The sequence below is a fragment of the Gordonia sp. CNJ-863 genome, assembly GCF_001942325.1.
GTDB classification, from domain to species: domain Bacteria; phylum Actinomycetota; class Actinomycetes; order Mycobacteriales; family Mycobacteriaceae; genus Gordonia; species Gordonia alkanivorans.
This window is the reverse complement of sequence record NZ_MKKG01000011.1, coordinates 230,687-346,029: the sequence shown is the minus strand read 5'-3', so window position 1 is coordinate 346,029 and position 115,343 is coordinate 230,687. Positions and strand designations below refer to the sequence as shown.

105 protein-coding genes, 4 pseudogenes and 1 riboswitch (2 of these 110 running past the window's edge) are annotated in these 115,343 nt (G+C 68.8%); of the genes and pseudogenes, 55 read left to right on the top strand and 54 right to left on the bottom strand.

From position 1 onward, the window contains the following. Window positions 1–201: the 3' portion of a gamma-glutamylcyclotransferase gene (locus BJF87_RS07490; RefSeq protein WP_006359212.1), read on the top strand. The gene continues 282 nt to the left of window position 1, outside the view; only the last 201 of its 483 coding nucleotides appear in the window; its start codon lies off the left edge, out of view; the stop codon is at window positions 199–201. A gap of 49 nt (window positions 202–250) precedes the next feature. On the opposite strand, the gene BJF87_RS07485 is transcribed toward BJF87_RS07490, so the two are convergent. After that, window positions 251–1,486, bottom strand: a complete 1,236-nt coding sequence (locus BJF87_RS07485; RefSeq protein ID WP_042376757.1) for an amidohydrolase — start codon at window positions 1,484–1,486, stop codon at window positions 251–253. Beyond that, the gene (locus BJF87_RS07480; RefSeq protein ID WP_042376755.1) at window positions 1,483–2,184 is read right to left on the bottom strand and encodes an enoyl-CoA hydratase/isomerase family protein; all 702 of its coding nucleotides are present in this window, start codon (window positions 2,182–2,184) and stop codon (window positions 1,483–1,485) included. Before BJF87_RS07480 ends, BJF87_RS07485 begins: the two co-directional genes overlap by 4 nt. 99 nt (window positions 2,185–2,283) lie before the next feature. Here BJF87_RS07480 and BJF87_RS07475 point away from each other — a divergent pair, with 99 nt between their 5' ends. Beyond that, window positions 2,284–3,087: a purine-nucleoside phosphorylase gene (locus BJF87_RS07475; RefSeq protein ID WP_006359209.1), complete on the top strand. Its 804-nt coding sequence runs from the start codon at window positions 2,284–2,286 to the stop codon at window positions 3,085–3,087. Between the two features lie 58 nt (window positions 3,088–3,145). Next, complete coding sequence (locus BJF87_RS07470) at window positions 3,146–3,814, top strand: hypothetical protein (RefSeq protein WP_075862870.1); 669 nt, start codon at window positions 3,146–3,148, stop codon at window positions 3,812–3,814. Between the two features lie 30 nt (window positions 3,815–3,844). Here BJF87_RS07470 and upp read toward each other — a convergent pair whose 3' ends face one another. Beyond that, complete coding sequence (upp, locus tag BJF87_RS07465) at window positions 3,845–4,468, bottom strand: uracil phosphoribosyltransferase (RefSeq protein ID WP_006359207.1); 624 nt, start codon at window positions 4,466–4,468, stop codon at window positions 3,845–3,847. Between the two features lie 188 nt (window positions 4,469–4,656). Between upp and BJF87_RS07460 the strand changes: the two genes are divergently transcribed. The 3 genes from BJF87_RS07460 (at window position 4,657) to BJF87_RS07450 (ending at window position 7,256) form a co-directional block, all read left to right on the top strand. Further along, complete coding sequence (locus tag BJF87_RS07460) at window positions 4,657–4,947, top strand: type VII secretion target (protein ID WP_006359206.1); 291 nt, start codon at window positions 4,657–4,659, stop codon at window positions 4,945–4,947. Then, a complete protein-coding gene (locus BJF87_RS07455; RefSeq protein WP_075862869.1) occupies window positions 4,947–5,909 on the top strand; it encodes a C40 family peptidase in 963 nt (320 codons plus the stop codon). Before BJF87_RS07460 ends, BJF87_RS07455 begins: the two co-directional genes overlap by 1 nt. 78 nt (window positions 5,910–5,987) lie before the next feature. Then, on the top strand, window positions 5,988–7,256 hold the full coding sequence (locus BJF87_RS07450; RefSeq protein ID WP_042376749.1) for a hypothetical protein: 1,269 nt from the start codon (window positions 5,988–5,990) through the stop codon (window positions 7,254–7,256). Here the strand turns inward: BJF87_RS07450 and BJF87_RS07445 are convergent. From BJF87_RS07445 to BJF87_RS07435, 3 genes are read right to left on the bottom strand one after another with little or no spacing between them, the layout of a single operon-like run. Next, entirely contained in the window at window positions 7,253–8,368 is a 1,116-nt protein-coding gene (locus tag BJF87_RS07445) for an adenosine deaminase (protein ID WP_006359203.1), read from the bottom strand. The genes BJF87_RS07450 and BJF87_RS07445 overlap by 4 nt on opposite strands. Continuing rightward, window positions 8,365–9,708, bottom strand: a complete 1,344-nt coding sequence (locus BJF87_RS07440; RefSeq protein WP_042376746.1) for a thymidine phosphorylase — start codon at window positions 9,706–9,708, stop codon at window positions 8,365–8,367. Before BJF87_RS07440 ends, BJF87_RS07445 begins: the two co-directional genes overlap by 4 nt. After that, window positions 9,705–10,109, bottom strand: coding sequence for a cytidine deaminase (locus BJF87_RS07435; protein WP_006359201.1), 405 nt, complete (start codon window positions 10,107–10,109; stop codon window positions 9,705–9,707). Before BJF87_RS07435 ends, BJF87_RS07440 begins: the two co-directional genes overlap by 4 nt. A gap of 225 nt (window positions 10,110–10,334) precedes the next feature. Between BJF87_RS07435 and sdhC the strand changes: the two genes are divergently transcribed. The 4 genes from sdhC to BJF87_RS07415 are packed head-to-tail and all read left to right on the top strand — an operon-like array spanning window position 10,335 to window position 13,764. Then, on the top strand, window positions 10,335–10,739 hold the full coding sequence (gene sdhC / locus BJF87_RS07430) for a succinate dehydrogenase, cytochrome b556 subunit (RefSeq protein ID WP_006359200.1): 405 nt from the start codon (window positions 10,335–10,337) through the stop codon (window positions 10,737–10,739). Between the two features lie 12 nt (window positions 10,740–10,751). Further along, window positions 10,752–11,207, top strand: coding sequence for a succinate dehydrogenase hydrophobic membrane anchor subunit (locus BJF87_RS07425; protein WP_005195959.1), 456 nt, complete (start codon window positions 10,752–10,754; stop codon window positions 11,205–11,207). 14 nt (window positions 11,208–11,221) lie between these two features. Then, window positions 11,222–12,976, top strand: a complete 1,755-nt coding sequence (gene sdhA, locus BJF87_RS07420; RefSeq protein WP_006359199.1) for a succinate dehydrogenase flavoprotein subunit — start codon at window positions 11,222–11,224, stop codon at window positions 12,974–12,976. After that, window positions 12,976–13,764, top strand: coding sequence for a succinate dehydrogenase iron-sulfur subunit (locus BJF87_RS07415; RefSeq protein ID WP_006359198.1), 789 nt, complete (start codon window positions 12,976–12,978; stop codon window positions 13,762–13,764). The genes sdhA and BJF87_RS07415 overlap by 1 nt, the downstream gene beginning before the upstream one ends. Here BJF87_RS07415 and BJF87_RS07410 read toward each other — a convergent pair. Further along, a complete protein-coding gene (locus BJF87_RS07410) occupies window positions 13,761–14,378 on the bottom strand; it encodes a TetR/AcrR family transcriptional regulator (protein WP_042376743.1) in 618 nt (205 codons plus the stop codon). The genes BJF87_RS07415 and BJF87_RS07410 overlap by 4 nt on opposite strands. Window positions 14,379–14,551: 173 nt before the next feature. On the opposite strand from BJF87_RS07410, the gene BJF87_RS07405 reads away from it, so the two are divergent. From BJF87_RS07405 to BJF87_RS07385, 5 genes are all read left to right on the top strand, one after another. Continuing rightward, window positions 14,552–15,715: a cytochrome P450 gene (locus BJF87_RS07405; protein WP_075862868.1), complete on the top strand. Its 1,164-nt coding sequence runs from the start codon at window positions 14,552–14,554 to the stop codon at window positions 15,713–15,715. A gap of 70 nt (window positions 15,716–15,785) precedes the next feature. Then, the gene (locus tag BJF87_RS07400) at window positions 15,786–16,196 is read left to right on the top strand and encodes a hypothetical protein (RefSeq protein WP_042376739.1); all 411 of its coding nucleotides are present in this window, start codon (window positions 15,786–15,788) and stop codon (window positions 16,194–16,196) included. Between the two features lie 83 nt (window positions 16,197–16,279). Beyond that, the gene (locus BJF87_RS07395; protein ID WP_042376737.1) at window positions 16,280–17,818 is read left to right on the top strand and encodes an APC family permease; all 1,539 of its coding nucleotides are present in this window, start codon (window positions 16,280–16,282) and stop codon (window positions 17,816–17,818) included. Further along, window positions 17,808–18,737 (top strand): universal stress protein, encoded by a 930-nt coding sequence (locus BJF87_RS07390; RefSeq protein WP_042376735.1) that lies wholly within the window; start codon window positions 17,808–17,810, stop codon window positions 18,735–18,737. The genes BJF87_RS07395 and BJF87_RS07390 overlap by 11 nt, the downstream gene beginning before the upstream one ends. Window positions 18,738–18,772: 35 nt before the next feature. Next, entirely contained in the window at window positions 18,773–19,519 is a 747-nt protein-coding gene (locus BJF87_RS07385; protein ID WP_075862896.1) for a type 1 glutamine amidotransferase, read from the top strand. 5 nt (window positions 19,520–19,524) lie between these two features. Here BJF87_RS07385 and BJF87_RS07380 read toward each other — a convergent pair whose 3' ends face one another. Both BJF87_RS07380 and BJF87_RS07375 read right to left on the bottom strand, forming a co-directional pair. Continuing rightward, on the bottom strand, window positions 19,525–20,955 hold the full coding sequence (locus BJF87_RS07380; RefSeq protein ID WP_084813154.1) for an FAD-binding oxidoreductase: 1,431 nt from the start codon (window positions 20,953–20,955) through the stop codon (window positions 19,525–19,527). Beyond that, window positions 20,952–22,450 (bottom strand): annotated as a pseudogene (locus BJF87_RS07375) (gamma-aminobutyraldehyde dehydrogenase). Before BJF87_RS07375 ends, BJF87_RS07380 begins: the two are co-directional and overlap by 4 nt. Window positions 22,451–22,560: 110 nt before the next feature. Between BJF87_RS07375 and BJF87_RS07370 the strand changes: the two are divergent. The 3 genes from BJF87_RS07370 to BJF87_RS07360 all read left to right on the top strand — a co-directional run bounded on the left by BJF87_RS07370 (window position 22,561) and on the right by BJF87_RS07360 (window position 25,814). Further along, window positions 22,561–23,025, top strand: coding sequence for an Lrp/AsnC family transcriptional regulator (locus BJF87_RS07370; RefSeq protein WP_006865946.1), 465 nt, complete (start codon window positions 22,561–22,563; stop codon window positions 23,023–23,025). A gap of 16 nt (window positions 23,026–23,041) precedes the next feature. Continuing rightward, window positions 23,042–24,433, top strand: a complete 1,392-nt coding sequence (locus tag BJF87_RS07365; protein ID WP_042376729.1) for an aspartate aminotransferase family protein — start codon at window positions 23,042–23,044, stop codon at window positions 24,431–24,433. A gap of 76 nt (window positions 24,434–24,509) precedes the next feature. Next, complete coding sequence (locus BJF87_RS07360) at window positions 24,510–25,814, top strand: D-alanyl-D-alanine carboxypeptidase family protein (protein WP_042376727.1); 1,305 nt, start codon at window positions 24,510–24,512, stop codon at window positions 25,812–25,814. 20 nt (window positions 25,815–25,834) lie between these two features. On the opposite strand, the gene BJF87_RS07355 is transcribed toward BJF87_RS07360, so the two are convergent. Genes BJF87_RS07355 through BJF87_RS07345 form a run of 3 tightly spaced genes read right to left on the bottom strand, consistent with a single transcriptional unit; the run spans window position 25,835 to window position 28,870 of the window. Continuing rightward, complete coding sequence (locus BJF87_RS07355; RefSeq protein WP_042376725.1) at window positions 25,835–26,899, bottom strand: YhjD/YihY/BrkB family envelope integrity protein; 1,065 nt, start codon at window positions 26,897–26,899, stop codon at window positions 25,835–25,837. Between the two features lie 51 nt (window positions 26,900–26,950). Then, complete coding sequence (gene trpS, locus BJF87_RS07350) at window positions 26,951–27,985, bottom strand: tryptophan--tRNA ligase (protein ID WP_042376723.1); 1,035 nt, start codon at window positions 27,983–27,985, stop codon at window positions 26,951–26,953. Window positions 27,986–28,033: 48 nt separating this feature from the next. After that, on the bottom strand, window positions 28,034–28,870 hold the full coding sequence (locus tag BJF87_RS07345; protein ID WP_042376721.1) for an exodeoxyribonuclease III: 837 nt from the start codon (window positions 28,868–28,870) through the stop codon (window positions 28,034–28,036). Window positions 28,871–29,038: 168 nt separating this feature from the next. Here BJF87_RS07345 and BJF87_RS07340 point away from each other — a divergent pair, with 168 nt between their 5' ends. Both BJF87_RS07340 and bfr read left to right on the top strand, forming a co-directional pair. Beyond that, window positions 29,039–29,221: a bacterioferritin-associated ferredoxin gene (locus BJF87_RS07340; protein ID WP_006359176.1), complete on the top strand. Its 183-nt coding sequence runs from the start codon at window positions 29,039–29,041 to the stop codon at window positions 29,219–29,221. Window positions 29,222–29,328: 107 nt separating this feature from the next. Beyond that, on the top strand, window positions 29,329–29,814 hold the full coding sequence (gene bfr, locus BJF87_RS07335) for a bacterioferritin (RefSeq protein ID WP_035750583.1): 486 nt from the start codon (window positions 29,329–29,331) through the stop codon (window positions 29,812–29,814). Window positions 29,815–29,824: 10 nt separating this feature from the next. Here the strand turns inward: bfr and BJF87_RS07330 are convergent, their stop codons facing one another. Continuing rightward, on the bottom strand, window positions 29,825–31,099 hold the full coding sequence (locus BJF87_RS07330; protein WP_042376719.1) for an MFS transporter: 1,275 nt from the start codon (window positions 31,097–31,099) through the stop codon (window positions 29,825–29,827). A gap of 89 nt (window positions 31,100–31,188) precedes the next feature. Beyond that, window positions 31,189–33,093: a cutinase family protein gene (locus BJF87_RS07325; RefSeq protein WP_075862895.1), complete on the bottom strand. Its 1,905-nt coding sequence runs from the start codon at window positions 33,091–33,093 to the stop codon at window positions 31,189–31,191. Window positions 33,094–33,366: 273 nt separating this feature from the next. Next, window positions 33,367–33,488, top strand: a riboswitch (SAM riboswitch). Between the two features lie 63 nt (window positions 33,489–33,551). Between BJF87_RS07325 and BJF87_RS07320 the strand changes: the two genes are divergently transcribed. Further along, entirely contained in the window at window positions 33,552–34,874 is a 1,323-nt protein-coding gene (locus tag BJF87_RS07320) for a bifunctional o-acetylhomoserine/o-acetylserine sulfhydrylase (protein ID WP_042376715.1), read from the top strand. A 16-nt stretch (window positions 34,875–34,890) separates the two neighbouring features. After that, a complete protein-coding gene (locus BJF87_RS07315) occupies window positions 34,891–36,045 on the top strand; it encodes a homoserine O-acetyltransferase (RefSeq protein WP_006359171.1) in 1,155 nt (384 codons plus the stop codon). A 41-nt stretch (window positions 36,046–36,086) separates the two neighbouring features. Here the strand turns inward: BJF87_RS07315 and BJF87_RS07310 are convergent. The 3 genes and pseudogenes from BJF87_RS07310 to BJF87_RS07300 form a co-directional block, all read right to left on the bottom strand. Then, window positions 36,087–37,615: pseudogene (locus BJF87_RS07310) on the bottom strand (Hsp70 family protein). 163 nt (window positions 37,616–37,778) lie between these two features. After that, on the bottom strand, window positions 37,779–38,012 hold the full coding sequence (locus BJF87_RS07305; protein ID WP_210735478.1) for a DUF3017 domain-containing protein: 234 nt from the start codon (window positions 38,010–38,012) through the stop codon (window positions 37,779–37,781). A gap of 167 nt (window positions 38,013–38,179) precedes the next feature. Beyond that, window positions 38,180–39,085 (bottom strand): bifunctional methylenetetrahydrofolate dehydrogenase/methenyltetrahydrofolate cyclohydrolase, encoded by a 906-nt coding sequence (locus BJF87_RS07300; RefSeq protein ID WP_187346476.1) that lies wholly within the window; start codon window positions 39,083–39,085, stop codon window positions 38,180–38,182. Window positions 39,086–39,140: 55 nt separating this feature from the next. On the opposite strand from BJF87_RS07300, the gene BJF87_RS07295 reads away from it, so the two are divergent. Both BJF87_RS07295 and BJF87_RS07290 read left to right on the top strand, forming a co-directional pair. After that, entirely contained in the window at window positions 39,141–40,079 is a 939-nt protein-coding gene (locus BJF87_RS07295) for a serine/threonine dehydratase (protein WP_035750580.1), read from the top strand. 46 nt (window positions 40,080–40,125) lie between these two features. After that, complete coding sequence (locus BJF87_RS07290) at window positions 40,126–40,590, top strand: tRNA (cytidine(34)-2'-O)-methyltransferase (RefSeq protein WP_006359166.1); 465 nt, start codon at window positions 40,126–40,128, stop codon at window positions 40,588–40,590. Here the strand turns inward: BJF87_RS07290 and BJF87_RS07285 are convergent. Both BJF87_RS07285 and BJF87_RS07280 read right to left on the bottom strand, forming a co-directional pair. Beyond that, entirely contained in the window at window positions 40,587–40,814 is a 228-nt protein-coding gene (locus tag BJF87_RS07285) for a DUF167 domain-containing protein (protein WP_006359165.1), read from the bottom strand. The genes BJF87_RS07290 and BJF87_RS07285 overlap by 4 nt on opposite strands. A gap of 46 nt (window positions 40,815–40,860) precedes the next feature. Then, window positions 40,861–44,145 carry an error-prone DNA polymerase gene (locus BJF87_RS07280; RefSeq protein ID WP_075862865.1) on the bottom strand — a complete coding sequence of 1,095 codons (3,285 nt, stop codon included), beginning with the start codon at window positions 44,143–44,145 and terminating at the stop codon, window positions 40,861–40,863. A 177-nt stretch (window positions 44,146–44,322) separates the two neighbouring features. Between BJF87_RS07280 and BJF87_RS07275 the strand changes: the two genes are divergently transcribed. Together BJF87_RS07275 and BJF87_RS07270 are read left to right on the top strand one after the other, a co-directional pair. After that, a complete protein-coding gene (locus BJF87_RS07275) occupies window positions 44,323–46,263 on the top strand; it encodes an SDR family oxidoreductase (RefSeq protein WP_075862864.1) in 1,941 nt (646 codons plus the stop codon). Next, the gene (locus BJF87_RS07270; protein WP_075862863.1) at window positions 46,260–47,345 is read left to right on the top strand and encodes an alanine racemase; all 1,086 of its coding nucleotides are present in this window, start codon (window positions 46,260–46,262) and stop codon (window positions 47,343–47,345) included. The genes BJF87_RS07275 and BJF87_RS07270 overlap by 4 nt, the downstream gene beginning before the upstream one ends. A 5-nt stretch (window positions 47,346–47,350) precedes the next feature. Here the strand turns inward: BJF87_RS07270 and BJF87_RS07265 are convergent, their stop codons facing one another. The 3 genes from BJF87_RS07265 to BJF87_RS07255 form a co-directional block, all read right to left on the bottom strand. Beyond that, the gene (locus tag BJF87_RS07265; RefSeq protein ID WP_006360739.1) at window positions 47,351–48,997 is read right to left on the bottom strand and encodes a DNA polymerase Y family protein; all 1,647 of its coding nucleotides are present in this window, start codon (window positions 48,995–48,997) and stop codon (window positions 47,351–47,353) included. Further along, a complete protein-coding gene (locus BJF87_RS07260) occupies window positions 48,997–49,764 on the bottom strand; it encodes a hypothetical protein (RefSeq protein ID WP_035750570.1) in 768 nt (255 codons plus the stop codon). Before BJF87_RS07260 ends, BJF87_RS07265 begins: the two co-directional genes overlap by 1 nt. Window positions 49,765–50,053: 289 nt before the next feature. Next, window positions 50,054–51,085 carry an Rv2578c family radical SAM protein gene (locus BJF87_RS07255; protein WP_075862862.1) on the bottom strand — a complete coding sequence of 344 codons (1,032 nt, stop codon included), beginning with the start codon at window positions 51,083–51,085 and terminating at the stop codon, window positions 50,054–50,056. A gap of 79 nt (window positions 51,086–51,164) precedes the next feature. On the opposite strand from BJF87_RS07255, the gene BJF87_RS07250 reads away from it, so the two are divergent. Then, complete coding sequence (locus BJF87_RS07250) at window positions 51,165–52,427, top strand: serine/threonine-protein kinase (protein ID WP_035750568.1); 1,263 nt, start codon at window positions 51,165–51,167, stop codon at window positions 52,425–52,427. A gap of 92 nt (window positions 52,428–52,519) precedes the next feature. On the opposite strand, the gene BJF87_RS07245 is transcribed toward BJF87_RS07250, so the two are convergent. Together BJF87_RS07245 and BJF87_RS07240 are read right to left on the bottom strand one after the other, a co-directional pair. Next, window positions 52,520–53,266, bottom strand: a complete 747-nt coding sequence (locus BJF87_RS07245) for a response regulator transcription factor (RefSeq protein WP_244216541.1) — start codon at window positions 53,264–53,266, stop codon at window positions 52,520–52,522. Further along, the gene (locus tag BJF87_RS07240; RefSeq protein ID WP_075862861.1) at window positions 53,263–54,537 is read right to left on the bottom strand and encodes an ATP-binding protein; all 1,275 of its coding nucleotides are present in this window, start codon (window positions 54,535–54,537) and stop codon (window positions 53,263–53,265) included. Before BJF87_RS07240 ends, BJF87_RS07245 begins: the two co-directional genes overlap by 4 nt. Window positions 54,538–54,689: 152 nt before the next feature. Here BJF87_RS07240 and BJF87_RS07235 point away from each other — a divergent pair, with 152 nt between their 5' ends. After that, complete coding sequence (locus BJF87_RS07235; RefSeq protein ID WP_042376710.1) at window positions 54,690–56,174, top strand: PspC domain-containing protein; 1,485 nt, start codon at window positions 54,690–54,692, stop codon at window positions 56,172–56,174. Next, window positions 56,171–56,401, top strand: coding sequence for a hypothetical protein (locus BJF87_RS07230; RefSeq protein WP_006360732.1), 231 nt, complete (start codon window positions 56,171–56,173; stop codon window positions 56,399–56,401). The genes BJF87_RS07235 and BJF87_RS07230 overlap by 4 nt, the downstream gene beginning before the upstream one ends. Window positions 56,402–56,462: 61 nt before the next feature. On the opposite strand, the gene guaA is transcribed toward BJF87_RS07230, so the two are convergent. Continuing rightward, on the bottom strand, window positions 56,463–58,055 hold the full coding sequence (gene guaA, locus BJF87_RS07225; protein ID WP_035750564.1) for a glutamine-hydrolyzing GMP synthase: 1,593 nt from the start codon (window positions 58,053–58,055) through the stop codon (window positions 56,463–56,465). 49 nt (window positions 58,056–58,104) lie between these two features. Here guaA and BJF87_RS07220 point away from each other — a divergent pair, with 49 nt between their 5' ends. From BJF87_RS07220 to BJF87_RS07210, 3 genes are read left to right on the top strand one after another with little or no spacing between them, the layout of a single operon-like run. After that, a complete protein-coding gene (locus tag BJF87_RS07220; protein WP_035750894.1) occupies window positions 58,105–58,731 on the top strand; it encodes a biotin transporter BioY in 627 nt (208 codons plus the stop codon). A gap of 25 nt (window positions 58,732–58,756) precedes the next feature. Further along, window positions 58,757–59,431 carry an energy-coupling factor ABC transporter ATP-binding protein gene (locus BJF87_RS07215; RefSeq protein ID WP_042376708.1) on the top strand — a complete coding sequence of 225 codons (675 nt, stop codon included), beginning with the start codon at window positions 58,757–58,759 and terminating at the stop codon, window positions 59,429–59,431. Next, on the top strand, window positions 59,428–60,030 hold the full coding sequence (locus BJF87_RS07210; protein WP_006360728.1) for an energy-coupling factor transporter transmembrane protein EcfT: 603 nt from the start codon (window positions 59,428–59,430) through the stop codon (window positions 60,028–60,030). The genes BJF87_RS07215 and BJF87_RS07210 overlap by 4 nt, the downstream gene beginning before the upstream one ends. Window positions 60,031–60,089: 59 nt before the next feature. Here the strand turns inward: BJF87_RS07210 and BJF87_RS07205 are convergent, their stop codons facing one another. The 3 genes from BJF87_RS07205 to guaB all read right to left on the bottom strand — a co-directional run bounded on the left by BJF87_RS07205 (window position 60,090) and on the right by guaB (window position 64,673). Then, window positions 60,090–61,853 (bottom strand): GMC family oxidoreductase N-terminal domain-containing protein, encoded by a 1,764-nt coding sequence (locus tag BJF87_RS07205; protein WP_042376705.1) that lies wholly within the window; start codon window positions 61,851–61,853, stop codon window positions 60,090–60,092. A gap of 51 nt (window positions 61,854–61,904) precedes the next feature. Then, window positions 61,905–63,059, bottom strand: a complete 1,155-nt coding sequence (locus BJF87_RS07200; RefSeq protein ID WP_075862860.1) for a GuaB3 family IMP dehydrogenase-related protein — start codon at window positions 63,057–63,059, stop codon at window positions 61,905–61,907. A gap of 102 nt (window positions 63,060–63,161) precedes the next feature. Further along, on the bottom strand, window positions 63,162–64,673 hold the full coding sequence (gene guaB / locus BJF87_RS07195) for an IMP dehydrogenase (RefSeq protein WP_075862859.1): 1,512 nt from the start codon (window positions 64,671–64,673) through the stop codon (window positions 63,162–63,164). 168 nt (window positions 64,674–64,841) lie between these two features. On the opposite strand from guaB, the gene BJF87_RS07190 reads away from it, so the two are divergent. After that, on the top strand, window positions 64,842–65,231 hold the full coding sequence (locus tag BJF87_RS07190; protein WP_005195870.1) for a DUF5319 domain-containing protein: 390 nt from the start codon (window positions 64,842–64,844) through the stop codon (window positions 65,229–65,231). A gap of 92 nt (window positions 65,232–65,323) precedes the next feature. Here the strand turns inward: BJF87_RS07190 and BJF87_RS07185 are convergent, their stop codons facing one another. From BJF87_RS07185 to BJF87_RS07175, 3 genes are all read right to left on the bottom strand, one after another. After that, entirely contained in the window at window positions 65,324–66,385 is a 1,062-nt protein-coding gene (locus BJF87_RS07185; RefSeq protein WP_006360724.1) for an anti-sigma-D factor RsdA, read from the bottom strand. Further along, the gene (locus BJF87_RS07180; protein ID WP_035750555.1) at window positions 66,369–66,956 is read right to left on the bottom strand and encodes a sigma-70 family RNA polymerase sigma factor; all 588 of its coding nucleotides are present in this window, start codon (window positions 66,954–66,956) and stop codon (window positions 66,369–66,371) included. Before BJF87_RS07180 ends, BJF87_RS07185 begins: the two co-directional genes overlap by 17 nt. Window positions 66,957–67,076: 120 nt before the next feature. Beyond that, the gene (locus BJF87_RS07175) at window positions 67,077–67,757 is read right to left on the bottom strand and encodes a hypothetical protein (protein WP_316042960.1); all 681 of its coding nucleotides are present in this window, start codon (window positions 67,755–67,757) and stop codon (window positions 67,077–67,079) included. A 602-nt stretch (window positions 67,758–68,359) separates the two neighbouring features. Here BJF87_RS07175 and BJF87_RS07170 point away from each other — a divergent pair. After that, window positions 68,360–68,656 (top strand): WhiB family transcriptional regulator, encoded by a 297-nt coding sequence (locus BJF87_RS07170; protein WP_006360721.1) that lies wholly within the window; start codon window positions 68,360–68,362, stop codon window positions 68,654–68,656. A 137-nt stretch (window positions 68,657–68,793) separates the two neighbouring features. Here BJF87_RS07170 and groL read toward each other — a convergent pair whose 3' ends face one another. The 8 genes and pseudogenes from groL to alr form a co-directional block, all read right to left on the bottom strand. After that, window positions 68,794–70,410, bottom strand: coding sequence for a chaperonin GroEL (groL, locus tag BJF87_RS07165; protein ID WP_075862858.1), 1,617 nt, complete (start codon window positions 70,408–70,410; stop codon window positions 68,794–68,796). Between the two features lie 121 nt (window positions 70,411–70,531). Beyond that, the gene (gene groES / locus BJF87_RS07160; RefSeq protein ID WP_004019185.1) at window positions 70,532–70,831 is read right to left on the bottom strand and encodes a co-chaperone GroES; all 300 of its coding nucleotides are present in this window, start codon (window positions 70,829–70,831) and stop codon (window positions 70,532–70,534) included. 211 nt (window positions 70,832–71,042) lie between these two features. Beyond that, window positions 71,043–72,089, bottom strand: coding sequence for a tRNA (adenosine(37)-N6)-threonylcarbamoyltransferase complex transferase subunit TsaD (tsaD, locus tag BJF87_RS07155; protein ID WP_006360718.1), 1,047 nt, complete (start codon window positions 72,087–72,089; stop codon window positions 71,043–71,045). Next, window positions 72,086–72,595 carry a ribosomal protein S18-alanine N-acetyltransferase gene (gene rimI, locus BJF87_RS07150; protein ID WP_006360716.1) on the bottom strand — a complete coding sequence of 170 codons (510 nt, stop codon included), beginning with the start codon at window positions 72,593–72,595 and terminating at the stop codon, window positions 72,086–72,088. The genes tsaD and rimI overlap by 4 nt, the downstream gene beginning before the upstream one ends. Then, a complete protein-coding gene (tsaB, locus tag BJF87_RS07145; RefSeq protein WP_075862857.1) occupies window positions 72,592–73,329 on the bottom strand; it encodes a tRNA (adenosine(37)-N6)-threonylcarbamoyltransferase complex dimerization subunit type 1 TsaB in 738 nt (245 codons plus the stop codon). Before tsaB ends, rimI begins: the two co-directional genes overlap by 4 nt. Window positions 73,330–73,332: 3 nt before the next feature. Further along, window positions 73,333–73,860 carry a tRNA (adenosine(37)-N6)-threonylcarbamoyltransferase complex ATPase subunit type 1 TsaE gene (tsaE, locus tag BJF87_RS07140; RefSeq protein WP_075862856.1) on the bottom strand — a complete coding sequence of 176 codons (528 nt, stop codon included), beginning with the start codon at window positions 73,858–73,860 and terminating at the stop codon, window positions 73,333–73,335. After that, a complete protein-coding gene (locus BJF87_RS07135; RefSeq protein ID WP_075862855.1) occupies window positions 73,857–74,999 on the bottom strand; it encodes an alpha/beta fold hydrolase in 1,143 nt (380 codons plus the stop codon). The genes tsaE and BJF87_RS07135 overlap by 4 nt, the downstream gene beginning before the upstream one ends. Next, a pseudogene (gene alr, locus BJF87_RS07130) lies at window positions 74,996–76,152 on the bottom strand (alanine racemase). Before alr ends, BJF87_RS07135 begins: the two are co-directional and overlap by 4 nt. Window positions 76,153–76,320: 168 nt before the next feature. Here alr and BJF87_RS07125 point away from each other — a divergent pair. Then, window positions 76,321–76,770 (top strand): hypothetical protein, encoded by a 450-nt coding sequence (locus BJF87_RS07125; protein ID WP_006360711.1) that lies wholly within the window; start codon window positions 76,321–76,323, stop codon window positions 76,768–76,770. Here BJF87_RS07125 and BJF87_RS07120 read toward each other — a convergent pair. The 6 genes from BJF87_RS07120 to BJF87_RS07095 all read right to left on the bottom strand — a co-directional run bounded on the left by BJF87_RS07120 (window position 76,727) and on the right by BJF87_RS07095 (window position 82,757). Further along, complete coding sequence (locus BJF87_RS07120) at window positions 76,727–78,184, bottom strand: bifunctional ADP-dependent NAD(P)H-hydrate dehydratase/NAD(P)H-hydrate epimerase (protein WP_075862854.1); 1,458 nt, start codon at window positions 78,182–78,184, stop codon at window positions 76,727–76,729. The two genes, BJF87_RS07125 and BJF87_RS07120, sit on opposite strands and share 44 nt — an antisense overlap. Window positions 78,185–78,194: 10 nt before the next feature. Further along, entirely contained in the window at window positions 78,195–80,057 is a 1,863-nt protein-coding gene (glmS, locus tag BJF87_RS07115) for a glutamine--fructose-6-phosphate transaminase (isomerizing) (RefSeq protein WP_006357761.1), read from the bottom strand. A 97-nt stretch (window positions 80,058–80,154) separates the two neighbouring features. After that, complete coding sequence (locus tag BJF87_RS07110) at window positions 80,155–81,144, bottom strand: dienelactone hydrolase family protein (protein ID WP_042376694.1); 990 nt, start codon at window positions 81,142–81,144, stop codon at window positions 80,155–80,157. Between the two features lie 10 nt (window positions 81,145–81,154). Continuing rightward, window positions 81,155–81,415: a hypothetical protein gene (locus BJF87_RS07105; protein WP_006357759.1), complete on the bottom strand. Its 261-nt coding sequence runs from the start codon at window positions 81,413–81,415 to the stop codon at window positions 81,155–81,157. Further along, on the bottom strand, window positions 81,412–82,398 hold the full coding sequence (locus BJF87_RS07100) for a hypothetical protein (RefSeq protein WP_075862853.1): 987 nt from the start codon (window positions 82,396–82,398) through the stop codon (window positions 81,412–81,414). Before BJF87_RS07100 ends, BJF87_RS07105 begins: the two co-directional genes overlap by 4 nt. Beyond that, a complete protein-coding gene (locus tag BJF87_RS07095; protein WP_006357757.1) occupies window positions 82,395–82,757 on the bottom strand; it encodes a hypothetical protein in 363 nt (120 codons plus the stop codon). Before BJF87_RS07095 ends, BJF87_RS07100 begins: the two co-directional genes overlap by 4 nt. Before the next feature lie 260 nt (window positions 82,758–83,017). On the opposite strand from BJF87_RS07095, the gene BJF87_RS07090 reads away from it, so the two are divergent. The 13 genes and pseudogenes from BJF87_RS07090 to BJF87_RS07030 all read left to right on the top strand — a co-directional run bounded on the left by BJF87_RS07090 (window position 83,018) and on the right by BJF87_RS07030 (window position 97,291). Then, complete coding sequence (locus tag BJF87_RS07090; protein WP_006357756.1) at window positions 83,018–84,052, top strand: LLM class flavin-dependent oxidoreductase; 1,035 nt, start codon at window positions 83,018–83,020, stop codon at window positions 84,050–84,052. Further along, a complete protein-coding gene (locus BJF87_RS07085) occupies window positions 84,049–85,695 on the top strand; it encodes a long-chain fatty acid--CoA ligase (RefSeq protein WP_006357755.1) in 1,647 nt (548 codons plus the stop codon). Before BJF87_RS07090 ends, BJF87_RS07085 begins: the two co-directional genes overlap by 4 nt. Window positions 85,696–85,705: 10 nt before the next feature. Continuing rightward, on the top strand, window positions 85,706–86,881 hold the full coding sequence (locus BJF87_RS07080) for an LLM class flavin-dependent oxidoreductase (protein WP_075862852.1): 1,176 nt from the start codon (window positions 85,706–85,708) through the stop codon (window positions 86,879–86,881). Next, the gene (locus BJF87_RS07075) at window positions 86,862–87,662 is read left to right on the top strand and encodes an alpha/beta fold hydrolase (RefSeq protein ID WP_075862851.1); all 801 of its coding nucleotides are present in this window, start codon (window positions 86,862–86,864) and stop codon (window positions 87,660–87,662) included. The genes BJF87_RS07080 and BJF87_RS07075 overlap by 20 nt, the downstream gene beginning before the upstream one ends. After that, window positions 87,659–88,390: an SDR family NAD(P)-dependent oxidoreductase gene (locus tag BJF87_RS07070; RefSeq protein ID WP_075862850.1), complete on the top strand. Its 732-nt coding sequence runs from the start codon at window positions 87,659–87,661 to the stop codon at window positions 88,388–88,390. Before BJF87_RS07075 ends, BJF87_RS07070 begins: the two co-directional genes overlap by 4 nt. A 149-nt stretch (window positions 88,391–88,539) precedes the next feature. Further along, window positions 88,540–88,962 carry a nuclear transport factor 2 family protein gene (locus BJF87_RS07065; RefSeq protein ID WP_005195822.1) on the top strand — a complete coding sequence of 141 codons (423 nt, stop codon included), beginning with the start codon at window positions 88,540–88,542 and terminating at the stop codon, window positions 88,960–88,962. An 89-nt stretch (window positions 88,963–89,051) separates the two neighbouring features. Beyond that, window positions 89,052–90,143, top strand: coding sequence for an LLM class flavin-dependent oxidoreductase (locus tag BJF87_RS07060; protein ID WP_006357751.1), 1,092 nt, complete (start codon window positions 89,052–89,054; stop codon window positions 90,141–90,143). Window positions 90,144–90,225: 82 nt separating this feature from the next. Beyond that, window positions 90,226–90,726 (top strand): flavin reductase family protein, encoded by a 501-nt coding sequence (locus tag BJF87_RS07055; protein ID WP_006357750.1) that lies wholly within the window; start codon window positions 90,226–90,228, stop codon window positions 90,724–90,726. Then, window positions 90,723–92,032, top strand: a pseudogene (locus BJF87_RS07050) (bifunctional 3,4-dihydroxy-2-butanone-4-phosphate synthase/GTP cyclohydrolase II). Before BJF87_RS07055 ends, BJF87_RS07050 begins: the two are co-directional and overlap by 4 nt. A gap of 64 nt (window positions 92,033–92,096) precedes the next feature. Next, complete coding sequence (locus BJF87_RS07045; protein ID WP_006357748.1) at window positions 92,097–93,953, top strand: GAF domain-containing protein; 1,857 nt, start codon at window positions 92,097–92,099, stop codon at window positions 93,951–93,953. An 86-nt stretch (window positions 93,954–94,039) separates the two neighbouring features. Beyond that, window positions 94,040–95,131 carry a phosphotransferase family protein gene (locus BJF87_RS07040; RefSeq protein WP_006357747.1) on the top strand — a complete coding sequence of 364 codons (1,092 nt, stop codon included), beginning with the start codon at window positions 94,040–94,042 and terminating at the stop codon, window positions 95,129–95,131. Between the two features lie 71 nt (window positions 95,132–95,202). After that, window positions 95,203–96,489 carry an acyl-CoA dehydrogenase family protein gene (locus BJF87_RS07035; RefSeq protein ID WP_006357746.1) on the top strand — a complete coding sequence of 429 codons (1,287 nt, stop codon included), beginning with the start codon at window positions 95,203–95,205 and terminating at the stop codon, window positions 96,487–96,489. 49 nt (window positions 96,490–96,538) lie between these two features. Then, window positions 96,539–97,291 carry an SDR family NAD(P)-dependent oxidoreductase gene (locus tag BJF87_RS07030; RefSeq protein ID WP_006357745.1) on the top strand — a complete coding sequence of 251 codons (753 nt, stop codon included), beginning with the start codon at window positions 96,539–96,541 and terminating at the stop codon, window positions 97,289–97,291. 9 nt (window positions 97,292–97,300) lie between these two features. On the opposite strand, the gene BJF87_RS07025 is transcribed toward BJF87_RS07030, so the two are convergent. From BJF87_RS07025 to eccCa, 6 genes are all read right to left on the bottom strand, one after another. Next, a complete protein-coding gene (locus BJF87_RS07025) occupies window positions 97,301–98,014 on the bottom strand; it encodes an HAD family hydrolase (RefSeq protein ID WP_006357744.1) in 714 nt (237 codons plus the stop codon). After that, a complete protein-coding gene (gene glmM, locus BJF87_RS07020) occupies window positions 98,011–99,390 on the bottom strand; it encodes a phosphoglucosamine mutase (protein ID WP_006357743.1) in 1,380 nt (459 codons plus the stop codon). Before glmM ends, BJF87_RS07025 begins: the two co-directional genes overlap by 4 nt. 2 nt (window positions 99,391–99,392) lie before the next feature. Next, a complete protein-coding gene (gene rpsI / locus BJF87_RS07015) occupies window positions 99,393–99,932 on the bottom strand; it encodes a 30S ribosomal protein S9 (RefSeq protein WP_006357742.1) in 540 nt (179 codons plus the stop codon). After that, on the bottom strand, window positions 99,929–100,372 hold the full coding sequence (gene rplM / locus BJF87_RS07010; protein WP_035750536.1) for a 50S ribosomal protein L13: 444 nt from the start codon (window positions 100,370–100,372) through the stop codon (window positions 99,929–99,931). Before rplM ends, rpsI begins: the two co-directional genes overlap by 4 nt. Before the next feature lie 178 nt (window positions 100,373–100,550). Then, a complete protein-coding gene (locus tag BJF87_RS07005; RefSeq protein WP_035750533.1) occupies window positions 100,551–101,858 on the bottom strand; it encodes a type VII secretion-associated protein in 1,308 nt (435 codons plus the stop codon). 27 nt (window positions 101,859–101,885) lie between these two features. Further along, the gene (gene eccCa / locus BJF87_RS07000) at window positions 101,886–105,974 is read right to left on the bottom strand and encodes a type VII secretion protein EccCa (protein ID WP_075862848.1); all 4,089 of its coding nucleotides are present in this window, start codon (window positions 105,972–105,974) and stop codon (window positions 101,886–101,888) included. Window positions 105,975–106,073: 99 nt separating this feature from the next. On the opposite strand from eccCa, the gene eccD reads away from it, so the two are divergent. Both eccD and mycP read left to right on the top strand, forming a co-directional pair. After that, on the top strand, window positions 106,074–107,627 hold the full coding sequence (eccD, locus tag BJF87_RS06995) for a type VII secretion integral membrane protein EccD (RefSeq protein ID WP_035750527.1): 1,554 nt from the start codon (window positions 106,074–106,076) through the stop codon (window positions 107,625–107,627). Continuing rightward, complete coding sequence (gene mycP / locus BJF87_RS06990) at window positions 107,627–109,024, top strand: type VII secretion-associated serine protease mycosin (RefSeq protein ID WP_075862847.1); 1,398 nt, start codon at window positions 107,627–107,629, stop codon at window positions 109,022–109,024. The genes eccD and mycP overlap by 1 nt, the downstream gene beginning before the upstream one ends. Before the next feature lie 12 nt (window positions 109,025–109,036). Here mycP and BJF87_RS06985 read toward each other — a convergent pair whose 3' ends face one another. Further along, complete coding sequence (locus tag BJF87_RS06985; RefSeq protein WP_035750524.1) at window positions 109,037–109,990, bottom strand: 4-hydroxy-3-methylbut-2-enyl diphosphate reductase; 954 nt, start codon at window positions 109,988–109,990, stop codon at window positions 109,037–109,039. Between the two features lie 52 nt (window positions 109,991–110,042). Between BJF87_RS06985 and BJF87_RS06980 the strand changes: the two genes are divergently transcribed. The 3 genes from BJF87_RS06980 to BJF87_RS06970 are packed head-to-tail and all read left to right on the top strand — an operon-like array spanning window position 110,043 to window position 112,347. After that, on the top strand, window positions 110,043–110,828 hold the full coding sequence (locus BJF87_RS06980; protein WP_006357735.1) for a lipid droplet-associated protein: 786 nt from the start codon (window positions 110,043–110,045) through the stop codon (window positions 110,826–110,828). Then, a complete protein-coding gene (gene xseA, locus BJF87_RS06975; RefSeq protein WP_006357734.1) occupies window positions 110,825–112,093 on the top strand; it encodes an exodeoxyribonuclease VII large subunit in 1,269 nt (422 codons plus the stop codon). Before BJF87_RS06980 ends, xseA begins: the two co-directional genes overlap by 4 nt. Continuing rightward, window positions 112,090–112,347, top strand: coding sequence for an exodeoxyribonuclease VII small subunit (locus BJF87_RS06970; RefSeq protein ID WP_006357733.1), 258 nt, complete (start codon window positions 112,090–112,092; stop codon window positions 112,345–112,347). The genes xseA and BJF87_RS06970 overlap by 4 nt, the downstream gene beginning before the upstream one ends. A 1-nt stretch (window position 112,348) precedes the next feature. Here BJF87_RS06970 and BJF87_RS06965 read toward each other — a convergent pair whose 3' ends face one another. Beyond that, window positions 112,349–112,669 (bottom strand): hypothetical protein, encoded by a 321-nt coding sequence (locus tag BJF87_RS06965; protein WP_042378375.1) that lies wholly within the window; start codon window positions 112,667–112,669, stop codon window positions 112,349–112,351. Between the two features lie 214 nt (window positions 112,670–112,883). Continuing rightward, complete coding sequence (locus tag BJF87_RS06960) at window positions 112,884–113,459, bottom strand: DUF4245 domain-containing protein (protein WP_006357731.1); 576 nt, start codon at window positions 113,457–113,459, stop codon at window positions 112,884–112,886. A gap of 144 nt (window positions 113,460–113,603) precedes the next feature. Here BJF87_RS06960 and glpX point away from each other — a divergent pair, with 144 nt between their 5' ends. Then, on the top strand, window positions 113,604–114,599 hold the full coding sequence (gene glpX, locus BJF87_RS06955; RefSeq protein WP_006357730.1) for a class II fructose-bisphosphatase: 996 nt from the start codon (window positions 113,604–113,606) through the stop codon (window positions 114,597–114,599). Between the two features lie 118 nt (window positions 114,600–114,717). After that, window positions 114,718–115,343 carry the 5' portion of a fumarate hydratase gene (locus tag BJF87_RS06950; RefSeq protein WP_006357729.1) on the top strand. It continues 1,072 nt past the right edge of the window, so the window shows 626 of its 1,698 coding nt (coding positions 1–626); it begins with the start codon at window positions 114,718–114,720; its stop codon lies off the right edge, out of view.

Below are 115,343 nucleotides of genomic sequence, written 5' to 3'. Positions count from 1 at the left end.
CGCGTCGACACCGCCGACGGCCCCGTGCTGGCCTGGCTCTACGTGCTCGACGCCTACGAGGGCGGTCTCCCCTCGGCCCGCTACCTCGGTGTCATGGCCGAGGCGGCGGAGATCGCCGGTGCCCCCGCCGACTACGTGCAGGACCTGCGGTTGCGCGAGTCGCGCAACGTCGGCCCCGGGCCTGGGCCCGTCGAATCCTGAGGCCAGGGCCCGTCGAATCCTGAGGCCGGGGCCCGTCGAACCCTGAGGCCTAGGGCGCGAACGGCGGCGTGAGCTCCGGCGGTTCGCCGGCGGCGCTGCGCGCGTTGAGGACGACGCCCGCGAGGGTGCGGACACCGATCGCCAGGGCACGTTCGTCGAGGTCGAAGTTCGGTGCGTGCAGATCGACCTGCGGGCCGAAACCGTCCCACACGCCGAGCCGGGCCATCGCGCCCGGCACCTGCTCGAGGTACCAGGAGAAGTCCTCGCCGCCGGGTGACTGCGGGGTGGCGGCGACGGCGTCGGGGCCGATCGCGGCGACCGCGCGTTCCAGCATGCCCACGGCGATCTCGTCGTTGACCACGGGCGGCACACCCCGGAAGTAGGAGAGGTCGTAGCGCACGCCGAGCGGCGCCAGGAGTTCGCCGACGACGCTGCGGACCAGCGGTTCGAGCGCGGCCCAGGTGTCGTGGTCGCCGGTGCGTACCGTGCCGCGCATCCTGCCTTCCTGCGGGATGGCGTTGGCGGCGCTGCCGGCGTTGGCCGCACCCCACACCATCACGGTTCCCGAGCGCGGGTCGACGCGCCGCGACAGAACCCCGGGCAGCCCGGTGATCACGGTGCCCATCGCGTAGATCAGGTCGCCGGTCAGGTGCGGGCGGGACGTGTGGCCGCCCGCGGAGTGGAGTTGCAGGTCGATGTGGTCGGCCGCCGAGGTCAGCGGACCCGACCGCAGGCCGACGGTGCCGACGGGCAGACGCGGATCGCAGTGCAGCGCGAAGATGCGTCCGAGCCCGCTGGTCACTCCGGCCTCGATGGCGTCGAGCGCACCGCCGGGCATGACCTCCTCGGCCGCCTGGAAGATCAGCCTGACCCCCACCGGGAGCGGTCCGGCCGAGGCCAGGAGCTTGGCCACGCCGATCAGGATCGCCGTGTGGGCGTCGTGTCCGCAGGAGTGGGACGCACCCTCGACCGTCGAGGTGAACGGGAGGCCGGTGTGTTCGGTGACGGGCAGCGCGTCCATGTCGGCGCGCAGGCCGATCCGCGGTTCGCCGGCCGGCCCGAGGTCGCAGACGACGCCGGTGCCCAGCGGGAGCCGACGCGGGTCGAGCCCCGCGGCCGACAGCTCGGCCATCACCAGTTCGGTGGTGCGCACCTCTTGCCGGGACAGTTCGGGGTGGGCGTGGAGGTCGCGTCGCCAGGCGATCAACCGAGGACCGTGCGCGGCCAGCCATGCGTCGATGATCTTCGACGCGTCGGGCAGGCTGCCCGCCTGCGCACCGGTCACGACAGGACCCCGGCGGGAGTCGGGACGGCGAGGTCGGCGAGCAGCGGTCCGCGGAGTCCCCGCTTGATCAGCGCGAGGTTGGGACCCACCGTCGCGGCACGCGCGGTGGCGATCTCGGCGGCGCGGGCGGTCAGTCGATCCGCCTCCACCGCCTCGTCGACGATGCCGGCGGCGACCGCATCGGCGGCACCGTAGCGGCGGCTGGTGTACATCGCCTCGGTCGCGGTCCGGTCGGTGAGTCGCGTGCGCAGAAGCGTCGACATGCCGCGGGTGAACGGCATGTTCAGGGCCGCCTCGGGCAGCGACCAGAATCCGCGCTCGGTACGCATCACCAGGTGGTCGGCGCAGAGGGCGAGCATGGCGCCGGCGCCGAAGGCGTGCCCGTTGACGGCCGCGACCGTCGGCACCGGGAGGGTGAGGATCGTGGCGTACAGCGCGTGCACCCGGTCGAGGTATGCGGGCAGCTGATCCGGCGCGGCGAAGATGTGGTCGGTGTCGAGCCCGTTGGTGAAGAACTTGCCGGTCGCGGTCAGCACCAGCGGACGCTTCGGGTCGGCGCTCACCTCAGCGAGCAACCGTTCCACCTCGTCGAGCCATTCCAGACGGAAGCGGTTCTCGGGGTTCGACTCGTCGAGCTCGGCGCCCTTGGCCCCGAGATGGAGTTCGACGACCTCCCCGACCTCGTTGAGATATGGCATGAACTGACCTTATCGCTCCGCGGAGTCCACTCCGCGCACGGCGCTCGCACGACGCCGCAGTGCCGCACCGGCGTCGGGATCACCGTTTAGGGTTGGCGCATGGATCCCACTGCCGACGCCGACGCCGCGGCCATCGTCGCGGCCGCCACCATCGCCGCCGAGACCGACGCCGCCGCACACGATGTGGCCGTGATCCTCGGTTCCGGGTGGGCCCCGGCGGCCGACGCGTTCGGTGCACCGATCCGTTCGCTGCCGATGTCCTCGATCCCCGGCTTCACCCCGCCCAAGGCTGCCGGCCACGGTGGCGTGATCCATTCCGTGCGGGTCGGTGACCGCCGAGTCCTGTTGATGCTCGGCCGGATTCACGCCTACGAGGGTCACGACCTCGCGCGGGTCGTGCATCCGGTGCGTACCGCGGCGGCCGCCGGCGTCCACACGGTCGTGCTCACCAACGCCGCCGGTGGTCTGCGCGAGGACATGTCGGTGGGTCAGCCGGTGCTCCTCTCCGACCATCTCAACCTGACCGCGCGTTCCCCGCTGGTCGGCGCGCAGTTCGTCGACCTCGTGGACGCCTACTCCCCGCGGCTGCGCGGGATCGCCCGCCGCGTGGACCCGGCGCTCGCCGAGGGTGTTTACGCCGGCCTGCCCGGACCGCACTACGAGACCCCCGCCGAGATCCGCATGCTGCGCACGCTGGGCGCCGACCTGGTCGGCATGTCCACGGTGCACGAGACCATCGCCGCCCGGGCCGCGGGACTCGAGGTCCTCGGGGTCTCGCTGGTGACCAACCTGGCCGCCGGGATGACCGGTGAACACCTCAGTCACGCCGAGGTACTCGAGGTCGGGCGTACATCGGCGACGCGTATGGGCGAACTGCTCGCCCAGATCATCGGCGAGCTGTAGAACCGATCCCGGCGGCGATTCCTCCCCCGACGAGTCCCGACAGAACTCGAGGAGCACCATGACCTACCCACCCGACGGTTCCGGCGGTTACCCGCCCGGCGGGTACCCGGGCGCCTACGGGCCGGGTGGCCATCCGCAGGGTCCGCCGCCCCCACCGCCGCGTTCGCCGTGGACATCACCCGCGGTCCTCGTGGCCATCGGCGCCGGCATCCTGCTGGTGGTCGCGGGCGTGCTGGCCGCATTCCTGCTGATACCTGCCGACGAGGAATCGTCCGACGAGGTCGCCGCGAGTTCCACGACCTCGGAGCTCCCGACGGTCACGAGCACGGTCACCCAGTCCCCGCCGACGACCCAGACCACCATCACAACCACGCCGTCGCCGCCGACGAACCGTCCCGCCCCGCCCGTGGCGGGCGCCGATTGGCAGGGATTCGTGACCGGCCCGCGCTGCAACGCCGCCGACGACCCGGCGGTCGCGATCGGTCAGACTTCCCGGTCGCGCGTGGTCATCTGCCAGGTCGGCAACCAGACGGGTCGCTGGTACTACAAGGGGCAGGCACCCGAGGGTGGCATCGAGCTGCAGTTCCCGACCCGTGTCGGCAACACCTTCGAGGCACGCAACGGAGCCGTCCGCTACCTCGTGTCCCCGGCGAGTCTCACCATCGTGGAGGGCGGTTCGGTTCTGGCGAACGAACCGATGCTCGCCTACTGGTCGTCACTCGGCTGACCGATCACGACCGGCCGGCCCGGATCTCCGTCAGCGCGGGCCGAACTGACGGTCGCCGGCGTCGCCGAGTCCCGGCACGATGTAGTTGACGTCGTCGAGGCCCTCGTCGATCGCGGCCACGACGAGACGGCACGGATGGCCCGACTTCTCGAGCAACTCCACACCCTGGGGTGCCGCGACGACGCAGACCGCGGTGATGTCGGTGGCGTTGCGCGCGACGAGCAGTTCGATCGTGTGCAGCATCGACCCGCCGGTCGCGAGCATCGGGTCGAGGACGAAGACGGGCAGCCCGGAGAGGTCCTCGGGCAGGGACTCGAGATACGGCACCGGCTGGGCGGTCTCCTCGTCGCGGGCGATGCCCACGAAACCGACCCGGGACTCGGGCACCATCGCATGCGCCTGCTCGACCATCCCGAGGCCCGCACGCAGGACCGGGACCAGCAGCGGCGGCTTCGCCAGCCGTGATCCGGTGTGCGGGACCAGTGGCGTCTTGATCTCGAGGTCGGCACGGGGCGCGGCCGCCAGAGCCTCATAGATCAGCATCTGGGTGAGATCCGAGAGTGCCGCACGGAATCCGGCGTTGTCGGTGGTCTCGTCTCGCATCGTCGTCAGACGAGCGGCGGCGAGAGGATGGTCGACGATCAGGCGTTCCATGCCGACCAGACTATTTCCTGTGCCTCACCCACGTGCGCATTGAGGTATCGCGCAACGCCGCCGACGAGGTTCGATCGCACCCGATGGAACCGAACCGGCGCCCGCCGCGTCAGAAACCCATGAGCCCGCGATCCACGGCCCCATCCGCCATCCTCCCCCCTCCCGGGAATGCCCGGGAAACCGTCCTGATGACGAAATCACCGGCGCTGCAGGAATTCTCGTCGACGCACCGCGCCGGGAGCGTGCTGGTCGGCGATCAGGCCCGCACCGACGAGGCGGCTCTGGTCGACCTCGCGATCACGTTCGGGATCATCGGCGCGGAGTTCCTCGCCGCGGTGGTCGAGTTCCTTCGGGTCCACCGGAGCAACCTCGAGACGACGGCGGCGCGGCAGGAACAGGTCGCGTCGGCCACCCGCCGCGCCGACGAGACCTACCTCGCCTGCGACTGCGCGGCCGCCGACCGGGGGTTCACCCTCTGATGCTCGACGCCGCGATGTTCGCCGAACCCCTACGACAGCTCGTCGCCGCGCTGGGCACCGGCGTCCTCGCGCCGGGCAATCCGGCGGAGACGATCCGTGCCGCAGCGGATGCTGTCGACGCCGCACGCCGTGGATCGACCGCCGCGACCGAAGCGGTGCGCACGCACTGGGAGGGCTCCGGCGCCGCGGCGGCCGTCGACGCCACGGGACGAGTTCAGCAGAGCATGGGCATGCTGACCGACGACGCCGACGACTTCGCCCGCCTCGTCGAGAGCGCCGGCGGAAAAGTGCAGTCGGCGTCGACCCGACTCCTCGGCCTGGTGGACTCCCTCGAACGTCGGGCTCGCGCCTTCGGGAGCGAGCTGTTCACCCCGGCCGGGCTGCTGACGATGCTGCCGGTGGCGGCCGGGCATCTCGGCCGTGGTCTCGAGATCGTCGCTCGCACACGTGCCGACCTCCGCTCCGACACCGATGCGATGGCGGCCCTCGGCCGGCGGATCGCACCCGCATCGGTCACGACCACCAGCGACCCGGCCACCGCTGAGCGACTGTCGGTGTCGCCGGTGTCCGGAGGCGTGCCGATCACGCCCCCCGACGGTTCGGTGGCGTACGCGCCGAACGAGCGGGCGGCGAAGGCAGTGCGCGCGGCACTGAGCCAGCGGGGTGTTCCTTATCTCTGGGGCGGGACGACGCCCGCCGGTTTCGACTGCAGCGGTTTCACCAGATGGGCATATCGGCAGGCCGGTCTCGATCTCCCCCGCCTGGCCCAGGATCAGGACACCGCCGGAATCCGCGTGTCACAGGCCCAACTACAGCCCGGCGATCTCGCCGTGTGGTCCGGGCACGTGGCCATGTACATCGGCAACGATCAGATGATCGAGGCCGGCGATCCGGTCGGCGTCTCACCGGTTCGGACCACGAATCTCGACCAGACCTTCGAAGGATTCTTCCGGCCCCGATGACGACTCGGCACGAAAACCGTTCGGCCTCTGTGGGGGCACTACTGGATCCACGGCGATCAATCGCTAGGCTGTGTCCCCATGGCCGGAGACATCGTCCCGATTGAGCTCGGACTCACCGACGGAAACAGCTTCACCCTGTGGGCACCCCGCTGGCGAGAGGGTGACGACGAGTGGGAGGCGTTCCTCGGTCTCGACGAGGATCTCTACGTCCTGCCCGGCGTCGCCGAGCTCGCGGCCTTCGTCCGCACCAATGACGACAACGACCTCGTCGAGCATCCGGCGTGGCCGACCATCGTCGGCGTGCAGGCCGAGGAGTTGATCCCGGACGAGCGCCACACCTACGACCTGGTGGGCGTGCCCGAGCTGGCCGCCGAGGATCCGACCCCCGAGGTCATCGCCGAACTCGAGGACGCGCTCGAGATCGTGCGCATCCTGGGTGAGGTCTGCGAACTGACCGCGATCACGAAGTTCTTCAACGGCAACCCGATCCTGGGTGCGGTCACCACCGGTACCCGCAACTTCGAGGGCCGCGAGGGCACCGACCTCTGGGTCCGCATCGGCCGTCTCATCGCCAAGCACTGGGACGACGTCCTCGACGCCATCGACGAGGTCATCACCACGCCGAAGGTCGACGCCAAGGCAGTCGAGACCGCCGAGGCCGAACTCGAGGCCGCCGCCTCCGCCGAAGACGAAGACGAACCGGACGACGACGACATCGAGATCGTCGAGACCGCGGACGACACCGTCGACGAAGACGAGGACGACGACGAAGATGACGATGACGATTACGACGACGACGATTTCTGGGCGTCGGTCGGCATCGACCCGATCAAGATCGTCACGAGCGGCAACGAGTACCTGACGCTGCGCTGCTACCTCGGCGACGACCCGGTGTTCCTGGGCGCCAAGGGCAAGATCTTCGTGTTCACCTCGGCGCGGTCGCTCTCACGTTTCCTCGCCGACGACAACGCCCACGATCTGGCCGAGCTGACGACGTTCGAGGACATCCGGACCGAGGCCACCAACGGCTCACTCGAATTCGACGTCATCGACGACAACGTCTACGTGCTGCCCGGCCTCGCCGAGGACATCGCCGACGGACCCCGCCGCATGGACCGCGATCAGCTCGACCTCGCCGTCGAACTGTTCACCGACGCAGCCGACTACGCCGGCGACGACACCGTCAACGAGGCACTGGGCACGTCGACTCCCCTCGGCTGGTTCGTCGACTACACCGTCAACCCCGACCCGAAGCGGATGGCCCCGAGCGGACCGTTCGACAACGAGGCCGAGGCCTGGCGCGCGCTCGAACACGACTTCGAGACCCGGCTCGTCAAGAAGGGCTAGCCCGAGCCGAGCAGTACCGCGTAACCCGGCTTGATCACGTCGTCGATCACATCGAGCCGTTCGTCGAAGTGGATGAACGCCGACTTCATGGCGTTGACCGTGAAGCGTTCGAAATCGGCCCAGCCGTAACCGAACTGGTCGGCGAGCAGGCCGAACTCCTTGCTCATCGTGGTGTCGCCCATGAGCCGGTTGTCGGTGTTGACGGTGACCCGGAACCGGAGTCGGGCCAGCACGTTGAACGGGTGCTCGGCGAGCGAGCTGACCGCCCCGGTCTGCACATTCGAACTCGGGCACAGCTCGAGCGGAATCCGCTTGTCGCGCACGATGTTCGCGATCAGACCGAGCTTCGCCCCGGTGAAGGAGTGCGCTGCGAGGTCGACGCCGTCGGGGAGTTCGACGTCGTCGAAGACGCGCACTCCGTGGCCGAGACGGTCCGTGCCGCAGAAGCCGATGGCCTCGTGGATCGACGGCAGGCCGAATGCCTCGCCCGCGTGGATGGTGAACGGCGCGGAGTTGGCGCGCATGTACTCGAAGGCGTCGAGATGACGGGTTGGCGGGTGACCGGCCTCGGCGCCGGCGATGTCGAAGCCGACGACGCCGCGATCGCGGTAGCGCACCGCGAGTTCGGCGATCTCCCGCGAGCGGGCCGCGTGTCGCATCGCGGTGACCAGACAGCGGACGATGATCGTCTTCCCGCGGTCGGCGGCGATCCGCTCACCGTCGGCGAATCCGCGCAGCACCGCCTCGACCACCTCGTCGAGGGTGAGCCCGGCCTCGAGATGCTGTTCGGGTGCGTAGCGGACCTCGGCGTAGACGACGTTGTCGTCGGCGAGGTCCTCCACGCACTCACGCGCCACCCGCTCGAGAGCGTCGACGGTCTGCATGACGGCGACGGTGTGGGTGAAGGTCTCCAGATATCGCTCGAGGGACCCGCTGTCGGCGGCCTCGCGGAACCAGCGGCCCAGCCCGACCGCGTCGTCGACCGGCAGTCCGTCGTAGCCGACGTCGTGCGCGAGTTCCAGGACGGTCGCCGGCCGCAGCCCGCCGTCGAGGTGGTCGTGCAGGAGCACCTTGGGCGCGAGGGTGAGATGCGCCGGATCCAGCGTCGTCATCTTGTGAACCTAACCGAATCGATGATCAGTGGCCGGTCGCCGACGCCGCTCGTGTCGCCATCGGTGTCCTCGATCCGCACCGCACCACCGAGACTCGAGCGCGCGCCCGCGATCCGGTCCTCATCCTGCGTGTGCAAGGTGAACAGCGGTTGGCCGGCGCGGACACGGTCGCCCGGTTTGGCGTGGATCATGACACCCGCCTCCGCCGAGACCGATTCACCGGGCTTGGACCGTCCACCGCCCAGTCGCCAGGCCGCGTCCCCCACCGCACGCGCGTCCATGCCGGTCACGACGCCGTCGCGGGCGGCGGTGAACACATCCTGATGCCGGGCAACCGGGAGCGGGGCATCCGGGTCGCCACCCTGCGCGGAGATCATCGACCGCCAGGCGTCCATCGCCCGGCCGTTGGCCAGATGCTCGGCGGGATCGGCGTCGGGAAGGCCTGCGGCGTCGAGCATCTCGCGAGCGAGTGCCAGGGTCAGCTCGACGACGTCGGCGGGTCCGCCGCCGGCGAGCACCTCGATCGATTCGGCGACCTCGACGGCGTTGCCGACGGTCAGGCCCAGCGGAACGCTCATGTCGGTGATCAGCGCCCGGGTGTCGACCCCGGCGTCGTGTCCGAGTTCGACCATCGTCGACGTCAGTTCGCGGGCATCGGACTCGTCGGGCAGGAAAGCGCCCGATCCGGTCTTAACATCGAGGACCAGCGCGCCGGTGCCCTCGGCGATCTTCTTGCTCATGATCGAGGTGGCGAGCAGCGGGATGGACTCGACCGTCCCGGTGACGTCACGCAGCGCGTAGAGCTTGCGGTCGGCGGGAGCGAGGTCGGCGCCGGCGGCGCAGATGACCGCGCCGACGCGTTCGAGCTGGGTGAACATCTCCTCGGTGCTCAACTCGGCCCGCCAGCCCGGGATCGATTCCAGCTTGTCGAGGGTGCCGCCGGTGTGGCCCAGACCCCGACCGGACAGCTGCGGCACCGCGACGCCGAACGACGCGACGAGCGGCGTCAGGGGCAACGTGATCTTGTCGCCGACGCCGCCCGTGGAGTGTTTGTCGACCGTGATCAGCCGACGGCCGTCTCGACGCAGGCCCGTCAGGTCCATTCGACGTCCGCTGTCGATCATGGCGCGGGTCCAGGTCGCGATCTCCCGGCGGTTCATCCCGCGTAGATAGACGGCCATCAACAACGACGACATCTGCTCCGGAGCGACCTCGCCGCGGGTGTAGCCGTCGACCATCCACGCAATCTGCGCGTCGCTGAGTTCGCCGCCCCCACGCTTGATCGCGATGACCGAGACGGCGTGGATCACCTCGTCGGCGGTCTCGATCTCCGACGTCACGACACGACCTGGGCGATGTCGTCGGGCCCGAAGGCGTCGGGCAGCAGGTCGGAGAGGAGACGCGGACCGGCGGGATGATCGACGAGGAGGTCACGGCCGCCGTGTTCGAGGAGCACCTGCCGGCACCGCCCGCACGGCATCAGGACCTTGCCGGAGGCGTCGGTGACGGTCACCGCACGCAGGGACCTGTCACCTTGTGAGATCAACTGTGCGACCAGCGAGACCTCGGCGCAGATCCCCAGACCGTATGAGACATTTTCCACATTGCAACCTGCGACGACACGCCCGTCGGAGGTGACTCCCGCGGCCCCCACGGGGTAGTGCGAGTACGGGGCGTAGGCATGGGACAGCATCTCAGTTGCTCTGTGTCGCAGGACATTCCACTGGATTTCGGTACTCACGCCCACCTCCTGGCAAATGGTGTAACCAACCGGACATGCGCAGTTCATCGGCGCAAAGGCTTGGGTAAGGCAAACCTAAGTCGTAATGTCTTGTGCCTCAAATCGGTTCGGGCAATTTATCACCGGAATGGGCATGGGTTTAGAGTCTCTTGTCATGGGTCCATGGTCGAGTCGGAGCATGCCGATTCGACGCGTCCATCGACGATGTTGGAGGCCACTTTTCCGATGAGCACCTCGACCGAAGTCGCACCTGACCCGGTGCGTCGACGTTCCCTGTATCGCGGCGACCCGGGCATGTGGTCCTGGGTTCTGCACCGCATCACGGGCGTCACCATCTTCTTCTTCTTGTTCGTACACGTGTTGGACACCGCGGTCATCCGCGTCGATCCCAACCAGTACGACCAGATCATCGAAACCTACAAGACCCCGATCATCGGTCTCATGGAGATCGCGCTGGTCGCGTGTGTCCTGTTCCACGCCTTCAACGGCGTGCGCCTGATCCTGGTGGACTTCTGGTCCAAGGGTCCCAAGTACCAGCGGCAGATGCTGTGGGTCGCCCTGACCCTGTTCGTCGTCGTGTTCGGTGCCGGCGCGATCCGCCTGCTGCAGATCCTGTTCAGCCACCTGTAGGAGACACCAGAGATGACCACCTCGGAAGCCACCGGTGTCGCCAAGACCCTCGGCAAGGAACACGACCGTCCGGCGAGCCTGGACAATCCCCGTTCGCCCCGCAAGCCCAAGGGCGGCAACTTCGAGAAGAACGCATGGATGTTCATGCGCTTCTCCGGCCTGATCCTCGTCTTCCTGACCATCGGCCACATGTTCATCATGCTGGCCTGGGACGGCGGCGTGCACCGCATCGACGCCTCGTTCGTCGCCGCTCGCTGGAGTTCACCCGGCTGGCAGATCTGGGATCTGACCATGCTGTGGCTGGCCCAGCTGCACGGCGGCAACGGTGTCCGCACCGTCATCGCCGACTACTCGCGCAAGGACTCGACCCGATTCTGGCTCAACGTGCTGCTGGCCGTGTCGATGATCCTGACCCTGGTGCTGGGCACCTACGCGATCCTCACCTTCGACGTCAACAGCGTCGGCTAAAGGAGACCAAGAACATGCAGGAACACCGCTACGACGTCGTCATCGTGGGCGCCGGCGGCGCCGGGATGCGCGCGGCGATCGAAGCCGCACCGCGTGCCCGCACCGCGGTTCTGACCAAGCTCTACCCCACCCGTAGCCACACCGGCGCGGCTCAGGGCGGCATGTGCGCCGCGCTGGCCAACGTCGAGGAGGACAACTGGGAGTGGCACACCTTCGACACCGTCAAGGGTGGTGACTACCTCGCCGATCAGGACGCCGTCGAGATCATGGCCAAGGAGGCCATCGACGCGGTGCTCGATCTGGAGAAGATGGGTCTCCCGTTCAACCGGACGCCCGAGGGCAAGATCGACCAGCGTCGCTTCGGCGGGCACACCCGCGACCACGGCAAGTCGCCCGTGCGTCGTGCCTGCTACGCCGCCGACCGCACCGGTCACATGATCCTGCAGACGCTGTACCAGAACTGCGTCAAGCACGACGTCGAGTTCTTCAACGAGTTCTATGCGCTCGACATCTGCCTCACCGAGAACGAGGACGGCGAGCAGGTCGCGACCGGTGTCGTCGCCTATGAGCTGGCCACCGGCGAGATCCACGTCTTCCACGCCAAGTCGATCGTCTTCGCGACCGGCGGCTCGGGCCGCATGTACAAGACGACGTCGAACGCGCACACGCTGACCGGCGACGGCATGGGCATCATCTTCCGCAAGGGCCTGCCGCTCGAGGACATGGAGTTCCACCAGTTCCATCCGACCGGCCTGGCCGGCCTCGGCATCCTCATCTCGGAGGCCGTCCGCGGTGAGGGCGGCATCCTGCGCAACGCCGACGGCGAGCGTTTCATGGAGCGCTACGCCCCCACCATCAAGGACCTCGCGCCCCGCGACATCGTCGCCCGCTCGATGGTTCTCGAGGTGCTCGAGGGCCGTGGCGCCGGACCGAACAAGGACTACGTCTACATCGACGTGACGCACCTCGGCGAGGACGTCCTCAACGAGAAGCTCCCGGACATCACCGAGTTCGCCCGCACCTACCTCGGCGTCGACCCGGTCACCGAGTACGTGCCGGTGTTCCCGACCTGCCACTACGTCATGGGCGGCATCCCGACCAACATCAACGGTCAGGTGTTGCGCAACAACGACGAGGTCGTCCACGGCCTGTACGCCGCCGGTGAGTGTGCCTGCGTGTCGGTGCACGGCGCCAACCGCCTCGGCACCAACTCGCTGCTCGACATCAACGTCTTCGGACGCCGCGCCGGCATCGCCGCCGCCGAGTACGCCAACAACGCCGAGTTCGCCGAGCTGCCCGAGCAGCCGACCGAGATGGTCGACAGCTGGCTCGACCTGCTCCTGTCGGATCACGGCCACGAGCGTGTCGCCGACATCCGCACCGAGCTGCAGGCGTCGATGGACAACAACGCGTCGGTGTTCCGCACCGAGGAGACCCTCAAGCAGGCACTGACCGACATCCACCGCTTCAAGGAGCGTTACGCGCACATCCGCGTCCACGACAAGGGCAAGCGTTTCAACAGCGACCTCCTCGAGGCGATCGAGCTGGGCTTCCTGCTCGAGATGGCCGAGGTCACCGTGGTGGGCGCCCTCAACCGCAAGGAGTCGCGCGGCGGACACGCCCGCGAGGACTACCCGGATCGCGACGACGTGAACTACAAGCGTCACACCATGGCGTACAAGAAGGGCACCGACCTTCTCGCGGACATCGAGTTGGACTACAAGCCAGTGGTCGAAACCCGTTACGAGCCGATGGAGCGTAAGTACTGATGACATCTGTTCTGGACAAGCCCGCACCGTCCTCCGACGAGCCGCCGCTGCCCCCGGTGCCCGAAGAGGCCACCATGGTGACGCTCAAGATCGCCCGGTTCAACCCGGAGAATCCGGATGCCCAGGGCTGGGAGAGCTTCCGCGTCCCGGCGCTCCCGACGGACCGCCTGCTCAACCTGCTGCTGTACGTGAAGGGCTACCTCGACGGCACCCTGACCTTCCGCCGCAGCTGCGCGCACGGCGTGTGCGGCTCGGACGCCATGCGCATCAACGGCGTCAACCGTCTCGCCTGCAAGCTCCTCATGAAGGACATGCTCCCCAAGGACAAGTCCAAGGAGATCACCATCACCATCGAGCCGATCCGCGGCTTGCCGGTGGAGAAGGATCTCGTGGTCGACATGGAGCCGTTCTTCGACGCCTACCGCGCCATCAAGCCGTTCCTGATGACCACGGGCAACGAGCCGACCCGCGAGCGCATCCAGAGCCAGAGCGACCGCGCCCGCTTCGACGACACCACCAAGTGCATCCTCTGTGCCTGCTGCACCACGAGCTGCCCGGTGTTCTGGACCGAGGGTTCCTACTTCGGCCCGGCCGCGATCGTCAACGCGCACCGCTTCATCTTCGACAGCCGTGACGAGGGCGCCGTCGAGCGTCTCGACATCCTCAACGACGTCGACGGCGTGTGGCGCTGCCGCACGACCTTCAACTGCACCGACGCATGCCCCCGCGGCATCCAGGTCACGCAGGCGATCTCGGAGGTCAAGCGCGCACTCATGTTCTCGCGCTAATCGATTCTGCTTTCTCTGCAGCCCGGCAACGGCCCGCACCGATTTCGGTGCGGGCCGTTGTTCGTCGACGCCTCGCCCTGGAAGATCCCCGCGATGATCGAGTCCACCAGCGCCGCTTCTTCCTCGGGAGCCGCCGGCCAGAGCAACATCGTCAGGACTGACCGGATCGCGAACCGTGCGGCGACGGCGTCGTCGGGGTCGATGCCGATGAGTTCCGCGGCGACGGCCAGCACGGTCGGTGAGGCGAGCACGGTCGGTGTCGTCGCGATCAGACTTCCCGGCCGGAGGAACTGGCGGATCACCCGGTCTGCACGCAGGGCGCCGACCGCCGCGGTGATCGCGATCCGTGCGCGCTCATCCCCTGTCGTGCCGGCGGCCTCCTCGCGGATCGATTCCAGGACCGGGGCGGCGGTCATCGACAGCACCGCCTCGATCAGCTGGGCACGGCCGCCCGCATGGCGGTAGATCGTCGCTCGTGAGCAGTGCGCTCGGACGGCCAGTTCGTCGACGCTGAACGCGTCGAGTCCACGGGAGGCGATCAGCGCCGCGGCCTGGGAGACGAGCCTCCTCCGTGCCGCGTCGCCACGATCGCCGCCCACGAGCCAGTCAGCCATGCACGCCCTCCGTCGTCGAATCTCATCATGAGACAAGGAACAGCTGGCTGGGTGCGTTTTCTGGCAGGTCAAGAAGGGTTCGTGAGACATCGAATCCCGGCGCCACGATCTCCCCGTGTCGACTTCGGCGAGAACCGTTGTCCCCGCCGCGCCCCGTCGGAGACGCTGGGTGCATGCTCGCACTCGACGACCCCGCCTTCCTCTCGCGTTTCCACACCGGGTCCCCGGTGCAGCAGGTCGGCGACTCCCCGTTCTTCGCCGTTGGTTCCTGGGAGCTCATCGCCGAGGTGGTGCGACGACCCGGGGACTTCTCGTCGAACCTGACCGCCACGATGGTCTGCCACGACGACGGGTCGGTGTCGGAGTTCCCGGTCGCCGGACTCGGCGATGCGATGCACGTCCTGGCCACCGCCGACGGCCCGCGCCACCGCCTCCACCGGTCGCTGGTCATGCCGTCGCTGACACCTGCTCGCATCCGGGCCCTGGAGCCCTTTGTCGCCGAGGTCGTGGACACCGCCTGGTCCGAGGGACTCGACGGCGACACAATCGACTGGACAACAGCTGTGGCACAACGTGTCCCGATCACCGTGGTCACCGGGCTGCTCGGCCTGCCACACGAGGACATCGACGATCTCGCCCGCTGGGCCGGTGCGACCAACGTGCTGATCGACGGCGTCATCACCCCCGGCCAACTCACCACCGCGATCACGGCGGTCGCCGAACTCACCGCCTATCTCGGCGACGCGCTGGACTCGGCGCTACGGAACGAACGGGAGGGCACGCCGGGACGAGGGGTCCTCGACGACATCGCGTCGGCCGTGGCCCGGGCCGACCTGGACCGTCCGGCGGCGGTGATGATTCTCCTGCAACTCGTCGCGGCGGGGTCCGACTCCACTGTCAGCCTGCTGACCGATGCGGTCCGGCTTCTGGCGCGACACCCCGAGGTCGCCGCACGGTTGCGCCACGCGCCCGACCTCATCCCGGCCTTCGTCGAGGAGGCCCTGCGCCTGGAATCCCCGTTCCGGGGCCACTTCCGGCACGTCGTCGCCGACACCACGCTGGGTGACGCCCGCCTCCCGGCCGGCTCGCACATCTTTCTCATGTGGCGCGTGGGCAACCGAGATCCCGAGCACTTCGACGCCGCGCCGGCCATCGACCTCGACCGTGCGACCGCGCGGTCCGGGCACGGCTCGCACCTGGCGTTCGGCAAGGGACTGCACCTGTGCGTGGGAGCCGGCCTGGCCCGCCTGCAGGGTCGTCTGGCGATCGCCCGGTTACTCGGCGCCGCAACGGATTTCCGGCAGACCGCGACCCGCGAACTGACACTCGTCCGATGACCCGGGGAACCGATCGGCACCCAGCTGCGTCCAAGAAGGACCCAGTCACCCCGCCGAACGGAGCGCCGTCGTGGTCCGAATCCTGTACCTCCGCCTACTCCTCACCCTCCTGACCGGCACCGCCCTGTGTCTGGCGGTGTTCTCACCCGCCACGGCGGCACCGGCCCCCGCCCCCGAGCCCCAACGGATCACGATCACCCTGACCTCGGACCGGCAGCAAAACGGCGCCGCCGTATGGTTCGACGCAGCCGCCCGTCTCCGCACCCAGACCCACGTCCCGCTCACGCACCAGGACGGCCACACGAGGTTGTGGTCGGCATCGCTGGTGTACACGAGACATTCGCCGGGCGAACCACTCGACGCGCTATTCCAGTCCGGCGGAGGCTTTTCCAGATGTCAGATCTGGGTTGAGTCCGAACTCGTCGCCGAGGATTCCGCCCGCGGACACGAACCGACGAGCAGGTGCCGAGCGCGCAATTGAGCCGGGTTTCGTACTTGCAGGGAGGAATCGGGAGCAGAATCGTACTCTGTCTTTCGTCGTGATCATGTGAGCGGAGAACCAGCATGGCGGAGCGCATCGAGACCGAGGCGGTCGGAGGCGGCGGCGAGGCCGGCCTCGTGGGCGATCCCGGCAACAAGGGCCTGCGTCTCGGTTCGATCGGGCTGATGGGCAACGTCATCATCGGCTTGTCCGCCGTCGCACCGGCTTACAGCCTCGCTGCCACTCTCGGTTTCGTGGTCGACAGCGTCGGCGCAAAGGCCCCGGCGATGTTCGTCCTCGCCTTCATCCCGATGTTGCTCGTGGCCTTCGCCTATCGCGAACTGTCCCGCGACACCCCGGACTGCGGCACGACGTTCACTTGGGGCACAAAGGCTTTCGGGCCGTGGATCGGCTGGATTGGCGGGTGGGGCCTGGCCGTGTCGGCGATCATCGTGCTCGCCAACGTTTCCGAGATCGCCGCGCTGTACCTGTTCAAGTTCCTCGGCCTCCACGGCCTGGCCGACAGCCTGCTGGCGAAGATCCTGCTCGGCAGTTTCTTCATCATCGCCATGACCTGGATCAGCATCCGCGGCATCGTCATCAGCGAACGCATGCAGGCGATCCTGATGTTCGTCCAGTTCGCCGTGCTCATCATCGCGAGCGTGATCGCGCTGGTGAAGGTCGGCGCGGGCCGGGCCGGCGAGCAGGCGGTCACACCGGAGTGGTCCTGGTTGTGGCCCAGTGGTCTCGACCAGTCGCAGATCGCTGCGGCGGTCATCCTGTGCATCTTCATCTACTGGGGCTGGGATGCGTGCCTGGCGATCAGCGAGGAGACCAAGGACCCCGACAAGACCCCGGGCCGAGCCGCCCTTCTCACGTGCGTGATCCTGGTCGCCACCTACGTGTTGGTCGCCTACGCGGTCCAGTCGTTCGCCGGGTTCGGCGACACCGGGATCGGACTGGGGAACGACGCGAACGACGAGGACGTCCTGACGATCCTGGGAGACCCGGTAGCGGGCGCGGTCTTGTCGTCGGCACTTCTGTTGACGGTCTGCGTCTCCGCGCTGTCCTCGACCCAGTCCACGATCCTGCCCACCGCACGCGGCAGCCTGTCGATGGCCGTCTACAAGGCACTGCCCGAGAAGTTCGCCTCGATCCACCCGCGCTACATGACCCCCGCCTTCGGTACCGGCGTCATGGGTGCCGCGGCCCTCACCTTCTACCTGGTCCTGTCACTGCTCAGCCAGGACACCCTCGCCGACTCCATCGCGTCTCTCGGGCTCGCGGTCGCCTTCTACTACGGGATCACCGCCTTCGCCTGCGTGTGGTACTTCCGCTCGAGCCTGTTCGCCTCCGCACGGAACTTCTTCCTGCGCGGCCTCTTCCCGTTCCTCGGCGGCCTCGCAATGGCGGCGGCCTTCATCCGCTCGGCGATCGACATGATCTCGCCGGACTACGGCGCCACCTCGGTCGGCGGGATCGGTGGCGTCTTCGTCCTCGGGGTGGGCATGCTGGTTCTCGGAATCCCGCTGATGCTCGCCTGTTTCGCCCACAACAGCGACTTCTTCCGGGGCAAGACACTGACCGCGACCACCGAGGTGAAGGTTCCCGATGTCTACTGAGACCGCCGCAACCCGCCCTGACGCAGAGACGCCCATCGACCCGACCGACGATCCGGGCACTCCCCGGCTCACCGTCGGATACCTCGCGACCCCCTCGGGCGCCGACGGGGTCGTCCTCGCCGTGGCGCTCGCCCGGGTCACCGGCGCGGCCATCGACCTGGTGTGCGTGGTTCGCCCGACGCCCTACGACGGCCAGCCCGGGCTCGCCCAGTATCAACAGCGCATCGAGGCGCAGGCCGCCGACTGGCTCCGCGAGGGCGCCGAGCTGATCCCCGCCGGCTTCTCCTATCGCACCGTCGTCACGGTCAACGAGTCCTTTGCCGACGGGCTCGCCTCCCACGCGGTCGACACCGAGGCCAAGATGATCGTCGTCGGCGGCACGGGCGACGGGTTGCTGAGTCGCCACACGCTCGGCACCGTCAGCAACGAACTCGTCCACTCCTCGCCTGTTCCGGTCGCGTTGGCGCCGCGCGGATATGCGGATCGGGTGGACGCGGTCCTCGACATGGTGACCGTCGCCGTCCCGGTCAGACCCGGCGAAGACAATCCGCTCCCGTTCGCCGAGAAGCTGGCCGAACGCGCCAAGCTCGACCTCCGACTGCTCTCGCTGGTCTCCATCGAATCGCCCTTCGACGACGACTCGTCGAGGGACATCCGCGCCGCCCAGATCGCCGTCGCGCGTGAACTCCTCGAGAAGACCCGCTCCGAGGTGAATCCCGAACTCGAGGTCGACGTCCTCGTCGCCGACGGCACAACGCTCGACGAGGCGCTGGCCAATCTCCCCTGGGACGCCAACGACATCGTCGCCATCGGCTCCGGTCACCTCGGATCACCCAACCGGGTCTTCCTCGGCAGCACCGCCTCTCGTATCCTCCGGTGGACGACGGCACCGGTTATCGTGGTCCCCAAGAGCGGCTGACCGAACCCGCACCGACCACGGAGACCGACACCGACTTGACCGACCAACGTGCGCGAGTGCTCGAGATCCGCCATGCCGACTCCGAGCCTCCGGGTTTCTACGGCCCACCGCTGACCGACCTCGCGGACGTCACCACCTTGCGGATCTGGCGCGAACCAGTACCCACCGACCTGACCGGATTCGACGCCGTAGTGACCCTCGGCGGCGCCATGGGAGTCGGCGACGCCCAACGCATTCCGTGGATAGACGACGAGATCGCGCTCCTGCGCCGGGCGCTCGACCTGGACATCCCGATCTGGGGCGTATGTCTCGGCGCCCAGATGCTGGCCGCCGCGCTGGACGCCGACGTGTACACGGCCTCCTCACCGGAGGTCGGCATCCACACCGTCACATTGAACGATGCGGGCGCCGCCGATCCGGTCTGGGGCACCGCGCGCGACGACACGTCCGGAACGGTGCCGCCGGAATTCGACGTCGTGCAATGGCATTTCGACACATTAACACTCCCGCCGGGGGCCACGCTGCTGGCGTCGTTGTCGACGTGTGTCAATCAGTTGTACCGCCACGGGAAGTCGTACGGCGTGCAATTCCACCTCGAGGCCGGCGGTGAGCTCGTCGGCGAATGGCTCGACTCCACCGAGTCACGATCGCTGATCACCGAGACCATCGGCGCCGAGGCCACCGATCGTTTCCCCGGCGTCGCCGCAGCCACCGAACCCGTCACCATCCCGCTCGCGCGCACCGTGCTGACCCGGTGGCTGACCGGAGTGGTCCGCGGCTGACGGCATCAGCTGTCGAATCCCAGTCCGATCCGGTCCAGCAGCGTGAGCCATGCGCCACGGCGACCGTTGCGACGTTCGCTGCGCGCCATCTGATGTCGGGTGAAGGCTATTCCGGCCCAGCGGATCGGTTCCGGCGGGAACGGTAAGGGCTTGCGGCGCACCATCTCCAGGGCGGTGCGTTCGGTTCGTAGGCCGTCGACGAGGTCGAGTGCGGTGGCAGCCGCGAAATGCGAGGCGCCGACGCCGAGTCCGGTGAATCCGACCGCCGTCACCACGCGCCCACCGTGGGAGGTGTCCCAGAAGGCGCAGAACCGCGAGCAGGTGTCGATCACCCCGCCCCAGGTGTGCGTCGCAGTGATCCCGTCGAGCTGCGGAAACATCTGCAGGAGATGCTCACCGAGCAGCGCCCATTCACCGGGTTGGTGGGCGCGGCGGGGGTCGTCGTCGGACCCGAAGTGATACGGGGCATCCCAACCGCCGAACAGCATCCGGTTGTCGGCGGTGAGCCGAAAGTAGTGGAAGCGTGGACCACTGTCGGCGAGTCCCTCGCGCCCGGCCCAGCCCAGGGAGGCGAGCTGATCGTCGGACAGCGGTTCGGTCATCAGTGCGTAGTCCCACACCGGGACCGTGTAGAGGCGCAGTCTGCGGACCAGCGATCGGCTCGCCGACGTCGCGACGACGACCCGACCGGCGCGAACGTGCCCGAAATCCGTCCGGGCGCAGATCTCGTCACCCGACGAATCCGAGGTCAGATCCAGAACCTCGGTGCTCTCGAAGATCTGCACGCCGAGCCGTTCGGCTGCCTCGGCGAGGCCGAACGCGAGTTTGGCGGGGTCGAGGATCGAGACATGCGGGTCGTAGAGGGCGCCGCGGACCATCGGGGAGTTGACGCGTTCCCGGGCCGCGGATGCGTCGAGCAGGACGAGATCCTCGCCGAGTGCCTGCCCGGCGGCCGCGGTCTCGGCGAGATCGTCGAACTGCCAGTCGGTGGTCGCGAGGTCGAGTTCCCCGGTGTGCTCGACGTCGGCGTCGATGCCCAGACGTGTCAACGTGTCCTGGATGGCGTCGAGTGTCTCGCGACCCATGCGCAGCAGCGTGGGCATCTCGTCGGGGAACCGCTGCAACCCGTTGCCGAGTCCGTGCGTGAGGCTGGCGGCACAGAAGCCGCCGTTGCGTCCGGAAGCATGTTCGGCGATGCGGTCACGTTCGACGAGCACGATCGATCGGGACGGATTCCGTTCCGCGGCCTGCACCGCCGCCCACAGGCCGGTGAAGCCGCCGCCGATCACCAGCAGATCGGCACCGGTCTCGCCGACGAGTCGGGGCCGGGGTTCGGGACGCAGGTCGCGGTCGAGCCAGTAGGGGCGGGCCGCGGCCTGCGCGACCATCTCGACGCCCCGGTCGGTCGGCCGCGAGGCCCACGTCCGGCCGGTCACGCCGTCGGGCCGTCCAGGCTGAAGATCGTTCGGTGCCATTCCTTTTCGGCGACGCCGTGGATGTCGCTCATGACGTGCTTGATCAGCAGGTACTCGTCGAGCGAGTAGGTCGACATGTCCTTGCCGAAGCCGGAGGCACCGAATCCGCCGTGCGGCATCTCGCTGATGATCGGGATGTGGTCGTTGATCCAGACGCACCCGGCGTGAATCTCACGCGAAGCACGTTGCGCGCGATACACATCGCGCGTCCATGCCGACGCCGCGAGGCCGTACGGGGTGTCGTTGGCGCGACGGATCGCGTCGTCGTCATCGGTGAAACGACTGACCGCGAGCACCGGCCCGAACACCTCGTCGCGGTAGATCTCCGAGTCCTCGGCCACGTCGGCGACGAGCGTGGGCGGGTAGAAGGCGCCCGGACCGTCGGGGACGCCACCGCCGGTGACCACACGCGCGCCGGCCGCCCGCGCACGGTCCACCATCCCGGCCACCTTGTCGCGGTGCCGCCGGGAGATGAGGGAGCCCAGATCGGTTGCCGGGTCGGTCGGATCGCCGATGACAACCCGCGACATCAGTCTGCGACGCCGCCGACGAAGTCGTCGTAGAGCGCGGGCGCGACGATCGCGCGGGTGGCCGCGGTGCAGTCCTGACCGCCGTTGATGATCGAGCCCGCGACCGCACCGTGGATCGCGGCCTGCAGGTCGGCGTCGTCGAAGACGACGAACGGCGCCTTGCCGCCGAGTTCGAGCTGGATGCGGGCCCCGTTGGTGGCGGCCTGCGCCATCACCTGCCGGCCGACCGCGCTCGAGCCGGTGAAGGTCACCATGTCGACGTCGGGATGCCCGGCGAGATGGGCGCCGGCTTCCGGTCCGGTGCCGACGACGATGTTGAGGACACCGTCGGGCAGTCCGGCCTCGGTGGCGATGCGGGCCATCGTCAGCGTGGTCAGCGGCGTGATCTCGGCGGGTTTCAGCACCACCGCACAGCCGGCGGCGAGTGCCGGGATGACCTTCCACACCGCCATCTGCAGCGGATAGTTCCACGGCGTGATGGTGCCGACGACCCCGACGGGTTCCCGGCGGATCGACGAGGTGTGGTCACCTGAGTATTCCCCGCTCGCCTTGCCCTCGAGATTCCGTGCGACTCCGGCGAAGAAGTCGACGTTGTCGATCGATCCGGGGATGTCGAACTCGGTCGCGAGCCGAACCGGTTTACCGGTGTGGGCGACCTCTTCGGCGATCAGCAGGTCGGACTCGGCGTCGAGCGCCCTGGCCAACGCGAGCAGGACTCCCGCCCGTTCGGCCGGGGTCGCACGACCCCAGGCGGGCTGCGCGGCGCGAGCACTGGCCACCGCGGTATCGACGTCACCGCGACCTGCGAGTTTCACGGCCGCGACCGGCTCATCCGTGGCAGGATTGATCACGATGTGATCGGCACCGGTCGAGTGATGGGGCTTTCCGTCGATCCAGCCGGACGGAATGCTGGTTGGAGAGGACATACCCCCAGATCCTACCGCCGCCGTTGCGGATTCACGTGTCGAAATCCGGTTTCGTTGCGGATTCAGTCGTCTGTGTTGCGGTCCGCTGCGGAATCCGTCACGATCATGGGGTGGCTGACCCTGCATCCACACAGTTGGACGCAACTGCGAAGAAGATCATCGAACTCCTGCAGGCCGATGGTCGGAGTAGCTATGCCTCCATCGGCAAGGAAGTCGGCCTGTCCGAGGCCGCCGTCCGCAACCGGGTCCAGAAGCTCAGCGAGAGCGGACTCATGCAGATCGTCGCGGTCACCGATCCCCTCAAGCTCGGGTTCGCCCGCCAGGCGATGATCGGAATCCGCTGTGTGGGTGACACCCAGGCTCTGGCGCAACACCTCGCCGAACACCCCGAGATCGACTACGTCCTGCTGACCGCGGGATCGTTCGACATCCTGATCGAGGTCGTCTGCGAGAACGACGACCATCTCCTGGAGATCCTGAACAAGAAGGTGCGCGTGCACCCGGAGGTCGTCGGCACCGAGACCCTCGTCTATCTCAAACTCGTCAAACAGCAATACAACTGGGGAACCAGATGACCGACTGGAAGTCACGATGACACTGACCGCACCCTCGACACCACCCGATTCCGCCCGGTCGCTCGGCGAGCGCAGTGCGGCGCACCTCTGGGGACACTTCGCCCGGCACGGCGACGCCATCACGCCGCCGGTGATCACCCGCGGCGAGGGTATGCGCATCTTCGACGATCAGGGACGCAGCTACCTCGATGCGCTCGCCGGACTATTCGTCGTGCAAGTGGGTCACGGTCGGGAGGAACTGGCCGAGGCCGCCGCCAGGCAGGCCAAGGATCTCGCGTTCTTCCCGTTGTGGTCGTACGCGACTCCCCCGGCGATCGAACTCGCCGAACGCCTCGCCGCCTATGCACCCGGCGACCTCAACCGAGTCTTCTTCACCACCGGTGGCGGCGAAGCCGTCGAGAGCGCTTGGAAGCTGGCCAAGCAGTACTTCAAGCTCGTCGGGAAACCCGGTAAGCACAAGGTGATCTCGCGTGCGGTCGCCTACCACGGCACACCGCAGGGCGCGCTCGCCATCACCGGTGTGCCGGCCCTCAAGGAGGCCTTCGAGCCGTTGACGCCCGGGGCCTTCCGCGTGCCGAACACCAACATCTACCGGGCGGCCGACGACATGTCCGCCGACCCGAAGAAGTTCGGCCGCTGGGCCGCCGACCGCATCGCCGAGGCGATCGAGTTCGAGGGCCCGGACACGGTGGCGGCGGTCTTCCTCGAGCCCGTCCAGAACGCCGGCGGGTGCTTCCCGCCGCCGCCCGGCTATTTCGAGCGGGTCCGCGAGATCTGCGACGAGTACGACGTTCTCTTGGTCTCCGACGAGGTGATCTGCGCGTTCGGCCGCATCGGGTCGATGTTCGCCTGCGACGACTTCGGTTATGTCCCCGACATCATCACCTGCGCCAAGGGCATGACATCGGGCTACTCCCCGATCGGCGCGATGATCGCCAGCGACCGCCTGTTCGAACCGTTCCGCGACGGCACCACGACGTTCGCCCACGGTTACACCTTCGGCGGGCACCCGGTGTCGGCGGCAGTCGCGCTGGCCAACCTCGACATCTTCGAGCGCGAGGGCCTCAACGAGCACGTCAAGACCCAGGCACCGGCGTTCCGGACGACCCTCGAGAAGCTCCACGACCTGCCGATCGTCGGCGACGTACGCGGCGAGGGGTACTTCTACGGGATCGAACTCGTGAAGGACAAGGCCACCAAGGAGACGTTCACGGCGGCCGAGTCCGAGCGCATCCTGCGCGGATTCCTCTCCACCGCACTGTTCGACGCAGGGCTCTACTGCCGCGCCGACGACCGCGGCGACCCCGTCGTGCAGCTCGCCCCACCGCTCATCGCGGGCCAGGCCGAGTTCGACGAGATCGAGCAGATCCTGCGGTCGGTACTGGGCCAGGCGTACTCGCTGCTGTAGTCCACGCGGCCGAACGTCTGACACGGCCGCTCCGCGCGTCCTGAGCCTGCGCGGTTGCGCTGGTAATTTGCGGTCGGTGACCTCGGGGTGGACTCGCCGGACCTCATCGGCGCTCGTCGCCGCCCTGCTCGGGCTACTACTGTGCGTGATCGCCGCAGGTCCGACAAGTGTCGGACGAGCCGGCGCGGTTCCCGTCCCGACCGGTGCACCGCCGGCCTTCACGACGCCCGTCACCGACCACTGTCCGCACAAGACCGGCACCCCACCGGCCGTCGACGAGTCCGAGGTCGTCGCACCCGGTTCGACGACCCCGCCCCCGCTGCCGGTCCCCACTCCGCCGATCGGGGGCGAGGACCTCGGGTACTGCGGCGTCGTCGCCGATCCCGCCGCGGGTCCGGTTCCCCCTCGGCTCACCTCGGCCGGGTGGCTGATCGCCGACCTCGACTCCGGCAATGTCATCGCGGCCAAGGATCCGCACGGGCGGTACCGGCCGGCGTCGACGATCAAGGTGCTGCTCGCGCTCATCGTGCTCGACGAGCTCGATCTCGACGCGACGGTCGTCCCGACCGCCGAGGACTGGAGCACCGAGGGCGACTCCTGCGGGATGGGGCCCGGCGGTCGCTACTCCGTCCGCGACCTGCTGACCGGACTGCTCATGGTGTCGGGCAACGACTGCGCCAACGCCCTCGCGCGCGAACTCGGCGGTGTGGAGACCACGCTGGAAAAGATGAACGAACGCGCCCGCGAGCTGGGCGCCGCCGACACCCGCGCGGCCAGCCCGTCGGGTCTCGACGCCGCCGGGATGTCCTCCTCGCCGTACGACCTCGCCCTGATCTACCGGGAAGCGATGGCACAGGGGACCTTCCGTGAGTTGATCGCCAAGCCCACGTTCCGGTTCCCCGGTTATCCCCGCCGACCCGACGTTCCCGGCGACAAGGACCATCCGCCGTACGACATGTACAGCAGCAACCGCCTTCTGGTGGACGGCTACCCGGGCATGCTCGGTGGCAAGACCGGGTACACCGACGATGCACGGAAGACCTTCGTCGGCGCGGCGGAGCGCGACGGAAGACGCATCCTCGTCGTCCAGATGTACGGACTGTCGGTCGAGGGCGACATGTACTGGGATCAGGCGCGGGAGATGTTCGAGTACGGATTCCGGGCCGGGCCGGAGATCACCGTCGGACGTCTCGTCGAATCGTCCGGTGAGGCGGCCGAAACCACCGCACCGCGCGCCGCATCGTCGGCGGACTCCCACCTCGCGAGCACCGGTTCCGACGCCGCCTCCCCCATCTCGGTCCGCATCCTCATCGGACTCCTCGCAGCACTCGCCGCCGTGGTCCTGTTGCTGCTGGGATTGAGGCTCTTCGGGCGTAGGTGACGGATCAGATCCGTTCCCACTCAGCGCGCTCGACTCGACAACCATCCGATCAGCACGCTGATCCCCGCACCAACGCCCGCGGCGGCTGCGAGTGCCGCGGGCCGTGGCGTCGGATTGACCTCGACGGTCGGTGAGATGACCACAGGCCGACGCAGTTCCGCGTCCGGGTCCTCCTCGACCTGGAACCCGGCGTTCGCCGGGTCGGTCGCACACCAGGCGGCGGCGTAGAGCACGATGCGTGACGCGAGGTAGGCGAACACCATGACACCGAGGATCGGGCCGAAGGCCACTCCGGCGGGGCTGCTCAACACCGACTGGAGGTAGAGCCCGCCGACCGTCTTGACGATCTCGAAAGCGACCGCGGTGATCAGACCAGCTTTCAGGGTGTTGCGGAATGGCAACTGCACCAAGGGAAGCCGCGCCATGATGAATGTGAACAACGCCCAGGTGGCAAGGATCGAAACCGCGATGGACACCAGTCGGACGAGGACCGGCGCCCACGACGCATCGTCGAGGCCGACCCATCCGAGCACGGTCCGCGTGAGACCCGAATTTCCCAGGGCGGTAAGGGCCATCGTCACTGCGAACGCGACACCGAGTCCGGCGAAGGTCACCAGGTCCCAGACCTTCGACATCACCGCGTTGCGTTGCACCCGGCCGCCCCACATCTCGGTCATGCCGGTGCGTACACCGGAGATCCAGCCGATGCCGGTGAACGCGGCACCGAGCAGACCGACCACACCCACCGTGGTGCGGGAGTCGATGGCCGAGGTGATGATGTCGGATACCTGGTCGCCGAGCTGCCCCGGCATCTTCTCGACGACGGCGTCCTGGATGCTCTGCAACAACTCGGGCTGCCGGGCCAGCACGAAGCCGGCCACCGCGAACGCGACCATGATGATCGGGACGAGCGCGAGGATGCCGTTGAAGCTGATGCTCGCGGCATACAGGTTGCCGCGACGGTCGTTGTAGCGATCGACCGTCCGGAGAAGATGGTCGAGCCACGTCCAGCGTTCGCGCCGGTCCTCGTAGATCGACTTCGCCCGGGTGACGAGCGACTTCCCCGAATCGACCACCGAACTCACCGCACGCCTCCTCGTCGGGTCGCCGAGGGCGCCGGACTCTCGCAGACCGTGTCAGCGCCTCGGTGACAGGAAACCCACCTTGTCATAGACCGACTCCAGGGTCGCCGAGGCCACCGCCCGGGCGCGCTCCGCGCCACGCGCGAGGATCACGTCGAGCTGGGCGGGGTCGTTCATGTACTCGGTGACGCGGCCGCGTAGCGGCGTGACGAACTCGGCGAGGACGTCGGCGGTCTCGACCTTCAGATCGCCGTATCCCTTGCCCTGGTACTTGTCGACGAGGACGTCCACCGGGGTGCCGCTCAACGCCGACTGGATGGTCAGCAGGTTGCTGACACCGGGCTTGTTCTCCGGGTCGAAGCGGATCTCGGTCTCGGTGTCGGTCACCGCGGAACGAATCTTCTTGGCGGACCTCTTCGGCTCGTCGAGCAGATTGATGAGGCCCTTGTCGGTCTCGGCCGACTTGCTCATCTTCGCGGTCGGGTTCTGGAGGTCGTAGATCTTGGCGAACTCCTTGACGATGTACGCCTGCGGGACCTTGAGAACCTTGCCGAACCGAGAGTTGAAGCGCTGCGCGAGATCGCGGGTGAGTTCGAGGTGCTGACGCTGGTCCTCACCCACCGGAACCTGATCCACCTGGAACGCGAGGATGTCCGCGGCCATCAGGATCGGATAGGTGAACAGCCCGACGCCCGCGGCGTCGACGCCCTGCTTGGCCGACTTGTCCTTGAACTGCGTCATCCGGCTCGCCTCACCGAAACCGGTGATGCACGACAGCACCCACGTCAGCTCGGCGATCTCCGGGATGTGCGACTGGACGTAGATCGTGGAGCGCTCGGGGTCGACGCCGACGGCCAGCAGCTGAGCTACCGACAGTCGCGTGCGCTCGGCAAGGGTCTTCGGATCGAACGACGCCGTGATCGCGTGCATGTCGGGGATGAAGTAGAAGGCCTCGAAGTCGTCCTGCAGGGCCACCCACTGGCGAACCGCACCCAGGTAATTGCCGAGGTGGAAGGAATCGCTGGTGGGCTGGATTCCCGACAGTACGCGGGGGCGGGCGGCGCCGGATGCGGAGACGTCAGAACTCATCGGTCCATTTTCGCAGACCCGCAAAGCCCTTTTCCGCCGGTGCCCGCATCACTCGTAGACGACGGTGACCGGCGCGTGATCCGACCAGCGCAGGTCGTAGGCGGCTGCCCGATCCACTGTCGCCTTCACCGCACGCTCGGCGAGCGAACGGTTGGTGAGTTGGTAGTCGATCCGCCATCCGGAGTCGTTGTCGAACGCCTTGCCGCGCCACGACCACCATGAATATGGACCGCTCTCGCCGGGATAGAGCTCGCGGGTGACGTCGTGCCACCCGGCTTCGAGGAGGCCACCCACCCACGCGCGCTCGTGCGGCAGGAAGCCCGGGCTCTTGAGGTTGCCCTTCCAGTTCTTGATGTCCTCCTCGGCGTGGGCGATGTTCCAGTCGCCGCCGACGACGACGTGGCGGCGACGGCGGACGAGCCGGCCGAGGTGCGCGCCGAACTCGTCGAGGAACCTCATCTTCTCCTCGTACTTGACGACGTCCTTCTCGGCATCGGTGAGCGCCGCACCCTTCGGCAGGTACAGACTGGCCGCGGTCACCGGCCCGAGGTCGGAGTCGAGGTCGACCTCGAGGTAGCGGCCGAGGTCGTCGAATTCCGCACTGCCGAAGCCGAAGCGGACGGCGGCCGGCTCGGTACGGGTCAGCACGCCGACACCGGCATGTCCCTTGACCGAGGACTCGCTCATCGTGAGATGCCAGCCGGCGTCGAGCGCAGGAGCCAGGGCGTCCCGGGCGAGGTCCTCGCTCGCCCGCACCTCCTGCAGCAGCACGACGTCGAGCGACGAGTCCTCCAACCAGGGCAGGAAGCCGCGGTTGGTCTCGGAACGATGTTTGACCGCCGCGCGGATTCCGTTGACGTTGACCGTGGAGATGGAGAGTGGCACGGGGCCACATCCTACGGATGCGGTCCGACAGACCAACGCCCGCAAGCCTTCTTCGCGGACGGTTCCCGACGTCTCGGATTGAGACGAAAAAGAGGTAAGGCAACCCTTGTGCATCCCGGGAGAGATATGTAAGCATTACCTAATCCAGGCACTACGTTAGGTCCGAAGATGTTCGTTTGTATTTGCCGCGCTGTCACCGTCGACGAGGTCCACGAGCACTGCGATGCCGGTGCCTACACCATCGACGACATCAGCGACCGCTGCGGCGCGGGCGAGGGCTGCGGAACCTGCCTGGAGAAACTCGACAGCATCCTGAGCGAAAGGCTGGCCACCTCGACGAGCGCTGCATGACCTGACTTCAGACAACTCCAGCAACAACCTCGCCCGAGTACGCGCGCGGGGCGTTTTGCCGTGTTAGCTTCATCACTACGATTGTCCGGCTAACGGGAGGCTGTCATATGCGTGGCGACGACGAGGTCATTGCACTGCTCAACGAGCAGCTCACGAGCGAGCTCACCGCGATCAACCAGTACTTCCTCCACGCGAAGATGCAGGAGAGCTGGGGTCTCACGGAGATCGCGGCCAAGACGCGCGCCGAGTCCATCGAGGAGATGACGCACGCCGAGATCCTCACCGACCGCATCCTCTTCCTCGACGCGCTGCCCAACTACCAGCGTCTGCTGCCGCTGCGCATCGGTCAGTCCATCCGCGAACAGTTCGAGTCGGACATGGCGATCGAGGTCGAGGTCGTCGAACGACTGCGCCCGGGCGTCGCGATGTGCCGCGAGAAGGGCGACATCACCAGCGCGAACCTCCTCGAGAAGATCCTCGCCGAGGAGGAAGAGCACATCGACTACCTCGAAACCCAGCTCGAGCTGATCAACAAGATCGGCGAACCGCTCTACCTGTCGAAGACGATGGCGACGCCGCCGACCAACGGCTGACGTTCCGCGCTCAGGCGGGGACCGGGCGGCGACGCGCCGTCATGAACGCGACGACAGCGACCGCGATGCCGCCGACAGCGAGGACCGCGCCGATCACCGCCGGTGACAAGAATCCCCATCCGGCACCGACGACCACGCCTCCGAGGAACGCGCCCGCGGCATTGGCGATGTTGAGCGCCGAGTGATTGAGGGCGGCGGCCAACGTCTGGGCGTCGGCTGCGACGTCCATCAGACGTGTCTGTAGCGCGGGGATCATCGTCGTTCCGGTCAGCGCGACGAGGTACGTGAGTATCAGTGCCGCCCACGCATTCTCGGCGAGTACGGCGAAGGCGGCGAGCGCCACCGCACTGGTGGACAATCCGGCGAGGATCGCGGTCGAGACGTTGCGGTCGGCCGCCCAGCCGCCGACGAAGTTGCCGGTCACCATGCCCAGGCCGTACAGCATCAGGGCGATCGGCACGATCGAGACCGGCAGCCCCGTCACCGAGGTGAGAGCCGAGTTCAGGTACGTGTAGAAGGCGAACATCCCGCCGAAGCCGACGACACCGATCACCAGCGTGAACCACACCTGAGATCGCCGAAGCGCGCCGAGTTCGGTCAGCGGGTCGGTGATCGTCATGCCGGACAGGCTCGGGAGCACACGGACCAGTGACACGACGGTCGCGATGCCGATGGCGACGACGATCGCGAACGCGGTGCGCCACCCGAACGTCTCCCCCAGCCAGGCCGCCGCCGGTACGCCGACGACGTTCGCGACCGAGAGACCGAGCATCACCTGCCCGACCGCCTTGGCGCGATGACGCGGACCGGCGAGGTGCGCGGCGACCAGTGCCGCGACGCCGAAGTACGCACCGTGCGGAAGACCGGCGACGAACCGCGCCACGAGAAGGAGTCCGTACGACGGCGCCAGGACCGTGGCGAGGTTGCCGATCGTGAACGCCACCATCAGGGCGATCAGGAGCACCCGCCGCGACATCCGCGCGGTGAGCGCCGCGATCAGCGGAGCGCCCACCACCACGCCGAGTGCGTAGGCCGAGATGACGTGACCGGCGGTGGGCTCGGAGACGCCGAGGGAACCGGCGATGTTCGGTAGCAGACCCATCGCGACGAACTCGGTGGTTCCGATACCGAAACCGCCGAGGGCGAGCGCGAGGATGGTCAGCCTGCGGGCTCTGCTCGAGATCCCCGAGGAGGGGCGCTCTGCGACGTCCGACGTCGCGTCGTCGAGCACGTCGATGGCGAGGTCGTCCGGTGCACCGGTGGTCGTCGTGGGGGCTTCAGGCACGCCTCATGCCAACCGGCCCTCCGACACCACCATTCCCCGACGGCCGGTGAGTTCGTTCACACAGCGAACGACCAGTCGTTGTACAGCGCCTACTCCGAGCCGGAATCACCGCCGGAAGAACTGTCCGAACCGCCACCGCTGCCGTCGGAGCTGCTGGAATCCGAGCCACTGCCACCGGAGTCCGACTTTGAACCTCCGCTACTGCTGTCGCCGCGGCCGGAAGCGCTCGAATCCGAGCCCCCGGAGCCCGAGCCGCTGTCGGAACCGCTCGAATCCGAACCACCCGAATCCGGGGCCCCGGAGTCGGTGCTGCCGGAATCGTCGGTGTCGCTGTCAGGACCACCCGCACCCGAGGCGCCGTCATCCGACGACGGCCCGGCCGACGAGTCGGTCTCCGACCGCGTGACGCCCGGGTCGGTGCCTCCGGTCGACGAGTCGGTCCCGTCTCCACCACCGGCCGGGGTGTTGTCGTGGTCGGTGACCGGCGCCGAGGTGTCCGTGCCCGCAGACGGGTCGCCGATCGACTGACCGTCGGCCACCTCGGTGACCGCGGGCGAACCGCTACCGCTGCCCGACGCCTCGACTTCTGGAGCCGTGGTCTCGGGATCGTCGTCGACCGTGGCGACGAACCGGGCCAGCGCCACCGATGCCGAGGAGTCATCGTCGGCCGGCAGTGCAAGGGTGTTCGGCTGCGAGGTGATCGACGGTCCGACGATCGCGCCCGCCCAGTACCGCACGAAGTTCACCGGCAGCAGCACGATGCTGCGCACACTCGCGGCGAGAGCATTCACACCACGCATGAGTCGTGCCGGGGACAGACTGACGATGCCCTGCAGGATGTCCTCGAACACGAAGAGGTCGGGCAGGTAGGCGCCGTAACCGAGTTGCGGCAGCGGGGGCAGGAATCCCTGGACCAGACGGACGACGGGCTGCAGGTTGGCCAAGGTGATGCCCAACGGGAGGCCGATCGTCGGACGACCGGACAGGAAGTCGCCGATCTCGCCGGTGTACCCGAGGTCGTTCGCCCAGCCCTGGACCAACTCGGCGAAAGCGGACTTCGCCCCCACCATGCAGACCGTCCCGGTCGCGGTCCCCGCGCCGCTGCACGAGACCGGCCGCGTCGCCCACTGCGACGCGGGGTCGCGATACATCGCGTACGGGTAGAGGAAGTGCTTCGTCTGGTATCCGAGGATGCCGTCGATGGCACCGATGGGGTCGTACAGCGGGTCCGGCAGGTCGCAGATGGGGTCGCCGTCGATGCACACCGAGACCACACGATCGGAGACCGTCCCGAATCCCGCGTCCGCACCGTTTGCGCCGCGCGGGCCCGACATCGTCAGACCGGGGATCACACCGATCAGCGACAGCTCGATACCTCGCCCGGTCTTGTCGCCGGCGCGCCGCGGATCGGAGTACAGCTCGCCGCTGATGACGTCCGGGTCGATGGTCACCATGACCGGGTTGCCCTCGTCGTCGAGGATCGGCTCGCCGTTCTCGTCGATCGCGGCGACCTCGCCGACCGTGCCGTTCCCGATCTCGGACAGCACGTCGCCGGCGACGCGGGCGCCCTGCGAATAGCCCGCCACGACGACGGGCTTGCCCTGACACTGTGACTGATAACCGGCAATCGCCGACTTGGTTGCCGCGGTCCCCTGCGCGACACTCGAGTCATAACCCGTCGCTCCCAGGGGCCACAGGGTCGTCGGATAGTCGGCGTAGATGACCTTGTAGGCGCCCTCGCCGGCGTACGGGGAGTTCGGGTCGGGGCTGTTGTCGGGTCCGAGCCCGGTGTAGCGCTGTTTGACGCCGACGAGGTGCTGCCCCTCCGGGTCGTTGGTGCCGCCCACGATGACGACCGCACCCGCGCCACACGAGTCCGCTTTCGCTTCCGGGACACCGCCGACCAAGCCGAAAGATGCGGCCACCGCCACGCCGGTCGCGGTTGCGATCAGAAACGACGTCCGACGCGACCTGAGATGCTTCATTGCCTTCATGAGGCCCACTCCTCACCACACCCGGACACGCTTCAGGGATGAAGAGGCGTCCTCCGCCGGGATTGACCCGAACGTTAGGGCATCGAAGCGAACCTGACAGGACGCTGAGAACTGCTAATGATCTTGTACTGGCGATTCACGCTGAACATCTACCGATTTCAACCGCTCGGAGGACACGCTCAGTACACGTTTCGGAACGCTGATGAGGAGTTCGATTCGGCGTGACCGGGAGGGTTCTCTGGCACTCACATCCGTGTTATATCCTTGTCGCCAGGTCATGAGTATCAGCGACAAGCCCCGGCTTGCTGATCGGCAACCCTCCAACCGCGGTGGGGTGCTCCGGGTGATGACCGGGTTGTGGGATCGCGGAAGCGAAGCCCCGGCAAGCGCGGGTCCGAAGGTCGGACCCCAACAGGGTCGAGTTTGGCCCTGCCGACCGTAGAAAGTGATCAACAGTCATGTCTGATGCCAACGAAGGCACCAATCCAGCCGACACGTGGAGCTTCGAGACCAAGCAGATCCACGTAGGCCAGGCCGCCGACGCAACCACGAACGCCCGGGCGCTGCCGATCTACCAGACCACCTCCTACGTCTTCAACGACACGCAGCACGCGGCGAACCTCTTCGGTCTCGCGGAGCCGGGCAACATCTACACCCGCATCATGAACCCGACCCAGGACGCGGTCGAGCAGCGGATCGCGGCCCTGGAGGGTGGCGTCGCGGCCCTGCTCGTGTCGTCGGGTCAGGCTGCCGAGACCTACTCGATCCTGAACATCGTCGAAACCAGCGGTCACGTGGTGTCGAGCCCGCGTCTGTACGGCGGCACCTACAACCTCTTCCACTACACCCTGCCGAAGCTGGGCATCGAGGTGAGCTTCGTCGAGGATCCCGAGGATCCCGCGTCGTGGCAGGCGGCCATCAAGGACAACACCCGAGCGCTGTACGGCGAGTCGATCTCCAACCCCAACAACGAGATCCTCGACATCAAGGGCATCTCCGAGGTCGCACACCGCAACGGCCTGCCGCTGATCATCGACAACACCGTCGCCACCCCGTACCTGATCAACCCGCTGGCCCACGGCGCCGACGTCGTCGTCCACTCGGCCACCAAGTACATCGGCGGACACGGCACCGCGATCGGCGGCGTGATCGTCGACGGCGGCACCTTCGACTGGCGCGTCCAGCGTGACGGTGAAGACCTGTTCCCCGGCTTCACCACCCCGGACCCGAGCTACCACGGTGCGGTGTTCGCCGACCTCGGCGCCCCGGCCTTCGCGCTCAAGGCCCGCGTCCAGTGGCTGCGCGACACCGGTGCCGCCATCGCACCGTTCAACGCCTTCCTGCTCGCCCAGGGCCTCGAGACCCTGAGCTTGCGCATCGAGCGCCACGTCGCCAACGCGCAGAAGGTCGCGAAGTTCCTCGAGGGTCACGCGCAGGTCGAGTCCGTCGCCTACGCCGGCCTCGAGTCCTCGCCGTGGTACCAGCGCGGCCAGGAACTCGCCCCCAAGGGCCAGGGTGCGATCATCGCCTTCGAGATCAACGGCGGTGTGGACGCGGGCAAGAAGTTCGTCGACGCCCTGAGCCTGCACAGCCATGTGGCGAACATCGGCGACGTCCGTTCGCTGGTCATCCATCCGGCCTCGACCACCCACAGCCAGCTGACCCCCGAGGAGCAGCTCGCCGCGGGTGTCACCCCGGGCCTGGTGCGCCTGGCCGTGGGCATCGAGGGAATCGACGACATCCTGGCGGATCTCGAACAGGGCTTCGCAGCCGCCAAATAGGACAGGTGAGGCAGTTTTGTCGGTGAGTATCGACCTGAACGCGCAAGCGTCTGATCAGCCCGACTGGGAATCGGTCCCGGACGGGAAGCTCGTCGGCATGAGCATCGGCTCGCTGCCTCTCGACAGCGGTGAACGGATCGACAACGTCACCCTGGCGTTCCAGCGCTGGGGGACGTTGTCGCCGTCCCGCGACAACGTCATCCTCACCCTGCACGCACTCACCGGCGACTCCCATGTCACCGGTCCCGCCGACGCCGAGCACGAGACACCCGGCTGGTGGGACGGCCTCATCGGCCCGGGCCAGGCCATCGACACCGACGAGTGGTGCGTCATCTCGGCCAACGTGCTCGGTGGGTGCAAGGGATCGACCGGTCCCGGGTCTCTCGCCTCCGACGGTCGGCCCTGGGGATCACGCTTCCCGCAGATCACCGTGCTCGACCAGGTCCGCGCCGAGGTCGCGCTCCTCGACCGCCTCGGAATCCGCAGCGTCGGAGCCGTTCTCGGCGGATCGATGGGCGGGGCCCGCGCACTCGAATGGGCCATCGAATACCCGGAGCGCGTTCGCAGCGCACTGGTGCTGGCCGTCGGTGCCCGCGCCACCGCCGACCAGATCGGCATCCAGACCACTCAGATCGCCGCCATCAAGTCCGACCCGGCCTGGCACGGCGGCAACTACCACGGAACCGGCCAGACGCCGCTGACCGGGATGGGCATCGCCCGTCAGATCGCGCATCTGTCGTACCGCAGCGAGCCCGAACTCGACGAGCGCTTCGCCAACGAACCGCAGGGCGACGAGCAGCCGCTGCTCGGCGGCCGGTACGCCGTCCAGAGCTACCTCGAGCACCAGGCGTCGAAGCTGATGCAGCGCTTCGATCCAGGCAGCTACGTGGTGCTCACCGAGGTCCTCAACCATCACGACGTCGGCCGCAACCGCGGCGGCGTGCAGAAGGCGCTCAACGAGTGCAAGGTCCCGGTCATCGTCGGCGGAATCGACTCGGATCGCCTGTATCCGTTGCGGTTACAGGCCGAGCTCGCCGAAGAACTGGGCAACTGTGTCGGCGGTTTGCAGGTCGTGCGCTCCGACACCGGACACGACGGCTTCCTCACCGAATTCGACGCCATCAGCGACCTGCTCAAGCGCACGGTCGAGCTCGCTCGCCGCGACGCCTGACTTTTCGGGATCCTCCCCGGTCTGAAACCGGCCGTCTGCGCTCAGCGCGGGACTGGTACCGGGGTGCTCGACGACGCCGGTGGTGCCGTCCGCACGGCTCCGGATTCCGGCGTCTCTTCGCGAGGCGATGACCCCGACGACCGATTGGGTACCGATCTGTTCGGTGTCGGCGTCAGCGGCGGCGGAGCCGGCGTGGTGTTCCGCGGCCGGATCTCCTTGGGCAACAGCGTCGGCGGGATCGGGGGTGTCGAGCCCGGCGCGAACGGCAGCGTCGGCCACGGGAACGGCGACAACGTGCGTGTGCTCGTCCCGGTCGACGGCGCGGTCGGCGGCAATTCGGTGGTGGCCCAGCCCGGCTGCTGGTTCCACGCCGGCGGCTCAACCGGTTGCAGCGGTTGGGTGGGCTGCTCGTAGGTCTGCTCGACCGGCTGGTCCGGGATCTGCGTCACCGGGGCCGAGGTGGTCGTCGGCGCCGGCTCGGAGCTCTGCTCGCTCGTCGTGGCGGCGGCGGGGACGCTACTCACCGTCGACGACGGCTCGGTGATCTGACGTTCGGCGAACGACGAGCTGACCGCATAGACGGTGATCAGGCCGCGGCGATGATCGCGCCCGCAACCGCGAGCGGTGTGGCCGACAGCCACTCGCGCTGCCGTTGTCCGCCGATGAAGGCGAGCCGGGTTGTGCCCGAATAGGTTTCGCCGGCCAGGAGAGCCGCACCAGTCGCCGCGACCAGTTCCGGGGTCGACGGGCAGACCGTGTCGAAGTCGTGGCCGCGGGCCAGGTCGCGGACCGCAGGGAGATTGGCGAGACCGCCGACGAAGACCACCGCATCGGGGTCGACTCCGCGGGCGGACGCTTCGGCGACGTATCGGTCGAACACCTCGCGCGCCTCGCGGACCATCGGCGCCACCGCGTCTGCCACATGGGATTCGGTCAGCGCGACCCGCCCGGCACCGCCCGGGAGTGCCACCGAGGGACCGCCGGACCCCGAATGTCCGTAGGAGATCTCTTCTTTCGCCGTCCGGCAGGCGCTGAGCAACTCGCTGCGCCCGGCGCGGCTGCGCGCAGCGTCCCCGAGCGACGGATTGTCGGCGGTGAGGTTCGCGGCGATGGCACGGTCGAGACGACGTCCGCTGAGGACCGTCGAGCGTTCGACCCCCGTGATCCGGCGACTGCGCGGATCGACGGTGTAGATCGACATGCCGGTGTCGCCGCAGTCGACGACGACGGCGGTGGAGAATCGATCGATCTCGCCGGTGTCGGCGAGGTAGGCGACCACGGCCTCGTCCTCGCCGACCAACCGGATCTGGCGACGGGGGCCGCTCCCCCGCGATCGCAGGTGGCGTCGTTGAGCGGCGGTCCGGGCAGCCACTCCGATCGGACCCACCCGGGCGCCCGCCTCGCGGGCGGCGCCGAGCATGACGTCGATGCCGGCGTTGACGCGGCCCGCACCGTCGAGACCGTCGGTCGGGTCGACGTCGATGACGCGGGAATCCACCACGCTGCGGCCGAGATCGTCACGCGTCAGCAGGACGTAGTGGATCATGCCGGCGCCTGCCGACACGCCCATCGACGTCGCTTCGTTCACATGGTCATCGGTCGGTGTTGCGGTGATACGTACTCCAGCGGTCGGTGCGTCTGCCCCAGCGTCGTACTCGGTGCTGCTCGGCAGAGAGTTGCCTGGTCAGGCGCGACCACTCGTTCTGAAGGTCACGCTCAGGTCTCTATTGTAATCAATCCGTGCCCAGAGAGTCGATCGATGTGGCGAGCCAGAGCATCACACCGCCGACCGTCGCCATCACCGATACGTCGAACAATTTCCCTCTGACCTGCAGCAATCCCGCCTGAGACGACGGGATGAACGCACGGAGCAGCGCTCCGACGAGAAGCGCCGCACCGAACACGAAGGATCCGCGTCGCCATCGGTCGAACATCACGAGCAGGGCAGCCGCCAGGACACCCAGCATGACCAGCAGGTACGGGATCTGAACGAGAACCGCACGCACCCCCCGCACCGGCTCGGGCCCGGGCTCGGCATCGTGATGTCCGTCACCCGAGGCCGGCGGCCGCAACCGATTCGGATCCGACGAGGGCAGATCCGCTCCGGTGGGACCGACGCGCGGCTCGTCCGGGCTCACGCCGTGCCGCCGCCCTCAACCCCGGCGACGGCGCCGGCAGCGGCCTGCTGGGCGGCGAGCTGCTGCTCGGCCCGTTCGACGACGTTGACGAGCAGGAACGCGCGCGTCAGCGGTCCGACGCCGCCGGGGTTCGGCGAGACGTGTCCGGCGACCTCCCACACGTCGGGATGGACGTCGCCGACCAGGCCCTCGTCGGTCCGGCTGACGCCCACGTCGATGACCGCGGCACCCGGCTTCACCATGTCCTTGGTGATCAGATGCGGCACGCCGGCGGCCGCGACGACGATGTCGGCGCGCTCGACCTCCGACCGGAGATCCGCGGTGCCGGTGTGGCAGAGGGTGACCGTGGCGTTCTCGCTGCGGCGCGTCAGCAGCAGACCGATAGGCCGGCCGATGGTGACACCGCGACCCACGACGGTGACGCGGGCACCGGCGATCGGGACGTCATAACGACGAAGGAGGTGGATGACGCCGCGCGGTGTACACGGCAGCGTCGACTCCTTGCCGAGTACGAGTCGCCCGAGGTTGATGGGGTGGAGTCCGTCGGCGTCCTTGAGCGGGTCGATCCGCTCGAGCGCCGCGTTCTCGTCGAGGTGCTTGGGCAGCGGCAGCTGCACGATGTATCCGGTGCAGGCCGGGTCGGCGTTGAGTTCGTCGATCGCGGCGTTGAGCTGCTCGGTGGTCGTGTCGGCCGGGAGGTCCTTGCGGATGGAGGCCACCCCGATGCGGGCGCAGTCCGAGTGCTTGCCTTTCACATAGGACTGCGAGCCCGGGTCGTCGCCCACGAGCACGGTGCCCAGACCGGGGGTGATGCCCTCCTCGCGCAGTGTGTTCACCCGTTCGGTGAGATCTGCGAAGATCTCGTCGCGCGTGGTCTTGCCGTCCAGTCGTATCGCGGTCACGCCCGACATTCTTCCATCCACGGCGACTCTGCTGTGAGCCACTACTGTCTGTGCCGTGAGAGCAACACGGGCCGACGTCGACCTCGCTGCGGCAACCATCTCCCCGCTCGTGCGGCGGACACCGACGCTGCGCACCGCCATCGAGTCCGTCGACGGCCCCCGGGACGTCGTCTTCAAACTCGAATACCTCCAGCTCGGCGGCTGTTTCAAGGTGCGGGGCAGCCTGTGGGCGACGCTGCACGCACGCGCGGAGGGAACACTGACCGACGCCGGGGTTCTCGTCGCATCGGGAGGCAACGCCGCGATCGGCGCCGCCTGGGCCGCACGGATCGCCGGCGTGCCGTGCACCGTCGTGATCCCGGAAACCGCGCCCGAGGTCAAGGTCCAGACGTTGCGAACCCTGGGTGCGCAGGTGCACCTCGTCGGGCTGCGCTATCAGGACGCCGCCGACGCCGCCGTCGAACTCGCCGCCACCACCGGCGCGCTCCCGCTGCATGCCTACGACCTGCCCGACATCGTCGCGGGTGCGGGCACGATCGGCCTCGAGGTGACCGAGGACATCCCCGGTCCGCTCACCACCGTGGTCTGTGTCGGTGGCGGTGGCCTCATCGCGGGCCTCGCGGCGACCCTGCGTCCGGGCGACCGTCTCGTGGGTGCCGAACCCCTCGGGGCGTCATGTCTTCACCAGGCGCGGGCAGCGGGGTCGCCGGTCCCGGTCGAACTCGAGAGCGTCGCCGCCGACTCCCTCGGCGCCACCCGCGTCGGTGACATCTGCTGGGAGACCGCCGCGCAGCACCCCGGCGTCGACAGCGTGCTGGTGACCGACGACCAGCTCATCGCCGCGCGGCGGATGCTGTGGGACTCGCACCGCATCCTCGTCGAACACGGCACCGCTGCCGCCGTCGCCGCGGTGACCACCGGAGCGGTTCGGCCGGAACCGGATTCGACGCTGTGCATCGTGCTGTGCGGGGCAAACACGGGCTCCGACCTGTAGCGGCGCCGTCATCGACGCCGAGCCGTGCGACTACGCTGGGCACATCATGTTCCGGATCATGTTCTATCAACCCTGCATCCCGCCGAACACCGGAAACGCGATCCGGCTGGCCGCCAACACCGGGTGCGAACTGCACCTCATCGAACCGTTGGGGTTCTCGATGTCCGACGCCCAGGTCAAGCGGGCGGGGCTGGACTATCACGAAATGGCCAATGTAACCGTGCATCCCAACCTGGTGACGGCGTGGACCACGCTGAAGCCCGAGCGGGTGTTCGCGTTCACCGCACACGCAGAGCGCTATCACACCGATGTCGACTACCGGCCCGGCGATGTGCTGTTGTTCGGTCCGGAACCCACGGGTCTGCCCGACGAGGTTCTCGCCGAACCCGAGGTCACCGACCGGGTGCGCATCCCGATGCTCGCCGGCCGTCGATCACACAACCTCGCCAACGCGGCGAGCATCGTCGTCTACGAGGCATGGCGGCAGAACGGTTTCGCCGGCGCCGTTTAGTCGACGCGGTACCGCTTGGTGCGGGCGGTGGCCCCGCCGATGAGCGCGACCTTGCTCTTGGGTACGCCGAGATGTGAGGCGAGCAGTTCGGCGACCGCCTTGTTGGCACGACCCTCGGTGGCGGGTTCGCGAACGTAGATGGTGAGGGTTCCGTCGGGGCCGGCTTCCACCAGCGGCCCCTTGCTGCTCTTCGGCTTGACGGTCACCACGACCTGCTGCGACATCGATGTCCCCGATTCGTAGTTTGTCACTCCGGCAGGCCCTCACGGGCTACTGCCAGTCTCTGGATCTGGTTCCCACCCGAAGATCCATGCGCTGCAAACGATCTGCGACGACGGTCACGGCGCCTTCGGCATTCTGTACCCGACCGCGCACCAGCAATGCCGGTGCGGTCTGTGCCAATACACGGTACCGCGCCCAGAGGCCGACGGAACACACCACGTTGACCATTCCGGTCTCGTCCTCGAGGTTGATGAAGGTCACGCCGGAGGCCGTCGCAGGTCGTTGGCGGTGGGTCACCGCGCCGCCGATCAGTACGCGCGCGCCGTCGGGCACCGACAGCAACCGGTCCGCGGCCACCACCCCCATCGCGTCGAGCCGAGGGCGCAGGAACTGCGTCGGATACGACTTCGGGGTGATACCGGTGGCCCAGGCGTCGGTGGCCGCCAGCTCGATGTCGGACAGGCCGGGCAGCGTCGGCGTGGCACCCGCCGATCGCAGTTCCAGCTGGTCGTCACGAACGGTCGCGGCCGCCCCGGCCTCCCAGAGCGCCTGTCGCCTGCTGAGACCGAAACCGTCGAAGGCCCCGGCCCCGGCGAGACCCTCGAGTTCCTTGGCGCTCAACGCGGCCCGGCGGGAGACGTCGGTGATGTCGGTGTACGGGCCGTCGGCGCGCCGGTCGACGATCCGCTGGGCCACCTCCTCCCCGACCCCGCGCACCTCGTCGAGCCCCAACCGCACGTCGAGGCCCTCGTTCTCCAGCGTCGCGTGCGCGAGGGAGGCGTTGATGTCGGGACGATGGACCGCCACCCCGTGCCGTCGGGCGTCGGCGACCAGGGTCTGCGGCGAGTAGAAACCCATCGGTTGTGCCCGCAGCAGCGCCGCGCAGAACGCCGCCGGGTGATGCAGCTTGAACCACGACGAGTAGAAGACCAGCGACGCGAAACTCTGCGAATGACTCTCCGGGAAGCCGAAGTTGGCGAAGGCGGCCATCTTCTCGAAGATGCGGTCGGCGGTCTCGCCGGTGATGCCGTGGAGCTTCTCCATCCCGGCGTAGAAGCGTCTGCGCAGTCGTTCCATCTTCTCCGGCGAACGTTTGGAGCCCATCGCCCGACGCAGCTGGTCGGCTTCGGAGGCGTCGAAGCCCGCGACGTCGACGGCCAGTTGCATCAGCTGCTCCTGGAACAGCGGCACGCCCAGCGTCCGCTCGAGGGCTTTGTGCATCGACGGGTGTTCGACGGTGACCGGCTCCTCCCCGTTGCGCCGCTTGATGAAGGGATGCACCGAACCGCCTTGGATGGGGCCGGGGCGGATCAGCGCCACCTCGACGACCAGGTCGTAGAAGCAACGCGGTTTCAGCCGCGGCAGGGTCGCCATCTGGGCGCGGGACTCCACCTGGAACACGCCCACCGAATCGGCGCGGCACAACATCTCGTAGACCGCCGGTTCGGCGAGATCGAGTGTGGCGAGATCGACCTCGATGCCCTTGTGCTCGGCCACCAGATCGATCGCATAATGCAGCGCGGAGAGCATCCCGAGGCCGAGCATGTCGAACTTGACCAGCCCGATGGCCGCGCAGTCGTCCTTGTCCCACTGCAGCACGCTCCGGTTCTCCATCCGTGCCCACTCCGTGGGGCAGACGTCGGCGATGGGCCGGTCGCAGATCACCATCCCCCCGGAGTGGATGCCCAGATGGCGCGGCATGCCGAGGATCTCGCCGGCCAGATCGGTCACGTCGGAAGGTGCGGTGTCCGGGGACTTGGCCCAGGCGTCCTGCTGCCCGGGCGCGTATCCGAGCGCCCGCGCCATGTCCCGGATCGCCGAGCGGCCGCGATAGGTGATGACGTTGGCCACCTGCGCGCTGCGATCCCGGCCGTACCGGCGGTAGACGTACTGGATGGCCTCCTCACGACGGTCGGACTCGATGTCGATGTCGATGTCGGGTGGCCCGTCGCGCTCGGGCGCGAGGAACCGCTCGAACAGCAGCTTGTTGGCGACCGGGTCGACGTTGGTGATCCCCAGGGCGTAACAGACCGCCGAGTTGGCGGCGCTCCCCCGGCCCTGACACAGGATGTCGTTGGCCTTGCAGTAGTCGACGATGTCGGCGACGACGAGGAAGTAGCCGGGGAACGTGAGGGTTTCGATGATGGCGAGTTCGTGTTCGATCTGCCGGTAGGCCTGCGGATGTTCGACCGGTGTGCCGTATCGGCGTCGGGCGCGGGTCATGGTGAGTTCGCGCAACCAGCTGGCCTCGGTGTATCCCTCCGGCACGTCGAACGGCGGCAACTCCGGTGCGATCAGACCGAGCTCGAAGGCGCAGTCGGCGGCGATGCCGACCGCGTTGTCGATCGCGTCGAGGTGCGCGGGCATCAGGCGGGCCATCTCGTCGCCGCTGCGCAGGTGCGCGCCGGCGACGCCTGGCATCCAACCGGCGATGGTCTCGATGTCGGTGCGTGCCCGGACCGCCGCCATCGCCATCGCCAGCCGGCGGCGTCGGGGTGCGGCGAAGTGCGCACCGGTGGTCGCAACCGTCGGCACCCCGACGCGGGCGGCGAGACCGGCGAGCACACCGTTGCGTTCGTCGTCGTCGGGCATGCCCTGGGCGGTGAGTTCGAGGACGACGTTGCCGTGGCCGTAGGTCTCGATCATCTCCCGCAGCGCGATCTCCGCGGCCGGGACGCCGCCGCGGTCCAGCGCACGCCGGACCGCACCTTTCCGGCAGCCGGTGAGGACCAGCCAGTGTCCGCCGCCCGCACCGGCCAGGGCGTCGCGGTCGTAGCGCAGCAACCCCTTCTCGCCCGCCACCATGTGCGCCTCGGCAATGGTCCGCGACAGTCGCCGATAGCCCTCGCCGTCGCGGGCGAGGACCAGCAGGTGTTCTCCCGGCGGATCGTTGAGGCCGGTCCGGGCGATGTCGGGTTCCAGCGACAGCTCGGCACCGAAGACCGTCGGCATCCTGAACTCGCGGGCCGCCTCGGCGAACCGGACGATGCCGTAGAAGCCGTCGTGATCGGTGACGGCCAGCGCCTGGAGTCCGAGGCGTTCCGCCTCCTCGACCAACTCCTCCGGCATCGACGCGCCGTCCAGGAAGCTGTACGAGCTGTGGGCGTGGAGTTCGGCATAGGCCACCGACGACGAGCCGCGCGCGATGTCCTCCGCCTGGTAGGCGCCGCGTTTGCGCGACCAGGCCGGACTGTCGCCGCCGTCTCCCGGGAACATCGCGTGGTCGCTGGCGTCGGGACCGAAGGCGGTGCCCGGACGACCGCCGCCGGGCGCCCGACCGGAGAGCACCCGCTCCATCTCCGACCACGTCGGTGGTCCCTGATCCCAACCCACCCGAACAGTCTATCGAACATAAGTTCGACACAACATTCGGAACCCTTTGATTCCGCAAGGATCATTGCGCCCGGCCGAGGTAAGTGCAACCCTCGGTACCAGATAGATTCCAGCTCCCATCGGGGGGACGAGGACATCCAGCGGGCGACTCGCCCGCTCACATGATGGGATCCCTACATGACCAGCTACTTCATCACCGGAGGCAGCGGATTCATCGGCCGACGCGTCATCGATCGACTTCTGACCGTCGACCCCGTCGCCACCATCCACGCCCTGGTTCGCGAATCCTCACGATCGGCCTTCGACGCCCTGCTCGACGAGCTCGGCGCCACCGGTCGGGTGACCCCGGTCGTCGGGGACCTGACCAGCCCGGGCCTCGGCCTCGACGCGCATGACCTGCCGGAGTTCGACCATGTGGTCCACCTCGCCGCGATCTACGACATGGCCGCCGACGCCGAGTCACAGCGTGCGGCCAACGTCATCGGCACCTCGCGCGCCGCCGACTTCGCCATCGCCCACGACGCACTGTTCCACCACGTGTCCTCGGTCGCCGTCGCCGGCGATCACCGCGGTCGGTTCACCGAGGCCGATTTCGAAGTCGGCCAAGGTTTTCCGACGGCATATCACCGGACCAAGTTCGAGGCGGAGCGGGTCGTCCGCGAACGCGAGGGCCTGCGGTGGCGGGTGTATCGACCCTCGATCGTGGTCGGCGACTCGCGAACCGGCGAGATGGACAAGATCGACGGCCCCTACTACTTCTTCGGTCACCTCGCCACGCTCGGCCACCTGCCGTCGAGGCTGCGGTTGCCGATGCCCGATCTCGGCACTCTCAACATGGTGCCCGTCGACTTCGTCGCCGCCGCGATGGTCGCGCTCATAGCCGTCGACCCCGAACGCAGCGGACTGGTGTTCCATCTCGGCGACCGGCGTTCGCTGACCACCACCGAGATGTACAACGCCCTCGCCCCGGCCTTCGGCGCGCCCCGCGGTTTCGACGTCATCCCGCACTCGGTGGTCGAGCCCGCGCTCGCTCTGTCGGCGATGGGACCGGCCCGCGTCGGCCGCAATCTCCTTGCCGCCCAACAAGGTATCCCGTCGGCGGTACTCGACGCGGTGTCGTTGCCGGTGGACTTCTCCTCCGACGCCACCCTCGCCGCCCTCCACGAGCACGGGATCAGCGTCCCCGACTTCACCGAGTACGCACCCGGCCTGTGGCAGTACTGGTCTGCCCACCTCGACCGCTCCCGCAACCGTCGCCGTGACCCCCGGGGTCCGCTGGTGGGCAAGAACATCCTCATCACCGGCGGGTCGAGCGGTATCGGTAAGGCCACCGCCCGGATGTGTGTCGCCCGCGGCGCCAGCGTGATGATCGTGGCCCGGTCTGCCGAGGAACTCGATTCCGCCGCAGACGAATTGAATTCGACGACCAGCAAGAAGGGCATCCCGCCGGGCCGGGCGGCGGCCTACCAGTGCGACATCACCGACGAGGAGTCGGTCAACGCGCTGGTCAAGTCGGTGCTCGCCGAGCACGGTCACGTCGACGTGCTGGTCAACAACGCCGGCCGGTCCATCCGGCGCGCCACCGTGAACTCTGTACAGCGCTCGCACGACTACCACCGGGTCATGGCGGTCAACTACTTCGGCGCGGTCAACCTCGTCCTCGGACTCCTGCCGCACATGGTGGCCCGGCGGTCGGGACATGTGGTCAACGTGACCTCGATCGCGGTGCAGTCCCGCGGACCACGCTTCGGCGCCTACGCGGCGTCGAAGGCGGCGCTGGAGGCGTTCAGCGACGTCACCGGCACCGAGACCGTCTCCGATCACGTCACGTTCTCCAATGTGCGTCTGCCGCTGGTGAAGACGCGCATGATCTCGCCCACCGAGGCCTACGACAACCAGCCCGGCACCTGGGACGTGGACAAGGCCGCGGCCCGCGTCCTGCACGCGATCGTCGACCGGCCCAAACGGGTCAGCTCGGTCGTCGGGACGATCGCCGAGATCGGGCACCGCTTCATCCCCGACCTGACCACCCGCATCCTGCATCAGGAGTACCTGCTGTTCGGTGAGTCGGCGGCCGCGATGGGGCGTGCCCGCCGTTCCGGTGGTCGCGACGCGTGATCGACACCCCGTACCTCGAGGTCGACGTCGACCGCCTGGATCGCAACCTCGCCAGTCTTGCCGGAGCAGCCCGGAGTTTCGGGGTCGACGTGCGACCGCACGCCAAGACCCACAAATGCGCCGAGATCGCCCGCCTGCAGATCGAGCACGGCGCGGTCGGCCTGACCGTGGCGACCATCGGCGAGGCCGAGGCATTCGCCGATGCCGCGGATGTCACCGGGTGCACCGACATCTTCATCGCGTACCCGTTGTGGCCGACCGCTGGCCAGGCAGCTCGACTCCGCGCCCTCGCCGAGCGGGTCACCCTGCGATTGGGGATCGATTCGCTCGCCGGCGCACGGCATCTCGCCTCCGCGGTGGGTCCGGCCCGGTTGCAGGTGCTCGTCGAGGTCGACTCCGGCCAGCACCGCACCGGCGTCACCCCCGAACTGGCCGGTTCGGTCGGCGCGGCGGGTGTCGCGGAGGGACTCGACGTGATCGGCGTGTTCACCTTCCCCGGCCACTCCTACGGCCTCGGCGACACCCGACGCGACGCGGCCACCCAGGAGCTGGCCGCACTGGCGACGGCGGCAGACGGATTGCGCGCCAACGGAATCGAACCGCGGGTACGCAGTGGTGGCTCGACCCCGACGGTCGGCCTGCTCGACGCCGAGCAGGCGAACGTCCTGACCGAGATCCGGCCCGGCGTGTACCCGTTCAACGACGCACAGCAGGTGGAGATCGGCTCGTGCGGCTTCGACGAGGTCTCGTTGACCGCGGTCGCGACGGTGGTGCGCCGTGACAACCACCGGGTCGTCCTCGACGCGGGCAGCAAGATCCTCGGTGCCGACCGCGCCGCCTGGGCGACCGGGTACGGCCGGCTCCTCGATCATCACGACGCCCGCATCGTGATGCTGTCGGAACATCATGCGGTGGTGGAGTTCCCGGCCGGGTCGTCCGACGAGCGCATCCCCGGTATCGGGAGTTTTGTTCGCGTGGTGCCGAATCACGTGTGCAACGCGGTCAACCTCGTCGACGAGCTGGTGGCGATCGACGGCTCGGACACCCGTTGGCCGGTGATCGCGCGGGGCCGCAACAACTGAGGCCCTCACTCGTAGACCCCTTCGACGATCCACTCACCGCCGCGGTAACAGAGCAGCAGGGCGCGTGAGTCGTCGAGCAGCACCTGAGCCCGCGCGATCAGTTCGGTTCCCGCCGCGGATGCGCGGTCCATTCCGACCGGCCACGGACCGGCCCACCAGCACAACCCCCAGCTCGTCTTCCGGCCTTTTCCGCCACCCGTCGTCTCCGACAGCCGGACGGTCACCGGTTCGGCGGTGAACGCTCCCCGGTCGGTCACCCGCACGGGTTGACCGAGGGCGTCGAGCACGCTGATCGCCGTCTCCACCAGAACCGTCGGGGTGGGTTGCGGCAGGTGCCCGGGCCACGGCGCGGACGGGTCGCGACGCGGTGTCCGTTCGTCGCCGAGGGACACCATCGTGATCCGTTCGGCTGGTCCGCGGCCACCGCTGAGCACCGGGATGCGCACGGCATCGCCGCCCAGCAACCCCTGGATGCGGACCAGGGAACGTCGAGCGCGTTCTTCGACGTCGGGGTCGACCGCCGAGCCACCCGCGAGCGTTTCCGTGAGCTGGTAGTGCAGGGCACCGGCCTCGACGACCTCCACCGGCTCCAGCCGCAGGCGCACGATCGGCGAGTCGGGGCGGGTGTCCTTGACCTGCCCTCTCGCCCGGCTGTTCCCTCGCCGGCCACCGGTCAGCCAGCCCTCCAACTGCCATCGGATACGGTCCGCGGTGGTCTCCGGGGTCAGCGGCTGCGCACAATTCCACGTCCTCGAATGCTGTTGTCCGCGTTCGGTGGTCGCCTCGATGGTGAGTCGGGTGCAAGCAACGGCGGCGTCGCGCAGTCGTTGGTGGAGCTTCTCGGCGAGGGTGCGGCCGATGAACGCCGCGGCATCGATGCGGTCGACTGGCGGATCGCAGGTGTGGTCGACATCGAGTTCGGCCGGCAGGTGGCGGCCCGACGGCACGCGGCCCGGCAACGCGTTGGCCAGACGGTGCGCGAGCACCGCGTCCCGGGCGAAGCGGGTCGCCACGTCGGCGATGTCCATCTCGGCGAATGCGCCGATGGTGCCTATCCCCAGACGCCGCAACAGATCCACCAGCTCGACACGCGACGGGTCGCTCATGCTCGGTTCGAGGGCGAGATCGGCGATGGGCCGGCCGGCGAGATAGGCCCGGTCCCCACCCGGCTCCACCTGGTGGCCGCGCCGCGCGGCCAGGACCGCGGTGAAGATCTCGTCGGCGATGCCGACCTGCGATTCGATGCCGCAGGCCGACACGACGTCGACGAGCTCCTCGGCGAGCGCCTCCATGCCGCCGAAGTAGCGAGCCGCCCGATCACCGGGGATCACCAGCAGACCCGGCCGGAGCACCTCGAGGGTCGGGATCACGTCGGCCACCGCGGCCACCACCGGATCGAACAGCCGGCCGTCGCGGACCTCGTCGGCCGCGACGACGGTCATCTCCGGGCACAGCGCCTGCGCCTGGCGTTTGCGCATGCCGCGCCGGACGCCGACGGCCCGGGCGGTCGACGAGCAGGCGACCACCCGGTTCGCCGACAGCACCGCCACCGGATGCAGCGGCGGCAGGTCGGCCTCGGCGGCCGCCGCCATCGCCGGCCAGTCCGGGCACCAGAGCGCGAGAGTCCGCCTGGTGAGTTCCTGCCGTGTCATCAGTTCGCGACCGCGAGGACCGGACGAGTGCTCGTCGTCGAGACCATCTCCACCGAGCGGTCGGCACCCTGACCTCGTGCCAGGAGGTCGACCTCGGTGCTCTGGGTCTGTCTGCCGCGTCCTGATGCCGTGACCTGCAGTCTCATTCCGCCGATGCGGCCGTATCCGCTGCGTGCGGAGTCCAGGTCGGTGGCGCCGGACAGCAGCGGACTGTGCCGGTAGGTGAGCACTCGCGCCTCGATGGTCAGCTGCGCACCCGGCCAGGTACCACCGGCGACCAGCAGGACCGACGACTGCTTGCGGACGCGTCCCATCACCACGCGTGCACGCGACGGGGCGACCGCATCCGCCGTACCCGGCCCCACACGGCCGAGCACCACCAGGTCCATGCCGTCGAGCAGGACCGCGGCGACCTCCACCGGATCGAGGCCGGGATCGGGAATGGTGGCGATGCGCGAGAGGTCCGCACCCATCTCCACCGCCGACAACAGGCTCAGCCGGGGCATCCCGACGATCCCGACCTGGCCACCCGCACGGGTGGCCGACGCGATCATCGCGATCAGCAACGAGTTGGCACCGTCGAACCGGGCGACCGTTCCGCGAGGAATCCCGTTGTGCGGCAGTATCTCTGACAGCGGCTCCGGAATCGGCAGCACGCCGGTGGCCGGATCGCGCGTCTCCACTGCATGCCGGTCGGGACGTCCCGACATCGCCGCCATGCGTCGGCGGAGGCCGGCCAACTCATCCGTACGGGACGACACATCCATGACACTCTCCAGTCGCGTGGTGGTTCTCGAGCGAGCCGGGAAGGTGCTGCGCCATCTGGTTCTCGAACCGCCGTGGGAATGATCCGAGAGGGTGATCTCGTCCGCCGATCATTCGAACATTGTTTCGATGATCAGAGAGTAGGACCACCCACCGACAAGCGTCAACCGAGACCGATCGGCGACCCGCGACCAGACATAACACGTTGCACTGGAGCATCTTTCGTCACAGAAGAAGGCGAACAGCTGCGTATCCCCGCCTCGCTGCTTCAGGCGCGGGGAGCAAGGGCCGTCAGAACAGGGTGAGTGCGTGCTGCAGTTCGGGTGCGGCCACGGACCCGGGCGACCCCGCGTCCGAGCCGGACTGCCGCAGGCCACCAGAGCCGGCCAGCCCGTGCCGCTGAACCATCGGTTGCATCCGCTCCCGCAACCACGACGAGTACTCCGGCGTCACGTAGGCACCGCGCCCGTAGAGACCGCGGTACCTACGGATCAGCGCCGGATGTTCCTCGGCCAGCCATTCCAGGAACCACGGCTTGGTCGAGGACCGCAGGTGCATCGGGAACGCGGTCACGCCCGCCGCCCCCGCGTCGGCGAGCGCCCCGAGCAGCTCGTCGAGATGAGATCTCGCATCCGTCAGATACGGGATGACCGGTGCGACCATCACGTGCGGGGCGAGGCCGGCGTCGGCGAGGTCGCGGATCAGCGAGAGCCTGGCCTGCGGCGACGGGGTGCCGGGTTCGACCTTCCTCTGCAGATCCGGGTCGATGATCGCCAGCGAGATGCCGATGCTCACCGGGACCTGACCCGCCGCCTGTCGCAGCAGCGGCAGATCGCGCCGGATCAGCGTCCCCTTGGTGAGGATCGAGAACGGGGTCCGGGACTCCGCGAGCGCGGCGATCACACCCGGCATGAGCTTGTACCGACCCTCCGCGCGCTGATACGGGTCGGTGTTGGTCCCCAGGGCGACGGTCTCCCGCGTCCACGAGCGGCGTTTGAGCTCCTTGCGCAGCACCGCGGCCACGTTCAGCTTCACGACCACCTGGGAGTCGAAGTCCTTGCCCGCGTCGAGGTCGAGGTACTCGTGCGTCGGCCGGGCGAAACAATAGCGGCACGCGTGAGTGCATCCGCGAAAAGTGTTGACAGTGAACTGAAACGGGAGATGAGATGCTTCCGGGACACGATTGAGAGCACTCTTCGCCAGCACCTCGTGGAAGGTGACACCCTCGAAGTCGGGCGTCCGCACCGACCGCACCAGGCCGGAGCGGCTCAGCCCGGGGAGCGCCCCGTCGTCGGCCTCGACCGCCTGCTCGGACCATCGCATGAGAGCGAGTCGAACACATGTGCGATCCGGCTGTCAAGCGGAGTGCCCGCCGACGACCCCTCGCGGCTATCATCGCCGTATGCCACCGTCCGTCGGAACCCATCATGCCCCAGGTCCCCAGTACCTGGTGGCCGGCCGATACCGTCTGAAGTCGCGGATCGGTGGCGGCGGCATGGGCACGGTGTGGCTAGCCCGCGATCAGCTCCTCGATCGCGAGGTGGCCGTCAAACAGGTCATCTCCACCGAGGGCCTCACCGAGGATTCCGCGGACAACGTCCGCAAGCGGGCCATGCGCGAAGGTCGCATCGCGGCGAAGCTCTCGCATCGCAACGCCATCGCCATGCACGACGTCGCCCTCGACCGCGGTGAGCCGTGGCTGGTGATGGAATACCTGCCGTCGCGCAGTGTCGCGCAGATCCTGCATGCCACAACGACACTCGAGCCGAGGGAAGCAGCCCAGATCGGCGCACAGGTTGCCGATGCGATGGTCGAGGCCCATGCGGCCGGCATCGTGCACCGCGACATCAAGCCGGGCAACATCCTGATCGCCGAGGGCGGCCGTAACGCCGGGCTCGTCAAGATCACCGACTTCGGGATCTCGCGGGCCAAGGACGACGTGACCCTCACCCAGACCGGCGTGATCACCGGCACCCCAGCCTATTTCGCGCCCGAGGTGGCCCGCGGCGCGGAGCCGATGGAGGCCTCCGACGTCTACTCGCTGGGCGCCACGATCTACACGATGGTCGAGGGTCAACCACCGTTCGGCGTCGACGACAATTCGATCACCTTGCTGCACAAGGTCGCTCGCGCGCGGATCAATCCGATGACGAAGGCCGGCGAACTCGAACCCGTCCTGCTGCGCCTGCTCGAACCGAGTCCGACCAAGCGGCCGACGATGGCGGAGGCGCGCGATGCCCTCACCGCGTTCGCGGCGGGTTCGCGCGGTACCAAGGACCAGGTGCTCACCGGCCTCATCACCCGCCCCGGCACCGGTACGCCGGTGTGGGCACAACGTAACAACCGTTCGTCGACGACGGGACCTCACCGCCCGGTGGCGGGCGCGACGCTGCCGCCCTACGCCCCCACGATCGCCGGCGACCGCGGCTCACGCGATGTCCCGCACACCCGGCAGGAGCACCACTCCCCGACCCTGATGTCGACGCCGCCGCCGTATTCGGTGACGTCCCGGTCGTCTTCGTCCCACCGTCAACCGATGAACCCCGGCTACGGGGAACCGACCCGGACCCCGGTGACCTCGAGCACCGCGCTCGCGGTGTCGGTGTTCGTGTTCTTCGCGGTGCTGGCGGTGCTCGTGGTCCTCGCCATCGCACTGTTGCGGTAATACGCAATCCCGCGGGACCATTTCCTTCCCGCTTTCCGGCTAGCGCCCGCGGGAGGGAAATGGACCCGCGGGAGGTAAACGCTTCCGCGGGGTTACCCGATGTGGCGCGTGGCCGCCCAGCGGGTCAGCGCGTTCCGGTTGGACTGCTGGGTCTTGCGCAGCACGTTCGACGCGTGCGTCTCCACTGTCTTGATCGAGATGAAGAGTTCCTCGGCGATCTCCCGGTAGGTGTAGCCGCGGGCGAGCAGCCGCAACACCTCGAGTTCACGGCGGGTGAGGGAGTCGAGTTCGGGGTCCAGCGGCGGTTCGGGCGCCGACGACTTCCCGGTGAACGAGTCCAGCACGAATCCGGCCAGCCGGGGGCTGAACACCGCATCGCCCTCGGCGACCCGGCGCACCGCGTCGGCCAGTTCGGCGCCGTCGATCGTCTTGGTGACATACCCGCGGGCGCCTGCCCGGATCGTCGCGATCACGTCCTCGGCGGCATCGGAGACGCTGAGGGCGAGGAAGACCGGCGCCGTCTCCGCATCGGCGCCGACCCGGTCGAGGACGCCCCGCAGCACCGCAACCCCGCCGCCGGCGGGCATGTGGACATCGAGGAGCACCACATCCGGTGCGGTGGCCACGATCCCGGCGATCGCCTCCGGCACGGCGCCCGCCTCCCCGACCACACGTAGCCCCGACTCGTCGGCCAGTTCCGCGCGCACCCCGGAACGGAACACGGCGTGGTCGTCGACGAGGTACACGGTGTAGGTCGACGCCGCGGCGTCGGCGTTGTACGACGCTGCCGCGTCGGCCGTCGTGTCCGTCGGGTTCGGGATCTGCTCGGGGGTCGTCATCTCACCTTCCGGTCGTCCGTCAATTCGTTCTCTGACTGCAGCTGTTCCACCGGGGACGCCGCGACCTCGCCCGCGACCTCGGTCCCCGCCACACCGTCGATGCGCGGCATCGTGAGCGCGACGTTGGTGCCGCGCCTCGGTGTCGAGGTGATCGCCACGCGGCCACCCATCCGTTCCATCCGCGCCCGGATCGACCGGCTGATGCCCTGGCGGTCGTCGTCGACGACGTCCGGGTCGAAGCCGACTCCGCGGTCGCGGACGAACACCTCGACCTGATCGTCGGTCACCTCGCTGTACACGTCGACCGTGCGCTCACCGGAATGTTTGGCCGCGTTGACCAACGCCTCCCGGGCCGCGCCCGCCAGCGCCGACCAGCGCTTCGCATCACGTGCGTCGCGGGGCCGCAGGTCGCCGACGGTGATGATCTCGACCTCGACCCCGTAGGCGTCCTCGACCTCCGCGCCGACGCTGCGCAGCGCCGCGGCGAGCGAGCCGCGCTCCTGGGCGGGGTCGCCGAACAGCCACGCACGCAGCTCGCGTTCCTGGCTGCGGGCGAGGCGCGCGACCTCCTCCGGGCGATGGGCCTTCTTCTGGATCAGTGCGAGGGTCTGCAGCACCGAATCGTGTAGGTGCGAGGCGATCTCCTCGCGTTCGGCATTGCGGATGCGTGCGGCACGTTCCTCGTTGAGGGCGCGCCACATCCGCATCCACAGCGGCACGGTGAGCAGCACGACGCCGATCAGGGTCGCGATCACCGCGAGGATCGTCGAGTTGAGTCCGCCGAAGCTGCGATCGCCGGCGAGGACGATCACCACCAATCCGCCGACCACCAGCAGCACCCCGCCGATGAGCCGTGTCCAGGTGAGCAGCGGGGCACGCGGCGCGCGGTGAGAGGTGTCGAACTCGCGCCACACCAGGCTCGCGCCGATGGCGACGAACACGAAGGGGACGAGGTATTCCGCGGGCGTGCCCGACGCGGCGAAGCCGACGACCGACATCGCCACGAGCCCGATCACCGCGAGTCCGAGTGACTGCCGGCGCTCGCCCGGTGCGGGCGGTGCGGTGTCCTTGCCGGGTGGGCAGAAGAACCACAGCAGCCCGTAGGCCGCGACCCCGGCACCGGCCAGCGCGGCGAGCACCACGAACACGATCCGGACGCGGAAGACGTCGACCCCCAGATGGTCGGCTATGCCACCGGCGACCCCGGCGACCACCCGGCCGCCGTCCCGTCGTACCAGCCGCGGGGCAGGCTCCACCTCCGTTCCACTCACCCCTCGATGTTCCCACGGGCGACGAATCCGGACATCGGGGTTCACCCCTGTTTCTGTGCCCGCGGTCTCGGGGTGGAGGTTCGTCCCCCCGATCACCCCCGGGCGGAAATCAGGGGATCACCCGATGTGCTGCGGGTGCCCGGGAGAGCACGATGATCGCCATGGACACCAAGGAGTTCCAGAATCAGCTCAGGGAGATGTGGTCGACACGCCCCTACCGTCCGGAGAACCGGACCATCGCCGGCGTGTGCAGTGGCATCGCGGCCCGCTACCGCGTCGATCCGACGCTCGTGAAGATCGCCTTCGTGGTGTCCGCCTTCTTCGGCGGCAGCGGGCTGATCCTGTACCTGGCCGCGTGGATCGCGTTCCCGGGCCGGCAGCGCGCCCACACCGAGGCCCTTCGCGCCGCCCACTCCGGTGGTCGCGGCGGTCACCGCGGCCACGGCTGGGGCAACCCGCAGTTCATCGTGCTGGCCGTCCTCGCGATCGTCATCGTCACCTCGGTCGGCCCGAACCGCACCTGGGGATCGGGCGGACTGGTCGGCGCGATCCTCATGCTCGGCGGGTGGTACCTGCTCCACCTGCGCACCCCGACGCCCCCGCCCGGCACCAGCATCGACACCGTCGCCGTCACCGACGTCGTGGTGCCGCCGCCGACGGCGGGGCAGTTCGAACGCTGGGTCCCGCGCGCCATGGCCGGCACCGGGACCACCGGTGTCCCGGCGAACACACCGACCCCGACGAACGCCCCGGGCGTCGACTTGCAGAAACCCACATACGGCCCCGGAACGCAGCCGAGTCCGGCGACGAACGTGAACCCCACCACCGAGCCGGCCGTGAACTTCGCGGCGACAGAGGAGACGGGCTTGAGCCAGAACGACGTCGACACCGCTTCGGCCGGCACGCAGCGCTGGTCTCCCCTGCCGACCCCGGTGCCCGCCTCCGACGACATCGACACCGCCCCGCCGGCCTGGGATCCGCTGGGCGTCGCCCCGTTCGCGTGGGATCTGCCCGAACCCGCCACACCGGTGAAGCCGGTCGAGCAGCGTCGTCGCCGGTCACCGTTGACGCTGATCGTCCTCGGGCTCGCGGTCATCGTCGGAGCGATCGGGACGGCCCTGCATCAGGCTGGAGTCGATTGGTTCACCGTGCCACGCATCCTCTCCCTGTCTCTGGCGGTCGTCGGTGCCGGCCTCGTGCTGGCCGCGACACTGCGCCGGCGCACCGGCGAGCACAGCACCGGCCTGCTGCCCGTCGCCATCCTGCTGGGTATCGCGACCATCGTGACCACCACGGTCTCCGGTGTCACCCTGCCCACCGGCGGGGTCGGCGATCGCAACTGGAAGCCACTGAGCGAGAACGACATCCAGCCCGAGTACACCCTCGGGATGGGTGAGATGACCCTCGACCTACGAGAGATCGACCTCACCGCCGACCGGCGGGTGGAACTACGGAACGGGATGGGCGTCATCGAGGTCGCGTTGCCCGAGAACATGAACGTCCGCGTCACCTGCGACACCGGCGTCGGCGACATCGAGTGTCCCGCCGGACTCGACGGCGGACGTGACGGCACCGACGGGCCCGTTCTCGAGATCGACGCACACACCGGCATGGGAGAGGTTCGGGTCACCCGATGAACGAGCAAACCGACAGCGGCCCGAACGCCGCCGACGACTACGCCGAATCAACCCATCGTGCACCGGGATTGGGGATCGTGGGCATCGCGGCCCTGGCGGTCGCGGGCTGGGGACTCGCCGGCGGACCGGCACTCCCCGACGCCGCCGACCTCGGCTGGGCCGCCGTCGGCGTCGGACTGCTGATCGGCCTGATCCTCATCATCTCCGGAACGCGTAGCCGGGGATGAGGGACGAGGGGTGAATGCAATCAGGCCGGCGCGATGATCACGCCGGCCTGATTGCGTTCGGTCATTCCCACTCGATGGTGCCCGGCGGCTTGCTCGTCACGTCGAGGACGACGCGGTTGACGTCGGGAACCTCGTTGGTGATGCGCGTCGAGATGACCTCGAGGACCTCGTAGGGCACGCGGGTCCAGTCGGCGGTCATCGCGTCCTCGCTCGAGACGGGACGCAGCACGATCGGGTGTCCGTAGGTACGGCCGTCGCCCTGGACGCCGACGCTGCGGACGTCGGCCAGCAGCACCACCGGGCACTGCCAGATCTGGGCGTCGAGGCCGGCGGCAGTCAGCTCCTCGCGGGCGATGAGGTCGGCCTTGCGCAGCATCTCCAGGCGATCGGCGGTCACCTCGCCGACGATGCGGATAGCCAGACCCGGGCCCGGGAACGGCTGGCGTGCCACGATCTCCTCGGGCAGGCCGAGCTCGCGACCGACGGCGCGGACCTCGTCCTTGAACAGCAGGCGCAGGGGCTCGACGAGGCTGAACTCGAGGTCGTCGGGCAGGCCGCCGACGTTGTGGTGGCTCTTGATGTTCGCGGTGCCGCTGCCGCCACCGGATTCCACGACGTCGGGGTACAGGGTGCCCTGGACCAGGAACTCGACCTTCTCCCCCGACTCGGCCTCCTCGCCGAGGACCTCGCTCACCGCGCCCTCGAAGGAACGGATGAACTCGCGGCCGATGATCTTGCGCTTGGTCTCCGGGTCGCTGACACCGGACAGCTCCTTGAGGAACGTGTCGGCGGCGTCGACGGTCACGAGCTTGGCGCCGGTCGCGCCGACGAAGTCGTGCTGGACCTGCTCGCGCTCACCGGCGCGGAGCAGTCCGTGGTCGACGAAGACACAGGTGAGGCGGTCGCCGATGGCGCGCTGCACCAGCGCGGCGGCCACCGCGGAGTCGACACCGCCAGACAGACCGCAGATCGCCCGGCCGTCGCCGATCTGATCGGCGACCGCGTCGATGAGGGCGTCGGCGATGTTCGCCGCGGTCCAGGTGGCCTCGAGACCGGCGACCTCGTAGAGGAAGCGGGTGAGGATCTGCTGGCCGTGCGGGGTGTGCAGCACCTCGGGGTGGTACTGGACGCCGGCCATGCGGCGCTCGAGGTTCTCGAACGCCGCGACGGGGGCGCCGGGCGTCGAACCGGTGACGGTGAAGCCCTCCGGCGCCTGCTGCACCGCGTCGTTGTGGCTCATCCACACCGGCTGGGTGTCGGAGAGACCCTGGTGCAGGATGCCCTCGCCGTTCGCCGTCAGGGTGGTGCGGCCGAACTCGCGACCACCGGTGTTCGCGACCTCGCCACCGAGCTTCGCGGCCATCGCCTGGAAGCCGTAGCAGATGCCGAAGACCGGGATGTCCAGGTCGAACACGGCGGGATCGAGTTCGGGGGCGTCTTCGGCGTACACCGACGCCGGTCCGCCCGAGAGGATGATCGCGACCGGGTTCTTCTCCTGGATCTTCGCCAGCGGCGCGTCGTGGGAGATCACCTCGGAGTAGATCCGGGCCTCACGCACTCTCCGTGCGATCAGCTGCGCGTACTGCGCTCCGAAGTCGACGACGAGTACGGGCCGCGGGCCCTCGAGGAAATCCTCTGCAGAAGAGTCTGTCACCCGGCCGAGTCTAGTGGTCGACCACGACGTGAAATACTTCGACACCGACATGACTGCATCTCCCCGTACCACCGCATGGTCGCTGAGCATCGGCGATCTCACCCAGGCCGCCGTTTTCGCCGCGCTGATCGCCGCACTCGGCCTGCCCGGGACCATCAACATCGGCACCAGTGGCGTGCCGATCACGTTCCAGACCCTTGGTGTGATCCTGGCGGGAGCCGTCCTGGGACCCAGGAAGGGCACCCTCGCCGTCGTCATCTTCATGGTGCTGGCCATCGCCGGACTCCCCATCCTGTCGGGCGGACGCAGCGGCCTCACCGCGCTGGCCTCCCCGACCGCCGGCTACTTCGTCGGCTTCCTGCCCGCGGTCATCGTGATCGGCGTGCTCACCGCGGCGATGATGTCCGTCGGCGACAAACCGCGCTACCGCGTTCTCTGGGGCATCGGGATCAACGCGCTGGGCGGGATGTTCGTCCTGTACCTGTTCGGGGTGATCGGATTGGTCCTGCGCACCGACCTGACGGTGTGGGCGGCGATCACGTCGAACGGCCCGTTCATCATCGGCGACGTCATCAAGGTCGTCGTCGCCGCGGTGGTGGCCGCGCAGATCCATCGCGGTCGCCCCGGCCTCATCGAGCCGCTCCGACTGTCCCGGCGCGCCGGCGCCGGCAGCTGAGCCGCTCCGCGATCGCCCCGCTTCGATGATCGAGTTCACGAACGTCTCGCACGCCTACGACGACCGGGTCGTGCTGCGTGACGTCTCGCTGAATCTCACCGAGAACCGGATCGGCATCGTCGGGGCCAACGGCAGCGGGAAGTCGACCCTGGCGCGGATGATCAACGCGCTCGTCGTGCCCGGGACGGGCATGGTGACGGTCGACGGTCTCGACGTCTCCCGCAACAAACGTGAGGTCCGTCGCCGCGTCGGGTTCATCTTCTCCGACCCCGACCGGCAGATCATCATGCCGACGGTCATCGAGGACATCGAACTGTCGTTGCGCCGCACCGACCTAGACAAGAAGCAGCGCGGGATCCGGGCTCTCGAGGTGCTCGAGCGTTTCGGGCTGGGCGAGCACGCCGACCATCCCGCCCAACGGCTGTCCGGCGGGCAGAAACAGCTCCTCGCGCTCGCATCGATCTTCGTCACCGACCCGGCGATCATCGTCGCCGACGAGCCGACGACACTGCTCGACCTCCGCAACACGCGCATGCTCACCGACGTCTTCGCGACGCTCGACGAGCAACTCATCGTCGTCAGTCACGACCTCGACATCCTCGACGGCTTCGACCGCGTCATCGTCATCGACGACGGCCGGGTGGTCGCCGACGACGAGCCCTCGCCGGCGCTCGCCTACTACCGCACACTGATGTCGTGAACGTCCTCGGCGTCTACCGTCCCGGGAACACCCTGGTGCACCGGCTCCCGCCGGGGGTCAAGTTCGTCGCGATGGCCGTGGCGATCCTGGTGATGTCGCTGACCGTGCGGACGCTGCCCGCGTTGGGGATCGCGACCCTCGCGGTCGCGGCGACGTTCGCGCTCGCCGGGATCGGCCCGGTCGAGGCCTGGCGTCAACTCCGCCCGCTGCTCTGGATGTTGTTGTTCATCTTCGCTTTTCAGGTGATCTTCACCGATTGGCGACGCGCCGTGGTGATCTGCGGCGTGCTGGCGTTGTCGGTCGCGCTCGCCACGATCGTCACACTGACGACCCGCACCACCGACATGCTCGACGCCATTGTCCGCGGCCTGGGTCCGCTGCGCCACGTGGGCGTGCGCACCGACCTGATCGCCATCGCTCTGGCACTGACGATCCGAGCGATCCCGCTGATGGTCGAGGTGGTGCGCGAGGTCGACGAGGCACGCAAGGCGCGTGGGCTGCGGCCGGGTCCGCGCATCCTGGTGGCGCCGGTGGTGCTCGCCGCGCTCCGCACCGCGGACGGGTTCGCCGACACCCTCACCGCCCGCGGGCTCGACTAGCCGCAACCCGTAGAAGTCATGCGTGCCATGCACAGCCACATTTCTTCTCCGGAGTCCGGTCAGGCGGTGACGCCCGGTCGGGTGATCGGCGTGATCGGCAGGCGCAGCGCCCCGGGCGCATCCGCGGGGACGACCGGCGCCTTGGGCGTCGAGGGATCGATGCGCTGGTACGACTGCCCCTGCGACGGCCGGCGGTCTTCCTCACCCTTGTTCGGCCACAACGCGATCGCGCGCTCGGCCTGGGCACAGATCGTGAGAGACGGGTTCACACCGAGGTTCGCCGAGACCGATGCACCGTCGGTGACGTGCAGCGTCGGGTAGTTCCACACGCGCTGGTAGGGGTCGATGACGCCGGTGGACGGGTCGTCGGAGATCGCACACCCGCCGAGGTAGTGGGCGGTCAGCGGCATGTTGAAGATGTCGCCCCACGTGCCACCGGCGATGCCGCTGTTCATCTTGGCGGCGATCCGGCGAGTTGCCTCGTTGCCCTTGGGGATCCACGTCGGGTTCGGCTCGCCGTGTCCCTGCTTGCTGGTGACGTAGCGCAGCGGTCCCCGCTTGCGCACGAAGGTCGTCAGCGAGTTGTTGTTGTTCTGCATGACCAGCGCGATCACCGTGCGTTCGCTCCACTGCTTCACGACGAGCAGCCGAACCAGCAGGAACGGGTTCTTCGCGACCTGCTTCAGGAACTGCCCGAACCGGTTGCGGCGCGTGCCGCCGTCGGTGAGCAACGTCTGCAGGTAGGCGATCGCGTTGGAGCCCTTGCCATATCGCACCGGCTCGATGTGGGTGTTCGGCTCCGGGTAGAACGACGAGGTGATCGCGACGCCGCGAGAGTAGTCGTTCTCCGGATCGATCCGCGAACCCATCGCGCCCAGGATCGACTCCGAGTTCGTACGCGTCAGCTGTCCCATCGCATCCGAGATCTGCGGCAGCGTGGTCAGTTTCGCGTGATGCATCAGACGCTGGGTGTTGAACGTTCCGGCGGCGAGAATCACGTGACCGGCGGTGAAGGTGCGCTTGCGTCGTCCCAGCGGTCCCCACGAGGACGAGTGGTGTGTGCCGACCTGCCACGAGCCGTCGGCACGCCGGACGAGCGAGTCGACCGTGGTGCGGTCGACGATGGTGGCACCGTTGCGTTCCGCGAGTCCGAGGTAGTTCTTCAGAAGCGTGTTCTTGGCGCCGACGCGGCAGCCGGTCATGCAGGCTCCGCATTCGGTGCAGGCAGTGCGGTCGGGTCCCGCGCCGCCGAAGTACGGGTCGGGCACCGTCTCTCCGGGTGCGCCGGCGAGTCCGGTCTTGGCTCCGAAGAACACGCCGACGGGCGTGGGGGTCACGGTGTGGCCGACGCCCATCTCCTCCGCCACCTCGGCGACGATCCGGTCGGAAGAGGTGACAGTCGGGTTCTTGACCACGCCGAGCATCCGCCGGGCCTGGTCGTAGTACGGCGTGAGCTCGTCCTCCCAGTCGGTGATGTGGTTCCACTGGGGGTCGGTGAAGAACGGCGTCGGCGGCTTGTACAGCGTGTTCGCGTAGTTCAGCGAACCGCCGCCCACACCCGCACCGGCCAGGATCATCACATCCTTGAGCGCGTGGATGCGCTGGATTCCGTACAGGCCCAGCTTCGGCGCCCACAGCCAGCGGTTGAGACGCCATGAGGTCTTCGCGAACTCGTCGTCCTCGAAACGGCGACCCGCCTCGATGACGCCGACGCGGTAACCCTTCTCCACGAGTCGCAGCGCGCTCACGCTGCCGCCGAAACCGGATCCGACGATGAGGACGTCGAAGTCCGTGGAGCTGTCGGATCGCTTCTTCACACCCATGAATACGATGCTAATGGTCGTTGTCACATGGGATGACCCAGGTCACCCTAACTAGGCGTGGACGGAAAGCCCCACCCGCTGGAACTCCTTGAGGTCGCAGTATCCGGCCTTGGCCATCGCGCGACGCAGGGCGCCGACGAGGTTGAGCTCGCCGAACGGGTCGTCGGACGGACCGTTGAGGACGCGCTCCAGGCTCGGGCGGTCGGCGTTGCCGGCCACCTGCAGGAGCGCGCCGCGCGGGGTGTCGGGGTGGGCGGCGGCCGACGGCCAGTACCAGCCACCACCGGGAGCCGACGCGGAGGCGGCGAGCGGCGTACCGAGCACAGCGGCGTCGGCACCACAGGCGATGGCCTTGATCAGGTCGCCCGAGTTGTGGATGTCGCCATCGGCGATGACGTGGACGTACCGTCCGCCGGTCTCGTCGAGGTAGTCGCGGCGGGCGGCGGCGGCGTCGGCGATGGCGGTGGCCATCGGCACGCCGATGCCCAGCACCTCACCGGTGGTGGTCGCGCCCGCGGCCGAGCCGTAACCGACGAACACACCGGCCGCACCGGTACGCATCAGGTGCAGCGCGGTGCGGTGGTCGTGCACACCACCCGCGATGACCGGGATGTCGAGATCGGCGATGAACGTCTTGAGGTTCAACGGTTCCCGGGCACCCTCGCCGTCGACCTGGGCGACGTGCTCGGCCGAGATGATCGTGCCGTGCACGACGAGGAGCTCGACACCGGCCTTGAGCAGCGCAGGGGTGAGTTCCGGCGCGTGCTGCGGGCTGACGCGGACCGCGGTGGTGACACCGGCGTCGCGCACCTGCGCCACCGCCTCGGCGAGCAGACCGCTGTCGAGGGGTGCCGCGTGCAGCTTCTGCAGATGACGCACCGCGGCATAGGGATCGGGATCGCCGGCGGCGATGGCGGCCAGCTCCTCGAGCTTGGCGTCGACGTCGCGATGCCGTGCCCACAGTCCTTCACCGTTGATGACGCCGAGCGCGCCGAGCTTGCCGAGTTCGATGGCCACCGACGGCGACACCAGGGCGTCGGTCGGGTGGCTCAGGATCGGCGACTCGAACCGGTAGGCATCGATCTGCCACGCGGTGGAGACGTCCTTGGAGGAACGGGTCCGACGGGACGGGACGATGCTGATGTCGTCCAGTTCGTAGGTCCGTCGGGCCGTCCGGCCCATGCCGATTTCGACGAGGTCACGCACCAGTGCGCCTTTCTGAGTGTTCAGGCTCCGGGGAGTTCAGCTGCACAACGACCCTACGGTGTCCCCGGTCCGGGCGGACCGGCGGGAACGACCGAGGAGACGTCAGCGGGAATAGTAGTTGGGCGCCTCGGCGGTGAGAGTGATGTCGTGCGGATGCGACTCCTTGAGCCCGGCCGCGGTGATCTGGACGAACCGCGCCGTCTGCAGATCGGTGATCGACGACGACCCGGTGTAACCCATCGCGGCGCGCAGGCCACCCACCAGCTGGTGGATCACCTGGGACAGCGGGCCGCGGAACGGCACCCGACCCTCGATGCCCTCGGGGACCAGCTTCTCCTCCTTGAGGACGTCGTCCTGGAAGTAGCGGTCCTTGGAGTACGACTTGGCCTGGCCGCGTCCCTGCATCGCGCCGAGCGAACCCATGCCGCGGTAGCTCTTGAACTGCTTGCCGTTGACGAGCACGAGTTCGCCGGGAGCCTCGGCGGTCCCGGCGAGCAGCGAACCGAGCATCGCGGTCGACGCACCGGCCGCAAGGGCCTTGGCGATGTCGCCCGAGTACTGCAGACCGCCGTCGGCGATGACCGGTACGTCGGCCTTCTGGCAGACGGCGACGGCCTCGAGAATCGCGGTGATCTGCGGTGCGCCGACGCCAGCCACGACGCGGGTTGTGCAGATGGAGCCCGGTCCGACGCCGACCTTCACCGCATCAGCACCGGCGTCGATGAGGGCCTGAGCGGCCTCACGGGTGGCGACGTTGCCGCCGACGACGTCGACGCGGTCGCCGACCTCGGCCTTGAGCTTGGCGACCATCTCGAGCACCAGACGATTGTGCGCGTGGGCGGTGTCGACGATGATCACGTCGACGCCGGCATCGGTCAGCGCCATCGCACGGTCCCACTGGGGTCCACCGGTGCCCACGGCCGCGCCGACGAGCAGACGGCCGTCGGAGTCCTTGGTGGCGTTCGGGTGCTGCTCGGTCTTGACGAAGTCCTTGACGGTGATCAGACCGGTGAGGCGACCGTTGCCGTCGACGATCGGCAGCTTCTCGATCTTGTTGCGACGCAGCAGCCCCAGGGCGGCCTCGGCGGAGACGCCCTCCTGCGCCGTGATGAGCGGCGCCTTGGTCATGACCTCGGCGACCGGACGGTTCTGGTCGACCTCGAAGCGCATGTCGCGGTTGGTGATGATGCCGATGAGCTCGCCCTTGTCGTCGACGACGGGCAGGCCGGAGATGCGGTACCGCGCGCACATCGCGTCGACCTCGGCGAGGGTGTGGGTCGGCGAACAGGTGACGGGATCGGTCACCATGCCGGCCTCGGACCGCTTGACGGTCTCGACCTGGGCCGCCTGCGCCTCGATGGACAGGTTGCGGTGCAGCACGCCCATACCGCCGGCGCGCGCCATCGCGATGGCCATGCGAGACTCGGTCACGGTGTCCATCGCCGAGCTCACCAGCGGCACGCGAAGGGTCACGTTCTTGGTCACCCGCGAGGAGGTGTCGACCTCGCTGGGGATCACGTCCGAGGCCGAGGGCAACAAGAGGACGTCGTCGAAGGTCAGGCCGAGCATTGCGACCTTGCCGGGATCGTCTCCACCGGTGCGAACATGCGTCATCGGTCCATCGTATCGACTCGATGGATGCGGCGATCGTCACACGTGCACTGTGCGCCGGGGACGCGTCCGGGAGGCCGTGTTCCCGCCTCCCCGGCGCCTGCCGTATATCGCCTGAATACCTTCGGATGCCTGCGGCGTGACAGCCCCGGGATCGGCTACGGTGGTGGGGTGCGTGACCACCTGCCACCCGGCCTCCCGCCGGACCCGTTCGCCGACGACCCGAGCGACCCCGCTTCCGCATTGGACAGCGTGGAGCCGGGCATCCCGTTGGACGAGAACGAGCGGCTGGCGGTCGAAGAAGACCTGGCCGACCTCGCCGTCTACGAGGCGCTGCTCGCCCACCGCGGCGTCCGGGGCCTCGTCGTCGTGTGTGATGACTGCCACGAGGACCACTACCACGACTGGGACATGCTCCGCGCGAACCTGATCCAGCTCCTCATCGACGGCACCGTCCGCCCCCATGAGCCGGCCGTCGACCCGCGCCCCGACGCCTACGTCACCTGGGACTACTGCCGCGGCTACGCCGACGCCCGCAACCACTACGACGAAGGCCGCTGACCCCCTCGGGGCCCACAGACCACCGATCCCTCTCACACGACTGCGCCCGTACCGATCTCGGTACGGGCGCAGTCGTCTGTGGTCGCGCGGGTCTAGCGGGGACGACCCTCGGACGCGTCGACGCCGGGCGGCGGCGTCCACGGGAACGCCGGGAAGTCGGCAGGTGTCCGCGTCATCGAGGAACTTGTGGGCGGCACCTCTTCGGTCGGCTCGCTCGGCGGGCTCGACGGCACCGGCTCCTCGCTCTGACCGGGCTCCTCGACCGGGGTGGGCACCTTGGTCGTGGGAGTCGTGGTCACGGAGGTGTCGGAGGGCGACGGCTCCCCGGACCGGTTGCGCACGTCCGGATTCGTGGTCGGCTCACCCGACTCGGTCACCGCGGGCTCCGACCGATCGGCCGACGACGTGGCCTCCCTGGTGGTCGGCAGACCGGCCCCGGCGCGCAGCCGGTTCATCCAGTCCGACATCTCCTCGCGGGTGTCCTTGTCGCGCATCGGCCCCATGCTGCCCTGGGCCTTGGCGATGAAGCTCGCGGCCGCCGCGGTGTCGCCGGCGGCGATGGCCGCCTCGGCGCGTTCGAGGTTGGCGCGTACGTCGTGGGCCGCCTGGGTCTCGGAGGCGGCCTCGGCGAACACGACCTGCTTGACGCCCCACAACGGGTCACCCGGCTGCGAGCCCTCGGACAGGACGGTCAGGCCGGCGGCCGCCACGATGACGATCGCGGCCGCGCCGGACACGACGCGGAGGTGGCGCACCATGCGACGGCCACGACTCGCGCGTTCGGTGCTCTCGATGGCCCGCTCGACGTCGTCGACGGAGACCAGCTCCGGCACCGGGGCCGACACGGTCTCGTTGCGCCAGCCCGAGAGAAGTTCGGCGAGTTCATATTCCGCGTCGTCACGCGTGGGGACGGGAACGTCGTGGGAGAGCGCCTCGAGGAAGTTCTCGTCGAAGCCGACCTCGGCGAGGTCCAGCGACTCCCCGCCGAGCACGCTCGCTTCGCGCTCGAGGGCGTCGTCGCCGGATACGGGACCACCGGTGGACGGGCCACTCGGACCGGGTCCCCGACCATGGGCCGGCGGCCGGCCGGGACGGCCGAGCTGCTCACGCCCGTGGACGGAGCGACGATGACGCCAGTCAGATCCTCCGCTCATCGTGACCTCCTGTCCGTTTCAACTCGTCCTTCAACTTGGCCAGCGCCCGGTGTTGGGCGACTCGAACCGCACCCGCGGTGCTTCCGATCATCTGGGCCGTCTCCTCGGCTGACATGCCGACGACCAGCCGGAGTACCAGCACCTCGCGCTGCTTCTCCGGGAGTATGTCGAGCAATGCGCGCATCCGCCTGCTGCTGTCGGCGTCGAGCGCCGACTGCTCCGGCCCACCGGTGACGTGTCCGACCTCGGGCACGTCCTCCACCGGATCGGCCTTGACCCGGGCGGCGACCCGCATGGCGTCGGCGACCTTGTGTGAGGTGATGCCGTAGACGAAGGCCATGAACGGCTTGCCCTGGTCCCGATAACGGGGCAGCGCGGTCATCACCGCCATCAAAGCCTCCTGCGCGATGTCATCTGCGGAGAACAGATGACGTTCTCCGATTCCGATTCGCCCTCGGCAATAGCGCAGGATCGGTTCCTGCACGCTTTCGAGAACTGATGTGAGAGCTGCACGATCGCCCTGGCCCGCGGCCCGGACGGCGTCGTCCAACTCACCACCTGTCAGCTTCATCGCGCGTAGGAATCCCCGTGTTACAGATCGGTTGACCGTTTGTGAGCCGGTCCTGTTACGGGCCCCGACACCCCGGAACGTCGTGACAACGCCGAGGCAGACCCTCAAACACCTTAGCCATCAGCCCTCGGGCATCAGTGCCATGCCCTTGCCGATCAGCGTGGCGCGAAGGTCTCGGTGCCTCTTCTCCTCTGAATCAGACGCCGCGACCATCCCGGTGAGCAGGCTCAGTCCCGCCCACTCCAGCGGCAGCAGACCGTGTTCACCTGCGTCGACGACTACGTTGCGGGCCCTGGCGGCCGACGCCTCGACCTCCCCCACACCCGCGAGGGCTGCCGCATGGATGAGAGAGGTCTTCACGCGGTGCCGCGCCGGTACGTCGGAGGTGTCGGTCAGATGCCGGACCAGCAAGTCGCCGGCCTCCGCGTGGGCCAACCCCGCCGCGACGTCTCCGGAGTACAGGCCGAGTTCGGCGCTGACCCACTCCCAGCGAAGCCGGCACCGGCCGTGGGTGGGCCAGTCGACCGGCGGTGCCGAGACCCAGTCTTCGGCGGGATCGGACAGCAGTGACCGCGCACGATCGAGGACTCGCGCCGACGCTCCGAAACGAAGGAGACCGAGGTTGTCCGCGGCCAGCCCGATGAGGGCGTCGCGCGTGCGGCCCGCACCGGGTCGACACCTGCCTCGCCGCCCGGTGCCGGATCGATCCCCGCGACGGTCGCGAACGCGAGACCGTCGAGCCCCAGCGAGAGGTCGTGGCGTCCGCCCTGACGCAGTAGAGAGGCCGTCGTGCTGCGGCACAGTGACAGCAGTGCCGCGGCCCCCGGTCCGCGCGGCATCGACCCGTGCGCGGACCGCACGTCCTCGCCCAGCCGGGCCAGCTCGGTGAGCGCCGCGGCGTACTCACCGCGTCCTCCCGCCTCCACGGCCGCCTTCCAACGCAGTTCAGGGGCCATGTCGAGGCCCTGCGAAGTGGTCTTGATCACTACGTCTCTTTTGGTTTGCATGAATTTAACGAACGATTCCCAACGTTAATCCTGAGACCAGATCACCGGCGGATAAGAAGCAGATTTCCTCGGTGTTAACCGTTGACATGGTCGTCGTTTGATGGTCGTTGCGTTCCCACCCTCCAGACAAACGCCATTTTGCTGAATACTCGCAGCTCATCGATCGTTCCTTTCGTCCGGTCGGAGGGCACGCCGACCGCTGGGCAGCACTGTGCTATCGCCTTCCGTTCATCTAACGCGCCGTTAACATTTCCGAGACTTTCACCCGGCGGATCGCCGATTTCAGCGGTATTGACGTCATTTCTCACACCCGCTTAATGTGAGCCCCAGCGTTGCAGTAAATCGACGTTTCTCCACCGAGCACCTCGGTGCGGCCCTAGACAAGGAGCAGCTGCCATGCCTCAGCCCAACCATCTCCCCGGCCCCAACGCAGACATCTGGGACTGGCAGATGTCCGGCCTCTGCCGCGGCGTCGACTCCTCGATGTTCTTCCATCCTGACGGTGAACGCGGCCGTGCGCGCGCTCAGCGTGAGCGTCGGGCCAAGGAACTGTGCCACCAGTGCCCCGTCATCGCCCAGTGCCGCGAGCACGCGCTCGCCGTGGCCGAGCCCTACGGGATCTGGGGCGGGCTCTCGGAGTCCGAGCGCAGCATGCTGATGAAGCGCGGTGTCGGCCGCCGCATGGCGAGCTGAGCAGTCCGTAACCGCCGGCGGAGAGGGACCCGCCGACGATCAGGGCCACCGCGGCACCACCGCACACAACACAGGAGCGGCATCCGCAGAGGATGCCCGGCTCCTGTGTTGTGTACTACCGGCGCGATGCGCTCAGCTCAGTGCGCGTGACCGTGTCCGGCGTGACCGGCCGGCTCCTGCGCGGGCTGATCGGTGATCGCGGTCTCGGTGGTGAGCACCATGCGGGCGACCGACGCGGCGTTGACAACCGCGGAACGGGTCACCTTCACCGGGTCGATGATGCCCTCGCCGACGAGGTCACCGTAGGTGAGGCTCGCGGCGTTGAAGCCCTCGTTCTTGCCGAGGTCGGCGACCTTGGACACCACGACGGCACCGTCGAGACCGGCGTTGGAGGCGATCCAGAACAGCGGGGCCTTGGCGGCGTCCCGGACCACGCGGACGCCCAGCGCCTCGTCGTCGGTCAGCGAGGCGGCGAGCTCGTCGAGCACCTTCGATGCCTGGACGATGGCCGAACCGCCGCCGGGGATGATGCCTTCCTCGACCGCGGCCTTGGCTGCGGCGACAGCGTCCTCGACGCGGTGCTTGCGCTCCTTGAGGGAGGTCTCGGTGGCCGCACCGACGCGGATGACGGCGACGCCGCCGGCCAGCTTGGCCAGACGCTCGGCGAGCTTCTCCTTGTCCCAGTCGGAGTCCGACGCCTCGATCTCGCGACGCAGCTGCGCGGCGCGACCGGCGATGGCCTCCTTGGTGCCCGCACCCTCGACGATGGTGGTGGCGTCCTTGGTGACGACGACACGACGCGCCGAACCGAGAACCTCCAGGCCCACGGTCGACAGGGTCAGGCCCACGTCGGAGGTGACCACGGTGCCGCCGGTGACGACCGCCAGGTCCTCCATGAACGCCTTGCGACGGTCACCGAAGAACGGCGACTTCACCGCGACGGCGCGGATGGTCTTGCGGATCGAGTTCACCACGAGGGTCGACAGCGGCTCGCCCTCGACGTCCTCGGCGACGATCAGCAGGGACTTGCCCGCCTCGACGACCTTCTCCAGCAGCGGCAGGAACTCCGGCAGCGAGCTGATCTTGTCGCGGTACAGCAGCACGAGCGCGTCCTCGAGGACCGCTTCCTGGCTGTCGACGTCGGTGACGAAGTACGGCGAGAGGAAGCCCTTGTCGAACTGCACGCCCTCGGTGATCTCGAGTTCGGTCTGCAGACCCGAGCCCTCTTCGACGGTGACGACGCCGTCAGCGCCGACCACGCTCATCGCCTTGCCGACCATCTCGCCGATCTCCTCGTCACGCGAGGAGACGGTGGCGATCTGGGCGATGGACTGCTCGCCGTCGACCGGGGTCGCGGCGGCCAGCAGGGCCTCGCTCAGTGCGTCGGCGGCCTTGCTGATGCCCACGCCGAGTGCGATCGGGTTGGCACCGGCGGCGACGTTGCGCAGTCCGGCCTTGACCATCGCCTGCGCGAGAACGGTTGCGGTGGTGGTGCCGTCGCCTGCGACGTCGTTGGTCTTGGTGGCAACCGACTTCACCAGCTGGGCACCGAGGTTCTCGAAGGGGTCCTCGAGGTCGATGTCACGAGCGATGGTGACGCCGTCGTTGGTGACGCTCGGTCCGCCGAATGCCTTGGCCAGCACCACGTGCCGGCCGCGCGGGCCCAGGGTGACCTTGACGGTGTCGGCGAGCTGATCGATGCCTCGCTCGAGCGCCCGCCGCGCGGTTTCGTTGAATTCAATCTGCTTGGCCATGAATCTCTTTCTTCACGGGAGTCGTCCGACACAACGCACACCGCCCCGGTACCCCTGCACGGGGAGCCGGGGCGGTGCGTCGAGTCGCGAGACGACTCGCGGGGTCTGTGTGGCCCGAGTCCTACTTGCCGATGACGGCGAGGACGTCGCGCGCCGACAGGATCAGGTACTCCTCGCCGGCGTACTTGATCTCGGTGCCGCCGTACTTGCTGTAGATGACGGTGTCACCTTCCTTGACGTCCACGGGGACGCGGTTGCCCTGCTCGGTGACCCGGCCCTCGCCGACGGCGATGACGGTGCCTTCCTGCGGCTTCTCCTTGGCGGAGTCCGGGATGACCAGGCCCGAGGCGGTGGTCGTCTCGGCCTCGACGGCCTGCACCAGGATCTTGTCCTCAAGCGGCTTGATGTTCACGCTCGCCACGATGTGAGTCCTCAACTTTCGTACTGAGAAAGAATCTGCACGTTCATGGCCCTGGGACAAAACCTCGTCGTCGCGGGTGTCCGAGGCTTCACTCAGCGCCGACTAGCACTCTATACGTGCGAGTGCCAGCACTCAAGAGTGGAGGGTGCAAAATGCCGGAGTTTCGCTCGCCGCGAATACAGCTCGGCGCGTCGGGGCCCCCGAAGAGGCCTCAGAGCTGACTGACCCGCACCGACATCGCCGGGTCGGATGCGACCGTGAGCGGCGACGGCGCCGCGCCTCCGGCGATCACGTGCGCGCCCAGCGTCGCGATCATGACCCCGTTGTCGGTGCAGAGTCGCGGCTTGGGCACGCGCAGCGTGATGCCGGCGGCCGCGCACCGCTCCTCGGCGAGCGACCGAATCCGCGAGTTGGCGGTCGCACCACCGCCGAGGACGAGCGTGTCGACTCCCAGATCACCGCACGCACGAACCGCTTTCATGGTGAGCACGTCGGCGACGGCCTCCTGGAACGACGCCGCGACGTCGGCCACCGGGACCGCCACCCCGTCGCGCTCACACTTCTCCACGTACCGCGCGACCGCCGTCTTGAGACCGCTGAACGAGAAGTCGTGGCGGGCGTCGCGCGGGCCGGTCATCCCGCGGGGAAAAGCGATGGCCTCAGGGTCGCCGTCGCGGGCGGCACGGTCGAGGGCCGGGCCGCCGGGGAATCCGAGGTCGAGGAGTCGGGCGACCTTGTCGAAGGCCTCCCCCGCCGCGTCGTCGACCGTGGTGCCGAGTTCGACGATCGGCTCGGCGAGATCGGTGACGTGCAGCAGATGAGTGTGTCCGCCGGACACGAGCAGGGCGACGCACTCGGGCATCGGGCCGTGCTCGAGGGTGTCCACCGCGACGTGCCCGCCGAGATGGTTCATCGCGTACAGCGGCACATCCCAGGCGAGCGCATAGGCCTTGGCCGCGGCGACGCCGACGAGCAGCGCGCCCGCGAGCCCGGGCCCGATGGTGACGGCGATGGCGTCGGGCCGGTCGATGCCGGCGGCCTCACGAGCACGGCGCATCGTCGGCACGATGGCCTCGAGGTGTGCGCGCGAGGCGATCTCGGGGACGACGCCGCCGAAACGGGCGTGTTCGTCGACGCTCGAGGCGACCTCGTCGGCGAGCAGCGTCGCGTGGCCGGGGGTGTCGCCGTCGGCCGGCGTCCAGCGCACGATGCCCACTCCGGTCTCGTCGCAGGAACTCTCGATGCCCATGACGATCATGCCGGGCCCTCCTCGGGGTCGAGCGGCCGTCCCGAACTCGGGACCCGCAACATCGTGTAGGCATCCGCACCGGACGGCTGATAGTAGTTCCGGCGGATTCCGGCGGTGCTGAAGCCATGCCGGGAGTACAGGGTGATCGCGACGTCGTTGTCGGTGCGGACCTCGAGGAACACCGGGGCGTCGACGGCGTCGGCCACCGCCAGCATCGCCTCCAGCAGGTCCTTGCCGATCCCCCGCCCGCGATGGGCGGGATCGACTGCGATCGTGTGGATCTCGCATTCGTAGGCGTCGGGCTGACCGAGCGTGGAGATCCCGGCGTAGCCGATGACCTCGCCGCCCGCGCGTTCGCGCGCCGCGAAGTAGGTGTTGTAGGGCGCGTTCAGTTCGGCCCGGAACGCCGACGCCGGCCACGGCGAGTCCTCGGCGAACATCAGCTTCTCCAGCGCCGCGCACTGCGGGATGTCGCCGTAGGTCAGCGCATCGATGATCAGCTCCGGCGCCGTCACCGCGCGGCCCCCAGTTTCCGGGCCTTCTGCTCGACCGCATCGGGACGTCGGAGATACAGCGGCACAAGGGGTTCGGGGATCTCACCGGCGATGATCGCGGGAGCGGCCGCCGCGACGAGTCCGCGAGCCGACGGCACGGTGGCCTGCGGCGGCGCGCCCGTCCAGCCGACCAGTTCGAGATGGGACGCCGAGCCGGACGCCGCCCCGACCTCGCCTGCGGTGAATACCGGGGACAGTTCCTCGGCGACCGTCGCCGGGGCGGTGACCTCGGGTCCGCGCACCCGCGCACCGTCGCGGTACAACGCCCAGTACACCTCTCGGCGCCGGGCGTCGGTGACGACGAGGACGTCGGAACCCTCGCCGGGCGGGGTCGTGTCGAGGTTGAGCGCGTCCAGCGAACACACGCCGTGGGCGGGGATGCCGAGTGCGTCGGCGAAGGCCGCGCCGGTGGCCATGCCCACGCGCAGACCGGTGAACGGCCCGGGGCCGCATCCGACGACCACCGCGGCCAGCGAGTCGCGGGAGATCCCGGACTCGGCAAGGCATTCCGCGATCAGGGTGGTGAGCAGTTCGGCATGCCGACGGTGGTCGGTGACCACGCGTTCGGCGAGCACCCGCACATCGGCGATCGTGTCGCCGGTCAGTTCGACGACCCCGGTGACCACCGAGTCGGTCGCGGTGTCGATCGCGAGCACCGTCCGGGCCGCGCCGAGACCCCCTTCACCGGAACTCATTCCTCACCTCACCCACTCCCACTCCACATGTCGCACATCGGTGTCCACATCCCGGCGCAACCGCACCACGAGATAGCGCTGCGCCAGCCGCTCGGCCACACCCTCACCCCATTCGACCACGACGACCGCATTCGTCAGCTCCGTGTCCAGGTCCAGGGCGTCGAGCTCGTCGAGACCGCCTCGCGCCAGTCCCCCGTCCCCGTCGCCGCCTGCCAGCCCGAGCCGGTACGCGTCGACGTGAACCATCGCCGGCCCTCCGGGACGGCCCGGCCGGTGCTCGCGCGCGATGATGAAGGTCGGCGAGGTGACCCGGCCCTCGATCCCCAGACCTGCGCCGATGCCGCGCGCCAGGGCGGTCTTGCCCGCACCGAGCGGGCCGTCGAGGATCACCAGGTCGCCCGGCGACAACACGGTGGCGAGTTCGGCGCCGAACGCCTCGGTGTCGGCGACCTCCGGTAACTCGCGGGTCCCGGTGCGGTCGGTGACCGGCGTCGGGCGGGTTCCGCCGGCGTGCGGCCTCTCCGGGCTCATGCCTTCGCCCGTCGCTTCCACCAGCGACGCCGGGGCGCAGGCAGCGCGACCCGGGCGCGGTCCACGAGATCGACGATCGCGTCGCTGACCAATCGGGGTTCCTCCATCTGGACCATGTGACCGGCTCCCTTGACCACCACGAGACGAGAATCCGGGCCGAGCTGGGAGTACATGCGCACCGAGTTCGGCAGCGGCGTCAGCCGGTCCTTGTCGCCGCACACGACGGTCGTGGGCACCTGCGCCAGCACCGGAAGCGCCGTCGACTCGTCGTGGATCTCCAAGGCGTGCAAGAAGTTCACGATGGTCTCGATCGGCGTGGACTGGATCATCTTCTCCACGGCGCTACCGAGCGCCGGACTGAAGAACGCCGGGCCGAAGCTGGCCGCGACGAGCACCGGTTCGAGGGCCTGGCGGGTCAGTCCGCGGCCGGCCTGGACCAGGCGCGGTGCGCGGCGGACGCTCAGGCGGAAGGCGTCGATCACCGGATTGCCCAATCCCTCACCGAGTCCCGCCTCGGTCAGGCCCCGCGAGGCGGTCGCGACCAGGCCGACCCCCGCAACCGGTCCGGTGGACGAGAACAGCGCCGGGTGCCGGCGCGCCAGACCCATCACCGTCATGCCGCCCATCGAATGCCCCACCACCACAACGGGTCCGCTGGTCACCGTCGAGCGGATCACCGCCGCGGCGTCGTCGGCGAGTTGCGCGATCGTGCAGGTCTCGGCCGGCGCGGGATCGCTCTCGCCGTGGCCGCGGTGATCGTAGAAGACGAAGCGGTAGTTGCGGTCGGCCCACTCGGCGGCAAGCTGTTCACATTGGAAGTGCCAGCTCGCCAACCGCAGGCTGAACCCGTGCACGAAGACGATGGTGAGCTCGGGATATGCGCCGTTCGGGACGTCACCGAGGTCGATGGTCCGGACCGCGAGATCGAGGCCGTCGTCGGTGGTCACGGTCCGTGCGTGCTCGTCGTACATCGTGGTGAGGTCGATGTCGGCGTGGGGATCCGACCTGCCGACGACGCTCTTGCGCGCCATGTTGCGCGCCGCGCCGATCGCCGCCAGGCCGCCCAGTGCCGCGACACCCGCCAACCCGGCCAGCAGCCCGACGCGTTCGGAATCGTCCACCACGCTCACCCCGCTCACTCGTCGGCCACCGCGTCACCGCGGGCCGGGCCCGCGTTCAGGTAGCGCCGGACCGCACGGTTGCCGACCTGGGAGACGATCTCGTAGTCGATGGTGCCGATGGCGTCGGCCCAGTCCTTGGCCGTGACGCCGCCGCGGGCGCCGGTGCCGAAGAGTTCGACCTCGTCGCCCTCCCGCACCCCGGCCCCGTCTGGTCCGAGGTCGACGACGAACTGGTCCATGCAGATGCGCCCGATGCCGTCGAACAGGCGATCGGCGATGCGCACCCGGATGCGGCCCGACAGCAGTCGCGGCACCCCGTCGGCGTAACCGGCCGGGACGATCGCGACGACGGTGTCGTGCGGTGTGATCCAGGTGTGACTGTAGGAGACGCCCTGCCCGGCAGCGACCTTCTTGACCAGGGCCACCCGCGCCGACAGCGTCATCGCCGGGATGAGCCCGAAGTCGCCGAGTTCGGGGACCGGGGTCCGGCCGTACAGTGCGATACCGGGGCGGACGAGGTCGCGCGCCAGGTCCGGACGGGTCAGTGCCGCAGGAGAGTTCGCGATGTGCATGATCTCGGGCGCCGCGCCGAGGCGGGCGAGGTCGGCGGCCGCGGCGTCGAGCCGGGCGGCCTGCTCGCTGTTGAGGGGATGGTCGGGTTCGTCGCCGCGGGCGAGGTGACACATCACCGCGCGGACGGTGACCGCTCCCTCGGCGTGCGCCTTCGCGAGCTTCTCGGCGAAGTCGTCCCATTCGTCGACGGCGACGCCGCTCCGGTTGAGGCCGGTGTCCACCTTGGCCGTCACGCTCGCCTCGACACCGGTGGCCCGGGCGGCGGCGACCACCGCGTCGAGCTGCGCGGCGGAAGACAGGGCGATCTCGATGCGATCGGTGACGGCACCCGAGAAGTCCGCCCCCGGTGTGTGCAGCCAGGCGGTGATCGGCGCGTCGATCCCGGCGGCGCGCAGTGCGCGCGCTCGGTGATGTGCGCGACGCCCAGCTCGGCGGCACCCGCGGCGATCGCGGCCTTCGCGACCGGCACGGCGCCGTGGCCGTAGGCGTCGGCTTTCACGACCGCCATCACGGCAGCGTTCGAAGCAGTACGCAACACATCGAGGTTGTGCGCGATGGCGCCGAGGTCGACGGTCGCGGTCAGGGCAGCGGAAGTCATCGCCGACCATTCTCCCAGATCGTCACCACCGATTTGTGCGCGGCGACCCGCGGAACGCCATGACCAGCCATTTCACCCGGCCGTGTATGAGTAATCACACCGATGCGGCCGTCGCGGGGACGCGGTTGGCTGAACGACAGATGCAGCTCACCTCTTCAGAAAGCGGCCATGTACGCCACCATGAATCCCGTGTCCGGTCACCCCGACCCCGGTTTCCCCGATGACTTCGTCCCCGTGGACCCGCTCGTGTACGGTCCCGCCGATCCCGCTCTCCCCGCCGGCCGCACCCCCGGCATGCGCGAATCGGTGACGGCCTGGGTGTCGAACGGCCTCGCCTGGGTCTCCCTGTTCACCAGCGCGGTCCTGTTCTTCGTCGCGATCCTCGAGGCGCTGGGTGAGAACGACGCGGACGGCTGGGTGTTCGCGGCGATGGTCCTGTACGTGGTGGGCGTCGTCGCGACCGTCGGCGCGGTGGTCGGGCTGCTCGTCTCGTTTGTCAGACGTCTCGGCGCCGACGAGCTGCACCGGGCGGGGCCGATCGTCGATCTGGTGCTGCTCTCGATCGTCACGCTGATCAGCGTGGCGGGGTCGGCGTCTCCGCTGCTGTTCTTCCTGTAGCGAACTCGCGGATCGCCGGGCGCAGCGCGGCGAGCAGCGCGGACGCACCGATGGGGGCTCCCCGGCTCGCCAGCAGCGCGGCGTGGGCGTGGACGCGAGCCGCCCAGGCACCCGCCTCCTGAGGTGACCGGCCGGCGGCGAGCAGCGAGCCGGCGATCCCGGCGAGCACGTCGCCGGCGCCCGCGGTCGCGGCCCAGGACGATCCGGCGTCGTTGCCGGCGACCCTTCCCGACGGATCGGCGACCAGCGTGATCCGGCCCTTCAACAACACCGTGACACCCCACCGGGCGGCGAGGTCGGCGACCGCGGACACCCGATCGGCTCCCACCTCGGACCCGGTCAACCGCGCGAACTCACCCGCATGCGGGGTCAGGAGCGTCGGTGCCGCGCGACCGGCGACGAGTCCGGGTTCGTTCGAGACGATGGTGAGCGCATCGGCATCGACGAGGACCGGTAGATCGGAGTCGAGAACGGTACGCAGCAGAGCCGTCGCGGCGGCGTCGGTACCCATGCCCGGGCCCACCACCCACGCCTGGACCCGGCCGGCGTCGGCGAGGTCCGGCGCGGCGACCACCTCGGGGAAGTGCGACACCACCTCGGCGTGCGCCGAACCGACGTACCGGGTCATACCCGAGGTCGCGGTGACCGCGGCCCCGGAGGCCAGGATCGCCGCACCCGGGTAGCGGTGTGAGCCGGCGATGACCCCGACCACGCCCTGGGTGTACTTGTCGTCCGCGGGACCCGGTACGGGCCAGTCGATCTCGGCGTCGGAGTACGAGATGAGCTGTCGCACAGCTGGTTCGACGGGATCGCCGATGCCGATGTCGATGACGACCACCCGGCCGCACCGCGATGCCGCGAGAAGGTGTGCGCGACGAGGGAAGCCGAAGGTGACGGTGACATCGGCACGGACCGACGGGGTGTGCACCTCGCCGGTGTCGGCGTCGACGCCGGACGGCAGATCGACTGCGACGACAATTGTCTCGGGATCGAGGCCGGCGAAGACCGCCGCGGCGGCGGGCCGCAACGGTCCCCGGCCACCGATGCCGACGACCCCGTCGATGACGGCGTCGAGCCCGGCGGGCAACGCGTCGTCGACACGACCGCCGGCCGCCCGGAACGCCCGCAGCCCGGCCGGGTGCGCCTTGTCGGCGGCGAGCAGCACAGCGTGAGCAGCCACTCCGCGACGGGCGAGTTCGGCGGCGGCGAAGAGGGCGTCACCACCGTTGTCGCCGGCGCCGACGACGACACCCACGGACCGGCCGTAACAACCGCCGGTCCGGTTCAGCTCGCCGACGACGGCCTGCGCGACCCCATGCGCGGCACGGCGCATCAGCGTCCCGTTGGCCAGCAGGTCTCCCGACGCCCGCTCGGCGTCGCGGACCTCGTCGGCGGTCAGGTACCGGGTCGGCATGGGTGCCGGTCTATTCGACGGTCACCGATTTGGCCAGGTTGCGCGGTTTGTCGACGTCGTAACCGCGGGCCTGGGCGACGCTCGCGGCGAACACCTGCAGCGGCACCGTGGAGACCAGCGGCTGCAGGAGCGTCGGCGTCTTCGGGATCGGGATGAATTCGTCGGCGACCGCGCGGGCGGCCGCGTCGTCGGCTTCGGCGATGACGATCGTGCGCGCACCGCGGGCCTGGATCTCGCGGATGTTGCTGACCATCTTCGAATGCAGCACCGCGCGACCCTCCGGGGACGGCATCACGGTGATGACCGGCAGGCCGTCCTCGATGAGAGCGATGGGGCCGTGCTTGAGTTCACCGGCGGCAAAGCCCTCGGCATGCATGTACGCGAGCTCCTTGAGCTTCAATGCACCTTCGAGTGCCACCGGGTAGCCGACGTGGCGACCGATGAACAGCACCGTGTTGTGGTGGGACAGCGACTGGGCGAGCTCGCGGACGGGCTCCATGGTCCCGAGAACCTCGGCGACCGAATCGGCCATGGCCTCGATGGCGGCGAACTCGCGGGCCACCTCGTCGGCGTACTTGGTGCCGCGCGCCTGTGCGAGAGCCAGACCGACCAGGTACGCCGCGACGATCTGCGCGAGGAAGCACTTGGTCGACGCGACGCCGATCTCCGGACCGGCGTGGGTGTAGAGCACCGCGTCGGATTCGCGCGGGATCTGCGCACCGTTGGTGTTGCAGATGGCCAGCACGCGGGCCTTCTGGTCCTTGGCGTGCCGGACGGCCTCGAGGGTGTCGGCGGTCTCGCCCGACTGGGAGATCGCCACGACCAGCGTCGACCGGTCGAGGACCGGGTCGCGGTAGCGGAACTCGCTGGCCAGCTCGATCTCGACCGGCAGCCGCGTCCAGTGCTCGATCGCGTACTTCGCCAGCAGACCGGCGTGGTACGCCGTGCCGCAGGCGACGACGAAGACCTTGTCGACGTCGCGCAGGTCGTCGTCGGTCAGCCGCTGCTCGTCGAGCACGATGCGCCCGTTCTGCAGGTGACCGAGCAGGGTGTCGGCGATCGCGCGCGGCTGCTCGGCGATCTCCTTCAGCATGAAGAAGTCGTAGCCGCCCTTCTCGGCCGCGGCGAGATCCCAGTCGATGTGGAACGGCTTGCCCGCGCGCTCGTTCCGGTCGAAGTCGGTGATCGTGTAGGTGTCGGCGGTGATGACGACGACCTCGTCCTGGCCCAGCTCGACGGCTTCGCGGGTGTGCTCGATGAACGCGGTCACGTCGGACCCGACGAACATCTCCCCCTGACCGACGCCCACCACGAGCGGGGTCGACCGGCGGGCGGCGACGATGGTGTCCGGATGGTCGGCGTGGGTGAACACGAGGGTGAACGCACCTTCGAGCCGCCGCAGCCCCGCGTAGGCACTCGCGACGAAGTCACCGGCGGTGGGACCGAAGGTGTAGTACTTCGAGACCAGGTGGACGGCGGTCTCGGTGTCGGTCTCCGACCCGAACTCGACGCCGTCCTGCTCCAGCTCGGCCCGCAGCTCGGCGTAGTTCTCGATGATGCCGTTGTGGACGACCGCGATCTTGCCGTCATCGCTGGCATGCGGATGCGCGTTGCGGTCGGTCGGCTTGCCGTGCGTGGCCCACCGCGTGTGGCCCATGCCCGTGGTCCCCGACAGCGACTCGCGGCCGACGGTCGCGATCTGCTTCTCCAGGTTCTCCATCCGGAGGGCCTTTTTCTGGATCGCGGTGTTACCGGCGCCGTCGAGGATGGCGACGCCGGCCGAGTCGTACCCGCGGTACTCCATCCGTCGCAAAGCCTCGACGACGATGTCCAGGGCATCGCGCCGCCCCACGTATCCGACGATTCCACACATAGCTAGTCAGCGTACCTGCGTGCTGACGGAACGACGCGCCCGCGCGGGGGAACGACGCGCCCGCGCGCTGACGAACGACGTGCCACCGTGCGGGGCGTCACTCCAGGGTCTTGGGGACCACGACATTCGGTGCCGCGGCGGGTACCGGAGACGCTGCTCGACGACGCTTGCGTTCCTTGGCGCCGAGCAGTTTGGCGATGCGGTCCTGCACCTCCGGCGGGTCGTCGAGGTCGACGGCCGGCACCTTGCCGAGAACGGTGTCGGGGTCGGAGAACGCCTGGTACTCGGCGTCCTGCGTGAGCGTGTGCAGCAGGAAACCGGTGGTCAGAGCACGCACGGCGGTGTGCGTCTTCTTGTCTGCGCCGTTGCTCCCCCACAGCGCACCGATCGTCCGGTGCTCGACGAGGCCGCGCGACGTCGCGCCGGGCGGCGTGCGCAGCACCACACGACGCTCGTCGTCCGAGGTGTGGTCGGCGCCGTAGGCCTGGGCGAGCGGGAGTGCGTTGCCGTCGATCGTGTCGAGTTCGCCGATCGCGGAGACGATGAGACCGGGTGCGCTGACGCTACGTGCGGCGGGCAGGAGTCCGGCGGTGGTCGGCGCCGGGAACAGCGCGGCCACTCCTCGGACCTCCGGCTGCGGCTGACCGTGCAGGATGCCCTCCGACGCGGCGATGACCGCCGCCGACGCCCCGAACCCGTGACCGGCGAAACCCACCTTGGCCGGGTCGACGGTGATCTCACCGAAGCCCAGCCGGACCCGCGTCACGATCGACAGCGCCGAGCGCAGCTGAGCGGCCATCGCATCGTCGGAGACCAGTACGCCCCGCTGACCGGCCGGGATCGCCACCACGATGCCCCACGAGGCCAGGTGGTGGCACAGGTCGCGGTAGCGGCTCGGCGAGGACAGCCAGCCGTGGCCGAAGGCGATGGCGGGCAGTCGTTCCCCGCTCGCGGGGGTGAACACCTCACCGCGTGTACCGACGATCCCGAGATCGCCGCGCAGGACTCGGTGCGGCCCCCGACGGCCGAGCGCGGCCATCAGCTTCGCGGGCGGCTGCGATGGTTTCGAACGCTTCTTGCCTGGCACAGCAGACAGCCTATGCGTTCGGTGGCGGCAGATGCGGACTGGCGTCGGCCATGTCGGCGGGCAGCATGATGCCGGGCAGCGCATCGGCGGCGTCGGCCTCGTGCTCGAGTTGGGCACGCAGCCGGTCGGTCTCCGATTGCGCGGCGGTGCGCCGGTGTTCGGTCATCGCGAGGTCGAGATCCCGCTGAGCAGCGGAGAAACGGTGCGAGGCGTCGGCGACCTCGGCGGTGGCCGAGCGCGCGAGCGCCTCGATCTGGTCGGCGAGGCTCACTGGTCACCTGCCAGGGCCAGGTCACCCGCGGACCGCTCGGGCGTCGCGGCGGTGTCGGGATCGGTCGATGGGGTGCTGCCGCCGCGGGTGTCGGCGATGACGTGGGTCGGGGTCGGCGTTCCCCCGCCGGGACCGGCCGCCGGCCTCCCCTCGACGGCACCGGCTGCTTCGGCTCCGGGGACGCTCTGCGCGACTTCGGTTTCCACGGCCGGCGAACCGCTCAGCCGGAACGGGATGTCTTGCTGCTCCTGTTCCTCCTGCTGCTCCCCGGACTCCGGCGCCGCCAGTACCGTCTCGGTCGGCACGGCAGGCGGCTCGGCCGGAACCGGTTGCGGACGGGCCGACTCGACCGGATAGGGGTCGTCGTCGATCCCGTCGAGGGACCGGTTGAGGATGTCGAGGATCCCGGCGATCCCGCGCAGCGTTGCGTCGACCGAGGTGGTGAACAGCTCGACACGCGACCGGATGTCCTCGACCGCGACGTCGAGCGGGACAAGCCCGGTCAACACGGCCTGAGGTAGCTCGGCCGGCGGTGTTCCCGCGGCGCTCGGCGCCGACAGCCGGGCGATCGCGAGGTAGAAGGTGCGGAGCAACCGGTCGATCCCCGATGCGGCCGCGGAGGTGGCGTCGGTGACGGTGTGCAGAAGGTAGAGGTCGGATTCCGCGCGCCGCTGATGGTCGACGACCGCGCCGATCGCGAGTGACGCGGACCTGCCGTGCCAGCCGTCGAGCCGAACCCGCTGTTCGGGCAGGTGATGCAGCTGTTCGGCGACGGCTCGGTGGGCTGAGACCAGAACCTGGCTGTCCGCCGACAGCGCGGTGATGTCGAAGTCGTCCACCGCTCGGAGGCCGGCACGGACCGAGGCGTCGTCGGGGACGGGTACGCCCATCAGCCGCCCGGCCGCGAGCAGCCCGGTCAGCGCCGCGGCGCCGTCCTGCGCGTCCGTCCGCAACGCGGTCAGGGAATCCTGGCCCCTCCTCATTGCGCGGCCACCCCGGAACCCGGTGTCGGACGCGCGATCTCGCTCGCGGCCCGCGCGTCACCGTCGGCCATGGCGATCGCGGAGTCGCGCAGGTTCTGCGCGAGCACGGCCGCGGCCTGCGACTGCGTCCGGAGGCGGGCGGACAGCGTGGCGCTCATCTCGGCGTAGGTCGCGGCGGACGGCCCCAGCGACGACGCCGCGCCGGGGCCGGCATCGGTGCGCGCCCACCGGCCGAAGTCGTGCGCGGCGAGGTCGTCGGCGACGGCGTTGAGGACCAACGACGAACGCCGGTAGTAGACCGAGACCGCGGACACCTGCTCGACGTCCATCGCGATCCGGTTCGGCTCGACGCCGCCCATCTGCTCACCCCCGTTCATCCCCTGCCCCCGATCCTCCCGGTCGCGGACGATGCCTGATCGTACCCATCCGGAGTGCCGTCGTCCCGGCCCGGCGACCTGCCAACTTGGACGCGCACGAGCCGATCTCGGTTCCATCCTTCCGGTAACCGGGATCGGCGTCCTTGGGATTTCCGACAACGACCCGGTCGGCGACACCTTCCCGTCGTCACATTCTTCACCGAGAGTGACACCGACCACACCGTCGGTGAAAGGACCATGCAATGAGTACGTCGGACGTCAACTTCGGACTCTGGTACGACTTCCGCAATCCGCCCGGGAACTCGCGCGGTTTCGGCGACTTCTACCGCGCAACACTCGACCAGATCACCTGGGCGGAGTCGATCGGGATCGACTCGGTCTGGCTGACCGAGCACCACTTCATGGAGGACGGTTACACGCCGTCGCCGTTCCTGCTCGCCTCCGCGATCGGCGATCGGACGACGACGATGAAGATCGGCACCAACCTCGTCGTGTCGCCGTTGCACAACCCCATCCGCCTCGCCGAGGACTCGGCCACGCTGTCCCTGCTGACCGGGGGACGATTCTCGCTCGGTGTCGGGCAGGGATACTGGGAACCGGAGTTCGAGGCTTTCGGACGGCGCCTGATCAACCGGCCGAGCCTGCTCGAGGAAGGCGTGGAGATCGTGCGTCGCTGCTGGTCCGGATCGGCCGAACCGTTCGACGGCAAACGCCTGCGCAAGCCCGCCCTGCCCGTCACTCCCACCCCGGAGACGACGCCCGACCTCCTGGTCGGTGCAATGGCCGACCCGGCCATCGAACGGGCCGCCCGCATCGGCGACGGCTTCCTCAGCACCCAGAACGCGCACCACGCTTCGTACCTGGACGCGCTCGAACGACTCGGCCGGTCCCGTGACGAGGGCCGGATCTTCGCCGGGCAGTGGACGATCATCGCCGACGATCCCGAACGGGAATGGTCGCGTATCGGCACCCACGCGCTCTACCAGATCAACAAGTACATCGAGATGGGCGCGTTCGGTCCCATCCCGCAGTTCACCGACCCCGGCCAGCTCGTCGACGCCGGCTCGTTCACCCTCTGGGAGCCGGCCACCGCCGTCGACGAGCTCACCGCGTTGCTGACCGCCACCCCGCAGATCGAGGACGTGCACTTCTGGGCGCAGCTGCCCGGTGAGTCCATCGACAGCGGCAGCGCTCGCATCGAGCTCCTCGCCGGCAAGGTCGTTCCGGAGGTCCGGGCCCGTCTGGCCGCGCGATCGTCCGTGGAGGTCCCTGCATGAACCACGGTCCGTCGGCCCACCCGCTGCTGATCACCGACTTCCTGTACCGGGCACGAGACATGTTCGCCGACAAGGAGATCGTCGATCACGTCGACGGCGCCGAGGTCCTCCGGTACACGTACCGGGACTATGCCGACCGGGTCCTGCGGCTCGCGTCGGCCCTCGTCGCGAGCGGCATCCGGCCGGGCGACCGGGTCGGCACGCTGGCCTGGAACCATCGGCGGCACCTGGAGCTGTACCTCGCGGTGCCGCTCGCCGGAGCGGTGCTGCACACGATCAACATCCGGCTCTCCCCCGACGAGATCGCCTACATCGTCGACCACGCCGACGATGCGATGATCTTCGCCGATCCCTCGCTGGATCACCTGCTGTCCACCGCCCGCGAACGCCGTCCGGGCATGCCGGTGATCCCGATCGACACCGACGACCAGGGCGCGCCGACGGGAACGACTCTCGACTCGATGGTCGCCTCGGCGGAAGCGATCGCGGCACCGGTCGCCCGCGCGGACGACGATCTGGCCGTCCTCTGCTACACGTCGGGTACGACGGGAGCGCCGAAGGGCGTTGGATATTCCCACAAGTCCCTGTACCTGCACACCATGGCGGCCTGCCTGGCCGACGGGCACGCGATCTCCGAACGCGACCGCGCCCTGCTGGTGGTCCCGATGTTCCACGCCAACGCGTGGGGAGTCCCGTTCGCGGCCTTGATGTCCGGGGCGTCGCAGATCCTGCCCGGACCACATCCCACACCCGCGCAGATCGCCGGCATCATCGCCGCCGAGCGGGTGACCTACACCGGGATGGTGCCGACGGTGGCGGTGGACCTGCTCGCCCACGCCCAGACCGCGGGTACCGACCTGAGCAGTCTCCGCGCGCTGGTCCTGGGCGGTTCGACGCCGACCCTCGGCCTGATCCGCGACCTCGAGGCACTCGGCATCCCGGTGTTCCAGGGCTGGGGCATGACCGAGATCTCGCCGATGGCGACGTTCTCCCGTCCCCCGGCATCCACCGACGACGACCCGGAACGCCGCTGGGCGTACATCCGGAAACAGGGGCGGCTCCTGCCGGGTCTGCAGTGGAAACTCGTCGACGAGGACGGCCGGGTCATGCCCCACGACGGGATCAGTCGCGGCGAGATCCTGATCCGTGGCCCGTGGGTCGCCACCGGCTACTACCGTGCCGATCATCCGGACAAGTTCGACGACGGCTGGTTGCGCACAGGCGACATCGGCGTCGTCGACGAACACGGTTACCTGACGATCGTCGACCGCACCAAGGACCTCATCAAGTCCGGTGGCGAGTGGATCAGCTCTGTCGCGCTGGAGGAGGCGCTGATCGAACACCCCGCCGTCCATCAGGCAGCGGTGGTCTCCGTTCCGCATCCGCGCTGGCAGGAGCGTCCTGTCGCGTACGTCGTCGGCGACGAGGGCCTCGACGTGGAGGCGGTGAAGGCCGAGCTCGCCGACCGCGTCCCGCGCTGGTGGGTGCCCGAATTGATCGTCGCCGTCGATGCCCTCCCGCGGACCAGCGTCGGAAAACTCGACAAACGGCGACTCCGCGAGCAGGCGGCCGGTACACCCGACTTGTGGGAACCCACAACCGCCGCGGATTCTCCCGTTCCCGTGACGCACGCCGATTCCTAACGTCGACAGTGTGAAGTTCAGCCTGTTCTACGTGTTGGAGAGTCCGGACCGGGACTTTCGGCGGGCCTACGAGGAGATGCTCTCGCAGGTCGAGATCGCCGAGCGTCTCGGCTTCGACGGGGTCTGGCTCGCCGAACACCACGGCAGCGCCTACGGTTCGATGCCGTCGCCGCAGGTCGCGGCGGCGGCCATCGCGGCCCGCACCTCCCGGATGCGCATCGGTATCGCGGTCAGCAATCTGACGCTCGCCTGGCCGGTCCGGATCGCCGAGGACTTCGCGATGGTCGACGTGATCTCCGGCGGCCGGCTCGACTTCGGTGTCGGACGCGGCTACCAGCCCCACGAGTTCCGTGCGATGGGTGTCGCCGACAAGCAGGACGTCAGCCGTGAGGTCTTCGACGAGGCGTTCCAGATCGTCACCGGACTGTGGACCAAAGCGGTTGGCGAGCCGTACACGTTCCACGGCAGGCACTTCCACATCGACAGCGTGGACTGCCGGCCGGCACCACTCCAGCAGCCGACGCCTCCGATCTATGTGGCGTCGATCAGTCCCGAGACGTTCGACCTGGTCGCCGACCACGGACACAACATGCTCGTGACGCCGACGCTGATGACCCTGCCCGAGCTCAACGGCTTCGTCGTCGACGCCAAGCGCACGCTGATGCACCGCGGCCGCGATCCCCTCTCCCTCGACTTCCCGATGAACTGGCAGATCCATCTCGCCGAGGACGACGAGCAGGCCGTCCGCCGGGCCCGGCCGAGTCTCGAGTGGTACTTCGACAACGTCATGTCCGCCGTGCCGCAGGGTGCCGCGACCCCGGCGGGCTACGAGCGCTACGCGGCCTTGGCGGAGGCCGCGGCCGAGGGCGCGATGTCGCTGACCGGCCTGCGCGAGGGCGGCATCTGTTACGTCGGCGACCCCGACGGACTCATCCGCGAGATCGAGATCCTGCGCGAGGAAACGGGTCTCGACCATCTCATCTGCTGGATGCGGTTCGGCGGGATGCCCCACGACGACGTCGTGCGGTCGATGGAGCTCCTCGCCGAGCACGTCATCCCACGTTTCGCCGACGCCCCACCACTCGTCCCCCGTGCCCTTCGGCACGAGGAACCCACCCAGACCGACAAATATTTCGAAATCGAGTTCGACGATGAAGGAGAAGTCCATGAGCTATCTCGCGGTTGAGAACGATCGCCGGATCTACTTCGAGCACCACCGCGGGGACGCGCGTCCCATCGTGCTGATCCACGGCTGGGGCGCCAACACCCGCTGCTGGGACACCACCGCCCCCGCGCTCAAGGCCGCGGGTCACGAGGTCGTGCTCGTCGATCTGCGCGCATGTGGCCGCTCCGACAAGGACTTCGAAGACGTCTCGATCGCGGCCCTGGCCGAAGACGTGGTCAAGGTGGTCGAGCATCTCGGCCTGACCTCTCCCGTCATCAACGGTTGGTCTCTCGGCGGAGCCGTCGCCACGGCCGCCGCGGCGTCCCTCGGCTCGCGTGCCGGCGGCCTGGTCCTGACCGGTGGCGCGTCGCCGCGCTACACCGCGACCGACGACTGGCCCTATGGCGGCTCTTCCGAAGACGTCGAGGGAGTCCTCGCCGGTGCCGCCGCCAACCGCGCCGACACCTTCCGCGGCGTGGCCGGCGCGGTGTGCGCGACTCCCCCGAGTTCGGATGTCCTGGACTGGATCTGGGGGATGTTCCTGAAGATGGGCCCGGCCGGGGACGACTCGCTGCGCGACCTCGCCCGTACCGACCTGCGCAAGGAGCTTGGCGGGCTCGACATCCCGATCCTGCTCCTGCACGGCCGGGACGACGCCTTCGTCCCGTTCGCCGGGGCCGAGGCCGTCCTCGAACTCAACTCCCGTGCTCGTCTCGTCCCGTTCGACGCCTGCGGTCATGCCCCGTTCCTCGAGGACCGGGACCGCTACCTCGCCGAACTGACCGGTTTCCTGAAGTCATGAGCACCCAACCCCGGGTTTGGATCGTCACCGGCGGGTCGCGCGGCATCGGCCGGGCCGTCGTCGAGACCCTCACGGCCCGAGGCGATTCCGTCGTTTCCCTGGCGCGCGGCGTGGCGACCACGCCGTTCACCAGGCCGACACAGGTCCTGGAGCTGAAGACCGACATCACCGACTCCTCGTCGGTGGCCCGCGCACTGGCCACCGTCAAGGAGGAGTACGGCGGCGCCCACGGCCTGATCAACGTCGCCGGCGTGCACCGCGGTGGACGGGTCGACGATCTGAGTCGCGAGGACTGGGATCTTGTGCTGACCACCAATCTCACCGGCGCCTTCGAGATGTGCAAGGCCACGGTCCCGATCCTCGAACCGGGTTCGTCGATCGTGAATGTCGGTGCGGTGGTCGGCTTTCGGGGATTCCCGGGCGACGTCGCCTACGGCTCGGCGAAGGCCGGTCTCAGCGGTCTGACGCAGGTCCTCGCCGCGGAACTCGCCCCGCGCGACATCCGGGTCAACCTGGTCATCCCCGGTTTTGTGGATACCGACATGACCTCCGGACTCAGCGACCGGGCTCGGGCACGCATCGTCTCGTCCATCCCCGCCGGGCGGACCGGCCGGCCGGAGGAGATCGCGCAGGTCATCGTCGATGTCGCACTGTCCACCTACATGTACGGCGCGATCGTGCCCGTCGACGGTGGACTGATGAACACCTTCAGCGGCGGCGGCCGGTGACGTGGGGCCGGGCCGCCTCGGCCCGGTTGTGACAACCCACAAGAGGCGCGAAACACGAGGGTGACTCACGCCACACCAACCCATAACGTCGTTGTTGCACACAGTTTCTCGCCTTCCTCGGAGGGTGACGGTCAGAAGGAGGCCAATCGGTGTCAACCAGTACAGCGAGCGTCAGCACGGAGCAGCAGAACAAGGCTCTGGTCGCGGAGTTCATGGAGGTGTTCTCCCGCGGCGACGTGGACGCCATCCTGTCCTTCCTGGCGCCGACGGCCACCTGGTGGGTGGGCGGAGAGATCGACGGTATCTCCGGAACCAAGAACAAAGAGGAATTCGGCGCAATGCTGGCCGGCCTCTCCGCCACCACCAAGACCGGCGCCATCGCGCTCACCCCGCTCGCCTTCACCGCCGAGGGAGAACGCGTGGCGGTCGAGACCGAGTCGTACTCGGAGATGAACAACGGCAAGGTCTACAACAACCTCTACCACTTCGTCTTCGTGGTCCGCGACGGAAAGATCCACGAGGTCAAGGAGTTCCTGGACACCGAGCACACCCGCGCGGTCTTCCTCGGCTGAGAACTCCTCCTCGGAGTTCCCAACACCCCCGTCCCCTGATTCTCCAATCCCCTCAATCTCCAACCCAACTGAACCAAGGAGTCAATGCAATGGATGTCGGCGTACTTCTCGTCTTCCAGAACTACCACGAGAACGTGAGCGACGAAGAGGTCTTCCTGCGCGACCTCGAGCTCGGCGTACTGGCCGAGAAGGCCGGTTTCGACTCGGTCTGGTCGGCGGAGCACCACTTCGACGACTACTCGATGTGCCCGGACAACTTCGCGATCCTGTCCTACCTCGCCGGCCGCACCTCGAAGGTCAAGCTCGGCATCGGCGCTACCATCCTGCCGTGGAACGATCCGCTGCGCGTCGTGGAGAAGGCCATCATGCTGGACCAGATGTCCGGTGGCCGTGTGCTTCTCGGCATGGGCCGCGGCCTGGCGAAGATGGAGTACGAGGCCTTCGGCATCCCGATGGACGAGGCCCGCCCGCGCTTCAACGAAGCCGCCGAGATGGTGCTGCGCGGCCTCCGCACGGGCGTCGTGTCCGGCGACGGCCCGATGTACCCGCAGAAGGAGATCGCGCTGCGACCGGCCCCGAACCCGAACACCTCATGGGACGGTCGGCTTTTCGCCGCGGCGATGTCGCCCGACTCGGTTCCGGTGGTCGCCGACCTCGGCGTCCAGATGATGACCTTCATGCAGTTCCCGTTCGAGCAGCACGCCGAGGCCATCAACGGCTGGAAGCAGATGTTCCGCGACGCCCAGGGCGTCGAGCCCGGCCCGCCGGTCATCCAGGACTTCGTCATCTGTCACGAGGACGAAGAGGAAGCCCGCCGACTGGCCTACGAGCACATCAACCGCTACTTCCTGTCGGTCATCAAGCACTACGACTTCGCCGGCAAGCACTGGCGTGAGACCAAGGGCTACGAGACCTACCAGGCGGGTGCGGACATGATCCGCGAGGCCGGCATGGAGGCCGCGGCCGATGCCTACGTCGAGGCGAACATCTACGGCACGCCCGAACAGTGTGTCGAGAAGTACGCCTACCGCCACGAGCTCATCGGCGACTTCCTCCCCAACGCGGCCTTCGCCTTCGGCGGTCTGCCCTTCGACGAGGCCGAGAAGAGCCTGAAGCTCTTCGGCGAGAAGGTCGTCCCCGAGGTCCACAAGATGAAGGCCAAGGCGCCCGCGGCGGTCTGATCCGCCGAACGACATCGCTGCGGCGCCGGCCCCTTCCCCGGCGCCGCAGCGACTCCAACCCCCAGATCATGCAGGAGGATCGGTGAACGAAACCGTTCTCGACCAGGTGGCCCTCGAGTTCCGTGAGGTCATGGCCAAGGTCTGCACGCCCGTCGCGGTCATCACGGCCTTCGACGACCAGCGACCGCACGGCACCACGGTCAGCGCGTTCACGTCGCTGTCGATGGGACCGCCGATGATCCTGGTCTCCCTCGACCGCGGCTCCGACCTCCTCGCGATCATCCGCCGCACCGGACGATTCGGTGTGAACGTGCTCGCCCACGATCAGGCCGACGTCGCGATGCGGTTCGCCCGCAAGGGCGCCGACAAGTTCGACGGGGTCGACTGGTCGGACTCCGCGCAGCTCCCCCGCCTCGACGGTGCCGCAGGCTGGCTGGGCTGCACCACCGCATCCCTGGTCGACGGCGGCGATCATGTTGTCGCACTGGGCAACATCGTCGAGACCGGCGTCACCTCCACCGCACCCCTCACCTACCACGACCGGGTGTTCGGCACCCACCGAGCATTCGAGGTCGCCCGATGAACACGACGCCCCTCCCCCAGGATCCCGACGCCCCGACGCCCATCGCGACGGAGGCGTGACCCAGGCCGTCGCCCGCGCGGTCGCGGCCGTTGCCGCAGGCGGTTTCGTCGTCGTGGTCGACGACGACGACCGCGAGAACGAGGGCGACCTCATCTGCTCGGCGTCGTCGATCACCGACGAACAGATGGCGTTCCTGATCCGCCACACCACCGGCATCATCTGTGCCCCCATGACCGCCGACCGAGCCCGCCGGCTCGAGCTGCCGCAGATGGTCGAGGACAACCGGGACGCGCACGGCACCGCCTTCACCGTCACCGTGGACCACAAGGACGCCGGCACCGGGGTCTCCGCGCACGACCGAGCCCTGACCGTCCGGGCCCTCGCCTCCGACGGCACCGCGGCCGGCGAACTGCGTCGCCCCGGACACGTCTTCCCGCTGCAGGCGCGTGACGGCGGGGTCCTCACCCGCGCCGGTCACACCGAGGCCGCCGTCGACCTGGTCACCCTGGCCGGTGCCGGCGAGGTCGGGGTCATCGGTGAGATCATCGCCGACGACGGGTCGATGCGGCGTGGCGACGACCTCCTCGCGTTCGCCGAACATCACGGACTGCCCGTGCTGCGGATCGCCGACCTCGTGGCCCACCGGACCGCCGCCGGTTCGTTCGTCCACCAGATGGCCACCGCCGCGATGCCGACCCTGTTCGGCGACTTCCGCGCGGTCGCCTACCGCTCGGACATCGACGACACCGAACACCTCGCCCTCGTCATGGGCGACGTGGCCGCCGCCGGGGCCACCGCCGAGGGCGCCCTGGTCCGCGTGCACAGCGAATGCCTGACCGGCGACATCGTCGGGTCGCTGCGCTGCGACTGCGGAGCGCAACTCGAGCAGGCGCTGTCGGCCATCGCGGCGGAGGGCTGCGGAGCGGTCGTCTACCTGCGCGGACACGAGGGCCGCGGGATCGGACTCGGTCACAAGATCCGCGCCTATGCACTCCAGGAGCAGGGCCTCGACACCGTCGACGCCAACACCGCACTCGGACTCCCGGTGGATTCGCGCACCTACGGCACCGGCGCCGCGATCCTGAAAGACCTGGGCATCCGCCGCGTCCGCCTGATCACCAACAACCCCGCGAAGTACGGCGGACTCGGTGGCCACGACCTCGACATCGTCGGGCGCGTCGGCCTGCCGACCGTCTCCACCCCCCACAACGTCCGGTACCTCCGCACCAAGAAGGAGCGGATGGGCCACGTGCTGTCGGGCGACACCGTCGTGCGAGAGGCGCCGACCGGGACGACAGGTGCATGAATCACCTCACACGACATTGCTACTGTGAGGTTCATCATGATCTGTCGGTGAGGAGGCCGTGCCGATGACATCCATCGCGGAGCGAGGAGTCGATACCGGTCTCGACTCCGAGGGCGGGTCGGCACGTGCCACCGGCCGCGAACGCGATGTCATCGCGGCCTTCGCCGAGATCACCACCGAGGCCATCACCGACACCAAGCTCGAGGATCTCCTCAGCCTGGTGGGCCAGAAGCTCTGCGCACTCCTCGGCGTCACCCGCTGCTCGGTGTACCTGCGGCACGCCAACGGCAGCTATCGCGGTGCGGCGGGCTTCTGCGAGGACGCCGGCGACATCACCGAGGCCGTGAAGAGGCAGATCTCCGGCTTCGACGGCGACCTCTTCAGCCAGGAGGTCATCAACACCCGCGCGCCCGTCGTCATCGCCGACGCCCTCAACGACCCGCGTCCCCACCGCCGGACGATGACGCACTGGGACGTCCGCGCGATGCTCGGCGTCCCGCTCACCTTCGACGGCGCGGTGATCGGGCTGATCTTCGTCGACAGCCGCGGCCGCGAACACGAGTTCACCCCCGAGGACATCGAGGTGGCCGAACTGTTCGCCCGCCTCTCTGCCCTGTTCATCAGCCAGGCGATGCTCAACACCCGCCTGCGTGGTCAGGCCGCCGAGATCGCGCGCAACAACGCCACCCTGGCCTACCTCGCCGACGTCCACCACCGCCTGACCAGCGCGGTGCTCGAGGGCGCCAACATCCACCGCGTCGTCGAACTCCTGTCGGAGCTGTCGGCCAAGCCTGTGGTTCTCTACAACAACTCGTTCGACGTGCTCGCCTGGGCCGCGCCGGAGGCGCTCAAGCTGACCGCTCCCCCGGTGATGAGCGAGAAGGTGCGGGCCACCACCTCGGTGCGCCAGGCTCTCGCCGAACTGTCCGTCAGTACCCCGTCGGCGATCGTCCCCGCGCAGCTCGCGGTCGGGCTCGGTCGCCGGCATCTCATGTGCCGCCTGGTGATCGAGGGCAGGCAGACCGGTTTCCTCGGCATCGTCGAGGTGGGCCGCAGCCTCGAGGCCCTCGACGCGAACATCGCCGAACGCGGCGCGACCGTCCTGGCGCTGCAGATGCTCTCCGAGCGCCGGCAGATCGAGACCGAGGGTCAGGCGCGCGACGACTATCTGTCGGACCTGCTGCGCAACAGCCGCGACAAGGAACACCTGGTCCGGCGTGGCCCGCAGTTCGGCATCGACCTCACCAATCCCCATGTCCTGGTTCGGTTCACCGTGGACGACGCGACCGACCGGCTGACGGCGTCGGCGATCCAGTCGCTGGTCACCCGTACCTTCGCCTCGGTCATGTCCATCTCGCCGCCGCCGGCCGTCCGGCTGCCCGGGGCGGTCATCGTGATGGTCCGCCTGGAGTCCGACGACCTCGACGAGGTCGGGAGCGTCCGCGACCACGTGTCGACGATCCGCGAGCGGCTCTCCGGTGACCTCTCTCTCGGCGCGACCCTCATCTCCGGGATCTGCCGTACCCCCGCCGACTATCCGCACGCCCATCGCGACCTTCGCGAGATGGGTTCGGTGGCAAAGTCGTTCGGTTGGAACGAGCGGGTGATGACGCTCGACGAGCTCGGCCTGTTCCGGGTGATCGTGTCCAGCGGTCACGTCAAGGAGGCCCTGCACTTCGCACACTCCTTCGTCGCACCCGTCCGACAACACGACGACGGCACGCTCCTCGCCACGTGGCGGGCCTTCGTGGCCGCCGACGGCAAGGTCCAGGCCACCGCGACGGCACTCGACGTTCACGAGAACACCATCCGGTACCGCCTCGGACGGATCAAGGAGATCGCACGACGCGATCCGACGTCGCTGGACTGCCTGCTGTCGGCGAAGATGGCCTTCCAGGTCCTCGACCTCGCAGGTCAGTGACCTGCGACGACACCCATTGGAGATTCCTCCAACGGGCTCGCAGGACGACGGTTCTCCCCGGGGCGGACACGCCATAGGTTCATCTCATGGCCCGCAGCACGATCCCCGACCGCCCCGCCCCCGATCAGATCCGGGTCGACACCGAGGAGATCCCGGTGGACACCGCGGCACTCGCGGTGTGGATGGACGACGAGGGCCTGCCCGGTGGGGACGGCATCGACCTCCGGCCGCTGCACGGCGGCACCCAGAACATCATGGTGATCGTCAGCCGCGGCGGACGGGACTACGTGCTCCGGCGCGGTCCCCGACACCTGCGCCCGCAATCGAACGCCGCGATCGCACGCGAGATGACGCTGCTGTCCGCGCTGAGCTCCACCGACGTCGCACACCCCCGGTTCGTCGCCGGCACCACCGACACCGACGTTCTGGGGGCCACCTTCTTCCTGATGGAGCCCGTGCAGGGGTTCAACGCGGCCGACAGCCTGCCGGCCGCCTACGCCGCGACCGCCGAGGGACGCGAGGCGATGGGTTACGCCCTCGTCGACGCGCTCGCCGGGCTGGCGGCCGTCGACCACTCCGCCATCGGCCTCGACGACTTCGGCAAACCGGACGGCTTCCTCGAACGGCAGGTGCCGCGGTGGCTCGCCGAACACGAACGGTACGCCGCCACACCGGGATACCCGGGCGGGACGTTCCCCGACCTCGACCGGATCGCCGGCTGGCTCGACGACCACCGCCCCGCTGATTTCCGGCCCGGTCTGCTGCACGGCGACTACCACGTGGCCAACGTCCTCTACGATCACCGCACCCCCGACGTCGCGGCCATCGTCGACTGGGAGATGGCGACGGTCGGCGACCCACTGCTCGATCTCGGTGTGCTGCTGGCCATCTGGCCCGATGACCCGCGGCAGCCGGACCTCTACGAGAGCGCGCTCGGCCAGGCCGGCGATCTACCGAACCGATCCGCGGTCATCGCCCGCTATGCCGAGCGCTCCGAGAGGAACCTCGACGCGCTCGACTGGTACACCGTTCTCGCGAGTTTCAAGCTCGGCATCATCCTCGAGGGCACCTATGCCCGCTCCTGCGACGGCAAGGCACCCCGCAAGGTCGGCGAGCGACTGCATCGCTACGCCGACGGCCTCTTCGTGCGCGCCCGCGAGATCATCGCCGGCTCCTGACACAGCCCCTCCCCCGGATCGGACCACGATCCCCTTCTCGTCAGACCCCCACAGAAACGGAGCACACCACCATGGCCTGGGATTTCTCCACGGAACCCGACTTCCAGAAGAAGCTCGACTGGATGAAGGACTTCGTCCGCACCGAGGTCTTCCCGCTCGAGACCCTCGACCTCGACTGGGACCAGCTGCGCAAGGCGATCGCCCCGCTGCAGGAAGAGGTCAAGGCCAACGACCTGTGGGCCGCCCACCTCGATCCCGAACTCGGCGGACAGGGATACGGCCAGGTGAAGCTCGGCCTGATGCAGGAGATCCTGGGTTCCACCCCGTACGGACCGCTCGTGTTCGGTTGCCAGGCACCGGATTCCGGAAACTGCGAGATCCTCGCCGCGGTCGGCACCGACGAGCAGAGGAAGCGGTGGCTCGAGCCGCTGCTCGCCGGCGAGTACTACTCGTCGTTCGCGCTGACCGAACCCGACAACGCCGGCGCCGATCCCACCAACCTCACGACCACCGCGGTCCGGGACGGGGACGAGTGGGTTCTCAACGGCCACAAGTGGTTCATCAGCAACGCGGCCACCGCCGACTTCATGATCGTCGTCGCTGTCACCGATCCCGACGCCGAACGCCACCGTCGCACATCGCAGTTCATCATCCCCATCGACGCCCCGGGTCTCGACGTGGTCCGCGACATCGGTTCGGTCGAGAACCCCCGCCCGCGCCCGTACACCTACGGCTCGCACTGCGAGGTCGTGTTGCGCGATGTCCGGGTCGACGACTCGGCACTGCTGGGCAACCGGGGCGACGGCTTCCTGATCGCGCAGAAGCGCCTGGGCCCCGGCCGAATTCACCACTGCATGCGCTGGATCGGCCAGGCGAGCCGCGCCTTCGACATGATGTGCGAACGCGCCACCTACCGGTACGCCCACGGATCGGTCCTCGCCGACAAGCAGACGGTCCGCAACTTCATCGCCGACTCCGCGGCCGAGATCCAGGCCCTGCGACTCATGACTCTGCACGCGGCCTGGCGCATCGACGAGGAGGGCACGGCGGCCGCCCGCAAGGACATCGCGCTCATCAAGTTCTTCGGCGCCAAGATCCTGCACGACGTCATCGACCGCGCGCTCCAGGTGCACGGCTCACTCGGGTACAGCGCGGACCTGCCGCTGGAGTCGATGTACCGGGCCGCCCGCGCCGCCCGCCTCTACGACGGCCCCGACGAGGTCCACCGCGACAGCGTCGCCCGCCAGTATCTGAAGGGGTACTCGCGGCCGGCCGACGACCGCCCCACCGAGCACATCCCCACCCGCCGCGCGGCCGCACAGCGTCGGTTCGCCGACCTCCTTGCCGAGCAGCCCTGACACCAGCCGCATTCACCCGTCCCGTCCCCTCACCAGAAAGCGAACACACATGTCTCTCAACGGAAAAACCGCGATCGTCACCGGCGCGGCACAGGGCATCGGTCAGGCCACCGCCATCCGCCTCGCAGCCGACGGCGCCCACGTCGTCGCCGCCGACATCCAGGACTGTGAGGTCACCCTCAAGGAGATCGCCGAAGCGGGCGGCTCCGCAGAAGCGATTCGTCTTGACGTCCGCGTAGCCGATGACTGGTCGGCCGCCGTGGAGCAGATCACCGCCTCCCGCGGGTCGATCGACTGCCTGGCCAACGTCGCCGGCGTCGTCAACATGATCAGCGAGGACACCGTCGTCGGCCTCACCGAGGAAGCGTGGGATCACGTCGTCGGCACCGACCTCAAGGGTGTGTGGCTCGGCATGCGGGCGGTCATCCCGGGCATGATCGCGGGCGGCGGCGGCCGCATCGTGAACATCTCGTCGATGGCCGCGCTGCGGGGTCTGCCGAACCTGGCGTCGTACTCGGCGGCCAAGGGCGGCGTCGTGGGTCTCACCAAGCAGGCGGCCTACGAGTACGGACCGCAGAACATCCTGATCAACGCCATTGCGCCGGGCACCATCGACACCCCGATCCTGGCCGACATCACCGAGGAGATGCGGCAGGCGAATGCCAACGCCCACATCGTGCGTCGGCTCGGCCGTCCGTCGGAGATCGCGTCGATGGTCGCCTACCTCATGCGTGAGGGCGACTTCCTGACCGGCGAGATCTACCCGGTCGACGGCGGCTGGGCCGCCAAGGGGAACTTCTGAGAGGAGATCTCAGGCGCGCAGTTCGATGCCGTGAGCCGTCACGGCATCGAGCAGCGCGGTCGGGCGATCGGCCGACGGCACGTCGTGCACCAACGCGAAGGAACATCCGAGCGTACGGGCACCGCCGTCGGCCTTGTCGCTGTCCCCGACCATCAGCACGTCGCCGGCCGGCACACCGATCGGGTCGAGTGCGGCGCGGAAGATGCGCGGGTCGGGTTTGATCGCGCCGACCTCATAGGAGAGCGCGTAGGCGTCGACGAGGTGGTCGATGCCGTGCAGCGCAAGGACTTTGCGCAGATCGAAGGCGATGTTGCTGACGATGCCGATCGGGATCCCGGCGCCGGCCAGGCGCGTCAGCACCTCGACGGTGTCGGCGAAGGGCACCCACGAGTCCGGGTCGAGGACCCGGTCGTAGAGCGCGTTGGCGTGACCGGCATTGCTCAAGCCGACCGTACGCAGCAGGGCAAGATACCCGACCCGATGCAGTTCCGGGTCGAGATCCCTTCGCTCCCAGGCAGTTCGGTCGTCGCCCTCGACACCTTCGGGCAGGCCGACCGGCGCAACCATCCGGCGGATGATGTCTGCCTGGCGTTCCGGGGTGAACGACTCACCGGCGTCGTCGAGGAGATCGACGAACCAGTCGTCGCGCGCCTCGAAGCGGAACAGGGTGCCGGAGAAGTCGAAGAGGACCGCCCGCGCCGTGTTCGTCTCACCCGGGGTCATGCGCCGGCAGCCGCGACGACGTCGGCGAGGCCACGGGCGACCGCGCCCGCCTGCTCCGCCGTGCCGGCCTCCACCATGACGCGAACAAGTTGCTCGGTTCCCGAGGGACGCAACAGAACCCGACCGGAGTCTCCCAGTTCGGCCTCGGCGTCGACCACCGCCTGCTTGACCGTCTGCGACTCCGCGACCGCATGCTTGTCGGCGACGCGGACGTTGATGAGCTCCTGCGGCAGCACCGTCACGATGCCGGCGAGGTCGGCCAGACGCGACGACGTGGCCGCCATGCGGGCCATGATCATCAGGCCGGTGAGGATGCCGTCACCGGTGGTTCCCGAACCCGGGACCACGATGTGGCCGGACTGCTCGCCACCGAGGGAATACCCGCCACGACGCAGTTCCTCGACCACATAGCGGTCGCCGACAGCGGTCGTGCGCACCGTGATCCCCGCCTCGCGCATCGCGATGTGCAGACCGAGGTTGCTCATCACGGTGGCGACGAGGACGTTCTCGTGCAGACGCCCCTTGTCGGCGAGCGACGTCGCCAGGATCGCCATGATGGCGTCGCCGTCGACGATCTGACCGGTGGAATCCACTGCCAGACAACGGTCGGCGTCGCCGTCGTGCGCGAGACCGAGATCGGCGCCGTGCTCGAGGACGGCCGCCTGCAGCTTGTCCATGTGGGTCGAACCGCAGTCGGCGTTGATGTTCAGACCGTCGGGATCGGCGTGGATCGTGATGACGTTGGCACCTGCGTCGGCGTAGGCCAGCGGCGCGAGTTGCGACGCGGCACCGTGTGCGCAGTCGACGACCACCGTCAGACCGTCGAGACGCTCGTCGATGGCCTGCGCCAGGTGACGGCGGTAGCGGTCCCCGGCGTCCGGTGCATCGAGGACGCGACCGACCGCGGCACCGATGGGCCGGACGAAATCGTCGTCCATCGCCGCTTCGATGCGGTCCTCGATCTCGTCGTCGAGCTTGTGCCCGCCGGCGGAGAAGAACTTGATGCCGTTGTCCGGCATGGGATTGTGCGACGCGGAGATCATCACGCCGAAGTCGGCGCGGTAGTCCGCGGTGAGGAACGCGACCGCCGGGGTGGGCACGGTGCCGACGCGGATGGCGTCGACGCCGGTCGCGGCGAGTCCCGCACACACGGCGGCTTCCAGCATCTCGCCGGAAGCACGCGGGTCACGACCCACCACCGCACGCGGACGGCGTGTGGCAACCGAATCATCCGGGCCGCTCGCTTCGCTCCCGGCGCCGGTGGAAATGTCTGAGAAAACGACCGCGGCGGCCGAGGCCAGGCGCAACGCGAGCTCGGGAGTGAGCTCGGCGTTGGCCAGGCCTCGGACGCCGTCGGTACCGAAAAGGCGTGCCAAGATCAGCGCTTGGAGTACTGCGACGCCTTGCGGGCCTTCTTCAGGCCGTACTTCTTGCGCTCGACCGCACGCGGGTCACGGGTGAGGAATCCGGCCTTCTTGAGGGCGGGACGATCATCCGGGGTGACCTCGATGAGGGCACGGGCGATGGCCAGACGCAGCGCGCCGGCCTGGCCCGAGGGGCCGCCACCGACGAGCTTGGCGAAGATGTCGAACGACTCGGTGCGCTCGACGAGAACCAGCGGAGCCTTGATCAGCTGCTGGTGCACCTTGTTGGGGAAGTACTCCTCCAAGGAGCGGCCGTTGAGCTTGAACTCACCGGTGCCCGGCATCAGGCGAACGCGGACGACGGCTTCCTTGCGGCGGCCGACGGTCTGGATCGGGCGGTCGATCACGATCGGCTCGCGGGCCTCTTCGACGGCCGGAGCGGCGTCGTAGTCATCGGCTGCAGCCTCGACGGCCTCCACTGCCTCCACGGCCTCGATGACCTCGACAGCTTCTTCGACGGCCTCGACGGCCTCGTTGATGTTCTCGTTGGTCACTGGGCCACCTGCTTGATCTCGAAGGGGACGGGGCGCTGGGCCGCGTGCGGATGATTCGGGCCTGCGTAGACCTTCAGCTTCGAGGCCATGGCGCGACCGAGCTTGTTCGAAGGCAGCATGCCCTTGATGGCCTTCTCGATGACGCGCTCGGGGAAGGTCTCGAGCAGCTCAGCGGTGGTGCGGGACTTCAGGCCACCGGGATGCCCCGAGTGGGTGTAGTTCAGCTTGCGCTCGGCCTTGTTGCTGGTCAGCGCAACCTTCTCCGCGTTGATGATGATGACGAAGTCACCACCGTCCATGTGCGGGGCGTAGGTCGGCTTGTGCTTGCCGCGGAGCAGGTTCGCGCTCTGCACGGCCAGCCGGCCGAGCACCACGTCGGTGGCGTCGATGACGTGCCACGTACGCGTGATGTCACCGGCCTTCGGGGTGTAGGTAGGCACAGTTGGTCCTCAACTCTTGTCTTTAGGGTGCTGGTCGGGCGCATGGCGGAGGTTGTTCCCGGCGACCAGTGGGGACCCGGGCCTCTTCTGCCCGTACACACGCGTGTGTGACAGGCGCCGAGCACCAGCGATCCAGGTTACGCGACCGTGCAGGTCAGGGTCAAAACGCCCACCCAGGTCACTCCACCCGTACCGAGCGAACGGCTCGCGCGCACTCGTCGTCGACCGACTCGGCGGTCGTCCCGGCCTGACATCCGATGGACACCTGCAGACCGTCGTCGACGATGACGTACCAGCGGATGGCGCTGCCCGAGGCAGGTGCCTCGCGATAGCTGATGACATCGCGTCCGGCGTACTGCGTGTCCGCGGAGAACTCCGTGACGACGTCGTCGCCCCGCTGCCCGATCCGGTTGCGGAGGCTGCTCGCGACCGATTGCGGGGTCGACCCGTCCCGCAGTTCGGTCAGCACCGCGATGATCCGCCCGCCGTCGGCCTCGGAGACGAAGACCGCGCGCCTCGTGGTCGGGTCGTCGGTGGCGTCGCTGGGCGTGTCCTGCCCGCTCTGCCGCCAGTCCCCGGGAACCGACAGCGTGGCGCGGCCGACGGCGACCTCGGAGTGCGCGGGTGCCGGGTCGTCCCGCTGCCACCAGCCGACCGCGAATGCGCCGGCCACGACCAGTACCGCCGCGGCCGCCGCACCGGCCAGCACCCGGCGACTGCGCCGCGTCGACACGCCCGCCGCCGGTTCCGCCGGATCGCCGGCCACCGGCACGGCGTCGTCCGCGGCACCGCCGGTCCGCCCGCCCAGACGGACGACGAGGTCGCGGTCCACCGGCACGACCCGGCCCGCGATCGCGTGCGCGGCGACCAGGTCGATCGCCGCCGACACCTCGACCGGGTCGTCGCCGTCGACGAAAACGGCCTCGACCGCGTCGTCGATGATCGCGAGTCCGTCGGCCTCCTGGTCCCCCTGCTCGATCAGCCCGGAGCGTTCGAGAAGCCAGCCCTCGGGGTGGCGTCGCACGATCTGTACGTCCCACGCCGCGGGCCGCGGACGGGCAGGATCGGCGGGCGGTTCCGGGATGTGGGTGGTCTCCACCACGGCACAGCGCTGCACGGTGATGTCGGCGTGGCTGCGCGCGATGAGGACCGCGCGCGGAAGAGACGTCAGCAGTGTCTCCCCCGCCCTCCCGCCGCCGACATCGGCCAGCGAGGACGCGCGTCGCGGTCCCCAGGTGCTCGGGTGCCCGACGATGAGCGGGCGATCGGGGTCGGCCGCGATCCCCAGGTCGGCGAAGGCCATCTGCCACGCCTGCCGCAGATGACGCCGACGGCCGTCGGCCACGACCGTCATCTGGTCGACGGCGTCCAGGAGCGGTCGCAGGTCGATCCCGGGATCCCGGATGCCGGTGGCGGGTTCGAAGATGCGGGGCCGGCCGTACGCGAGGTCGACGACCGTGCCACGACCCGGGTTCACCCCGCTCACGCCCGCACCTGTCTCACCCGACGCCGCTCAACGCTGGTCCTCGGCCGGTACGAGAGCGACCTGGATCATCTCCTGCGGACGCACGCGGGAGACCAGCTCACCGCGTCCGGGGACCAACCGCTGCATGCGGCTGCGACCGGCGATGAAGCCTTCGTCGCGATCCCCGCTCATGAGCAGGATGTCCGACGACAGGTCCTTCAGCCGGGCGATCACCGGGTCGAACATCGCCCGGCCGAGGCCACCGGAGCGGCGGGCCAGGATGATGTGGAATCCGATGTCCCGGGCGTGTGACGCGAACTCGATGACCGGCAACAGCGGATTTCCCGCCGAGGTGGACACCATGTCGTAGTCGTCGACGACGAGGTAGACCTCCGGCTTGCCCTCCAGCCACGAACGCTCCCGCAACTGCTGAACGGTCACGTCGTCCGGGGGCATGCAGCCCTTCAGGTACACCGCCAGCTGGTTCATCAGCGTCATCGCGTTGTCGTGCGAACTCGCATAGCCCGCGAGGTGATCACCGTCGACGATGCCGAGCATCGTGCGGCGGTAGTCGATGAACGCGATCTTCACCTGCTCCGGGGTGCCACCGGCGACGAGTCCGCGGACGATCGCTCGCAGCACGTTGGTCTTCCCGTGCTCGACGTCGGCGAAGACCATGAAGTGCGGCTGGGCGTTGAAGTCGAGGACCACCGGGGCCAGCTCCAGTTCGCCGACACCGATCGCGACCTGGTTGAGCGACAACGTGACCCCGGCCGCGGTGAGTCCGTTCTGCACCGCCGCCATCTCTATCTCGGTGCTCAGCTTGCGCACCGGCATCGCCGAACGGCCCGGATACGCGGCGGCGAGCTTCTCCGCCGAGGCCGCGACGCCGGCGGGCAGTGACTCGGCGCTGCTGACCGGGTCGAGACGCGGCAGCGCGATGAGCATGTGGAGTTCCTCGGCGGTGAGACCGCGGCCGGGACGGTTCTGCGGGACACCCGCGGCGGCGCGACGACCCATCTCGGAATCCGTCGGATCGCCGAGGCGCAGTTCGATGCGCGTGCCCAGGAGGTCGCGGACCGCCGGGCGGATCTCGGCCCACCGCGAGGCACTGACGATGACGTGGACGCCGAAAGACAGACCCTGGGAGACGATCGTGGTGATCTGCTCCTCCAGCGACTCGAGTTCGGAACGCAGGACGCTGATGCCGTCGAGCACGAAGAAGACGTCGCCGAAGCGGTCACCGGCCAGCGGATCGTCGGGGGCGAAGGTCCCGGTGGCGAACCAGTCCGCACGGCGGGCCCGGTAGTCGCGCATCGATTCGACGCCCAGGCGGGCGAACAGCATCTCACGGGCCCGGATGATCGCCCCGACCTCGGCCACCGTGCGGCGAACGGCATCCATGTCCCCACGGGACGCCACCGAACCCACATGTGGGAGTCCGGCGAGGCCGGCGAGGCTGCCGCCGCCGAAGTCCAGGCAGTAGAACTGCACCTGTTCCGGGGTGTGCGTGGCGGCCGCGGTCATGATGATCGTGCGCAGCGTCGTCGACTTTCCCGATTGCGGCCCGCCGACCACGGCGACGCTGCCGGCCGCGCCGGACAGGTCGACGACGAGCGGGTCGCGTCGCTGGTCGTAGGGGCGGTCGACCAGACCGATGGGCAGGGCCAGGTTGCCGGGGACCGCCGGTTTGGTCCAGTCCCGCGCACCCACGAGGTGTTCCACGGTCGGCGAGTTCTCGAGCGGGTCCAGCCACACGCGGTGTGCCGGCGGGCCGGCGCTCTCCATGCGGCCGATGATGGTCTGCATCAGCGTCGGCACCGACACCGAAGCGGATTCGAAGTCGGCGGGCCCGTCGGGCGCGGCGTCGAGGGCCGGGGGCTCCTCGTCGAGCAGGCTCGCCGCCTGGTCCAGCAGCGACCGCGACGAACCCTCGTCGAGCGGGACCGGCAACGCGGTGAAGACCTTGAGATTCCCCAGTCGCGGGGACCCCGGCGCCGCGGAGTCCTCGGCCACGGATGGCGAGTAGTACGGACCCGAGACGTACGAGGTGTTGAAGCGAACCGGGTCATCCGAGTCGCACTTCAGATACGCCGAGCCGGGAACGCTCGGCAGGTGGTAGGCGTCGGGGACACCGAGCACCGAACGGGACTCGTTGGCGGAGAAGGTCTTCAGACCGATGCGGTAGGACAAGTGTGAGTCGAGGCCGCGCAGCTTGCCCTCCTCGAGTCGCTGCGAGGCCAGCAGCAGGTGGATGTGCAGCGACCGGCCCAGACGGCCGATCGCGACGAACAGCTCGGCGAAATCCGGTTTCTGCGACAGCAGTTCGGAGAACTCGTCGACGACGATGAACAGCGCCGGCAGCGGATCGAGACGCACGCCCGAGGCGCGGGCGCGCTCGTAGTCGGCGACGTTGGCGTAGTTGCCCGCCGCACGCAGGACCTCTTGGCGGCGGTTCATCTCACCCGACAGCGCATCCTTCATGCGGTCGACCATCGACAGTTCCTGCTCGAGGTTGGTGATGATCGCCGCGACGTGTGGAGCGGACTCGAGTCCGAGGAACGTTGCGCCGCCCTTGAAGTCGACGAGGACGAGGTTCAGCTCGGTCGGCGAATGCGTCGCCAGCATGGCGAGGACAAGCGTTCGCAGGAACTCGGACTTGCCCGAGCCGGTCGCACCGATGCACAGGCCATGCGGTCCCATGCCGCCGTGGGCGCTCTCCTTGATGTCGAGTTCGACGGGCGCGCCGCTCGGTGTGTAGCCGATCGGCACCCGCAGACGTTCGCGGCCGGTGCGCCCGCGCCAGGCGGTGGCCGGGTCGAATCGGGCGGCGTCGTCGATGCCGAGAAGTGCGGGCAGGCCCGGATCGGTGGACGTCGCCTCGGATTCCAGGTTCGCCAGGGTCGCCGCGGTCGCCAGGCGGTACCGGGCCATGCGGCGGGCGATCGCCTCCGCCTCGGCGATGGTCAGCGAGTCCATGTCGGCGAATTCCTCGACGCCCGCGGCACTTCGGGCCGACACCTTGCCGCCGCGCACCACGAGCTGCAGGCCGCGCCGGACCGCGAGACCGTCCGGCGGTGCGGTCAGGTCGAGGACCGTGACACCCTCCATGCCGGCCGAGCTGAGGACGCGTTCGTCGCCGGCGACGTAGCCGTCGTCGATGATGACGACCAGGTGGGCACGATTCCCGCTCGGCGGGGCGGACCGGCTGAACCGGCCGCGTTCGAGAAGGTCCGCGGCCAGTGCGTTCTCGAGATCGGCGAGCGTCGGATAGATCATCCGCATCGGGCCGATCCCGTCGCGCAGCGTCGGATGACCTACGTGCGGAAGCCATTTCGCCCAGTCCCAGGCCTCGCCGGCCGGGTCGCCGGTGACGATGCCGATGTGCAGATGGTCGGGACCGTGGAAGGCGCACAGCTCGACGATCATCGAGCGGACGAGTTCGCGGGTCTCCTGCCGCGCGCCCTCGATGTTGATCGCCGGGAAGCCGCGCAGCGAGATCGACCGGGGCAGGCTGTAGACCGCCGAATGGGTGCGCACGAACCGTCGCAGAGCGACCATCGACACCGGTTCGATGTCCTCGAGCGGGCCGGTCTCCGGCGGCATCAGACGGGTGGCCAGGCGCTGGACGCCGACTCCCACACGCACATGGGCGAAATCGTTGTCGGCGGGACGCCGCTCCCACATGCGCCGGCTGCCGACGACGTCGAGCAGTGCGTGCGGGTCGGGATGACTCCACGTGCGTGCGGCGCGCTGGTTCTCGACGGTGTCGAAGACCTGGCCGCGCAACTGCCCGAGGTAGCGGAAGTAGTCCTTGCGTTCCTCGTTGAGTTCCGCGGCACGCTTGCCGCCGCTGCGCCCGCCGGCGGCGAACATGCCGAACATCGACATGAGCATCATCAGCGGGAACATCATGAACAGCGGGTTGGTCAGGATGTTGCGGCCACCGGTGACCATCATCAGCGCGATCATGCCGACGACGGCGACGATCATCACCACCGGCAGCAGCTTCATGAGCAGGTTGCCGGGTACCACGCGAGGGACGTCGGGCGGCGCCTGGATGTTGACCTCGCCCCCGGGCATGCGCGGCGGCGTGATGCGTGGCCGACGCACGAACCCCTCAGTGGTCGTGACCACTCGATCCCCCTGACACCCTCGAGCTGTGTATCCCCGGGCGGGCGAACCCGCTGAAGTTGGCTATGTTAGCTGCTGAACCCTGGGGGAGGATTGACCTGTATGTCACCTGTGGACGGATTCGCACCGGGATACCCGACGACCACCGCGGACGGCACCGCCGGTGACCGGTCACGCTCGGACACCGCGATCGAGCCGCAACTCGTACGCGTGTCGGTGCTGGGCGGCAACACCCAGCTCGACGTCGGCCTACCCGCCGGCATCCCGATCGCCGGTCTCATCGGTGACCTCGTCGCGCAGATCGAGTCGCGCAACCCAACCCGGCACGACCCGGACGACCCCGACGCCGATTCGCGCGGCCGCGGCCGTCCGCACGACCGGCAGAACCGCTGGACCCTGGCGCTCGTCGGGCAGGAACCGCTGCCCCTGCACCGCTCGCTGTCGGAATCGGGGATCCGCGACGGCGACCTGCTCCTGCTGACCTCGACCCGCACCGATGAGTCGCCGGTCCTCTTCGACGACGTGGTCGATGCCGTTGCGCGGCTGAACGAATCACAGTTCGTGGGTTGGACCGCGACGTCGGCGCGATACGTGGGACACGCGCTGGCCCTCGTCGCGGCGGTCGTTGCCGCGGCGGGGCTGGCCGCGAGCCGGATCGACAGCGGCGCGCTGTGGCTCTCGGGATTGTCCGGCCTCGCCGTGATCGGTCTCGTGACCGCGGCAACGATCGTCGCGCGCTACTACCGTGATCAGCTCAGCTCGACGATCCTGTCGGTCTGTGCGGCGCCGATGGCGTTCGTGACCGGCATGATCCTCACGCCCGGTTCCTACGGTGCCGCGCATCTGACACTCGGATTCGCCCTCACCCTGGTCACCGCCGTCATCACCTACCGGATGACCGCGGTCGGCGCGACCGCACACAGCGCGGTGACCGGCGCCGCTGTCCTCGGTGCACTCGGATGCGGTGCGCGTCTGCTCCTCGACGCCGACACCTCCGATGTCGCGGCCGTGATGGCGGCGGTGGGACTCCTGCTGATCGGACTGTCCCCCCGACTGACGATCCTGCTCGCCAAACTGCCGCTGCCGCCGGTGCCGACCGCGGGAGCTGCCATCGACATCAAGGACATCGAGCCGCAGCCGTCCATCGAAGGCATCGGCGCGATCGGGGCCACGGCACTGCCGAAGGCCGATGCGCTGGAACGACGCTCGTACATCGCCAACGCGTACCTGACGGGCATCGTCGGCGGCCTCACCGCCATCGTGGCGATCTCGGCGGTGCTCACCGCCGCTCCCCTCGCCGGCTTCGAGTGGAAGAGCGCCGCCTACGCCGCGATCATCGGCGTGGTCCTCTGTCTGCGCGGTCGCTCCCACAGCGACCTCTTCCAGGCGGCGATCCTCATCATCGGCGGCTCGCTCGTGGTGCTCACCCTGCTGGCGGGCCTGGCGTTCGGGGACGGCCGGTGGCCGATCATCTCCTTCGCGCTGGGCGGCGTCGTCCTCGTCGCCGCGCTCGTCTTCGGAGTCGTTGCGCCGCACCAGGATTTCTCCCCGGTAATGCGCCGCTGGGCGGAGATCGGCGAGTACATCCTCGTCGCGCTCATCGTCCCGCTGCTGCTGTGGTTGCTCGACCTGTACCGGATCGTCCGGGAGATCTGATGTCCCGGACGACGACCCGGGCTGCGGCGCCCGTCGCGCTGGCGCTGACCGCGACCCTGCTCGGGTTGACCTCCTCCCCCGCCGCCGCGGTGACCCCGCCGCGCGTCGACGCGTCGGCGCTGATCCGGTCGGCCCCGGTGGCACCGCCGGAACCGACCGAGCAGAGCCATCTCTGCAACACCGCGACCCTCACCCGCAGCACCGCGAATCCGACTGCTGCACAGTCGATGATGAACCTCGAGGAGGCCTGGCGCTTCAGTCGCGGCGCCGGGCAGCGGGTGGCCGTCATCGACACCGGCGTCACCCCGCACCCACGTCTGGGACGCGTCACCGCCGGCGGCGACTACGTCTCCGGCGGCAGCGGACTCGAGGACTGCGACGCCCACGGCACGCTGGTCGCCGGGATCATCGCCGCGCGGCCGAGCAGCTCCGACGCCTTCGCCGGGGTCGCGCCCGCGGCGTCGATCATCGCAATCCGCCAGTCCAGCAGTGCGTTCAAGGCCAAGAACAATCGTCGCGGCGACGATGCCGCACCGTCCGTCGGCTCCGGTTTCGGGTCCGTCCGCACGCTCGCCCACGCGATAGTCCGCGCCGTCGACCTGCGGGCCACGGTGATCAACATCTCCGAGGTGGCCTGCGCTTCGTCGGCGGCCAAGGTCGACGACCGCGCTCTCGGGGCGGCGATCCGGTACGCCTACGACCGTGACGTCGTCGTGGTGGCGGCGGCCGGCAACGTCACCCGGGACGGCGCCTGCCGTTCACAGAATCCGGCGCCCGCAGCCGGCAATCCTGACGACTGGAGTTCGGTCTCGACCGTCGCGAGTCCCGCGTGGTACTCACCCTACGTCCTGACCGTCGGCGCGGTCGACGCCGCCAGTGGCAGACCGAGCGAGTTCAGTCTGCACGGGCCGTGGGTCGGGGTGGCCGCGCCGGGCACCGACATCGTGAGCCTCGACAGCGCGAGGGGGTCGAACCGGCTGGTGTCGGCGCAGACAGCCGAGGAGGGTCCGCTGCCGCTGATCGGGACGAGCTTCGCCGCGCCCTACGTCGCCGGCACCGCGGCGCTCGTTCGGGCACGGTTCCCCGGACTGAGCGCTCGCGAGGTGATGGATCGCATCACCTCGACCGCCCACTCCCCGGGCACCGGGCACGACCAGCGGATCGGCCACGGCGTCGTCGACCCGGTCGCGGCCCTCACCGCGGAGCTGTCCGCCGAGGAACAGGCCAGGCAGCAATCGGCCCCGATCGCCGCGCCCGCACCGCCGACGCCGCCGGATCACACCGCCCGCAACATCGCCATCGCCGGAGCGGGGATCAGCGCCGCGGTCATCGCGGCTGTCCTGGCCGTCGCTCTTCCCCACCGTCGGGTGTGCAAGCTCGATCCCGACGAGTTCTGATCGGGGAGGTTCTCAGCCGGATGTCCGCGCGGGACGCAGCTCGCGCGGCAGCGCGAAGGTGAGGGTCTCGTTGGCCGTGTTGACGGTCTCCACCGTGTCGTAGCCGCGCTCGGCGAGGTAGTCGAGCACGCCGCGGACGAGGACCTCGGGCACCGATGCACCGGAGGTGACGCCGACGGTGTTCACACCCTCGAGCCAGGTGTCGTCGATCTCACGGGCATAGTCGACCAGATGACCTGCCTTGGCACCGGCCTGCAGGGCGACCTCGACCAGGCGAACCGAGTTCGACGAGTTCTGCGAACCGACCACGATGACGAGATCGCACTCGGGCGCCATCGCCTTCACGGCGACCTGACGGTTCTGGGTGGCGTAGCAGATGTCGTCGCTGGGCGGATCGTTGAGCAGCGGGAACTTCTCCCGCAGGCGACGCACCGTCTCCATGGTCTCGTCGACCGACAGCGTCGTCTGCGACAGCCAGACCAGCTTGGACTCGTCGCGCACGGTCACCGAGTCGACGCTGTCCGGGCCGTCGACGAGCTGGATGTGCTGGGGGGCCTCACCGGCCGTCCCCTCGACCTCTTCGTGGCCCTCGTGACCGATCAGCAGGATGTCGTAGTCGTCCCGCGCGAATCGCTTGGCCTCCTGGTGCACCTTCGTCACCAGCGGGCAGGTCGCGTCGATGGTCCTCAGATTCCGTTCCGCGGCGGACGCATGGACCTGCGGCGACACGCCATGGGCCGAGAACACGACGATCGCACCCTCGGGCACCTCGTCGGTCTCCCCCACGAAGATCGCCCCGCGGTCGGCAAGGGTCTCGACCACGTGCCGGTTGTGCACGATCTCCTTGCGGACGTAGACGGGAGCGCCGTGCTTGTCAAGGGCGCGCTCGACCGTCTCCACCGCGCGGTCGACACCCGCGCAGTAACCGCGGGGTTCGGCGAGCAGGACACGCTTCGTCTCAGACATGTCTCCAGGGTACGGGTTACAGACGAGTGCCCTTTGATGGCAGAGTGTTGGCATGGATCGCGCACCCTACCCGGCCCGTATCGCCGCAGGTCTGATCGTCACCGCCCTCGAGGAGACGCGCAAGCTTCCCGCGCTGCTCGTCACCCTCCCGATGACAGCGGTCAGCCAGACCCTGCAGGCAGGTATGCGGGCGCAGCAGAACATCGCCGAACTCGCCATCAAGGGCGACGCCGCCCTGGGGATGCTGTTCGACAAGCCCAGCGAGCAGCCCGCGTGGGCCCGCTTCGACGAGGACGACGAGACCCCGGAACCCGGCGCCGACGCCCACGCCGGTGACGTACCGATCGAGAAGCCCACCAGCATCGTCGACGAGGTCGAGGCCGCCGCCGACGGCAACGATCCGGGGGACCAGCCCGGCGAGGCCGTGACGTCCACCAAGCCCGCAAAAGTGACCAAAGCCACCAGGACCGGCGGTGCCACCAAGACCACCGAGGTCGACGCGGAGGCCTCCGACGCCGACCTGGCCGCGCCGCCGCGCGCCGACGCCGGTCGTTTCGCGCTGTACAGCTCGGCACCCGAGGACGTCGTGGACGCCGCCGAGAAGAAGCCGGCGACGCGTGCGGACAAGCCGAAGAACGGGGCGGCACCCGAGATCGTCGTCCTCATCGACTACGACACGCTGACCCTGGCACAGCTGCGTGCACGTCTGCGGACGGTCGACACCGACGACCTCGAGAGCCTCGTCGACTACGAGAAGGCCAACCGTGGCCGCGCGCCGTTCGTGACGATGCTGGAGAACCGGATCGCCTCGCAGAACAAGCGCTCCACCGAGGCGTGACCGGGACCTCGCCGAACTCGGCCGAGAATCCGTGGCCGGTACGCACGGTCAACACCAAGATCGCCGACTGGATTCACCGGTTGGGCCAGATCTGGGTGGAGGGTCAGGTCACCCAGATCAGCCGGCGCCCCGGTACCCGCACGGCGTTCCTCACTCTGCGGGACCCGGCTGCCGACATCTCCATCTCGGTGACATGCAGCCCGGACCTGTTGTCGCGCACCGAGGTTCCGCTGACCGACGGCAGTCACGTCGTCGTACTGGGCCGGCCGAGCTACTACACCGGCCGGGGCACGGTGTCGCTGCGGGTCAGCGACATCCGTGCGGTCGGCGTCGGTGAACTGCTCCTGCGGATCGAACGCCTCCGGCAGTTGCTGGCCGCCGAGGGCCTGTTCGACGCCCGGCTCAAACGTCCGCTGCCGTTCCTCCCGCGCTCGATCGGATTGATCAGCGGGCGGGCCAGCGCCGCGCAGCGTGACGTGGTCAGCGTCGCCACCGACCGGTGGTCGGCGGTCCGCTTCGACGTCCGTGAGGCACCCGTCCAGGGGCCCACGGCGGTGGCGCGCATCCTCACCCATCTCGCGGACCTCGACGCGCATCCCGACGTCGAGGTCATCATCATCGCGCGCGGCGGCGGCAGCGTCGAGGATCTGCTGCCGTTCTCCGACGAGGCATTGCTGCGCGCGGTGTCCCGGTGTCGCACACCGGTGGTCAGCGCGATCGGGCACGAGCCAGACAACCCGCTGCTCGATCTCGTCGCCGATCTGCGTGCGGCGACTCCGACCGACGCCGCCAAACGAGTGGTTCCCGACGTCGAGGCCGAACTCGCCGGGATCGACGAACTGCGCCGGCGCAGCGCACAGGCGTTACGCAACTGGGTGCGTCGCGAGACCGGGGTCATCGACGGACTCCGACGACGCCCGGTTCTGGCCCGGCCCGGTGTGATCGTCGACCAGGAGTCCGTGAACGTAGCCGAGCTGCTGCGCGCGCTGCGGCGCGACGTCCTGCGTCATGTCGACACCGAGGACCGCCGCCACGAGCATCTGGCCGCCCGGCTGTCGACGCTGGGCCCGGCGCAGACCCTCGCTCGCGGTTACGCCGTGGTGCAGCGCACCGACACCGACGTGACCCACGTGGTCAGCACGCTCGACGATCTGCCCGCGGGCGCCGAATTGCGTATCCGGGTCGCCGACGGCGCGGCGCGGGCCACCGTCACCGCGACCGAGGCACACACCTCCACTTCCCCTGACGACGAAGGAGATTCGTGAGCACCGACAGTGACGACACCGGCGAGGAGTACACGCCGGTTGCCGAACTCGGCTACGAGGAGGCGCGCGACGAGCTCGCCGACATCGTCGGCACGCTCGAGCACGGCGGCCTCGATCTCGACACCTCGCTGGCCCTGTGGGAGCGGGGCGAGGCGCTCGCGACGCGCTGCGAGGAACACCTCCGCGGGGCGCGTGAACGCATCGAAACCGTGATCGCGCAGAAGAATTCGGCCGATCCGGACGACAACGAGTAGGTCACCCGAATCCGAGTAGTGCCTGCCGGTCGACGGTGGTCGCGTGGAATCGACCCTCCGCGGCGCGATGACCGACGACCAGCAGCGATTCCCGCCGGTCGGCCGGCGAGTCGACGCGCGCACACGGCACGCTGATCACCCGACCGCCGGTCGTCGCAGCGGCCGCACCGGCCCCGTACGCCGGGACCACGATCACGAGCAGCGCGACGAGAACCGCGACGAGAACGAGCCGTGCCCACACGACCGACAGCCATGCGTCGGCGTGGGCAGACAGCGACGAGGCCGGTGTCCACATGTACCTGTGCCAGATTCTCGCGGACATGAGCGCCTCCCGAACCAGACGCTATGACCGGACGCAGGAGATCTCGCGAGTAGTCGGCTACTCGATCACGCGACTCTCGCCCTCGCAACTGCAAACCGCCCCTGGACAGCACCCTGTGCAGAAGCGCCGACGACATATCGTCGTCGGAGACTCTCTGGAGGGTGCTCTTGGGGGGCGGTTCTCAGCGGCGCTTTCCGCGGGCGGTTCTCCGCGCTCAGGCGTCGAGCGGCTGCTGCGTCGCCACCGACGCCGCGATCGTCTCGATGTCGGCGTCGGGTCCGCGGGACAGCACGCCCACGCGCACGTTGCCGAAATCGGTGATCCAGAACTTCTTGCCCTCGGCGGTCTCGTAGGTCACCCATTGCCGGCCGCCCGCCTCGCGGGTGCCGGTTGCACCGACGTCGCCGTAGTCGGTCCCGCTGCCACCGAGGTACGGCACCAGCAGGTCCTCCGACGCGTCGGTCTGGCTCAGCTGCACGTAGGCCTTACTCGCGCTGAGCCAGCCGACCGTGCTGACCCGGTGTCCCTCGATCGCGTCCGACGAGCCGGAGTTCGGCTTCCATCCCTCCGGTGTCGGCGGGCGGCGGATCGGGAACGGCATCTGTCGGGCGTCGGCGTCCAATGCGGTGACCACGTCGAACGCGGGCACCTTGCTGTCCGCCGGGTCCTGGTTCAGTCCGACCGAGCAATTCCCCGACGCGATCGCCACCAACGCGATGAGCGCGAGCAGCGGCACCAACGACCAGAACATGTCCTTGCCGTTGATGAGAATGCGCGGTTTGTCTGCCATGAGGCCGAGTATCCCACCACCAGGGTCAGTCACCGAACGGCCGGTGTGACATGCAAGGATGATCCCTGAGATCACCGCCACACCCACGGATCCCAAGGGCTGCGCCCCACTGGGATCCGGGCCACACCTGAGGAGCCGAAGCCGATGACAGCCAGCAGCCACCAAGCACCCGATCGCAACCTCGCGATGGAACTGGTCCGCGTGACCGAGTCGGCTGCACTCGCTGCCGGCCGGTGGGTTGGTCGCGGCGACAAGAACGGCGGCGACGGCGCGGCGGTCGACGCGATGCGTCAGCTCCTTTCGACGGTGTCGATGCGCGGCGTCGTCGTGATCGGCGAGGGCGAGAAGGACGAGGCGCCGATGCTGTACAACGGCGAGGAGGTCGGCAACGGCGAGGGCCCCGACTGCGACGTCGCGGTCGACCCCATCGACGGCACCACCCTGATGGCCGAGGGCCGGCCCAACTCGATCTCGGTGATCGCGGTCAGCGAGCGCGGCACCATGTACGACCCTTCGGCCGTCTTCTACATGGACAAGATCGCCGTCGGTCCCGACGCCAAGGGCGCCATCAACATCAACGAGTCGGTCGAGTGGAACATCAACTCGGTCGCCAAGGCCAAGGGCATCGACGTGGCCGACCTGACCGTCATCGTCCTCGATCGCCCCCGTCACGCCGACCTCATCGGCGAGATCCGCCAGGCCGGCGCCAAGATCCGCCTCATCTCCGACGGCGACGTGGCCGGAGCGGTCGCGGCCGCCGACGACTACTCGACCGTCGACATGCTCATGGGCGTCGGCGGCACCCCCGAGGGCATCATCACCGCCGTGGCGATGAAGTGCATGGGCGGCGAGATCCAGGGCAAGCTGTGGCCGCGCAACGACGAGGAGCGCCAGAAGGCCATCGACGCCGGCCACGACCTCGACCGCGTCCTCACCAACGACATCCTGGTGAGCGGCGAGAACTCCTTCTTCTGCGCGACCGGCGTGACCAACGGCGACATGCTGCGCGGCGTCACCTACCGCCCCAACGGTGCGACGACCCGTTCGCTGGTCATGCGCTCCAAGTCGGGCACCGTCCGCCGCATCGAGGCCGTCCACAAGCCGGCGAAGCTGCGCGAGTACGCCCGCATCAATCTCTGACACCTTCGTCTCAGACCCAGCACCGGCCCCGCGTCGGGGAGCCGTGACCGTGATCCACCTCACGAGTCCGGTCACCTCTGACGTGGGGCCGTTCTGCTGGGGCGATACGATCCGGTGCGTGAGTAAACCAGCCTCAGCCCCCGAGTTTCTCTACTCTGATCTGCTCCCCGTCGGCGCCGACGAGACCCCTTACCGGCTCATCACCACCGAAGGCGTCTCGACGTTCGAAGCCGGCGGACAGACCTTCCTCAAGGTGGAGCCGGAGGCGATCCGCAAGCTCACCGCCGAGGCGATGCACGACATCAGCCACTACCTGCGTCCGGCTCATCTCGCGCAGCTCCGCAGGATCATCGACGACCCGGACGCGTCGGGCAACGACCGCTTCGTGGCGCTCGACCTGCTCAAGAACGTCAACATCTCCGCAGGCGGCGTGCTGCCGATGTGCCAGGACACCGGCACCGCGATCGTGATGGGCAAGAAGAGCGAGGGCGTGCTGACCGGCACCGACGACGCCGAGGCGATCTCGAAGGGTGTCTACGACGCCTATACCCAACTCAACCTGCGCTACTCGCAGCTCGCTCCGCTGACCACGTACGAGGAGAAGAACACGGGAACCAACCTCCCGGCCCAGGTGGAGATCTACGCCACCGAACAGGGACCCAAGGGCCCGGAGTACAAGTTCCTGTTCATGGCCAAGGGTGGCGGTTCGGCCAACAAGTCCTTCCTGTTCCAGGAGACCAAGGC

Bases quoted from the DNA above. Each gene is read 5' to 3' on its own strand.
- BJF87_RS07480 (WP_042376755.1), bottom strand. From the start codon at position 2,184: ATGCCATATCTCAACGAGGTCGGGGAGGTCGTCGAACTCCATCTCGGG.
- BJF87_RS07475 (WP_006359209.1), top strand. From the start codon at position 2,284: ATGGATCCCACTGCCGACGCCGACGCCGCGGCCATCGTCGCGGCCGCC.
- BJF87_RS07470 (WP_075862870.1), top strand. From the start codon at position 3,146: ATGACCTACCCACCCGACGGTTCCGGCGGTTACCCGCCCGGCGGGTAC.
- upp (WP_006359207.1), bottom strand. From the start codon at position 4,468: ATGGAACGCCTGATCGTCGACCATCCTCTCGCCGCCGCTCGTCTGACG.
- BJF87_RS07460 (WP_006359206.1), top strand. From the start codon at position 4,657: ATGACGAAATCACCGGCGCTGCAGGAATTCTCGTCGACGCACCGCGCC.
- BJF87_RS07455 (WP_075862869.1), top strand. From the start codon at position 4,947: ATGCTCGACGCCGCGATGTTCGCCGAACCCCTACGACAGCTCGTCGCC.
- BJF87_RS07450 (WP_042376749.1), top strand. From the start codon at position 5,988: ATGGCCGGAGACATCGTCCCGATTGAGCTCGGACTCACCGACGGAAAC.
- BJF87_RS07445 (WP_006359203.1), bottom strand. From the start codon at position 8,368: ATGACGACGCTGGATCCGGCGCATCTCACCCTCGCGCCCAAGGTGCTC.
- sdhC (WP_006359200.1), top strand. From the start codon at position 10,335: ATGAGCACCTCGACCGAAGTCGCACCTGACCCGGTGCGTCGACGTTCC.
- BJF87_RS07425 (WP_005195959.1), top strand. From the start codon at position 10,752: ATGACCACCTCGGAAGCCACCGGTGTCGCCAAGACCCTCGGCAAGGAA.
- sdhA (WP_006359199.1), top strand. From the start codon at position 11,222: ATGCAGGAACACCGCTACGACGTCGTCATCGTGGGCGCCGGCGGCGCC.
- BJF87_RS07415 (WP_006359198.1), top strand. From the start codon at position 12,976: ATGACATCTGTTCTGGACAAGCCCGCACCGTCCTCCGACGAGCCGCCG.
- BJF87_RS07410 (WP_042376743.1), bottom strand. From the start codon at position 14,378: ATGGCTGACTGGCTCGTGGGCGGCGATCGTGGCGACGCGGCACGGAGG.
- BJF87_RS07405 (WP_075862868.1), top strand. From the start codon at position 14,552: ATGCTCGCACTCGACGACCCCGCCTTCCTCTCGCGTTTCCACACCGGG.
- BJF87_RS07395 (WP_042376737.1), top strand. From the start codon at position 16,280: ATGGCGGAGCGCATCGAGACCGAGGCGGTCGGAGGCGGCGGCGAGGCC.
- BJF87_RS07390 (WP_042376735.1), top strand. From the start codon at position 17,808: ATGTCTACTGAGACCGCCGCAACCCGCCCTGACGCAGAGACGCCCATC.
- BJF87_RS07365 (WP_042376729.1), top strand. From the start codon at position 23,042: ATGACACTGACCGCACCCTCGACACCACCCGATTCCGCCCGGTCGCTC.
- trpS (WP_042376723.1), bottom strand. From the start codon at position 27,985: ATGAGTTCTGACGTCTCCGCATCCGGCGCCGCCCGCCCCCGCGTACTG.
- BJF87_RS07340 (WP_006359176.1), top strand. From the start codon at position 29,039: ATGTTCGTTTGTATTTGCCGCGCTGTCACCGTCGACGAGGTCCACGAG.
- bfr (WP_035750583.1), top strand. From the start codon at position 29,329: ATGCGTGGCGACGACGAGGTCATTGCACTGCTCAACGAGCAGCTCACG.
- BJF87_RS07325 (WP_075862895.1), bottom strand. From the start codon at position 33,093: ATGAAGGCAATGAAGCATCTCAGGTCGCGTCGGACGTCGTTTCTGATC.
- BJF87_RS07320 (WP_042376715.1), top strand. From the start codon at position 33,552: ATGTCTGATGCCAACGAAGGCACCAATCCAGCCGACACGTGGAGCTTC.
- BJF87_RS07305 (WP_210735478.1), bottom strand. From the start codon at position 38,012: ATGCTGGGTGTCCTGGCGGCTGCCCTGCTCGTGATGTTCGACCGATGG.
- BJF87_RS07290 (WP_006359166.1), top strand. From the start codon at position 40,126: ATGTTCCGGATCATGTTCTATCAACCCTGCATCCCGCCGAACACCGGA.
- BJF87_RS07285 (WP_006359165.1), bottom strand. From the start codon at position 40,814: ATGTCGCAGCAGGTCGTGGTGACCGTCAAGCCGAAGAGCAGCAAGGGG.
- BJF87_RS07275 (WP_075862864.1), top strand. From the start codon at position 44,323: ATGACCAGCTACTTCATCACCGGAGGCAGCGGATTCATCGGCCGACGC.
- BJF87_RS07265 (WP_006360739.1), bottom strand. From the start codon at position 48,997: ATGACACGGCAGGAACTCACCAGGCGGACTCTCGCGCTCTGGTGCCCG.
- BJF87_RS07260 (WP_035750570.1), bottom strand. From the start codon at position 49,764: ATGGATGTGTCGTCCCGTACGGATGAGTTGGCCGGCCTCCGCCGACGC.
- BJF87_RS07255 (WP_075862862.1), bottom strand. From the start codon at position 51,085: ATGCGATGGTCCGAGCAGGCGGTCGAGGCCGACGACGGGGCGCTCCCC.
- BJF87_RS07250 (WP_035750568.1), top strand. From the start codon at position 51,165: ATGCCACCGTCCGTCGGAACCCATCATGCCCCAGGTCCCCAGTACCTG.
- BJF87_RS07245 (WP_244216541.1), bottom strand. From the start codon at position 53,266: ATGACGACCCCCGAGCAGATCCCGAACCCGACGGACACGACGGCCGAC.
- BJF87_RS07235 (WP_042376710.1), top strand. From the start codon at position 54,690: ATGATCGCCATGGACACCAAGGAGTTCCAGAATCAGCTCAGGGAGATG.
- BJF87_RS07230 (WP_006360732.1), top strand. From the start codon at position 56,171: ATGAACGAGCAAACCGACAGCGGCCCGAACGCCGCCGACGACTACGCC.
- BJF87_RS07220 (WP_035750894.1), top strand. From the start codon at position 58,105: ATGACTGCATCTCCCCGTACCACCGCATGGTCGCTGAGCATCGGCGAT.
- BJF87_RS07215 (WP_042376708.1), top strand. From the start codon at position 58,757: ATGATCGAGTTCACGAACGTCTCGCACGCCTACGACGACCGGGTCGTG.
- BJF87_RS07205 (WP_042376705.1), bottom strand. From the start codon at position 61,853: ATGGGTGTGAAGAAGCGATCCGACAGCTCCACGGACTTCGACGTCCTC.
- guaB (WP_075862859.1), bottom strand. From the start codon at position 64,673: ATGACGCATGTTCGCACCGGTGGAGACGATCCCGGCAAGGTCGCAATG.
- BJF87_RS07185 (WP_006360724.1), bottom strand. From the start codon at position 66,385: ATGAGCGGAGGATCTGACTGGCGTCATCGTCGCTCCGTCCACGGGCGT.
- BJF87_RS07180 (WP_035750555.1), bottom strand. From the start codon at position 66,956: ATGAAGCTGACAGGTGGTGAGTTGGACGACGCCGTCCGGGCCGCGGGC.
- BJF87_RS07170 (WP_006360721.1), top strand. From the start codon at position 68,360: ATGCCTCAGCCCAACCATCTCCCCGGCCCCAACGCAGACATCTGGGAC.
- groL (WP_075862858.1), bottom strand. From the start codon at position 70,410: ATGGCCAAGCAGATTGAATTCAACGAAACCGCGCGGCGGGCGCTCGAG.
- tsaD (WP_006360718.1), bottom strand. From the start codon at position 72,089: ATGATCGTCATGGGCATCGAGAGTTCCTGCGACGAGACCGGAGTGGGC.
- tsaB (WP_075862857.1), bottom strand. From the start codon at position 73,329: ATGAGTTCCGGTGAAGGGGGTCTCGGCGCGGCCCGGACGGTGCTCGCG.
- tsaE (WP_075862856.1), bottom strand. From the start codon at position 73,860: ATGAGCCCGGAGAGGCCGCACGCCGGCGGAACCCGCCCGACGCCGGTC.
- BJF87_RS07125 (WP_006360711.1), top strand. From the start codon at position 76,321: ATGTACGCCACCATGAATCCCGTGTCCGGTCACCCCGACCCCGGTTTC.
- BJF87_RS07120 (WP_075862854.1), bottom strand. From the start codon at position 78,184: ATGCCGACCCGGTACCTGACCGCCGACGAGGTCCGCGACGCCGAGCGG.
- glmS (WP_006357761.1), bottom strand. From the start codon at position 80,057: ATGTGTGGAATCGTCGGATACGTGGGGCGGCGCGATGCCCTGGACATC.
- BJF87_RS07100 (WP_075862853.1), bottom strand. From the start codon at position 82,398: ATGAGGAGGGGCCAGGATTCCCTGACCGCGTTGCGGACGGACGCGCAG.
- BJF87_RS07095 (WP_006357757.1), bottom strand. From the start codon at position 82,757: ATGGGCGGCGTCGAGCCGAACCGGATCGCGATGGACGTCGAGCAGGTG.
- BJF87_RS07090 (WP_006357756.1), top strand. From the start codon at position 83,018: ATGAGTACGTCGGACGTCAACTTCGGACTCTGGTACGACTTCCGCAAT.
- BJF87_RS07085 (WP_006357755.1), top strand. From the start codon at position 84,049: ATGAACCACGGTCCGTCGGCCCACCCGCTGCTGATCACCGACTTCCTG.
- BJF87_RS07075 (WP_075862851.1), top strand. From the start codon at position 86,862: ATGAGCTATCTCGCGGTTGAGAACGATCGCCGGATCTACTTCGAGCAC.
- BJF87_RS07070 (WP_075862850.1), top strand. From the start codon at position 87,659: ATGAGCACCCAACCCCGGGTTTGGATCGTCACCGGCGGGTCGCGCGGC.
- BJF87_RS07060 (WP_006357751.1), top strand. From the start codon at position 89,052: ATGGATGTCGGCGTACTTCTCGTCTTCCAGAACTACCACGAGAACGTG.
- BJF87_RS07045 (WP_006357748.1), top strand. From the start codon at position 92,097: ATGACATCCATCGCGGAGCGAGGAGTCGATACCGGTCTCGACTCCGAG.
- BJF87_RS07040 (WP_006357747.1), top strand. From the start codon at position 94,040: ATGGCCCGCAGCACGATCCCCGACCGCCCCGCCCCCGATCAGATCCGG.
- BJF87_RS07035 (WP_006357746.1), top strand. From the start codon at position 95,203: ATGGCCTGGGATTTCTCCACGGAACCCGACTTCCAGAAGAAGCTCGAC.
- BJF87_RS07030 (WP_006357745.1), top strand. From the start codon at position 96,539: ATGTCTCTCAACGGAAAAACCGCGATCGTCACCGGCGCGGCACAGGGC.
- BJF87_RS07025 (WP_006357744.1), bottom strand. From the start codon at position 98,014: ATGACCCCGGGTGAGACGAACACGGCGCGGGCGGTCCTCTTCGACTTC.
- eccD (WP_035750527.1), top strand. From the start codon at position 106,074: ATGTCACCTGTGGACGGATTCGCACCGGGATACCCGACGACCACCGCG.
- mycP (WP_075862847.1), top strand. From the start codon at position 107,627: ATGTCCCGGACGACGACCCGGGCTGCGGCGCCCGTCGCGCTGGCGCTG.
- BJF87_RS06985 (WP_035750524.1), bottom strand. From the start codon at position 109,990: ATGTCTGAGACGAAGCGTGTCCTGCTCGCCGAACCCCGCGGTTACTGC.
- BJF87_RS06980 (WP_006357735.1), top strand. From the start codon at position 110,043: ATGGATCGCGCACCCTACCCGGCCCGTATCGCCGCAGGTCTGATCGTC.
- BJF87_RS06965 (WP_042378375.1), bottom strand. From the start codon at position 112,669: ATGTCCGCGAGAATCTGGCACAGGTACATGTGGACACCGGCCTCGTCG.
- BJF87_RS06960 (WP_006357731.1), bottom strand. From the start codon at position 113,459: ATGGCAGACAAACCGCGCATTCTCATCAACGGCAAGGACATGTTCTGG.
- glpX (WP_006357730.1), top strand. From the start codon at position 113,604: ATGACAGCCAGCAGCCACCAAGCACCCGATCGCAACCTCGCGATGGAA.